The organism is Kitasatospora hibisci (genome assembly GCF_043950205.1).
Taxonomy (GTDB): Bacteria; Actinomycetota; Actinomycetes; order Streptomycetales; family Streptomycetaceae; genus Kitasatospora; species Kitasatospora hibisci.
Genome location: NZ_CP171642.1, coordinates 4,027,007 through 4,141,255 on the forward strand (window position 1 = coordinate 4,027,007; position 114,249 = coordinate 4,141,255).

The 114,249-nt window shown below is 72.6% G+C and carries 96 protein-coding genes and 3 tRNA genes (2 of these 99 only partly in view); 45 read left to right on the forward strand and 54 right to left on the reverse strand.

Going from position 1 to position 114,249, the window contains the following annotated elements; genetic code table 11:
- Positions 1-896, reverse strand: the 5' portion of a protein-coding gene (gene thiC, locus ACF9IK_RS17350) for a phosphomethylpyrimidine synthase ThiC (protein ID WP_395295106.1). Its footprint begins 919 nt before the window's first position; 896 of the gene's 1,815 nt are visible here — the first part of the coding sequence; its start codon is at positions 894-896; its stop codon lies beyond the left edge, outside the window.
- Positions 897-1,247: 351 nt separating this feature from the next.
- Between thiC and ACF9IK_RS17355 the strand changes: the two genes are divergently transcribed.
- Positions 1,248-1,454, forward strand: a complete 207-nt coding sequence (locus ACF9IK_RS17355; protein WP_238860567.1) for a hypothetical protein — start codon at positions 1,248-1,250, stop codon at positions 1,452-1,454.
- 136 nt (positions 1,455-1,590) lie between these two features.
- On the forward strand, positions 1,591-3,075 hold the full coding sequence (locus ACF9IK_RS17360; RefSeq protein ID WP_395295107.1) for a flotillin family protein: 1,485 nt from the start codon (positions 1,591-1,593) through the stop codon (positions 3,073-3,075).
- Positions 3,076-3,163: 88 nt separating this feature from the next.
- Here the strand turns inward: ACF9IK_RS17360 and ACF9IK_RS17365 are convergent, their stop codons facing one another.
- From ACF9IK_RS17365 to ACF9IK_RS17375, 3 genes are all read right to left on the reverse strand, one after another.
- Positions 3,164-3,364 carry a DUF5326 family protein gene (locus tag ACF9IK_RS17365; protein ID WP_395295108.1) on the reverse strand — a complete coding sequence of 67 codons (201 nt, stop codon included), beginning with the start codon at positions 3,362-3,364 and terminating at the stop codon, positions 3,164-3,166.
- A gap of 226 nt (positions 3,365-3,590) precedes the next feature.
- On the reverse strand, positions 3,591-4,259 hold the full coding sequence (gene tenA, locus ACF9IK_RS17370; RefSeq protein WP_395295109.1) for a thiaminase II: 669 nt from the start codon (positions 4,257-4,259) through the stop codon (positions 3,591-3,593).
- A gap of 96 nt (positions 4,260-4,355) precedes the next feature.
- Positions 4,356-4,673, reverse strand: coding sequence for a cupin domain-containing protein (locus ACF9IK_RS17375; RefSeq protein ID WP_395295110.1), 318 nt, complete (start codon positions 4,671-4,673; stop codon positions 4,356-4,358).
- A gap of 172 nt (positions 4,674-4,845) precedes the next feature.
- On the opposite strand from ACF9IK_RS17375, the gene ACF9IK_RS17380 reads away from it, so the two are divergent.
- Positions 4,846-5,223 (forward strand): phage holin family protein, encoded by a 378-nt coding sequence (locus ACF9IK_RS17380; protein ID WP_395295111.1) that lies wholly within the window; start codon positions 4,846-4,848, stop codon positions 5,221-5,223.
- A gap of 206 nt (positions 5,224-5,429) precedes the next feature.
- Positions 5,430-5,957, forward strand: a complete 528-nt coding sequence (locus ACF9IK_RS17385; RefSeq protein ID WP_395295112.1) for an NUDIX domain-containing protein — start codon at positions 5,430-5,432, stop codon at positions 5,955-5,957.
- Positions 5,958-6,033: 76 nt separating this feature from the next.
- On the opposite strand, the gene ACF9IK_RS17390 is transcribed toward ACF9IK_RS17385, so the two are convergent.
- The 4 genes from ACF9IK_RS17390 to pdhA all read right to left on the reverse strand — a co-directional run bounded on the left by ACF9IK_RS17390 (position 6,034) and on the right by pdhA (position 11,428).
- Positions 6,034-7,680: a globin domain-containing protein gene (locus ACF9IK_RS17390; protein ID WP_395295113.1), complete on the reverse strand. Its 1,647-nt coding sequence runs from the start codon at positions 7,678-7,680 to the stop codon at positions 6,034-6,036.
- 288 nt (positions 7,681-7,968) lie between these two features.
- Positions 7,969-9,276 (reverse strand): dihydrolipoamide acetyltransferase family protein, encoded by a 1,308-nt coding sequence (locus ACF9IK_RS17395; RefSeq protein ID WP_395298602.1) that lies wholly within the window; start codon positions 9,274-9,276, stop codon positions 7,969-7,971.
- A gap of 5 nt (positions 9,277-9,281) precedes the next feature.
- Entirely contained in the window at positions 9,282-10,289 is a 1,008-nt protein-coding gene (locus ACF9IK_RS17400) for an alpha-ketoacid dehydrogenase subunit beta (RefSeq protein ID WP_395295114.1), read from the reverse strand.
- A complete protein-coding gene (pdhA, locus tag ACF9IK_RS17405) occupies positions 10,286-11,428 on the reverse strand; it encodes a pyruvate dehydrogenase (acetyl-transferring) E1 component subunit alpha (RefSeq protein WP_395295115.1) in 1,143 nt (380 codons plus the stop codon). Before pdhA ends, ACF9IK_RS17400 begins: the two co-directional genes overlap by 4 nt.
- A gap of 149 nt (positions 11,429-11,577) precedes the next feature.
- On the opposite strand from pdhA, the gene ACF9IK_RS17410 reads away from it, so the two are divergent.
- Positions 11,578-12,045 carry an Lrp/AsnC family transcriptional regulator gene (locus ACF9IK_RS17410; protein WP_238860550.1) on the forward strand — a complete coding sequence of 156 codons (468 nt, stop codon included), beginning with the start codon at positions 11,578-11,580 and terminating at the stop codon, positions 12,043-12,045.
- 24 nt (positions 12,046-12,069) lie between these two features.
- Here the strand turns inward: ACF9IK_RS17410 and ACF9IK_RS17415 are convergent, their stop codons facing one another.
- Positions 12,070-12,654 carry a TetR/AcrR family transcriptional regulator gene (locus ACF9IK_RS17415; protein WP_395295116.1) on the reverse strand — a complete coding sequence of 195 codons (585 nt, stop codon included), beginning with the start codon at positions 12,652-12,654 and terminating at the stop codon, positions 12,070-12,072.
- Positions 12,655-12,779: 125 nt separating this feature from the next.
- Between ACF9IK_RS17415 and ACF9IK_RS17420 the strand changes: the two genes are divergently transcribed.
- From ACF9IK_RS17420 to ACF9IK_RS17430, 3 genes are all read left to right on the forward strand, one after another.
- Positions 12,780-14,048 carry a hypothetical protein gene (locus ACF9IK_RS17420; RefSeq protein WP_395295117.1) on the forward strand — a complete coding sequence of 423 codons (1,269 nt, stop codon included), beginning with the start codon at positions 12,780-12,782 and terminating at the stop codon, positions 14,046-14,048.
- Positions 14,049-14,240: 192 nt separating this feature from the next.
- Positions 14,241-15,941, forward strand: coding sequence for a phenylacetic acid degradation protein PaaN (gene paaN, locus ACF9IK_RS17425; RefSeq protein WP_395295118.1), 1,701 nt, complete (start codon positions 14,241-14,243; stop codon positions 15,939-15,941).
- Between the two features lie 176 nt (positions 15,942-16,117).
- Positions 16,118-17,620, forward strand: a complete 1,503-nt coding sequence (locus ACF9IK_RS17430) for an FAD-dependent monooxygenase (protein ID WP_395295119.1) — start codon at positions 16,118-16,120, stop codon at positions 17,618-17,620.
- Positions 17,621-17,654: 34 nt separating this feature from the next.
- On the opposite strand, the gene ACF9IK_RS17435 is transcribed toward ACF9IK_RS17430, so the two are convergent.
- The gene (locus ACF9IK_RS17435; RefSeq protein WP_395295120.1) at positions 17,655-18,221 is read right to left on the reverse strand and encodes a CGNR zinc finger domain-containing protein; all 567 of its coding nucleotides are present in this window, start codon (positions 18,219-18,221) and stop codon (positions 17,655-17,657) included.
- A gap of 334 nt (positions 18,222-18,555) precedes the next feature.
- Between ACF9IK_RS17435 and ACF9IK_RS17440 the strand changes: the two genes are divergently transcribed.
- The 5 genes from ACF9IK_RS17440 to ACF9IK_RS17460 all read left to right on the forward strand — a co-directional run bounded on the left by ACF9IK_RS17440 (position 18,556) and on the right by ACF9IK_RS17460 (position 25,225).
- Positions 18,556-20,715, forward strand: coding sequence for a protease pro-enzyme activation domain-containing protein (locus ACF9IK_RS17440; RefSeq protein ID WP_395295121.1), 2,160 nt, complete (start codon positions 18,556-18,558; stop codon positions 20,713-20,715).
- A gap of 281 nt (positions 20,716-20,996) precedes the next feature.
- A complete protein-coding gene (locus tag ACF9IK_RS17445) occupies positions 20,997-22,016 on the forward strand; it encodes an XRE family transcriptional regulator (RefSeq protein WP_395295122.1) in 1,020 nt (339 codons plus the stop codon).
- Between the two features lie 191 nt (positions 22,017-22,207).
- Positions 22,208-22,678, forward strand: coding sequence for a VOC family protein (locus ACF9IK_RS17450; protein WP_395295123.1), 471 nt, complete (start codon positions 22,208-22,210; stop codon positions 22,676-22,678).
- A 69-nt stretch (positions 22,679-22,747) separates the two neighbouring features.
- Entirely contained in the window at positions 22,748-23,665 is a 918-nt protein-coding gene (locus ACF9IK_RS17455; RefSeq protein WP_395295124.1) for a pyridoxamine 5'-phosphate oxidase family protein, read from the forward strand.
- A 252-nt stretch (positions 23,666-23,917) separates the two neighbouring features.
- Complete coding sequence (locus ACF9IK_RS17460; protein WP_395295125.1) at positions 23,918-25,225, forward strand: peptidoglycan-binding protein; 1,308 nt, start codon at positions 23,918-23,920, stop codon at positions 25,223-25,225.
- Between the two features lie 58 nt (positions 25,226-25,283).
- Here ACF9IK_RS17460 and ACF9IK_RS17465 read toward each other — a convergent pair whose 3' ends face one another.
- From ACF9IK_RS17465 to ACF9IK_RS17480, 4 genes are all read right to left on the reverse strand, one after another.
- A complete protein-coding gene (locus tag ACF9IK_RS17465) occupies positions 25,284-26,060 on the reverse strand; it encodes a TrmH family RNA methyltransferase (RefSeq protein WP_395295126.1) in 777 nt (258 codons plus the stop codon).
- A gap of 49 nt (positions 26,061-26,109) precedes the next feature.
- A complete protein-coding gene (locus tag ACF9IK_RS17470) occupies positions 26,110-27,456 on the reverse strand; it encodes an HTTM domain-containing protein (protein ID WP_395295127.1) in 1,347 nt (448 codons plus the stop codon).
- Positions 27,453-28,112 (reverse strand): DUF5819 family protein, encoded by a 660-nt coding sequence (locus ACF9IK_RS17475; RefSeq protein WP_395295128.1) that lies wholly within the window; start codon positions 28,110-28,112, stop codon positions 27,453-27,455. Before ACF9IK_RS17475 ends, ACF9IK_RS17470 begins: the two co-directional genes overlap by 4 nt.
- Positions 28,113-28,270: 158 nt before the next feature.
- Positions 28,271-29,437, reverse strand: a complete 1,167-nt coding sequence (locus ACF9IK_RS17480) for a rhodanese-like domain-containing protein (protein WP_395295129.1) — start codon at positions 29,435-29,437, stop codon at positions 28,271-28,273.
- A gap of 344 nt (positions 29,438-29,781) precedes the next feature.
- Here ACF9IK_RS17480 and ACF9IK_RS17485 point away from each other — a divergent pair, with 344 nt between their 5' ends.
- Positions 29,782-32,556 (forward strand): ATP-binding SpoIIE family protein phosphatase, encoded by a 2,775-nt coding sequence (locus ACF9IK_RS17485; RefSeq protein ID WP_395295130.1) that lies wholly within the window; start codon positions 29,782-29,784, stop codon positions 32,554-32,556.
- Between the two features lie 48 nt (positions 32,557-32,604).
- On the opposite strand, the gene ACF9IK_RS17490 is transcribed toward ACF9IK_RS17485, so the two are convergent.
- On the reverse strand, positions 32,605-33,297 hold the full coding sequence (locus ACF9IK_RS17490) for a hypothetical protein (protein ID WP_395295131.1): 693 nt from the start codon (positions 33,295-33,297) through the stop codon (positions 32,605-32,607).
- Between the two features lie 299 nt (positions 33,298-33,596).
- On the reverse strand, positions 33,597-35,426 hold the full coding sequence (locus tag ACF9IK_RS17495; protein WP_395295132.1) for a phosphatidylglycerol lysyltransferase domain-containing protein: 1,830 nt from the start codon (positions 35,424-35,426) through the stop codon (positions 33,597-33,599).
- 367 nt (positions 35,427-35,793) lie between these two features.
- Here ACF9IK_RS17495 and ACF9IK_RS17500 point away from each other — a divergent pair, with 367 nt between their 5' ends.
- Positions 35,794-36,444 carry a response regulator gene (locus ACF9IK_RS17500; RefSeq protein ID WP_395298603.1) on the forward strand — a complete coding sequence of 217 codons (651 nt, stop codon included), beginning with the start codon at positions 35,794-35,796 and terminating at the stop codon, positions 36,442-36,444.
- Positions 36,441-37,586 (forward strand): sensor histidine kinase, encoded by a 1,146-nt coding sequence (locus tag ACF9IK_RS17505; protein ID WP_395295133.1) that lies wholly within the window; start codon positions 36,441-36,443, stop codon positions 37,584-37,586. Before ACF9IK_RS17500 ends, ACF9IK_RS17505 begins: the two co-directional genes overlap by 4 nt.
- Positions 37,587-37,700: 114 nt before the next feature.
- Here the strand turns inward: ACF9IK_RS17505 and ACF9IK_RS17510 are convergent.
- Positions 37,701-37,784 (reverse strand) — tRNA-Leu (locus tag ACF9IK_RS17510).
- A 417-nt stretch (positions 37,785-38,201) separates the two neighbouring features.
- Between ACF9IK_RS17510 and ACF9IK_RS17515 the strand changes: the two genes are divergently transcribed.
- The 6 genes from ACF9IK_RS17515 to pknB all read left to right on the forward strand — a co-directional run bounded on the left by ACF9IK_RS17515 (position 38,202) and on the right by pknB (position 46,776).
- The gene (locus ACF9IK_RS17515) at positions 38,202-39,068 is read left to right on the forward strand and encodes an FhaA domain-containing protein (RefSeq protein ID WP_395295134.1); all 867 of its coding nucleotides are present in this window, start codon (positions 38,202-38,204) and stop codon (positions 39,066-39,068) included.
- 12 nt (positions 39,069-39,080) lie between these two features.
- Positions 39,081-39,614 carry an FHA domain-containing protein FhaB/FipA gene (locus ACF9IK_RS17520; RefSeq protein ID WP_395295135.1) on the forward strand — a complete coding sequence of 178 codons (534 nt, stop codon included), beginning with the start codon at positions 39,081-39,083 and terminating at the stop codon, positions 39,612-39,614.
- Positions 39,615-39,666: 52 nt separating this feature from the next.
- Positions 39,667-41,316: a PP2C family protein-serine/threonine phosphatase gene (locus ACF9IK_RS17525; protein ID WP_395295136.1), complete on the forward strand. Its 1,650-nt coding sequence runs from the start codon at positions 39,667-39,669 to the stop codon at positions 41,314-41,316.
- Positions 41,317-41,463: 147 nt separating this feature from the next.
- Positions 41,464-42,933, forward strand: a complete 1,470-nt coding sequence (locus ACF9IK_RS17530) for an FtsW/RodA/SpoVE family cell cycle protein (protein ID WP_395295137.1) — start codon at positions 41,464-41,466, stop codon at positions 42,931-42,933.
- On the forward strand, positions 42,930-44,384 hold the full coding sequence (locus ACF9IK_RS17535; protein ID WP_395295138.1) for a peptidoglycan D,D-transpeptidase FtsI family protein: 1,455 nt from the start codon (positions 42,930-42,932) through the stop codon (positions 44,382-44,384). Before ACF9IK_RS17530 ends, ACF9IK_RS17535 begins: the two co-directional genes overlap by 4 nt.
- 262 nt (positions 44,385-44,646) lie before the next feature.
- Complete coding sequence (gene pknB, locus ACF9IK_RS17540) at positions 44,647-46,776, forward strand: Stk1 family PASTA domain-containing Ser/Thr kinase (RefSeq protein ID WP_395295139.1); 2,130 nt, start codon at positions 44,647-44,649, stop codon at positions 46,774-46,776.
- A 346-nt stretch (positions 46,777-47,122) separates the two neighbouring features.
- Here pknB and ACF9IK_RS17545 read toward each other — a convergent pair whose 3' ends face one another.
- From ACF9IK_RS17545 to ACF9IK_RS17565, 5 genes are all read right to left on the reverse strand, one after another.
- Positions 47,123-47,923, reverse strand: a complete 801-nt coding sequence (locus tag ACF9IK_RS17545) for a class E sortase (RefSeq protein ID WP_395295140.1) — start codon at positions 47,921-47,923, stop codon at positions 47,123-47,125.
- Positions 47,924-48,018: 95 nt separating this feature from the next.
- On the reverse strand, positions 48,019-49,347 hold the full coding sequence (locus tag ACF9IK_RS17550; protein WP_395295141.1) for a class E sortase: 1,329 nt from the start codon (positions 49,345-49,347) through the stop codon (positions 48,019-48,021).
- A gap of 5 nt (positions 49,348-49,352) precedes the next feature.
- A complete protein-coding gene (locus tag ACF9IK_RS17555; protein WP_395295142.1) occupies positions 49,353-50,015 on the reverse strand; it encodes an aminodeoxychorismate/anthranilate synthase component II in 663 nt (220 codons plus the stop codon).
- Positions 50,016-50,068: 53 nt separating this feature from the next.
- Positions 50,069-50,245, reverse strand: a complete 177-nt coding sequence (locus tag ACF9IK_RS17560; protein ID WP_238860502.1) for a hypothetical protein — start codon at positions 50,243-50,245, stop codon at positions 50,069-50,071.
- A gap of 157 nt (positions 50,246-50,402) precedes the next feature.
- Positions 50,403-51,161 carry a DUF881 domain-containing protein gene (locus ACF9IK_RS17565; protein WP_395298604.1) on the reverse strand — a complete coding sequence of 253 codons (759 nt, stop codon included), beginning with the start codon at positions 51,159-51,161 and terminating at the stop codon, positions 50,403-50,405.
- Positions 51,162-51,334: 173 nt separating this feature from the next.
- On the opposite strand from ACF9IK_RS17565, the gene crgA reads away from it, so the two are divergent.
- The gene (crgA, locus tag ACF9IK_RS17570) at positions 51,335-51,583 is read left to right on the forward strand and encodes a cell division protein CrgA (RefSeq protein ID WP_313764744.1); all 249 of its coding nucleotides are present in this window, start codon (positions 51,335-51,337) and stop codon (positions 51,581-51,583) included.
- 359 nt (positions 51,584-51,942) lie between these two features.
- Here crgA and ACF9IK_RS17575 read toward each other — a convergent pair whose 3' ends face one another.
- Entirely contained in the window at positions 51,943-52,848 is a 906-nt protein-coding gene (locus ACF9IK_RS17575) for a rhomboid family intramembrane serine protease (protein ID WP_395295143.1), read from the reverse strand.
- A gap of 284 nt (positions 52,849-53,132) precedes the next feature.
- On the opposite strand from ACF9IK_RS17575, the gene ACF9IK_RS17580 reads away from it, so the two are divergent.
- Positions 53,133-54,017: a DUF5324 family protein gene (locus ACF9IK_RS17580; RefSeq protein ID WP_395295144.1), complete on the forward strand. Its 885-nt coding sequence runs from the start codon at positions 53,133-53,135 to the stop codon at positions 54,015-54,017.
- Positions 54,018-54,108: 91 nt separating this feature from the next.
- Here ACF9IK_RS17580 and ACF9IK_RS17585 read toward each other — a convergent pair.
- From ACF9IK_RS17585 to dnaA, 13 genes are all read right to left on the reverse strand, one after another.
- A tRNA-Ala gene (locus ACF9IK_RS17585) sits at positions 54,109-54,181 on the reverse strand.
- Positions 54,182-54,371: 190 nt separating this feature from the next.
- Complete coding sequence (locus ACF9IK_RS17590) at positions 54,372-54,500, reverse strand: DLW-39 family protein (protein ID WP_014137031.1); 129 nt, start codon at positions 54,498-54,500, stop codon at positions 54,372-54,374.
- Entirely contained in the window at positions 54,497-54,952 is a 456-nt protein-coding gene (locus tag ACF9IK_RS17595; RefSeq protein WP_395295145.1) for a DUF6191 domain-containing protein, read from the reverse strand. The genes ACF9IK_RS17590 and ACF9IK_RS17595 overlap by 4 nt, the downstream gene beginning before the upstream one ends.
- A 92-nt stretch (positions 54,953-55,044) precedes the next feature.
- A tRNA-Ile gene (locus ACF9IK_RS17600) sits at positions 55,045-55,121 on the reverse strand.
- A 16-nt stretch (positions 55,122-55,137) separates the two neighbouring features.
- Positions 55,138-56,526: a class I SAM-dependent methyltransferase gene (locus tag ACF9IK_RS17605; RefSeq protein WP_395295146.1), complete on the reverse strand. Its 1,389-nt coding sequence runs from the start codon at positions 56,524-56,526 to the stop codon at positions 55,138-55,140.
- Positions 56,527-56,814: 288 nt separating this feature from the next.
- Complete coding sequence (locus ACF9IK_RS17610; protein WP_395295147.1) at positions 56,815-57,477, reverse strand: DUF3566 domain-containing protein; 663 nt, start codon at positions 57,475-57,477, stop codon at positions 56,815-56,817.
- A 227-nt stretch (positions 57,478-57,704) separates the two neighbouring features.
- Positions 57,705-60,245 (reverse strand): DNA gyrase subunit A, encoded by a 2,541-nt coding sequence (gene gyrA, locus ACF9IK_RS17615; RefSeq protein ID WP_395298605.1) that lies wholly within the window; start codon positions 60,243-60,245, stop codon positions 57,705-57,707.
- Positions 60,246-60,369: 124 nt separating this feature from the next.
- Positions 60,370-62,391, reverse strand: coding sequence for a DNA topoisomerase (ATP-hydrolyzing) subunit B (gene gyrB / locus ACF9IK_RS17620; protein ID WP_395295148.1), 2,022 nt, complete (start codon positions 62,389-62,391; stop codon positions 60,370-60,372).
- Between the two features lie 257 nt (positions 62,392-62,648).
- Positions 62,649-63,188, reverse strand: a complete 540-nt coding sequence (locus ACF9IK_RS17625) for a DUF721 domain-containing protein (protein WP_395295149.1) — start codon at positions 63,186-63,188, stop codon at positions 62,649-62,651.
- A 132-nt stretch (positions 63,189-63,320) separates the two neighbouring features.
- Complete coding sequence (gene recF, locus ACF9IK_RS17630) at positions 63,321-64,454, reverse strand: DNA replication/repair protein RecF (RefSeq protein WP_395295150.1); 1,134 nt, start codon at positions 64,452-64,454, stop codon at positions 63,321-63,323.
- Positions 64,455-64,528: 74 nt separating this feature from the next.
- On the reverse strand, positions 64,529-65,455 hold the full coding sequence (gene gnd, locus ACF9IK_RS17635; protein ID WP_395295151.1) for a phosphogluconate dehydrogenase (NAD(+)-dependent, decarboxylating): 927 nt from the start codon (positions 65,453-65,455) through the stop codon (positions 64,529-64,531).
- Positions 65,456-65,559: 104 nt separating this feature from the next.
- Positions 65,560-66,690, reverse strand: coding sequence for a DNA polymerase III subunit beta (gene dnaN, locus ACF9IK_RS17640; protein WP_395295152.1), 1,131 nt, complete (start codon positions 66,688-66,690; stop codon positions 65,560-65,562).
- 953 nt (positions 66,691-67,643) lie between these two features.
- Positions 67,644-69,500 (reverse strand): chromosomal replication initiator protein DnaA, encoded by a 1,857-nt coding sequence (gene dnaA, locus ACF9IK_RS17645; RefSeq protein WP_395295153.1) that lies wholly within the window; start codon positions 69,498-69,500, stop codon positions 67,644-67,646.
- Between the two features lie 440 nt (positions 69,501-69,940).
- On the opposite strand from dnaA, the gene rpmH reads away from it, so the two are divergent.
- From rpmH to ACF9IK_RS17690, 9 genes are all read left to right on the forward strand, one after another.
- Entirely contained in the window at positions 69,941-70,078 is a 138-nt protein-coding gene (rpmH, locus tag ACF9IK_RS17650; protein WP_030059672.1) for a 50S ribosomal protein L34, read from the forward strand.
- A gap of 18 nt (positions 70,079-70,096) precedes the next feature.
- Entirely contained in the window at positions 70,097-70,525 is a 429-nt protein-coding gene (gene rnpA / locus ACF9IK_RS17655) for a ribonuclease P protein component (RefSeq protein WP_238860479.1), read from the forward strand.
- On the forward strand, positions 70,522-70,893 hold the full coding sequence (gene yidD, locus ACF9IK_RS17660; protein ID WP_395295154.1) for a membrane protein insertion efficiency factor YidD: 372 nt from the start codon (positions 70,522-70,524) through the stop codon (positions 70,891-70,893). The genes rnpA and yidD overlap by 4 nt, the downstream gene beginning before the upstream one ends.
- Positions 70,890-72,062: a membrane protein insertase YidC gene (gene yidC / locus ACF9IK_RS17665; protein WP_395295155.1), complete on the forward strand. Its 1,173-nt coding sequence runs from the start codon at positions 70,890-70,892 to the stop codon at positions 72,060-72,062. The genes yidD and yidC overlap by 4 nt, the downstream gene beginning before the upstream one ends.
- A gap of 84 nt (positions 72,063-72,146) precedes the next feature.
- On the forward strand, positions 72,147-72,677 hold the full coding sequence (locus tag ACF9IK_RS17670; RefSeq protein WP_395295156.1) for a protein jag: 531 nt from the start codon (positions 72,147-72,149) through the stop codon (positions 72,675-72,677).
- Positions 72,678-72,855: 178 nt separating this feature from the next.
- Positions 72,856-73,728: a 16S rRNA (guanine(527)-N(7))-methyltransferase RsmG gene (rsmG, locus tag ACF9IK_RS17675; RefSeq protein WP_395295157.1), complete on the forward strand. Its 873-nt coding sequence runs from the start codon at positions 72,856-72,858 to the stop codon at positions 73,726-73,728.
- A 217-nt stretch (positions 73,729-73,945) separates the two neighbouring features.
- Positions 73,946-74,956 (forward strand): ParA family protein, encoded by a 1,011-nt coding sequence (locus tag ACF9IK_RS17680; protein WP_395295158.1) that lies wholly within the window; start codon positions 73,946-73,948, stop codon positions 74,954-74,956.
- A complete protein-coding gene (locus tag ACF9IK_RS17685) occupies positions 74,953-76,053 on the forward strand; it encodes a ParB/RepB/Spo0J family partition protein (RefSeq protein WP_395295159.1) in 1,101 nt (366 codons plus the stop codon). Before ACF9IK_RS17680 ends, ACF9IK_RS17685 begins: the two co-directional genes overlap by 4 nt.
- Before the next feature lie 121 nt (positions 76,054-76,174).
- A complete protein-coding gene (locus tag ACF9IK_RS17690; protein WP_395295160.1) occupies positions 76,175-76,792 on the forward strand; it encodes a GNAT family N-acetyltransferase in 618 nt (205 codons plus the stop codon).
- A 112-nt stretch (positions 76,793-76,904) separates the two neighbouring features.
- On the opposite strand, the gene trxA is transcribed toward ACF9IK_RS17690, so the two are convergent.
- From trxA to ACF9IK_RS17725, 7 genes are all read right to left on the reverse strand, one after another.
- Positions 76,905-77,231 carry a thioredoxin gene (gene trxA, locus ACF9IK_RS17695; protein WP_238860462.1) on the reverse strand — a complete coding sequence of 109 codons (327 nt, stop codon included), beginning with the start codon at positions 77,229-77,231 and terminating at the stop codon, positions 76,905-76,907.
- 137 nt (positions 77,232-77,368) lie between these two features.
- Positions 77,369-78,334 (reverse strand): thioredoxin-disulfide reductase, encoded by a 966-nt coding sequence (gene trxB, locus ACF9IK_RS17700; protein WP_395295161.1) that lies wholly within the window; start codon positions 78,332-78,334, stop codon positions 77,369-77,371.
- Between the two features lie 258 nt (positions 78,335-78,592).
- Positions 78,593-79,666 carry a zf-HC2 domain-containing protein gene (locus tag ACF9IK_RS17705; protein WP_395295162.1) on the reverse strand — a complete coding sequence of 358 codons (1,074 nt, stop codon included), beginning with the start codon at positions 79,664-79,666 and terminating at the stop codon, positions 78,593-78,595.
- The gene (sigM, locus tag ACF9IK_RS17710) at positions 79,663-80,433 is read right to left on the reverse strand and encodes an RNA polymerase sigma factor SigM (RefSeq protein ID WP_395295163.1); all 771 of its coding nucleotides are present in this window, start codon (positions 80,431-80,433) and stop codon (positions 79,663-79,665) included. The genes ACF9IK_RS17705 and sigM overlap by 4 nt, the downstream gene beginning before the upstream one ends.
- Before the next feature lie 44 nt (positions 80,434-80,477).
- Positions 80,478-82,388, reverse strand: coding sequence for a protein kinase family protein (locus tag ACF9IK_RS17715; protein ID WP_395295164.1), 1,911 nt, complete (start codon positions 82,386-82,388; stop codon positions 80,478-80,480).
- A 316-nt stretch (positions 82,389-82,704) separates the two neighbouring features.
- Positions 82,705-85,242 carry a murein biosynthesis integral membrane protein MurJ gene (murJ, locus tag ACF9IK_RS17720; protein ID WP_395295165.1) on the reverse strand — a complete coding sequence of 846 codons (2,538 nt, stop codon included), beginning with the start codon at positions 85,240-85,242 and terminating at the stop codon, positions 82,705-82,707.
- A gap of 58 nt (positions 85,243-85,300) precedes the next feature.
- Entirely contained in the window at positions 85,301-87,712 is a 2,412-nt protein-coding gene (locus ACF9IK_RS17725) for a DUF6049 family protein (protein WP_395295166.1), read from the reverse strand.
- Positions 87,713-88,192: 480 nt separating this feature from the next.
- Between ACF9IK_RS17725 and ACF9IK_RS17730 the strand changes: the two genes are divergently transcribed.
- Positions 88,193-89,617 carry a CCA tRNA nucleotidyltransferase gene (locus tag ACF9IK_RS17730; protein ID WP_395298606.1) on the forward strand — a complete coding sequence of 475 codons (1,425 nt, stop codon included), beginning with the start codon at positions 88,193-88,195 and terminating at the stop codon, positions 89,615-89,617.
- A gap of 115 nt (positions 89,618-89,732) precedes the next feature.
- On the opposite strand, the gene ACF9IK_RS17735 is transcribed toward ACF9IK_RS17730, so the two are convergent.
- The 5 genes from ACF9IK_RS17735 to ACF9IK_RS17755 form a co-directional block, all read right to left on the reverse strand.
- Positions 89,733-90,725 carry an LppU/SCO3897 family protein gene (locus tag ACF9IK_RS17735; RefSeq protein WP_395295167.1) on the reverse strand — a complete coding sequence of 331 codons (993 nt, stop codon included), beginning with the start codon at positions 90,723-90,725 and terminating at the stop codon, positions 89,733-89,735.
- Between the two features lie 57 nt (positions 90,726-90,782).
- Positions 90,783-91,466: an LppU/SCO3897 family protein gene (locus ACF9IK_RS17740; RefSeq protein ID WP_395295168.1), complete on the reverse strand. Its 684-nt coding sequence runs from the start codon at positions 91,464-91,466 to the stop codon at positions 90,783-90,785.
- Positions 91,467-91,561: 95 nt separating this feature from the next.
- Complete coding sequence (locus ACF9IK_RS17745) at positions 91,562-92,899, reverse strand: MFS transporter (RefSeq protein WP_395295169.1); 1,338 nt, start codon at positions 92,897-92,899, stop codon at positions 91,562-91,564.
- A 135-nt stretch (positions 92,900-93,034) separates the two neighbouring features.
- Positions 93,035-94,117 (reverse strand): inositol-3-phosphate synthase, encoded by a 1,083-nt coding sequence (locus ACF9IK_RS17750; RefSeq protein ID WP_263104417.1) that lies wholly within the window; start codon positions 94,115-94,117, stop codon positions 93,035-93,037.
- A 129-nt stretch (positions 94,118-94,246) separates the two neighbouring features.
- Positions 94,247-94,948, reverse strand: a complete 702-nt coding sequence (locus ACF9IK_RS17755; RefSeq protein ID WP_395295170.1) for a PadR family transcriptional regulator — start codon at positions 94,946-94,948, stop codon at positions 94,247-94,249.
- A gap of 353 nt (positions 94,949-95,301) precedes the next feature.
- Between ACF9IK_RS17755 and ACF9IK_RS17760 the strand changes: the two genes are divergently transcribed.
- Positions 95,302-97,959, forward strand: a complete 2,658-nt coding sequence (locus ACF9IK_RS17760) for a transglycosylase domain-containing protein (RefSeq protein WP_395295171.1) — start codon at positions 95,302-95,304, stop codon at positions 97,957-97,959.
- A 146-nt stretch (positions 97,960-98,105) separates the two neighbouring features.
- Positions 98,106-99,725 carry a glycosyltransferase family 87 protein gene (locus tag ACF9IK_RS17765; RefSeq protein WP_395295172.1) on the forward strand — a complete coding sequence of 540 codons (1,620 nt, stop codon included), beginning with the start codon at positions 98,106-98,108 and terminating at the stop codon, positions 99,723-99,725.
- Positions 99,726-99,732: 7 nt separating this feature from the next.
- Here ACF9IK_RS17765 and ACF9IK_RS17770 read toward each other — a convergent pair whose 3' ends face one another.
- From ACF9IK_RS17770 to ACF9IK_RS17780, 3 genes are all read right to left on the reverse strand, one after another.
- Complete coding sequence (locus ACF9IK_RS17770) at positions 99,733-100,767, reverse strand: alanine racemase (RefSeq protein WP_395295173.1); 1,035 nt, start codon at positions 100,765-100,767, stop codon at positions 99,733-99,735.
- A gap of 54 nt (positions 100,768-100,821) precedes the next feature.
- Complete coding sequence (locus tag ACF9IK_RS17775) at positions 100,822-101,940, reverse strand: lipid II:glycine glycyltransferase FemX (protein ID WP_395295174.1); 1,119 nt, start codon at positions 101,938-101,940, stop codon at positions 100,822-100,824.
- 227 nt (positions 101,941-102,167) lie between these two features.
- A complete protein-coding gene (locus ACF9IK_RS17780; protein WP_395295175.1) occupies positions 102,168-102,464 on the reverse strand; it encodes a hypothetical protein in 297 nt (98 codons plus the stop codon).
- A 300-nt stretch (positions 102,465-102,764) separates the two neighbouring features.
- Between ACF9IK_RS17780 and rpsF the strand changes: the two genes are divergently transcribed.
- The 4 genes from rpsF (at position 102,765) to rplI (ending at position 104,531) form a co-directional block, all read left to right on the forward strand.
- Positions 102,765-103,055, forward strand: a complete 291-nt coding sequence (rpsF, locus tag ACF9IK_RS17785) for a 30S ribosomal protein S6 (protein ID WP_148643846.1) — start codon at positions 102,765-102,767, stop codon at positions 103,053-103,055.
- 97 nt (positions 103,056-103,152) lie between these two features.
- Positions 103,153-103,752 carry a single-stranded DNA-binding protein gene (locus tag ACF9IK_RS17790; RefSeq protein ID WP_395295176.1) on the forward strand — a complete coding sequence of 200 codons (600 nt, stop codon included), beginning with the start codon at positions 103,153-103,155 and terminating at the stop codon, positions 103,750-103,752.
- Positions 103,753-103,830: 78 nt separating this feature from the next.
- Positions 103,831-104,067, forward strand: coding sequence for a 30S ribosomal protein S18 (rpsR, locus tag ACF9IK_RS17795; protein WP_030304537.1), 237 nt, complete (start codon positions 103,831-103,833; stop codon positions 104,065-104,067).
- 17 nt (positions 104,068-104,084) lie between these two features.
- Positions 104,085-104,531 (forward strand): 50S ribosomal protein L9, encoded by a 447-nt coding sequence (rplI, locus tag ACF9IK_RS17800; protein ID WP_395295177.1) that lies wholly within the window; start codon positions 104,085-104,087, stop codon positions 104,529-104,531.
- 62 nt (positions 104,532-104,593) lie between these two features.
- Here rplI and ACF9IK_RS17805 read toward each other — a convergent pair whose 3' ends face one another.
- Positions 104,594-105,922 carry an MATE family efflux transporter gene (locus tag ACF9IK_RS17805; protein ID WP_395295178.1) on the reverse strand — a complete coding sequence of 443 codons (1,329 nt, stop codon included), beginning with the start codon at positions 105,920-105,922 and terminating at the stop codon, positions 104,594-104,596.
- A gap of 529 nt (positions 105,923-106,451) precedes the next feature.
- Between ACF9IK_RS17805 and dnaB the strand changes: the two genes are divergently transcribed.
- Together dnaB and ACF9IK_RS17815 are read left to right on the forward strand one after the other, a co-directional pair.
- Positions 106,452-107,981 (forward strand): replicative DNA helicase, encoded by a 1,530-nt coding sequence (gene dnaB / locus ACF9IK_RS17810; RefSeq protein ID WP_395298607.1) that lies wholly within the window; start codon positions 106,452-106,454, stop codon positions 107,979-107,981.
- Positions 107,982-108,324: 343 nt separating this feature from the next.
- A complete protein-coding gene (locus ACF9IK_RS17815) occupies positions 108,325-108,903 on the forward strand; it encodes an ArsR/SmtB family transcription factor (RefSeq protein WP_395298608.1) in 579 nt (192 codons plus the stop codon).
- Between the two features lie 193 nt (positions 108,904-109,096).
- Here the strand turns inward: ACF9IK_RS17815 and ACF9IK_RS17820 are convergent, their stop codons facing one another.
- Positions 109,097-109,663 (reverse strand): dihydrofolate reductase family protein, encoded by a 567-nt coding sequence (locus ACF9IK_RS17820; RefSeq protein ID WP_395295179.1) that lies wholly within the window; start codon positions 109,661-109,663, stop codon positions 109,097-109,099.
- Between the two features lie 267 nt (positions 109,664-109,930).
- Between ACF9IK_RS17820 and ACF9IK_RS17825 the strand changes: the two genes are divergently transcribed.
- Entirely contained in the window at positions 109,931-111,364 is a 1,434-nt protein-coding gene (locus ACF9IK_RS17825) for an acyltransferase family protein (RefSeq protein ID WP_395295180.1), read from the forward strand.
- A gap of 51 nt (positions 111,365-111,415) precedes the next feature.
- Here ACF9IK_RS17825 and manA read toward each other — a convergent pair whose 3' ends face one another.
- Positions 111,416-112,615: a mannose-6-phosphate isomerase, class I gene (gene manA / locus ACF9IK_RS17830; RefSeq protein WP_395295181.1), complete on the reverse strand. Its 1,200-nt coding sequence runs from the start codon at positions 112,613-112,615 to the stop codon at positions 111,416-111,418.
- 247 nt (positions 112,616-112,862) lie between these two features.
- On the opposite strand from manA, the gene ACF9IK_RS17835 reads away from it, so the two are divergent.
- Positions 112,863-113,624: a polyprenol monophosphomannose synthase gene (locus ACF9IK_RS17835; RefSeq protein WP_395295182.1), complete on the forward strand. Its 762-nt coding sequence runs from the start codon at positions 112,863-112,865 to the stop codon at positions 113,622-113,624.
- Positions 113,625-113,814: 190 nt separating this feature from the next.
- Positions 113,815-114,249 carry the beginning of an MBL fold metallo-hydrolase gene (locus ACF9IK_RS17840; RefSeq protein WP_395295183.1) on the forward strand. 513 nt of this gene lie beyond the right edge of the window, so only the first 435 of its 948 coding nucleotides appear in the window; it begins with the start codon at positions 113,815-113,817; its stop codon lies off the right edge, out of view.

A 114,249-nucleotide genomic window follows, 5' to 3' on the forward strand; every position in this document is an offset into this window, starting at 1 on the left:
TGCACGGTCATGTAGTCGACGCCCTGCTCGCACTGCTCGATGATCGTGTCGCGGTAGACGTCCCAGCTCAGCTCCTCGGCCCTGCCGTCGACCTTCTCCAGCGCCTGGTAGAGCGGCACGGTGCCGATCGGCACGGGTGAGTTGCGCAGGATCCACTCGCGGGTGGTGTGGATGTTGCGGCCGGTGGAGAGGTCCATGACGGTGTCGGCGCCCCAGCGGGTCGCCCAGGTCATCTTCTCCACCTCCTCCTCGATCGAGGAGGTGACGGCCGAGTTGCCGATGTTGGCGTTGATCTTCACCAGGAAGTTGGTGCCGATGACGGCCGGCTCCACCTCGGGGTGGTTCACGTTGACCGGGATGACGGCGCGGCCGCGGGCCACCTCGTCCCGCACGAACTCGGGTGCGAGCCCTTCGCGCAGGGCCACGAACTCCATCTCGGGGGTGACGATCCCCCGCTTCGCGTAGGCCAGCTGGGTGACGGGGGCACCGGCACGGCCCCGCAGCGGGCGGCGCGGGCGGCCGGGGAAGACCGCGTCGAGGTTGCGCAGGTTCCCGCCGCGCGGCGAGGTGTGCTTGATCCCGTCGTCCTCGGGGCGGGCCTCGCGGCCGTCGTACTCCTCGACGTCGCCACGCTGGCGGATCCAGGCGTCGCGCAGCGGCGGCAGGCCGCGCCGCACGTCGGGCTCGTACCCGGGGTCGGTGTACGGACCGGAGGTGTCGTACAGCGGCACGGTCCGGTCGTTGGTGAGCAGGACCTCGCGGTACGGGACGCGCAGGTCGGGGCGGGACCCCTCGCGGTAGGCCTTGCGCCAGGCCGGGGTCGGGTAGCCGGCGACCGCGGCGCCGCTCGTCCCGGTGCTGCGGGCAGAGTTCGGCTGTGCATCAAAGGTGGTCATCAGACCCTCTACTCCCTACGCCGGCATTACCCGGTCAGGTTCCTGCGGTCGACGCAGCGGTCGGCACGTCCGTCGACGTACCGGTCAGCGTCCTCTCAGCCCGGTGCTCCGAGCTCCCGTGTCCGCAGGCGGTGTTGCCTGCGCATGACGTCCAACACCGTAGCGAGCCGATCGCCGCTGGTCCAGAGGGGGGTCGAGGAGAGAGACGCCGGGGCCGGCCACCGGGCCCGACCGTCGGCGGGATTCCGCGGCAGGCCGTCTGCTTCCGGCGGGGGCGGGCAGACTGGCAGTCACAGGGCGGGGCGGTCGACGGCGGTCGGGCGCCCCGGGGTCGCGGGACGGGAGGGCCGAGTGGTCGGGAGCGCGGGTCGGGTCAGCGGAGCGGTGGGGGCGGGACTGGTCGGCGAGGTGATGGTGCACGTCCCGGAGCGCCAGGGGACGGAGGCCTTCCTCGCCTACCTCGCCGTGCCGGGCGAGCGGCTGCCGGTCGGGACACCGGTGGTGGTCGTCGAGTACCACCCGCCGCGGACCGTCTACGTGGCCCCGGTGCTGCCGTGACGGGACCGCCATGACAGAGCTGCGACGGCGCGGCAAGTCCGTGACGGTACGTCATGTCGGCTCCCTTCCGAAGCGGTTGCCCCGAGCGGAGAATCCCAATCGGCGCATCTGATGCGCCGGAAGGGGGATTTGAACCATGCTGTACGTCATCATCGGGGCGGCCGCCGCGGTGCTGCTCGTGGGGATCACGCTCTTCAAACTCATGTGGCGGGTGGCCGAGCCGAACGAGGCACTGATCATCTCCGGTTCCAAGCACCGGACCGAGGGAGTCGGCGACGGGCTCGGGTTCCGGATCGTCACCGGCCGCGGCACCTTCGTCACCCCGGGTCTGCAGGGCGTCCGACGGCTCTCGCTGGACCTCAACGAGGCCGAGCTGAACGTCGAGTGCGTCACCACCCAGGGCATCCCGGTCCGGGTCAAGGGCGTGGTGATCTTCAAGGTCGGCGACGACCACGTCTCGATCGCCAACGCCGCCCGGCGCTTCCTCGACCAGCAGAAGCTGATCAGCCAGCGGGTGCACAACGTCTTCGCCGGCCACCTGCGCTCGATCGTCGGCGGCCTCACCGTCGAGGACATGATCCGCGACCGCGAACGGCTGACCGGGGAGACCCGGGCCGCCTCCGGGCTGGAGATGGAGAAGCTCGGGCTGATCATCGACACCCTGCAGATCCAGGAGATCATCGACCCGACCGGCTACATCAAGAACCTCGCCATCCCGCACGCGGCCGCCGTCCAGCGGGACGCCCGGATCGCCCAGGCCGAGGCCGACCGGATGGCCACCGAGGCCGAGCAGGAGGCGGCCGCCCGCAAGGCCGAGGCGACCCGCAACAGCGAGATCCAGCAGGCCGCCTACCAGGCCGAACGGGACACCGCCAGCGCCCGCGCCCAGCAGGCCGGACCGCTCGCCGAGGCCGCCGCCCGGCAGGAGGTCGTGGTCCAGGAGACCAGGGTCGCCCAGTTGGAGGCCCAGCGGAAGGAACAGCAGCTGCAGATCGACGTCCGCAAGCCGGCCGACGCCAAGGCGTACGAGACCCGCACCCGGGCCGAGGCCGACCGCGACGCACGGATCTCCGCAGCACAGGCCCAGGCCCGGGAGACCGAGCTGAAGGCGGCCGCCGAGGCCAGCCAGGTCAAGATCGCGGCGGAGGCCGAGGCCGAGGCCACCAAGGTGCGCGGGCTGGCGGCCGCCGAGGCGACCAGGGCCACCGGGCAGGCGGAGGCGTCGGCCGCCGAGGCCCGAGGTCTGGCGGACGCGTCGGCGGCCCGGGCGATCGGGCTCGCCAAGGCGGAGGGGATCAAGGCCCGGGCGGCGGCCCTGACGGCCAACCCGGACGCCGTGGTGGCCCAGGAGCTGGCCGAGAAGTGGCCGGACGTCGTGCTGGCCGCATCGGAGTCCTTCGCCAACGTCGAGCACATGGTGTTGCTCAACGGCGCCGAGGGCGTCGGGGACCTCTTCGCCAAGGCACTCACCATGGGCGGGACGGGGCTCGGGCTCGCCCGGCAGCTGCTCAGCACGCTGCAGGGGCCGGCGCAGCCCGCCGAGGCCGCCCCGGCCGTGCCCGCGGCCGCCGCGCGGCCGGGCGGGCAGGTGCCGGTCCAGCAGGTGCCGATCGAGGAGTGACGGCGCCGGGGCCTGTGGCGTCCGGGAACGGCCGACGCCCGCACCCTCGGCGGGGTACGGGCGTCGGCCGACGGGCGCGGGGCGGTACCTAGCCCCTGGCGGCCTTCTTCACCAGGATCACCACGGCGGCGGCGATGCCGACCACGACCAGCAGCTTGAAGGCCAGGCTCAGCAGGGCGCCGACCACGCCGAACACGAAGCCGACGATGTTCCAGGCCAGGATCAGCACGATCACCGGGACAACGATGTTGCGCACCCAGGAGGGCAGCGACTTCCAGAACTCAGCCATGTCCGTTCCTTCTCTCCCCTCGGGCCGGCTGCCGTCCGGTGCCGCATCCCGTTTGCTTTCGGTACTTCGATCGTACGGTGGCGCACGGGGCGGAACGAGGGCCAACGGCCCGGAGAGAACCCGGAGATCACCCCTACCCCGGCACCGGGGAAACCCCTGGCCCGGAGGGGCGGGCGACGGCCCGGACAGCGGCCGGGCGGCTCGCCCCCGGCCACGGCCGGACGGCTCAGACCGGCCAGGCCTCCCCGCGCCAGGCGGCGTCCCAGAACATCCACTCGTACCGCGAGGTGGTGACGAAGTGCTCCACCACGCGGCGGCGTTCGGCCGGGGAGATCTCCTCCCCGATCCGGTCGGCGAGCGCCAGGACGCGGCGCACCACGGACTGGAAGGCCTCGTCGCCGTAGGTGGCGATCCACTTGGCGTACAGCGGGTCGGGGGAGCCCTTGGCGAGCAGCTCGTCCCCGACCCGCGCGTAGATCCAGTAGCAGGGCAGCACCGCGCCGACCGCCTCCGCGAAGGAGCCGCCGTAGACGGTGGCCAGCAGGTAGCTGGTGTACGCGCGGGTGGTGGGCAGCACCGCCTCGGCCGCGGCCTCCTCGGCGCTGCCGCCGAAGGCCGTCATGAACTCGGCGTGCATGCCCTGCTCGGCCGCCAGCGCGCCGACCGCGTCGTCGGCGAAGGCCCGCACGTCCTCCTCTCCGGGCGCCTTGGCGGCGCACACGGCGAGCGCGCGGGCGTAGTCGCGCAGGTAGTGCGAGTCCTGGACGACGAAGTGGCGGAAGGCCTCGCGCGGCAGGGTGCCGTCGGTGAGGCCGCCGATGAAGGGGTGGTCGAGGATCTCGGCGTAGACCGGCTCGATCGCCGCCCAGAGTTCTTCCGTCAGGCTCAGGCTCATACCCCGACCCTAGCCAACCGGGCCCCGCCCGCCACGGGCCGTCCACGGGCCGGGCCACCGCGGCGGCCACCGCGGCGGCCACCCCGCCCGGGCCGGTCAGTCCTCCGGCGGGGAGAACACCACCAGCACCCGCAGCTCCTCGGTGATGTGGTGGAAACGGTGGGGCACCCCGGCCGGGACGTAGACCACGGTGCCGCGGGCCACCGTCGTGCTCTCGTCGCCGACGGTCAGCTCGGCGCGGCCGCTGATCACCTGGTAGATCTCGTCCTGGGCGTGCGCGGTCTGCGGGTCGGTGTCGCCGGGGGAGAGCGCGTAGAGGCCGGCGGACATCCGGGGCTCGCGCAGGAAGCGCAGGTAGGCGCCGTCGTTGGCGGCGCGCTCGGCGTCGAGTTCGTCCAGCCGGAACAGCTTCATCGGGGGCCTCCTCCGCGTCCCGGGGCCCGTGTCCCCGGCCCCCGCTCCCGCGCATTCAACACCACCGTCCCCACCGACGGCCCCGCCTGCACCGCGGTCCCCGGCCCGTCCACCGGCACAACATGCGGAACAGGAGCTTCCCCGCCCCGGTCAACCCTGCCACGCTGGCCCCATGAAGGGTTTCGTCATCAAGACACTTATCAACGCGGCGGCCATCTGGGTGGCCGCCTGGATCGTCGCCGGCATCACGCTGACCGGCGACGACTGGCAGCACAAGAGCCTGACGGTGGTCGCCGTGGCGCTGGTGTTCGGGGTGGTGAACTGGCTGATCAAGCCGGTGGTGAAGCTGTTCTCGATCCCGCTGTTCATCCTCACCCTCGGCCTGATCACCTTCGTGATCAACGCCCTGATGCTCTGGCTGACCTCCTGGGCGTCGGAGAAGCTGAACCTGGACTTCCACGTCGAGGGCTTCTGGGCCGCGCTGTTCGGCGCCCTGATCATCAGCCTGGTGTCCTGGGGCCTCAACCTCGCCCTGGGCGACGAGGACTGAGCACCCGCCGCGGGGCGGCCACCGAGGGCATCGTGGGAAAGGGGCCCGCGCCCGGTCTCGTCACCGGGTGCGGGCCCCGCCGTCGGCCGACCGCCGACCGCCGACCGCCGACCGCCGGCCAAAGAGCGAATTCCCCCGAACCGCGCGTTTCGGGCGCGGCGGCCTGCGGGAGACTCCCGCACAACGCTCCAGCCCCGGAGGTGGCCATGCGCACCCCGCCCCGCCCCGTCGTCAAACGCACCGCGCGGGCGATCCTGCTGGAACTGGACCCGGAGGACCCTCAGGGCCCGGCCTCGATCGTGCTGATCAAGCGGACCCGGCCGGGCTCGCCGCACCCGTACTGGATCACGCCGGGCGGCGGGGTCGAGCGCGGTGACCGCACCGTGGTCGAGGCCCTGCACCGCGAGGTGGACGAGGAGCTCGGCGGCAAGGTGGTGGACGTCGTCCCCGCCTTCGTCGACACCGTCAGCCACACCCACCACCACGACGGCACCCTGCTCCACCCGCACGGGATCAAGGTGCAGCACTTCTTCGTCTGCCGGCTGACCTCGATGGACCTCGCCCGTCGGCACGGGCCCGAGGTGGAGGAGCCCAACGGCGAGTACGAGGTGGTCCGGCTGCCCTTCACCCGTGAGGGCGTCACCTCGGTCAACGTCGTCCCGCCCCGCCTGCGGGCCTACCTGGCGGCCAACATCGAGGGCGTCCGCGCCCTGCTCGCGCCCGACCTGGGCTGAACCGGCGCGCGACGGGCCGGCCCACACCGGGCGGCCCCGACCGGACCCCTGCCGGCCCGGCCCCGGGCCGGTGCGCTCACCCCGCCGCGAGGTCGCCCACCAGGTCGTGCCGGATCCGCTCCGGCACCACCCCGGCCCGCAGCAGCGCGCCGACCCCGCGCCGGACCATCGCGGGCGGCCCGCTGAGGTACGCGTCACGACCCGCCCACGGCCCGAACCGACCCACCACCTCGGGCAGTTCGCCTACGAGCGCACCGCTGCCGGAGGCGCCCGGGCCGGACAGCACCGGCCGGACGGTCAGCCAGCCGTGGCGCGCCGCGAGCGCCCCCAGCGCCTCCAGGTCGTACAGCTCGGCGGCCTGCCGGGCGCCGTAGAACACCTCCACCGAGCGGCCCCCGGCGCCGTGCTCGGCCACCTCCTCGACCAGCGCCCGAATCGGGGCGATGCCGGTGCCGCCGCCCAGGCAGAGCAGGTCGGCGCCGGAGGTGTGGTCGAGGGTCATCCCGCCGGTCGGCGGGCCCAGCCGCAGCACGTCGCCGGGTGCGGCCCGGTACACCAGGGCGTTGCTCACCCAGCCCGCGGGGACGGCCTTGACGTGGAAGGTCAGCAGACCGTCCGGCCGGGGTGCGGTGGCGAAGGAGAGGTGCCGCCAGACCCGCGGCCACCAGGGCGTCTCCAGGCTGGTGTACTGGCCCGCCCGGTACGGATACGCCTGGTCCGGGCGGACGGTGAGCACGGCGACGTCCGGGGTGCGGCGCTCGTGCGCGACCACCTCGCCCTGCCACCAGGGCGGCGAGGTGCGGGCGGCCTCCTCGGCCGCCTCGATCATGATCGAGGAGACCAGCCCGTACACCCGCCGCCAGGCCAGCTCGGTCTCGCCGTCCCAGCGGCTGCCCGAGTACCGGGCGAGGGCCGCCACCAGGCACTCCCCCACCGGACCGTAGTGGCCGGTCAGCGTGCCGTACCGGCGGTGGCCGCGGCCGAGCGCGCTCAGGTACGCGCGCAGGCCCTCCGGGTCGCCGGCACTGCGGGCGGCCATCAGCAGGGCGCGGAACAGCCGGTCGCGCTGGACGTCCATGGCCGCCGGGAAGAGCGCCCGGACCTCGGGGTGGTGCAGGAAGATCAGCGCGTAGAAGTGTGCGGTGGCCCGGTCGGCGACCGGCTCGACCACGGCCAGGCTGGCCCGGATCAGCTCGACGTCCCGCGCGGTCGGCGGCTGTTCGGCAGCGGTGCGCAGGTCGGCCGCGGGCGCGGCCGCGGCCGCGACGTCCGGGGCCGGGCGGGAGTCGCCGACCGTCTGCAGTGCCCAGGCACGGCTCCAGCTGTCCCCAGGGCCGGCCCAGTTCAGGCCGGGGGCATCGGGGAAGAGCGGTCCGGTCGCGGGGCCGGAGGTCGGCCGCGCGCCCTCCGGCCGACTCGGCGCCGGCGCGGCGGGCACCAGGGGCGCGGTCGGCGGAGCGGGCATCACCGCGGGGGCGGCCGGCGGAGCGGGGGGCGCCGGGGGCGTCGGAACGGCCGGGGGTTCGCTCGGCGGGGCCGGGACGGCCGGCCGCACCTGCGCCGCGGCGGCCAGGACGGCCAGGGTCGCCGGGACGGGCGGCTCGGGCGCGGACACCGGCGGAAGGTCCGGCGGGTCCAGCGGCATCGGCGGGAGGACCACCGTCGCGTCCGCGGCGCCGGCCGTCGGGGCGGCACCCCCGGCGTCGGGCGTGCGGTCCGGCATCCCCGGCACGGCCGCCACGCCAGCCGAACCGTGCCCCGTGCGGACCAGAACTGTTCTGCGGGACTTCACCGCAACGTTTCGAGTACCCAAGAGAATCGTTTCGCCTCCGGCCGGCCTGCGCCACCACCTGGCTTGTCCCTGTTGACGCCTAGGCAGCGTGGCACGCCCGTAGTGCTCATCCGACAAATCGCGCGAAGCCCGGACACCCGCCCCCGGGACGCGCTACTCTCACTCGATCCGCGGTCGCCTTGCGTGGTCGACCGACCACGCAAGGCGACCGTTCGCACGTCACAGCTGCCGCAGCAGCATCCCGGGCTGCTCGACGCAGTCGGCCACGAACCGCAGGAAGCCGCCCGCCGTGCCGCCGTCGCAGACCCGGTGGTCGAAGGTGAACGACAGCTGGGTCACCTCACGGACCGCCAACTCGCCCTGGTGCACCCAGGGCTTGGCGACGATCCGGCCGACGCCCAGCATCGCCGCCTCGGGGTGGTTGAGGATCGGGGTCGAGCCGTCCACGCCGAACACGCCGTAGTTGTTCAACGTGAACGTCCCGCCGGTGAGCTCGGCCGGAGTCAGCGCACCGGCCCGGGCGCCCTCGGTCAACCTGCAAAGCTCGGCGCCGAGTTGCTCGGTGGAGAGCGCCTGCGCGTCCCGGACCACCGGAACCACGAGACCGCGCTCACCCTGCGCGGCGAACCCGAGGTGCACCGCGCCGTGCCGCCGGATACCGGAACCGTCCTCCGTGACACTGGAGTTGAGCTCGGGGAAGCGCGCCAGTGCGACCGTGCAGATCCGCGCCAGCAGCGCCAGCACGCTCACCTTCGGCCCCGGGGTGACGTTCAACTGCCTCCGCAGAAGCATCAGTTCGGTAGCGTCTACATCCACCCAGCAGGTCGCCGCGGGGATCTCGTGGTGGCTCCGGGAGAGCTTCTCGGCCACCGCCCGGCGCAGCCCGCGCAGCGGCACGACCTCGCCGTCCGCGACGGCCGCCGCCGGTGCGGGCGGTGCCGTCCTCGCCGCGATCGCCCGTTCGACGTCCGACCGCATGATCAGACCGTCCGGGCCGCTCCCGGACAGCGCCGCCAGGTCGATCCCGTGCTCCCGGGCGGAACGGCGGACCAGCGGTGAGATCACCGGCACCACCACCGGCACCGACACCGCCGGCACCGACACCGCCGGCGCCGGGACCACTGCGGCGGACACGGCGGCCACGGGGACCGGCGCAGGAACCGGAGCCGGAGCAGCCGACCCGCCGACCCGCCGGCGGCGACCGCTACGGGACGGCTCGGCCACCCCGTAGCCCACCAGCGGCCGTTCGGCCTCGGCGACGACCGGGGGCTCGCCCTCACCGGGCGCCACCGCGACCGTCACCAGCGGAGCTCCGACCGCCACCTCCTCCCCCGGCTCGCCGAACAGCGCGGTGACCACCCCGCCGTACGGACAGGGCACCTCGACCACGGCCTTGGCGGTCTCCACCTCGACCACCGGCTGGTCGACCGTGATCACCTCGCCGACCTCGACCATCCAGCGCACCACCTCCGCCCCGGTGAGACCCTCACCGAGGTCGGGCAGGGTGAACTCGCGCACGACGGGCATCATTCTCAGTCCTCCCACTGCAGCCGGGCGACCGCGTCCAGGATCCGGTCCACCCCGGGCAGGTGGTGGTGCTCCAGCATCGGCGGCGGGTACGGGATGTCGAAGCCGGTGACCCGCAGCACCGGGGCGGCCAGGTGGTGGAAGCAGCGCTCGGTGACCCGGGCCGCGATCTCCGCGCCGGTGCCCCCGAAGCCGCTCGCCTCGTGCACCACCACGGCCCGGCCGACCGAGCGCACCACCCGGGCGACCGTCTCGTCGTCGAACGGCACCAGGGTGCGCAGGTCCAGCACCGCGAGGTCCCAGCCCTCGGCCTTCGCCGCCTCGGCCGCCTCCAGGCAGACCGGCAGCGAGGGCCCGTAGGTGATCAGGACCGCCGACGTGCCGGTGCGGCGCAGCACCGCCCGCCCGATCGGCTCGACCGGCGCGGCCGGGTCGAACTCCGACTTGCCCCAGTAGAGCCGCTTCGGCTCCAGGAAGACCACCGGGTCGTCCGAGGCGATCGAGGCGCGCAGCAGCCCGTAGGCGTCGGCCACCGTGGCCGGGGTGACCACGTGCAGGCCGGGGGTCGAGGCGTAGTACGCCTCGGAGGCGTCGCTGTGGTGCTCGACGCCTCCGATGCCGCCGCCGTAGGGGATCCGGACGGTGATCGGCAGCGGGAGCCGGCCGGCGGTCCGGTTGCGCATCTTGGCGACGTGCGAGAAGAGCTGCTCCAGCGCCGGGTAGGCGAAGGCGTCGAACTGCATCTCCACGACCGGGCGCAGCCCGTACATCGCCATGCCGATCGCGGTGCCGAGGATGCCCGCCTCGGCCAGCGGGGTGTCCAGGCAGCGGTCCGCACCGAACTCGGCGGTCAGCCCGTCGGTGATCCGGAAGACGCCGCCGAGCGCGCCGACGTCCTCGCCGAGCACGTGCACGGCCGGGTCCTCGCGCATGGCGTCCCGCAGGGCGGAGTTGAGCGCCTGGGCCATGGTGGCGGTGCGCGCGGGGGCGGCGGAGACAGCGGTGTTGCTCATCGGTCCTGCACCTCGGCCTCGGCGGCCAGCTCGGCGGACAACTGGGCGGCCTGCTCGCGCAGTTGGGGGGTGGGTTCGGCGTAGACGTGGGCGAAGAGCGCCATCGGGTCCAGTTCGGCGTCGGCGTGGAACTCGGCCCGCATCCGGGCCGCCAGTGCCTCGGCCTCGTCGGCCGCCTCCTGCACCAGGGTGTCGTCCAGCACGCCGAGTTCGCGCAGGTGGCGCTCCATCAGCAGGATCGGGTCGTGCTCCCGCCAGGCGGCCACCTCGGCCTCGTCCCGGTAGCGGGTGGCGTCGTCGGCGTTGGTGTGCGCCTCGATCCGGTAGGTGAGGGCCTCGACCAGGGTCGGGCCGCCGCCGGTGCGGGCCCGCTCGACCGCCTCGGCCAGCACGCTGTGCACGGCGGGCGCGTCGTTGCCGTCCACCAGCCGGCCCTGGATGCCGTAGCCCACGGCCTTGTGCGCCAGGCTGGGCGCGGCCGACTGCGCGGTGAGCGGGACGGAGATCGCGTACCCGTTGTTCTGGACCAGGAAGACCACCGGGGCGTTGAGCACCGCGGCGAAGTTCAGCGCCTCGTGGAAGTCGCCCTCGCTGGTGCCGCCGTCCCCGAGCAGCGCCAGCGCGACCACCGGCTCGCCGCTGAGCCGCGCGGCGTGCGCCAGCCCGACGGCGTGCGGGGCCTGGGTGGCCAGCGGGGTGCAGAGCGGGGCGGTGCGGGTGGCACGCGGGTCGTAGCCGGTGTGGGCGTTGCCGCGCAGCAGGGTCAGCGCCTCCAGCGGGTCGACCCCGCGGGAGACCACCGCGAGGGTGTCGCGGTAGCTGGGGAACAGCCAGTCGCGCTCGCCGATCGCCAGCGCGGCGGCGACCTGGCAGGCCTCCTGGCCGGTGGAGGCCGGGTAGACGGCGAGGCGGCCCTGCTTGGTGAGGGTGGTGGCCTGCTGGTTGTAGCGGCGGCCGACCACCAGGCGGCGGTACAGCTCGCGCAGCAGCACGGGGTCGCACTTCTCCAGTGCGGGGGTGCCGAGCAGTCGGACCGGCGAGGCGTCCGGGAGCAGCGGCGCCGGGTCGGTGCGCGGGGCGGTGGCCCCGGGCAGCCATCCGGGCACCGCGGTGTGGTGTCTGTGGTCGAGAACGGTCATCTCGGGGCACCTCCAGGGGTGGCGGGGGCTCCCTACCGATTGTTCGGTCGTCTGTTCATCTTGACCAGAAGCGTGACAAGGTGGTGGACAATCGGCCTGTTTGGCGGTCGACTGGTGTCAGTGCGTCCAATCAGTGAGGGTGGGGGGTCATGTCGGCTGAACAGACGTCCAGACTCGACCGGGTCGACCGGGCGATCCTGCGGCTGCTGCAGCAGGACGGTCGCGCCTCGATCCGCTCGGTGGCCGAGCGGGTGCACGTGTCCCGGGCGAACGCGTACGCCCGGATCTCCAGGATGGTCGAGGACGGCGTCATTCGCGGCTTCACAGCCCGCGTCGACCACGAAAAGGCAGGTCAGGGCGCATCCGCATACGTCACCCTGAAGATCGTGCAGAACTCCTGGCGCTCGGTGCGCGAGCAGCTCCTGGAGCTCCCCGGGGTCGCGCACATCGCCCTGGTCGGCGGCGACTTCGACGTCCTGCTGCTGGTGCACACCGCCGACAACCACGCCCTGCGGGAGCTGGTGCTCAACCGCATCCAGTCCATCCCGCAGGTCCTCGGCACCCGGACCATGCTGGTCTTCGAGGAAACCGACCAGGTACCCCCGGACACCTTCTGAAGGCGGGCTGCGGGGGCTACGCCCCTACCGCGCCCGGAGGCCGTCGAAGGCCAGGTGGACGACCGCGTCCGCGACGCCGTCCGCGGCCTTGAGGCCCGGCCGGTACCACTCCACGATCGAGTTGATCATGCCGAAGAGCAGCCGGGTGGCCAGCCTCGGCTCGACGTCCGCCCGCAGCGCACCGTCCGCGACGGCCGCCCGCAGCAGCTCGGCGACCTGGTGGTCGAAGTCCCGCCGCCGCTCCAGCGCCCACAGCTCGGCGGCCGTGTTCCCGCGCACCCGCAGCAGCAGCGTGACGTACGGCAGCTCCGCCAGCAGCACCTCGGCGGTCCGCCGGACGACGTGCTCCAGCCGGTCCACCGCCGCGCCCTCGACCGCGCCCGGCTCGGCGAGGATCGCGAAGAGCCCGTCCAGCGCCCGACCCACGGCCAGCCGGAGCAGTTCCTCCTTGCCGCGCACGTGGTGGTAGATCGACGACTTCGAGATGCCGGCGGCCCGGGACAGGTCCTCCATCGAGGTGCCGTCGTAGCCGCGCTCGTTGAAGACGTCGACGGTCACCGCGAGCAGCGACTCCACGGTGTAGGCGGTGCGCGTGGTGTGATCGGCCATCCTCCGAGTATCCCCGGCGCCGCTCGACGCGATGCGGTCGGGTCCATTGGTCCGCACCAGCACCACGACCGAGCGCCTAGACTCGCCGGACGATCGTCCACGGCCAGCAGGGTGGGGTCCAGAGCATGAACGCAATACCGGCAGTCGCCTCCGACGCACCCGAGCGGCGCAGCGAGGAGCCGGGCACCGCACCGGGGGCCGGCTGGCGCGGTCGCGCCGGCGCGCTGGTGCTGCGGTTCGGGCCGGCCGTCTGGTGCTACGCCGTGCTCAAGCTGATCGGCTTCACCGTCTTCATGAAGCTGCTCTCGTTCTCCGGCGACTACCTGAAGAAGCACCCCCGGTTCGGGGGCGGCGCCAACCCCTGGGACGTGCTCGCCAGCTGGGACGGCTGGTGGTACCGGCAGGTCGCCGAGTTCGGCTACCACCCGGCGCTGGTGCCCGTCGCCAACGGCGTGCCCGGCTTCACCGTCGAGCAGAACTCGGCCGCGTTCTTCCCGCTCTACCCGGGCCTGATGCGGCTGGTCTCGGACACCACCGGACTCGGCCTGTACGGGGCCGGGATGCTGGTCTCGGTGGCGGCCTCGCTGTTCGCCGCCGCCGGGATCTACGCCGTGGTGGACCGGCTGGCCGGCCCCCGGGCGGGCGTGGTCGCGGCCGGTCTCTGGGCCATCGCCCCGGGCTCCGGCGCCGAGTGGGCGCTCTACTCGGACTCGCTGTTCGTCGCGCTGGCCTCCTGGGCCTGCTACTGCGTGATGACCAGGCAGTGGGTCGCCGCCGGCGTGATCACCCTGGTCGCCGGGCTCAACCGGCCCACCTCGGCGGCGCTGATCGGCGCGGTCGGCCTGGCCGCGCTGGTGGAGCTGTACCGGCGAGAGAGCGGCGTCGTCCGCCCGCTGACCGCGATGCTGCTGGCCCCGCTCGGCCTGCTCGGCTACGTCGGCTGGGTCGGCTGGCGGGCCGGCGAGTGGGGCGCCTACTTCACCCTGCAGCGCGACGCCTGGCTGCACTACTTCGACTACGGCCAGGGCACCTTCTACGCCGTCCGCGGCGTGCTGCTCGGCCGCTCCGACTACCCCTTCGCCTTTCCGGTCGCGGACCTGCTGGCCACCCTGATCGTCTTCTCGCTGCCGGCGCTGATCGTGCTGCTGGTCCGGCTGCGCCCGCCGCTGGTGCTGACCGCCTACACGCTGGCCACCATCGTGTCGGTGCTCGGCAGCCTGGGCATCTTCGGCAACACCTCGCGCTACCTGCTCCCGGCGTTCCCGCTGCTGATCGCGCTCGCGGTGGCCATGCGCAAGCTCAGCTGGCCGGTGCTGGCCGCGGTGCTCGGCACCGGCGCGATCGCCTCCGGCTGGTACGGCGGGTACGTGATCTTCGAGCTCGGCATCCCGTAGGCGGCCCGGCCCTCCCGCGGGCAGCCGGCGACAGGCCGGGCCCGGCGCCCCAGGGGGCGCGTCCACCACGGACGCGCCCCCTGGCGCCTTTCCGGCCGCTCCCCGACACCGCTTCCGCACACCCTCTTGAGCCGACCGATCGTTCGGTTACTCTGTGACGTGTCCCGTCCTCCCCTCTGAGGAGCGCACGCTATGTCCGCAGCGGTCACCCACCCCCTCGTCACCGAGCTGGTCGAACGCCACCAGGCCACCCTGGACGCCGCGCTCGCCGCCGCCTCCTCGCGCGACTACTGGTCGCCGTACCCCGAGTTCCCGAAGGCCTACGGCGAGACCGGCGCCGCGGACGGCAAGGCCGCCTTCGACGCCCTGCTGAACAACCCCTTCGCCCTCGACGGCCACCCCGCCGACGGCGACCTGGTCGGCGGCGAGGCCTCGCCGTACGGCGTCGAGCTCGGCATCGGCTACCCGCACGCCGGCCCGGACGCCCTGATCGCCGCCCTGCGCGCCGCCCAGCCCGGCTGGGCCGCGGCCACCCCGCTCGACCGCGCCGCGGTCTGCCTGGAGATCCTGGCCCGGATCAACGCCCGCTCGCACGAGTTCGCGCACGCGGTGATGCACACCACCGGCCAGGCCTACGGCATGGCCTTCCAGGCCGGCGGCCCGCACGCCCAGGACCGCGGCCTGGAGGCCGTCGCCTACGCGTACGCCGAGCAGATCCGGCTGCCCCGGCAGGCCGGCTGGACCAAGCCCCAGGGCAAGCGCGACCCGCTGGTGATGACCAAGGAGTTCACCGTCGTCCCGCGCGGCCTCGCACTGCTGGTCGGCTGCAACACCTTCCCGACCTGGAACGGCTACCCCGGCCTGTTCGCCTCGCTGGCCACCGGCAACCCGGTGCTGGTCAAGCCGCACCCGCGGGCCGTGCTGCCGCTCGCGCTCACCGTCCGGGTCGCCCGCGAGGTGCTCGCCGAGGCCGGCTTCGACCCCAACCTGGTCTGCCTGGCCGCCGAGCACGAGGGCGGCACCGCCGCCAAGACGCTGGCCGTCCGCCCCGAGATCAAGCTGATCGACTACACCGGCTCGACCGCCTTCGGCGACTGGCTGGAGGAGAACGCCCGGCAGGCCGAGGTCTACACCGAGAAGGCCGGCGTCAACACCGTGGTCGTCGACTCCACCGACGACTACCGGGGCATGCTGAACAACCTGGCCTTCTCGGTGTCGCTCTACAGCGGCCAGATGTGCACCACCCCGCAGAACCTGCTGATCCCGCGCACCGGCATCACCACCGACCAGGGCGACAAGTCCTACGACGAGGTGGTCACCGACCTCGCCGCCGCCGTCGAGGGCCTGCTCTCCGACGACGCCCGCGCCGCCGCCATCCTGGGCGCCGTGGTCAACCCCGGCGTGCTGCAGCGCTCGGTCGCCGCGGCCGACGGCGAGTACGGCGAGCTCGCGCTCGCGCCGCGGGTGGTGCGGTCGCCGGAGTTCCCGGCCGCGACCGTCCGCACCCCCGCTCTGGTCAAGCTGGACGCCGACAAGCCGGACGACCGGGCGGTGTTCCGCAGCGAGTGCTTCGGCCCGGTCTCCTTCGCCGTCGCGGTCGAGTCCACCGCCGCCGCCGTCGAGTTGATGCGCGACACGGTCCGCACCCAGGGCGCGATGACCGCCTCCGGCTACACCACCTCGCCCGAGGTCGAGGCCGACCTGGTCGGGGCCGCGCTGGACGCCGGCGTCTCGCTGTCGCTCAACCTCACCGGCGGGGTCTACGCCAACCAGACCGCGGCCTTCTCCGACCTGCACGGCACCGGCGCCAACCCGGCCGCCAACTCCGCCTACTGCGACGGCGCGTTCGTCGCCAACCGGTTCCGCACGGTGGAGATCCGCCGCCACAGCTGAGCCGCCGCACCCGGGCCCCGGCGCACCGGCGCCGGGGCCCGGTGCACGCCGCGGGGGAGCCGGAGCACGCCGCGGGGGCCCGGAGATTCACAGCCCCGCCCGGGGCAGCGATGATGGAGAGCGGGAGGGCGCCCAGCAGGGTGTCCAACCTCCGTCCGAGCACCGGGAGCTGACACATGACCGCGAAGCAGACCGTCACCGACGTCCTGATCGTCGGCGCCGGACCGACCGGACTGCTGCTGGCCGGCGACCTCGCCGCCGCCGGGGTCCGGGTCACCGTCCTGGAGAAGCGCGGCGCCGAGTCCAGCCTCACCCGGGCCTTCGCCGTGCACGCCCGCACCCTGGAACTGCTGGACGCCCGCGGCCTCGCCGACGACCTGATCGCCACCGGCCACCCGCTCTCCTCGCTGCGGCTCTTCGACCGGCTGCACATCGACCTCTCCACCCTGCCGACCCGCTTCCCGTTCGTCCTGATCACCCCGCAGTCGAACACCGAGCGGCTGCTCCAGGAGCGCGCGCTGAAGGCCGGCGCGACGATCCTGCGCGGCGCCGAGGTGACCGGGCTGCGCCAGGACGCCGAGGGCGTCACTTTGGAGACCGTCGAGGACGGCACCACCGGCGTCCACCGGGCCCGCTACGCGGTGGGCACCGACGGCGTCCACTCCACCGTCCGGGACCTGCTCGGCATCCCGTTCCCCGGCGAATCCGTGGTCAACTCGGTGGTGCTGGCCGACGTCCGGTTGGAGCGGACGCCCAGCGAGGTGATCACCGTCGGCGCCACCGAGGACGGCTTCGCCTTCATCGCCCCCTTCGGCGACGGCTGGTACCGGGTGGTCGCCTGGGACCGGACCGAGCACTACGCGGACGGCAAGCCGCCCACGGTCGAGCGGATCGCCGAACTCGTCCGCACCACCGTCGGCGAGGACTACGGCCTGCACGACGCCCGCTGGACCTCCACCTTCCACAGCGACGAGCGCCAGGTGCCCAACTACCGATCCGGCCGGGTCTTCCTGGCCGGCGACGCCGCCCACTGCCACTCCCCGGCCGGCGGCCAGGGCATGAACACCGGCCTCCAGGACGCCGCGAACCTCTCCTGGAAGCTCGTCGCAGCCCTCCGGGGCCACGCCACCGACGCCCTGCTCGACACCTACCAGACCGAGCGGCACCCGGTCGGCAGGGCCGTGCTCCGCAGCTCCGGCGCGCTGGTCCGGCTCGCCCTCGCCCACTCGGCGCCCACCCGGGCGCTGCGCGGCGCGCTCACCACGCTGGCCGACCACGTCGGCGCCGTTCCCGCGCGCGGCGCCCGGATCGTCTCCGGCATCGGCATCCGCTACGCCGCCCCCAAGGACGCCCACCCGCTGGTCGGCCGGCGCGTCCCGGACCTGCGGCTGACCAGCCTGGAGCGGCCCGGCGAGGACGCGGCCGGCGGGCCCGAGCGGCTCCACGAGGCGCTGCGCGCAGGGAAGTTCGTGCTGGTCAGCAATGACGAGCTGACCGCCGCCGAGCCGTGGGCGGACCGCGTGGTCACCGCCGCCCCGGCCGACCCGCACGGCAAGCTGCGCGACACCGTCCTGCTGGTCCGACCGGACGGCTACACCGCCTGGGCCGCCGTCGACCCGGGCCGCGGCGAGCTCCGGGCCGCCCTCGGGCGGTGGCTCGGCGCTCCCGCCGCGGACTGACCCGACCCGCGCCTGCGGGCGGGGCCGCCCGTCGTCAGCCCCGCACCTTCTCGTAGTGCCGCGCGGCCTTCGCCCGATTCCCGCACGCCGCCATCGAGCACCACCGCCGCCGGCCGTTCTGCGACGTGTCGAAGAAGTGCAGAATGCACGCCTCGTGCGCGCACTTCCTGATCCGGTGCGGCCCCTGCTCCAGCAGGCCGAGAAAGTCGTCCACCGCCAGCCAGGCCGCCAGCCACGGCGGCCCGTCCGCCTCGACCCGCGACACCGGCCCCGTCGGCCCGAGCTCCCGCCGCAGCCGCCCGTGCTCCAGCACCCCGTTGAGCCCGGCCACCGCCGCCGCCCCGATCGCGCCGTCCCGGTCCAGGTCCCCGACCGCCGCCGCCAGCGCCTCGCGTGCCTCCCGCAGGGCGGCCAGGCCGGCGTCGTCGGCGCGGCAGCGCCCGGCCAGCCCGGCGGAGGAGAGCCAGACCGCGTGCCCGTCCGGCTGTGCCAGCAGGTCGTTCACCGGGGTGCCCGACCAGCGGGTGTTCAGCAGGTCCAGGGAGAGCGGCTCGCCGATCAGCGGGCGCGGGTCCTGCGGGTCCGCCGTCCGGTCCGTCATCGGTCCTCCCTCGCGCTCGCCCGTCACCCGATTCTACGTCCGCCGTTCCCGCCCCCGAACGCCCCCGAATGCCCCCGAATTGCCGGAACGAATCGGCCGGAACGAATCGGCCCGACCGGCCGCCGTCTGTCGACCGGGCCGGCCGCGGCGAATTCCGGCTTTCACTGTATGGAGCACCCTCCAATCGGTTCTCCACAGTTGACTGTTCTTTAGCAACGAATTGCTTGACCATGAGCCAATTCCCGCACCGCCTCTGACATGTTCTAGCCAGCGCCTCACCCCAGAGGCGCCCTGGCCCCTGCCGGCCCCCACATGCCGGCCAGAGGAGGATTCCGTGCGCCCCCGCTCCCTCGCCCTCGCCGCGGCCTTCGCCGTGCTGCCGCTGTCCGCCGTCTCGCTCGGCGTGACCACCGCGCAGGCCGCCCCCACCCCCAACGCCGCCGCGCCCCGGGTCTCCCTGCCCGAGACGGTGACCCCCGCCGTGGCCCGCTCCGAGAAGAAGGGCGACGTCCCGGCCGACCAGCAGCTCTCGGTCGCGGTCAGCCTGAAGCTGCGCGACACCGCCGGGCTGGACCGCTTCCTGGCCGCGGTCGCCACCCCCGGCACCCCTGAGTACGGCCACTACCTGACGCCGCAGCAGTTCACCGAGCGGTTCGGCCCGACCCGGGCCGCCGTCGACCAGGTCAAGGCGTACCTCGCCGCCCAGGGCCTGACCGTCTCGGGCGTCAGCGACAACCGCCAGGTGGTCGACGCCCGCGGAACCGCCGAGCAGATCGCCGGGGCCTTCGGCACCCACGAGAGCGCCTACCTGGACCCGCAGCAGCAGCGCACCTTCTTCGCCAACGACGCCGCCGCCTCGGTGCCGGCCGACCTGGCCGCCGTGGTGCAGGGCATATCCGGCCTCAACAACCACACCGTCCGGACCACCCGGAACGTCAAGCCCTCGGCCCCCGCAGCGCCCAACGCATCGGCCTCCGCCCCGAGCGGCTTCGGCCCGACGCAGTACGACGGCGCCTACAACCTGAACAAGAACGGTGCCGACGGCACGGGCGTCACCGTCGCCCTCTGGGAGTTCGACGGCTACAGCGCGAACAACCTGAAGACCTACGACAGCCAGTACGGCCTGACCGGCCCGGCCGTCACCACGGTGTCGGTGGACGGCGCGAACTACGACTCCGCGCCCGGAGAGGGCCAGGGCGAGGTCGAGCTGGACAGCGAGATCGTGCGCGGCGTCGCCCCCAAGGCGACCCAGCTCGTCTACGAGGCGCCCAACAGCGACCAGGGCGAGATCGACATGGCCGCCAAGATCGTCGCCGACAACCGCGCCTCGGTCATCTCGATCTCGTGGGGCTCCTGCGAGCCGGACACCACCGCCTCCTCGATGACGGCGGTCGACAACTCCTTCAAGCAGGCCGCCGCCCAGGGCATCTCGATCTTCTCCGCCTCCGGCGACGACGGCTCGCGCGACTGCACCCGCTCCACCAGCGGCTCCACCGTCAAGGCGGTCGACTTCCCGGCGTCCAGCCCGCACCAGACCGGCGTCGGCGGTACCAACCTCAAGGTCTCCGGCACCGCCTACTCCTCGGAGAGCGCCTGGAGCACGGCCGGCGGCGGCGTCTCGACCGTGTTCGGCAAGCCCAGCTGGCAGACCGGAACCGGCGTCTCCGGCACCATGCGCACCGTGCCCGACGTCTCCTCCAACGCCGACCCGGCCAGCGGCTTCGCCATCTACACCGTCGGCGGCTGGCAGGTGTACGGCGGCACCAGCGCGGCCGCGCCGCTCTGGTCCGGCTACGCGGCCCAGTTCAACCAGAAGGCCAAGGCCGCGTCGAAGCCGGTGCTCGGCGAGGCCAGCCCGAAGCTGTACGCGGTGGCCAACAGCGCCGCCTACGGCTCGGCGTTCCACGACGTGACCACCGGCAAGAACCAGGACTTCACCACCAAGGCCGGCTACGACCAGGTCACCGGCTGGGGCAGCCCGATCGCCGACGCCCTGACCACCGCGCTGCTCGGCGGCACCACCCCGCCGCCCTCCGGCGGCTGCACCGCGACCCAGCTGATCGGCAACGGCGGCTTCGAGACCGGCACCGCGGCGCCGTGGACGGCCAGCAGCGGCGTGGTCGACAACAGCACCGGCGAGGCGGCCCGCTCCGGCTCCTGGAAGGCCTGGCTGGACGGCTACGGCAGCACCCACACCGACACCCTGGCGCAGACCGTCACCGTCCCGGCCGGCTGCAAGGCCACGCTCTCGTTCTGGCTGCACATCGACACCGCCGAGTCCGGCGGCACCGCCTACGACAAGCTGACCGTCCAGGCCGGCTCGACCACGCTGGCCACCCTGTCGAACACCAACGCGGCGACCGGCTTCGTCCAGAAGTCGTTCGACCTCTCGGCCTTCGCCGGCCAGACCGTGACGATCAAGTTCACCGGCACCGAGGACTCCTCCCTGAAGACCAGCTTCGTGATCGACGACGCCGCGGTCGACGTCTCCTGACCCCTCCCGATCACGCCCGTGTGATCACCCCGCCGGTCCCGCGACCGGCGCCCGTCACCGGGGCGGTCCGCACCAGGACCGCCCCGGTGGTGTGTTTCCGCACTGTTTCAAGATCGATAACCCTGAGGTTCAACACTCGTGACCACTGTCATACGCACGACTGATGACGTAGCCTCTCGACCGTGCATAGGGTTCCCCACAGCTCGGTGAAGCCGCTGACGGCGCCCCCCGGCGCCGACGGCCCGGCCACGCCGAACCCGCATGGTGGGGAAGGTAACCGCATGGGCTCACAGCAACCCCAGGACGCTCGGCTGCGGCTGGTCGGCCCGCGCCCCGTCACGCCCGCGCCCGCCCCGGCGCCCGCACCCGCGCCGGCCACACCCGCTGCCGTCGGCCGCCCCGCCCCCAACGGGGGCTTCGCCGAGACGCTGCACCTGGCGATCGAGGCCAGCGGCCTCAGCCTGGACCGGATCCGCGCCGCCCTGGCGCAACGCGGGGTCAGGGTCAGCGTCACGACGCTCAGTTACTGGCGCCGCGGGCGCAGCCAGCCCGAGCGGGCCAGCTCGCTGCGCGCCGTCCACCTGCTGGAGGAGTTGCTCGGGCTGCCGCACTCCACGCTCTCCGCGCTGCTCGGCCCGCCCCGTCCGCGCGGCCGCTGGGCCGCCGCCGCCAACACCTGCACCCTGCGGCTTGAGGACGTGTGGCCGGGCGAGCAGGAGATCGCGGACGTCTTCGCCGAGCTGGACGCACCGCCGGCCGGCGAGCTGGAGCGGCTCTCCATCCACGACTCGTACTACGTCGGCGCCGACCGGCGCGGCAACCTGCTGCGGATGCGCCAGGTCGTCCGGGCCACCGTCAGCGGGGTCACCCGCTGCCTGGTCGTGCACAAGGCCGACGAGGAGGCCACCGGCTGCCCGGAGATCACCGGGGTCCGGCACGGTCGGCTGGGCCGGGTCCGCCGCCGCCCGGAGGCCGGCCTGGTCGTCGGCGAGCTGATGCTGGACCGCCCGCTGGGCCTGGGCGACAGCACGGTCTTCGAGTACGAGGTGGAGATCCCGTCCGGCGGAGCCGAGACCATGGAGTACAGCCGCCGGTTCGCCATCCCGGTGCGCGAGTACGTGCTCCAGGTGCACTTCGACCCGGCGGCCGTCCCGGTCCACTGCGAGCGTTACGACCGAGCCCCCGGCGAGGACGTCGACCGCCGCCGCGAGCAGCTCTGGATCGGCGCCTCCGCCAGCGCCCACGTGCTCGCCCCGGACCAGCAGCCGGGCCACATCGGCATCCGCTGGGAGTGGGAGTAGCCCCACCGCCCGCCCCGGGCGCGCCCTCCGGGGCCGCACCCGGGGGCACTCTTGTCATGCTACGGACATAGATTCTCTAACCCTTCAAACTCCGAGTAACGGTTGACTCCTCATCGTCTAACTCCTACATTCTCTAGTGACGGTTAGGTATGAGCATCCCCGGGATGCCCCGGCCACGGGAGTGATCAGGCATGTCCAGCACCACCCTCAGCAGCACCCTGCAGACCGGCCACATCGGCCTGAACGTCACCGACCTGGACCGCTCGGTCGCGTTCTACCGGCGCGCCCTCGGCCTGGAGCCGATGCACGAGGGCACCGAGCCCGACCGCCGCTACGCCTTCCTCGGCCGCGAAGGCCGGCTGGTGATCACCCTCTGGCAGCAGAGCGAGGGCAGCTTCGCCACCGGCACGCCCGGCCTGCACCACCTCTCCTTCCAGGTCGACTCGCTGGAGGAGGTCCGCGCCGCCGAGCAGGTGCTGCGCGAGCTCGGCGCCGAGTTCGCCCACGACGGCGTCGTCCCGCACGGCGAGGGCACCGCCTCCGGCGGGATCTTCTTCACCGATCCGGACGGCATCCGGCTGGAGATCTACACCCCGCAGGGGGTGGACGAGACCGGGGCCGAGGCGCCCACCAAGGCCGCACCGACCTGCGGATTCTTCTAACCACCGGCCACCGGCCACCGCGCCGGGCCGCACCCGCCGACCTCTCGCAGACCCAGGAGGCACCCCGCCATGACCGGCAGCACGCCCTACCACCCGGGCGAGCGGGCGGTGCAGGCCCGGGCCGGCCGCACCGACCGGGCCGACCACTCCGGCCGCGCCATCGGCTCGACCATCCCGGCCGTGGCCGCCCGCTTCCTCACCGAGCGGCAGGTGCTGGTGGTCGGCGCCGCCGACGCCGAGGGCCGGCTCTGGGCCACCCAGCTCACCGGCGAGCCCGGCTTCCTCCGGGCGCCGGACGAGCGGACCCTCACGGTGGCGGCCGGGCCCGCCGCGGACGACCCGCTGGCCGCCGTCCTGGCCGGACCGGCCGAGGTCGGGACGATCGCGCTGGACCCGGCCGGCCGGCGCCGGATGCGGCTCAACGGCCGCTCCGCACCGGACGGCCGGGGCGGCCTGGTGATCGCCGCCGACCAGGTCTACGCCAACTGCCCCAAGTACATCCAGCGCCGCAGCCCGGCGGGCCGGCCGGCCGCCGGCACCCCGCACGCCGTCGCGGCCGGTCCGGTGCTCTCCACCGCCCAGCAGCTGGCGGTGGCGGTCTCCGACACCTTCTTCGTCGCCACCGCCGGTCCGGACGGCCGGGTGGACGCGTCGCACCGCGGCGGCAACCCCGGGTTCCTCCGGGTCCTCGGGCCGGACCGGCTGCGCTGGCCCGAGTACGCCGGCAACAGCATGTTCATGACTCTGGGGAACCTGGAGCTCGACCCGCGCGCCGGGCTGCTGCTGCCCGACTGGGAGACCGGCGGGGCGCTGCTGATCACCGGCGAGGCCCGGACCGACTGGTCCGGGCCCGCGCGGGACGGCCTGCCGGGCGCCGAGCGGGTGGTCGACCTCACCGTCACCGCCGTCCTGGAGCTCGCCGACGCCACCCCGCTGACCTGGACCGAGCCCGAGTACTCCCCGGCCAATCCGCCCGCCGCCGCCTGACCCACCGTCCGACCCGCCGCCTGACCCGGCGCCGGTCCCGGGCTCCCCACCCGCCCGCTGGCCGGCCGTCAGGTCCGCACGTGCGCACCTCGGCGCACCGCCCGGCCGCCGAACGGTCGTCACCCCACCGGCCCAATCCGCCGCGCCGAGCACCCGTCCGCTGCGGGACCTTGGAGGCCGGCACCACGCGGCCACCGGCCCGGAGGGTCGGCCCTGACGGCTCGCCATGGCCGACCGGGAGAGAGGCGGAACATGACCCGAACCGAGCGACCGACCCCGCTGCTGGAGTTCGACGAGGTCGAACCGGACGAGGACTGCATATGCCCGGGTTGCAGCGCCCGCCGCCGGGCCCGGCTGCACGCCGCACCGGTGCACGAGGGCGGGCACGCCGCGGCCCGGAGCCTCCGGCGGCGGGCCGCCGTCCTGGTGGCCGCAGCGAGCACCGCCTTCGCCGGCGGCGCGGCCGGTGCGGCCGCCGCGCCGGCCCCCGGGGACAGCAGCGCCCCGACCACGACCAACCCGCAGGGCGGGGTCACCGGCCCCTACGGCGGCGAGGCCGTCGCCTCCGCCGCGACGGCCGACGCCGCCGCGCCGGTCACCCGGGCGCAGATCATCGAGCGGGCGCAGAACTGGGTGAACCAGAAGGTCCCGTACAGCATGAGCCGCTACTGGACGGACGGCTACCGCCAGGACTGCTCCGGCTTCGTCTCGATGGCCTGGGGCCTGGGCAGCAGTCAGACCACCTGGACACTGATCGACTTCGCCGAGCGGATCGGCAAGGCCGACCTCCAGCCCGGCGACGTCCTCGTCTACAACAACCCGGCCAACCCGCAGGCCGGCTCGCACGTGACCATCTTCGGCGGCTGGACGAACACCGCCCGCACCCGCTACCTGGCCTACGAGCAGACCGCCCCCGGCACCACCAAGCGGGACACCCCGTACGCGTACTGGAGCGACTCCGCCTCCTACGTCCCGTACCGTCTCTCGGCGCTCTCCCCCGGGACCAGCAGCGACGGCGCGTCGTCGACGGCCTTCCCCGGGGCGGACAGGTTCGGCCCGGGCGCCGACAACGCCTACGTCACCGAGCTCGGCAGGCTGCTGGTCCAGCGCGGCGGCGGTCGGTTCTACACCGACGGCCCTGGCCCGCGCTGGGGCGAGAGCGACCGCAGGGCCACCGAGGCGTTCCAGCTCGCCCAGGGCTGGCGCGGCAGCGAGGCCGACGGCCTCCCCGGGAAGGACACCTGGGACTACCTGGTCAACCACAAGGGCCGCGACATCGCCCCGGCCACCCCGCCGCCGCCCCCGCCGGCCGGCCCGGGGGTGCCCGCCTTCCCCGGCCGGGACCGGTTCGGGCCCGGGGCGGACAACGACGACGTCCGGCGGCTCGGCGAGCAGCTGGTCCGCAAGGGCTTCGGCGGGTTCTACACCGAGGGGCCCGGCCCGCGCTGGAGCGAGAGCGACCGCCGGTGCGTCCAGGCCTTCCAGGAGGCCCAGGGGTGGCACGGCGACGAGGCCGACGGCCTCCCCGGGCCGGACACCTGGGCGCGGCTGTTCTCCTGACCGGGTTCGCCCCGACCGTCCGTTCCCCGGCACCCGCGCCCGGCGGCTCCGGCCACGGTCACCGCGGCGGGCCGGGGCGGCCGGGCGGGCGCCCCGACATCCAGTGGAAGAGGCCCATCGCCACACTGGTCGCCAGGTTGAAGCTGGAGACCCCGGGCTGCATCGGCACCGCGACCAGGTGGTCCGCCCGCGCCCTGAGCTCGTCCGAGACCCCGTGCCGCTCGGTGCCGAAGGCGAGCAGGGCGTCGTCCGGGAAGGCGGTGGTCCGGATGTCCGCGCCCTCCGGGTCGAGCACGTAGAGCGGGCCGGCGGGCAGGTCGGGTAGCCCCAGCCGCTCCACGGCGGTGGCGAAGTGCAGGCCCGCGCTGCCCCGGACCACGGTGGGGTGCCAGGGGTCCAGGACTCCGGTGGTCACCACGCCGGCGGCGCCGAAGCCGGCGGCCAGCCGGATCACCGCGCCGACGTTGCCGAGGTTGCGCGGGTTCTCCAGCACGACGACCGGTGCCGTCCGGGGCCGGTGGGCGAGAGCGACCAGGTTGGCCGCCGCGGTCGGCCGGACGGCCAGCGCGATCACACCGGTCGGGTGCAGCCGCGGCACCAGCTCCCGCAGCTCCGCCTCCGGCAGCTCCACCGCCAGGCGGTCCAGCGCCGGCCCCACGTCCTCGGCCAGCTCCGCGGCGAGCGCCAGCAGCGCCGCCCGGTCGGCGGTCAGCACCTGTCGGACGTCCCCGCCGAAGCGCAGCGCGTGCTTCAGTGCGTGGAAGCCGTCCAGCAGCACCGTCCCGGGCTCCTGCGCCCCCACCCGCCAGGCCCGCACCCACTGGTCCTCGTTCATGCCGCCCACTCTGCCACCCCGGGCGCCCGTCACCGGCAGCGGACGCCCGTCACCGGCAGCGGGCGGTCGGAGCGGCTCCCGCGGCGGCCGGAGGCGGGGAGTCCACGGGCGGGTCCTCCGGGGAGGCCGCCGGCAGGCCGCCCGGCGGCGCCGCGGCCGACGGACGCAGCCGCGGGAGCCCGATCCGCCGCCCGGCGCCGGCCACCCGGGCGGCGACCCAGCGCAGCGCCGCGGTCGGCAGGAAGACCGCGTCCGCCGCGACCATCGCCAGCGAGAACACCGGCAGTCCGAGCAGCACCGCGATCCCCAGGTGCTCGGCCATCATCACCACCAGCAGCGCGTTCTTGACCCGCCGGCTGACCAGCGTGAAGGGGAAGGCGACCTGCAGCGCCACCGTCCCGTAGGAGATCAGGAAGACCGGCAGCAGGGCCGAGGAGACCAGCCCGGAGAGCCCCGGCCAGGGTGTGAAGTAGTCCAGGTGCAGCGGGTAGTAGAGCGCGGTGCCGTCCTGCCAGCGCGAACCCTGCACCTTGTACCAGCCGGCCGTGGCGTAGATCAGCACCACTTCGGCGGCGATCACCAGCATCGCGCAGTTGTGCACCATCGCGGCCAGCGCGTCCAGCACCGCGCGCAGCTCGCCGTCCCGCCGCAGCCGCCCGAGCAGCCACCAGACCCCGGCCACCGCCCACAGGCCCCAGAACACCGGGGCCCAGCCGACGTACGGGAAGGCCGCGGCCGTCCAGGTCAGGCTCTCGCCGGAGAAGTCGCCGAGCTGGCAGACCAGCAGCAGCCCGCCGAGCAGCGCCCAGAGCACCACCCCGCCCCGGCCGCCGGCCGGGCGCCGGGCGTCCAGCGACCAGACCTCGGCACAGCGGGTGAAGACCAGGTAGACCGCCATCAGGTGGACGACGTTGTCGCCGCCGTCACCGAGGAAGACGTTGCGGTTCTGCAGCGACAGCACGGTGACCAGGAACAGCACGCCGCTCGCCCTGGTCCGCCAGCCGAGCAGCAGCGCGGCGGCGGAGAGCACCGCCAGGTGGTAGACGAGCTCGAACCAGAGCCGGCCGCCGAACCAGGGCAGGACGGTCAGCGCCCCGTTGTCGGCGAGCAGCCGCCCGGCCAGGTCGAGCGACCAGGGCGAGGTGTCGCCGTAGAGCATCCGCCGGTTGGGCCACTCCCGCACCAGGTACGTCAGCCAGACCAGGCCGAAGCCGATCCGCACCGCCGCCGCCTGGTGCCGTCCGAGCGCCCGGCCGGTGAAGGCCCCGAAGAGCCTGGCGACCACGGCGCCGAGCTCCGCGCCCCGGCGGGCGGCGGGCGCCGCCGGAACGGCCGGCCGGGCGGGGGCACCGTCGAGCAGCGGCCCGGGGCCGCCGGCCCGCGTCGTCCCGTTCACCCGAGCCCCCGGTGGTCCTCGTCGTCGACCGGCCACCACGGCAGCTCGCGCACCTTCGGCGCGGGCGGCGCGGCCTCACCGCTCCAGTCCGGCGGCGGTACGGTCGCGGTCGTCACCCGGAACTCGATCTCCAGTATCCGGTCGCCCTCGACGGTGCGGCCGATCCGCTGCAGCGCGATCCGTTTGAGGTACTGCTCGGCCAGCTTGCCGCGCGGGTTGGTCAGCGAGTCGTCCTGGGCGTTGTGCGAGCCCTCGTAGAAGTCCCAGGCCCGGCGGAGCAGGTTCTGGTCGGCGTGGCTGGGCGCCGGGTTGCCGCGGATCGCGGCGATGTCCCCCGCGGTCAGCCCGATCCAGTCGTGGGTGCGGGTGGCACCGCCGGGCTCGACCGTCCGCACCCGCACGTCCAGGGTGACGTTCTGCTGCAACGGGTTGGGCGCGAACAGCTTCCAGTTCTGCTCGAACTCCGGGTACACCAGGCCGTCGACCTCGTCCCGGTACTCCCGGGACAGCGTGTTGGCCGGGGCGACGTGCAGGAACACCGCCCCGAGGAAGAGTCCGGTACCCGCCACGAGCAGCGCGCCGGCCGTGCCGAGCACCACCAGCGCCGGCCTCGACCAGGCCCGCCCACCGGGTGGCGCGTCGGCGCTCTCCGCCATGGACCCTCCCCCACGCTGCGGCCGGGAGGTGCCGCCACCCGGGCGGGCACCGCCGGTCCCGTCCCGGCTCGGTCGCGCGCCCATCCTGCCCTACCGGCCGCGGCGGCGGGAGCCGCGGCCGCAGCCGGACCGGGACCGGGGAGGAGCCGGGACGGTGCCTAGAGGACGAAGGCGTCGTGGCCGCCGGAGGAGACCATCGGACGGCCGGCGCCGTCCCAGGCGTACATGCCGCCGTCCACGTTCACCGCGTCCCGGCCGTTCTGCACCAGGTACTGGACGACCTGCGCGGAGCGCCCGCCGACCCGGCAGAACACGTACAGCCGCTCCTGCGGCAGCTCGTCGATCCGCGCGATCAGCTGGCCCATCGGGATGTGCAGCGCGCCGTCCACGTGACCGGCGTCCCACTCGTCCTGCTCGCGGACGTCGAGCAGGGCGGCGTCGGCGGGGACGGAGGCGGCGTCGGTGGTGGGGATCTGGGCGAACATCGTCTGGCTCTCCTGGGGCTCGGAACGGTCCGGTCCATTCTCCCGCACCGCCGGGCCCCCGCCGAGCAACCGCTCCAGCTCGGCCTGCTGGGCGGCGGCCTTGGCCAGCAGCTGCTCGGCCAGCTCCTCCAGCAGCTTGTCCGGGTCCTGCGGGGCGAGCGCGAGCAGCTGGCCCATCGCCGTGTTCTCCAGCCGGACCTGCTCGGTGGCGGTCTCGGCGATCTTGGCGTTCAGCCACTCCAGCCGGCGGCGCAGCCAGCCGAGCCGGTCGGGCGACTCCACCGCGGGCGCCGCCTCGGGGGCGGTCGACCACTCCGCGGCGAGCCCCTCCAGCGCTGCGGTGTCGCCGAACGCGTAGGCCTCGTTGACCCGGACGAGGAACGCCGCCCGGCGCTCCTGCTCGGCCGGGTCGGTGGTGAGGTCGGGGTGAGCGCGGCGGACCAGCTCGCGGTAGATCCGCTGGGCCTCCCGGCCGGGTCGCACCCGGGCCGGCGCAGCCGGCGGCGGGGCCGCCGCGTCCTGCTCCTGGACGCTGTCGAACAGTGCGTCCAGGTCGGGCAGTTCGTCCACCCGCCGGCGTGCCTCGGCGGCCCGCCGGACGTCCTCCGGGTGGCCGGTGCGGGCGGCCACCGTCTCGGCGATCAGCGCGTCCAGCTCGTCCAGCCGGGCGTAGAGCGGGCCGAGCAGCTGGTGGTGGATCAGGGCGAAGTTGTCGATCTCGACCCGCAGCGTCTGCATGTCGACGTCCATGGTGAGCCAGGCGAGTTCGGCGGCGGCGACCCGCTCCTCCAGCTCCTGCTGCTCCGGGTCCGTCCAGCGGGCGGGGATCTGCGCGGTCACGTCTCGCCTCTGTCTCGTCCTGCCGACTCGGTGGCGCCGCCCTCGACCTGCCGCCCGGCCCTCCGGGTGCCCGCCGCACGGCACGGCTCGGCCTGCCACCCTACCCCGGGCGGTTTCCCGGCCACGTGCCCTCGGCGGACCCTCCGTCCGGGGCGCTGCCTCCGGTGGACGGGGAGTGCGGACCGGCGCACGCCGAGTGACACGCAACTGATACTGATGAATCTGCTCGTTTCGGTACCGGGTCCGGCCCGGTCCGTGCTTCGCTGGTATCCGCACAGCGTGCCTTCCTCCGTAGAGACGGGCCGCCTCCAGGCGTGGCGGCCAGGCGGGAGCAGACCGAATCCATGGTGGACGAGCCCAACTCCACAGCGCGTCCGGCGGCCACCGCGGCCGCCCCCGGAGCCGCGTCGGGTGACCAGTCGTCAGGCGTGGTCGCCCTGGTCCGGCTCGCCCTCGTGCTGGTCGACCGCACGGGCCGGATCGCGCAGTGGAACCGGGCCGCAGAGGAGCTGTTCGGGCACCGCGCCGAGGTCGCCCGGGACCGCTCGGCCGCCGGCCTGCTGCCCGCCGTCGAGCCGCGCAGCGTCCCCGGGCCCAGCGCCCCCGGCGCCCGCCGCCGCTGCGACGCCCTGGGCACCTTGGCCGAACTGACCGCCGCCGAGGGCGCCTGGGCCGGGCAGATGTCGGTCGTCGACCGTGAGGAGCACCTGCGCGACGTGCTCTGGTGGGCCTACCGCCCGGCCGACCCGTCCGCCGGCCTGCTGGCCCTGGCCGCCGATGCCCGCCCGCTGCGCGCGGCCGGCCCGCGGCTCGCCCTCGGCGAGCGCCGGCTGCCGTTCGCCGCCGCAGCCGCAGCCCGGGGCGGCTTCCACCGGCTCTCCGCCGCCCTCACCGCACCCGGCCGCCCGGTGCCCGAGCCGTTCGCCCGGCTGCTCCCGGCCGGCTCCGCCGAACGCCGGGCGGCCCTGCTCGACGGGCTCGGCCGCGCCGGCCGGCCCGCCCTGCGTCTGGACCCCGGAACCGTGCTGCCCGTCCTGCCCGCCGACCCGCCGACCGGGGCCGCCCAGGCCGCCGCCGGCATCGGCCGCCGCTACCCGACCGCCCAGCAGCGGGCCGGCCGGAGCGGCCCGCAGCCGGAGCAGTCCGCGCCCGGCCGCCGATCCGCCGGACCGCTGCCCGTCCAGCGCGACGCCGCCGAGCGGCCCGCCGCCCCCGCCGCGGCGGGCCAGCCCACCGGGCACCCCGCGGCCGCCCCGGGCGCTCCGGGCGCTCCGGGCGCGGCCACCCCGACCGCAGGAGGACCCGCCATCGAGCAGGCCGCCGTCGAGTCGTCCGCCAACGGCCACCCGACGGGCCGGGACGACCAGGCCACACCCCCGCCGACCCCGCCCTGCCCCATCACCGCGGAGGAGGGCGCCCGGCCGAGCGGCCGGCTCGGCCCGTTCCTGACCAACGGCCAGGCCGGCGAGCAGCTGGCCCTGCTCAACGAGGTCGGCGGCAAGGTCGGCACCACCCTCGACCTCGGCTTCACCGCGCACGAGCTCTGCCAGGTGCTCGTGCCCCGGGTCGCCGACTTCGCCTGCGTGGACCTGGTGGACGGCCTGATCTCCGACTCCGAACTGCCCGAGGCCCGGCCGGACGACGACACCATGCTCCGCCGGGTCGCCCTGGTCTTCAACGAGTCCGCCGGCCAGTGGGACCACGTCCTCGCCGAGGGCGCGCTGGTCGCCATGCCCCGCCGCACACCGCCCGGCATGGCGCTCCAGCTGAACCAGCCGGTCCTGGTCCCGGTGGTCAGCCCGGACGTCGCCGTCGACTACGCCTCCGCGCTCGGCGGCCCCCGGCTCGCCTCGGTGGTCACCGGGCGCTCGATGCTGGTGGTGCCGCTCTCCGCCCGGGGCACCGTGCTCGGCATCCTCAAGCTCCTCCGGCTGCCCGACCGGCTCCCCTTCGACGAGGGCGACGCCGCCACTCTCAAGGAGCTGGCCGCCCGCGCCGCGCTGTCGCTGGACAACGCCCGGCTGCACCGGGCCGAGTCCAAGGTCGCCACCACGCTGCAGCGCTCGATGATCCCGACCCGCCCGCCGCAGATCCCCGGCGTGCAGATCGCCCACCGCTACCTGCCCGGCGACTCCAAGGCCGAGGTCGGCGGCGACTGGTTCGACGCGATCCAACTACCCGGCAGCCGGGTCGCCCTGGTGGTCGGCGACGTGATGGGCCACGGCATCCACTCGGCCGCCGCCATGGGCCGCTTCCGCACCGCGATGCAGACCCTGGCCGCCCTCGACCTGCCGCCCGGCCAGCTGCTGCGCCATCTGGACAACCTGGCCCACAAGCTCGGCGACGACCACCTCGCCACCTGCCTCTACGCGGTCTACGACCCGATCAACCGGACCTGCGAGCTGGCGAGCGCCGGCCACGTGCCCCCGGTACTGGTGCACCCGGACGGCAGCGGCGAGCTGCTGGAGATCCCGGCCGGGGCCCCGATCGGCGTCGGCGGGGTGCCGTTCGTCGCCAAGACCATCGACGTCTCCGACGGCTCGATGCTGGTCCTCTGCACCGACGGCCTGGTCGAGGTCCGGGGCGGCGACATAGGAGCGGGGCTGGCGGCGCTCTGCGGGAACCTGATCGACCCGCGGCAGAGCCCGGAGGAGGCCTGCGACGTGGTGTTGGAACGGCTCCATTCGGACGACCGCAAGGACGACGTCGCCCTGCTGGTGGCCCGCTTCGACGGCGTTGCGCCGACCGAGGTGGCCACCTGGGACCTCACGGTCGACCACCGCGAGGTCCGCCGGGCCCGGGCCCTGGTCCGCAAGCAGCTGGCCGCCTGGCACCTGGAGATGCTGAGCGACACCACCGAGCTGCTGGTCAGCGAGCTGGTGACGAACGCCGTCCGGGTCGCCCGGGACCGGGTCCAGTTGCAGCTGATCCGGGTGGACAAGCTGCTGGTCGAGGTGAGCGACGACAACCACAACCTGCCGTCGCTGGAGCCTGCCGAGCAGCTCGGCGAGACCGGCCGCGGCCTGACCCTGGTCACCAAGCTCGCCGAACACTGGGGCACCGCCCGCAAGGCCGTCGGCAAGGTGGTCTGGTTCGAACTCCCGCTTCCCCCGGCCTGATCCCGCTGCCCGCTCGCCCGAACCGCACCCCCGGCGAGCGGGTGGAGCTCACGCCTGTGCGGCGCCGGCGGACGTCCGACGGCGGGCCTCGGCGGCCACCTCCATCGAGGCCGCCGCGGCCACCGATGCGGCCGCGCCGACCCCGGCCAGCACCCGGGGCCAGAAGTCCCCGAACACCTCCACGGAGACCGCGATCAGCAGCGCCGTGATCACCGCGACCACGTGCTCCAGACCCGCCAGGTTCGGCAGGATGATCGCCTCGCCGACCATCAGCGCCACCACCAGGCCGGCCGTGAACCAGGCCCGGCAGCGGAAGGCGATGCAGATCGCCAGAGCCACCACGGCCGCCGACGGGCCGGTGTCACGGACGTAGGCGACCCACTTCGGGAACCCGAACACGTGCTCCGGGCCGATCGCCACGCCCACCCGGGCGAACAGCGTCCCGGCCAGGGTGCAGGCGTAGGCCACCACCAGGGTCAGCCGCCGGCCGAGCACGATCTCGGCGATGCCGAAGACCACGAATACCTGCGCCAGCGCCCCCCAGACCGGCAGGTCCAGCGCCGGCACGTACAGCGACAGCGGCGTCCGCAGCAGCGAGACCTCCAGCGGCAGCACGGCCTTCACCACCCCGATGTGGGTGACGAGCCGCTCTCCGCCCGGCAGGTGCTGGACGATGCTGAACAGCAGGATCATGGCCGTCGCAGCGGTGGCGAGCGGGACGGCGGCGAACTTCTTCGCCACGAGTCGCCGGCGAACCGTGCCGAACAGCAATCCCCACTCGGCGACAGCGGCCGCTCCGGCAATAGCCAGCGGCCCCTTTCGCACGCCCCCCGCGTGGGTCAGGTCAATCACAGCAGTCTCTCCAAATCCCCGAAGCCATCCCCGAAGCCGGAACGCCTTCCCGACCACCCCAACATTAGAAGCCGATTAATGAATCCACATCGGCATATAAGTGGAGTCGCGTCATCCTCTGGGGGGAGGGAACAGCACGAAACACCCCCATCCGGACGACCGGTCCCCTCCGCCCCCCGGCGGAGGGACTACCCCTTCCCGTCCCGCGCCGCCACCGGCACCCGGGGAGCCGCCACGGCGGTCCCGGAGTGCCGACGACGGAACAGAGCGGGCAGGCTCGGTGCGGTGATGAAGCCCTCGGCCCGGGCACTCGCGATACCGATCCGCGGAATCTCGCTGCTCTTCTCGAAGAGCAGATAACGCGGCTCCCAGATCGGCCGGTACTTGGCGTTGGCCCGGTACAGGGATTCGATCTGCCACCAGCGGGAGAAGAAGCCCAGTACGGAACGCCAGAGCCGGAGCACCGGCCCGGCACCCAGTCGCGAACCGCGCTCGAAAACGGAACGGAACATCGCGAAGTTCAGCGAGACCCGCTTCAGCCCGACCTCGTCCGCCCGCTGCAGGAGTTCGATCACCATGAACTCCATCAAGCCGTTCTCGGTGTCCCGGGCCCGGCGCATCAGGTCCAGCGAGAGCCCGTCCGGTCCCCACGGGACGAAGCTCAGCAGCGCCTTCAGCTCGCCGTCGCCGTCGTGGCACTCCAGCATCACGCAGCGCCCGTCGGCCGCGTCACCGAGCCGGCCGAGCGCCATCGAGAAGCCGCGCTCGGTCGCGCCGTCGCGCCACTGGTCGGCCTTGGCCACCAGCTCGGCCATCTCGGACTCCGGGATCGCCTCGTGCCGCCGGATCCGCACCGTGTAGCCCGCCCGCTTGACCCGGTTGTACGCCTGGCGCACCACCCGCATCGCCCGGCCGTCCAGCGAGAACTCGTCCAGCTCGACGATCGCCTCGTCGCCCAGCTCCAGCGCGTCCAGCCCGTGCCGGGCGTAGATCACCCCGGCCTCCTCGGAGGCCCCCATCACGGCCGGCGCCCAGGCGTGCTCGCGGGCCTCGGCCAGCCAGGCGTCGATCGCGCCGGGCCACGCCTCCGGGTCACCGATCGGGTCGCCCGAGGCCAGCGAGACCCCGCCGACCACCCGGTAGGTCACCGCCGCCTTGCCGCTGGGGGAGAACACCACGGCCTTGTCGCGGCGCAGCGCGAAGTAGCCCAGCGAGTCCCGCTCGCCCTGCCGGTCCAGCAGGGCGCGCAGCTGCTCCTCGTCCTCCGGGGTCAGCAGCTCCTTGCCCCGGGGGCTGCGGAAGGCCACGTAGAGGACGATCAGGAAGAGCACCGCGCCCATCGCGTTGATCACCGCGTTGACCCAGGTCGGCGCGGAGATCACCGAGCGCAGGTGCTCGGACGGCGTGATGGTGATCATGCGGCCGACCGAGTAGCGGAAGAGGTCCCAGAAGTCTGCGCCGGAGCGGTCGTTGGCCAGCCAGACCAGGAAGGCGCCGACGATGCCGCCGAAGGCCAGGCCGCCGACGAAGGTGGCCGCCGCGGTCTTCGGGTTGGAACGGTCGCCCTTCGACGTGAACTCCTTCCGCCCGACCAGCAGCGCCAGCACGAAGGAGCAGGTGAGAACGGTGGAGACGTAGTTCAGCGGGTGCCGGTCGAAGCCCTCGCCCGGCAGCGCCATGGCCACCAGGTAGAGCAGCGCGAAGAGCCCGGCCAGTGCGGTGTTGAAGATCCATGCGGCCCGCTTGCGCCGCCGCATCGCGATGGCGAGGAACACCGACAGCACGGCGCTGCTGAGGCCGGCCGTCATCAGGTAGGGGGTGAAGTACTCGCCCTCGTTGTGCGTCTCGACCTGGTCCCGGAACGGCGCCAGCAGCACGGTCACCAGGTTCAGCAGCGCGATCAGGCGCAGGTACCAGACGGTGGCCGTCGCGGCCCGCGGGCGCCAGCGGTCCAGCGGGGAACCCGGCCGGGCCCCGGTCGAGGCGGCGGACGGCTCCGGCTTCACAGTGGACGACACAGCTCAATTCCAAACGATCAGATGGTGGGGCGCATCCGCACACGGCCCGGCGCCGGGCGCCCGCACGGGCCCGACGGACTGACCAGCGGCCCTCGCCGAGGCCGGAAGAACCGGCAAAGGGGCAGCCAATTCCATGGTTCCCCACCCCGGATGAGAATTGCGTGAACCCGGTAGGCGATTCCGACCCCCGCCGAACGGCGGGGGTGCGCGCCCCGCCGTGCGTTCGGCTCCCCGCGCACGCCGGCCCGGCGCGGATCGCCGGCCACGCACTAGTCTCGAAACCGCGCAAACAGACCACATCGAGCGCGGACCGGCGGGCCCGGGCGCCCGAACCGAGGAGGGGACCATCACCACCACCCGTGTGCTGATCGTCGACGACGAGATCCTGGTCCGCTCCGGCCTCGGCCTGATCGTCGGGTCCGCCCCCGATCTGGAGGTGGTCGGCGACTGCTCCGGCGGCCAGGCCGAGCAGTGCGTCCAGCGCCTGCGCCCGCACGTGGTGCTGCTCGACATCCGGATGCCCGATCTGGACGGCATCTCCGTGCTGCGGCGGCTGCGCGCCCTCCCCGATCCGCCGGCCGTGGCGATGCTGACGACCTTCGACACCGACGAGTACATCGGCACCGCCCTGCGCGCCGGCGCGGTCGGCTTCCTGCTCAAGGACACCGCCCCGGACCAGCTGGTGCACGCCGTCCGGGTGCTGGCGGCCGGCGGCAGCATCCTCTCCCCGACCGTCACCCGCACCGTGATCGGCGGCTACGTGGACGGCGGCGGCCCGGACGCCGAGGCGGCCGGCCTGGCCCGCTCCCTCACCGGCCGCGAGCTCGACGTGCTGGCGCTGCTCGGCGAGGGCCTCTCCAACGCCGAGATCGCCGACCGGCTCTTCCTCGGCACCGGCACCGTGAAGGACCACATCAGCGCGATCCTCGGGAAGCTCGGCGCCGCCAACCGGGTCCAGGCCGCCGTCATCGCCCACCGGGCCGGCCTGGTGCGGCCCAGGCCCGGCGACGGCGCATGAGCACCGACGGACCACCGCCCGCCAGACCGGCGGGGCCCTGGTACACCGCGCCCTGGCTGATGCTGCTGCTGCCCACCCTCTACTCCCTGGTGGACGCCGCGCTGGTGGCCCGGGACGCGCCCTGGTGGCAGGTCCTGCTCTCGACGCTCGCCGCCGTCGTACTGCTCTGGCGCCGGCGCTTCCCGGTCACCGTGCTGCTGCTGACCATGCCCGGCAGCTACATCGACGACATCTGGCTCGCCCCGATAACCGCCGTCTACACGGTGGCCGCCGAGCGCCCCTCCCCGCGCGTGGTGGTGCCGTGCGCAACCCTCTTCGCCCTGGTCGAGTTCTTCCACTGGCCGCTCTCCGAGCAGACCTTCGCGCTCAACCGGGACACCGCCCTGTACGCGATCCAGTCGGTCATGCTGGCCGCCGGCCCGGCCGCCACCGGGCTGCTCTCGCGCACCCGGCGCGAGCTGGCCGCACGGCTGGACGAGCTGACCCGGGGCCAGGAGCGGGAGAGCCGGCTGCTCGCGGAGCGGGTCCTGATCAGCGAGCGCGGCCGACTGGCCCGGGAGATGCACGACGTGGTCTCGCACCAGGTCAGCCTGATCAGCATCCAGGCCGGGGCGCTCCAGGTAAGCACCGCCGACCCGGCCGCCGCGGCCACCGCCCGGACCATCCGGGAGCTCTCCGTGCGCACCCTGGAGGAGCTCCGGCAGATGGTCGGGGTGCTGCGCACCTCCGGCCTGCGCCCGGACGCCCCGCTGGCCCCGCAGCCCCGGCTGGCCGACCTGCCCCAGCTGATCCGGGAGAGCGGTCTGGCCGCCGAGGCCGAGCTGGCGCCCGGCGACCGGACCTGGCCGGAGGCGGTCGAACGCGCCGCCTACCGGACGGTGCAGGAGGCACTCACCAACATCACCAAGTACGCGCCGGAGGCCGCCGTCCACGTGAAGGTCAGCGCCCGCGGCCGTCGGCTGCGGGTCGAGGTCCGCAACGACGCCCCACCGGTACGGCCGGCCGAGACGCTGCCGGGCGGCGGGCACGGGCTGGTCGGCCTGCGGGAGCGCGCCCAGCTGCTCGGTGGCACGCTCACGGCCGGGCCGACCCCCGGGGGCGGCTTCGAGGTCCGCGCCGACCTGCCGGCCAGCCGGGGCTGAGCCCGGCCGAGGCCTCCCCCGGCTGGCCGGGACCGCCCGGAGCGGGCCGGGGCGACAGCACCGCGGAGACGACGAGAAAGCCCCGCAGATCCGAAGATCTGCGGGGCTTCGCTGTGCGCGAGGGGGGAGTTGAACCCCCACGCCCTTTCGGGCACTGGAACCTGAATCCAGCGCGTCTGCCTATTCCGCCACCCGCGCATGGGTGTTTGTCGTGGTTGCCAGCCGACCAGCCGACCCGCCCGGTACCATGTGGACCTTCGCGGTTCTTCGATCCGGCTCCCTTGCGGGCGCCCCTTCCGACGTGGAAAACAGTAGCACGACCTTCGGGCCACCTCCGAATCCGTTTCCCGGAGGGGCCGAGCGCATCCGAACGGATGCCCGGCGAACTGGCGAGCGAGGGATGGGGCTCCCGTCGGAGGGGTAGCCCTGGCATGCTGCCGCGGGGATGCGTCACCCTGTGTGTCCGAGCCCACCCCCGGGCACCACGCGGTCCGGGAACCGTATGGATGGCCCCGGCGTGGATACGATCAGTACGGAAGTACCGCAAGTAGGCGCGACCGGCTCCCCGGGATCCGGTCGGCAGGCAGGCGAACGAACCCTGGAAGGGGGTGCCCCATGGGAGTGCTGAAGAAGTTCGAGCAGCGACTTGAGGGTCTCGTCAACGGCACCTTCGCCAAGGTGTTCAAGTCCGAGGTCCAGCCCGTGGAGATCGCCGGCGCTCTGCAGCGCGAGTGCGACAACAACGCGAGCATCTGGAACCGCGACCGCACCGTCGTGCCCAACGACTTCATCGTGGAGCTGAGCCCGCACGACTACGAGCGCCTGAGCCCCTACTCCGGCCAGCTGGGCAACGAGCTTGCCGGCATGGTCCGCGAGTACGCCGAGGCCCAGCGGTACAGCTTCATGGGCCCGCTCCAGGTGAACCTGGAGAAGGCCGACGACCTGGACACCGGCCTGTACCGGGTGCGCAGCCGCACCCTGGCCGCCGAGGAGCCGCAGCAGCAGGCCCCGGCGCAGCCCACCCAGGGGGGCGGCTACGGCCGTCAGCCGGCCGCCCCGGCCCCCGGCGCGCCGTGGCAGCAGCCCGGCGCCGCCGCGTACAGCGCGCCCCCGCAGCCGGTCGCACCCCCTGCCATGCCCTCCGCCGCCCCGCCCGCGGGCGGCAACGTGCGCCCGTTCCCGGGCGCCGGCCACGGCACCTCCGTCCGCCGCTGGATCGAGGTGAACGGCGCCCGCCACCAGATCTCCGGGAACGCCTGCGTACTGGGCCGCTCGACCGAGGCCGACGTGCGGATCGACGACCCCGGGGTCTCCCGCAAGCACGCCGAGATCCGCCCCGGCACCCCCTCGATGGTGCTGGACCTGGGGTCCACCAACGGCATCGTGGTGGACGGACAGCACACCCAGCGCGCTACGCTCCGCGACGGCTCGCGAATCGTCGTGGGCTCCACCACCATCGTCTACCGACAGGTCGAAGGGTAGAGCGGCGCGGTTATGTCTGAACTGACCCTCACGGTCATGCGGCTGGGTTTCCTCGCCGTGCTGTGGCTCTTCGTCATCGTCGCGGTCCAAGTGATCCGCAGCGACCTCTTCGGCACCAGGGTGAACCCCCGGTCCTCGCGCCGCGGCGGTGCCGCGACCGCGACCGGCGGGGCCGCCACGGTCCCCGGCCGCGCCCCGCAGGGGCAGCCCGCCGCCCAGCAGCAGACCCAGGGCGGCGGCCGCCGCCGCGGTGCCCCGACGCAGCTGGTCGTCGTCGCCGGCTCGCTGGCCGGGACCACCGTCGCGCTGCAGGGCCAGACCATCACGCTGGGCCGCGCGCACGACTCCACGATCGTCCTGGACGACGACTACGCGTCCTCCCGGCATGCCAGGATCTATCCCGATCAGACTGGGCAGTGGACGGTGGAGGATCTAGGCTCCACCAACGGCACCTATCTGGACCGGCAGCGCCTGACCGCGCCGACACCGCTCCAGCCGGGCATGCCGATCCGTATCGGCAGGACCGTCATCGAACTGCGGAAGTAGAGCGCATGAGGGACAGCATCCCGTCCATGACCCAGAGGGGGGCTCAGGTCGCATGACCCTGGTGCTGCGCTTCGCCGCCGGCTCCCACAAGGGGCTGATCCGGGAGGGGAACGAGGACTCCGGCTACGCCGGGCCGCGGCTGCTTGCCGTGGCCGACGGCATGGGCGGCGCCGCGGCCGGTGAGGTCGCGTCCTCCGAGGTGCTCGGCTCCATCGTCCGCCTGGACGAGGACGTGCCGGGCGCCGACCTGCTGACCCTGCTCGGCGACGCCGTCCAGGGCGCCAACGACCGCCTCCGGCAGATGGTCGAGGAGGATCCTCAGCTCGAAGGCATGGGCTGCACCCTCACGGCGATGCTGTGGACCGGCCAGCGGATGGGCCTGGTGCACGTCGGCGACTCCCGCGCCTACCTGCTGCGGGACGGCTCGCTGGTGCAGATCACCCAGGACCACACCTGGGTGCAGCGCCTGGTCGACGAGGGGCGGATCACGCCCGAGGAGGCCGAGACCCACCCGCAGCGCTCGCTGCTGATGCGGGCGCTGGACGGCCGCGGCCAGGTCGAGCCCGACCTGTCGATCCGCGAGGTCCGGGCCGGCGACCGCTACCTGATCTGCTCCGACGGCCTCTCCGGTCCGGTCAGCCACCAGACCCTGCAGGACACCCTCGGGAGCTTCTACTCGCCCGAGCAGACCGTGCAGGAGCTGATCCAGCTCGCGCTGCGCGGCGGCGGTCCGGACAACATCACCTGCATCGTGGCGGACGTCATCGACGTCGGCGTCACGGACACCATGAGCGGGCAGTTCAACGACGTCCCGGTGGTCGTCGGCGCGGTCGCCGACACCCCGCCGTCCTCGGCCGCCGCCGACCGCTCGATCGCCGACACCCCGGCCGGCCGGGCGGCCGGCCTCGGGCGCACCCCGCAGGGCGCCTTCGGCCCCGCCGAGGGCTACGACGGCGGGTACGACGCCGCCCCGGGCGGCTTCGGCCCGGCGGAGGGCTACGACGGCGGCTACGGCGCCGCCGAGCCCTCCGTCTACGGCACCGAGGGCTACGACGACGAGCCGCCGCGCAAGCGCAAGGGCAAGGCGCTCAAGCTCTCGGTGGTGGCGCTCGTCACCCTGGGCCTGCTCGGCGGTGCCGGCTTCTTCGGCTACAAGTGGACGCAGGACCAGTACTACGTCGGTGCGGACGGCGACCACGTCGCGATCTACCAGGGCCTCAACCAGAACCTGGTCGGGCTGAGCCTGTCCTCGGTGCACACCTCGTACAAGGACATCGAGCTCAAGTACCTGCCGCAGGACCAGCGCACCCATGTGACGAACACCATCACGGCGAGCAGCTTCGGCGACGCCGACGACAAGGTGAAGAAGCTGGCCGAGCAGGCCGCCTTCTGCCACCGGGTCGCCGACGCCCGGGCGAACGCCAACGGCCAGACCACCGCGGGCACGCCTGCGGCCGGCCAGCCCACCGCGGTGCCCGCCGCCGCGGTGGCGCACGCCGGGTTCCTGGCCGCCGGCTCGCCCAGCCCGTCCGCGACCGGCCGGGCCCCGGCCGCGCCCACCCCGAGCGCGACCCCGGCCCCGACGCCCAGCACGGCGGCTCCCAGCCAGAGCGCCGCCGCCCCGGCCACCGGGCCGCAGGGCGACCTGCCCGGCTTCTCCGACGAGGAGCGGCAGAAGGCCGACTCCTGCCCGAAGCCGTGACGGCCGTGACCCGACATAGGCCCGCCCGGCGCGGGCCCGCCGGCCGTCAGGGAGCGGCCCCCAAGTGAGCGAGCGAATGATCGAGAGGCGCGCGTGGGCGCCTGCCCCTGCCGAGCGACCGTCGGCGGCCGGGGGAGAGGCGGGAGCATGAGCACCTTCGACGTGAGCAACGGCGCGAACCGCCGGTCCGACGGCGTACCGGCGGACCGCGCGTCCTCCCGGCGCCGGGGCAACACCACCATCTCGGCCCCGGGCACGCCCAACCGGCGCAACACCGAGCTGGCGATGCTGGCCTTCGCGGTGGTGCTGCCGGTCCTCGCCTACGCCAACGTGGGCCTCGCGATGGACGACTCGCTGCCCGCCGGCATGCTCGGCTACGGCCTCGGCATGGGTGCGCTCGCCCTGATCGCGCACCTGCTGATGCGCCGCTTCGCCCCGTACGCCGACCCGCTGATGCTGCCGATCGCCACCCTGCTCAACGGGCTCGGCGTGGTGATGATCTGGCGCCTCGACAAGGCCGGGAAACTGCTGCACAACAACTACCCCGCGGCCGCCAACCAGCTGATGTGGTCGGGCCTCGGGGTGGCGTTCTTCATCTTCGTGATGATCTTCCTGAAGGACCACCGGGTCCTCCAGCGCTACACCTACATCTCGATGGCGGCGGCCCTGGTGCTGCTCGCGGCGCCGGCCTTCTTCCCGGCCCGCAAGGAGGACTTCGGCGCCAAGATCTGGATCCGGATGGGCGCCTTCTCGATCCAGCCCGGTGAGTTCGCCAAGATCATCCTCACCGTGTTCTTCGCCGGCTACCTGATGGTGAAGCGGGACGCGCTGGCCCTGGCCAGCCGCCGTTTCATGGGCCTCTACCTGCCGCGCGGCCGCGACCTCGGGCCGATCATCGTGATCTGGCTGCTCAGCCTGCTGATCCTGATCTTCGAGAACGACCTCGGCTCGTCCTTCCTCTACTTCGGCCTCTTCGTGGTGATGCTGTACGTCGCCACCGAGCGCACCAGCTGGATCGTCTTCGGCCTGCTGATGTCCGTGGGAGGCGCCGTCGCGGTCGCCTCGACCGCCAGCCACGTCAAGGTCCGCATCGACGCCTGGCTCGACCCGATGGCCGCCTTCTCGCCCAAGCCGCCCGTCGGCGCGACCGAACAGATCGGCCAGTCGCTGATGGCGCTGGGCTCCGGCGGGGTCACCGGCTCCGGTCTCGGCCAGGGCCGCTCCTGGCTGATCGACTTCGCCGCCAAGAGCGACTTCATCCTCGGCTCGTTCGGCGAGGAGCTCGGCCTCACCGGTCTGATGGCGATCTTCATGCTCTACGCCCTGCTGGTCCAGCGCGGCCTGCGCACCGCGGTCGCCGCCCGGGACCCGTTCGGCAAGCTCTTCGCCGTCGGCCTCTCCTCGGCGATGGCGCTCCAGGTCTTCGTGGTCGCCGGCGGCGTGACCGGTCTGATCCCGCTGACCGGTATGACCATGCCGTTCCTCGCCCAGGGCGGGTCATCGGTGGTCGCCAACTGGGCCCTGGTCGCGATCCTGCTGAAGATCAGCGACAACGCCCGCCGACCGGGGGTCGAGCCGTCGCCGACCCCGGAGATCCAGGGAGGACCCGTCTCGTGAACAAGCCGATCCGCCGGGTCTCGATCTTCTGCCTCGTGCTGATCCTGGCCCTGATGGTCCGCACCAACTGGGTGCAGGGGGTCCAGGCCGAATCCTGGGCCACCAACAAGAACAACAAGCGCCAGGAGTTCGACCGCTACGCCCACCCGCGCGGCAACATCATCGTCGGCGGGCAGCCGGTCACCTCCTCCGAGTTCGTCAACGGCCTGCGCTACAAGTACAAGCGCACCTGGATCGACGGCCCGATGTACGCGCCGGTCACCGGCTACACCTCGGCCTTCCAGAGCACCGGGCTGGAGAACCTGGAGGACGGCATCCTCTCCGGGACGGACGACCGGCTGTTCTTCCGCAACACCCTGGACATGCTGACCGGCGAGCCGAAGAAGGGCGGCGACGTCGTCACGACGATCAACGCCAAGGCGCAGAAGGCCGCCTTCGACGGCCTGGGCAACAAGAAGGGCGCCGTGGTCGCCCTCGACCCGCGCACCGGCGCCATCCTGGCCCTGGTCTCCACGCCCTCCTACGACCCGAGCACCTTCTCGGGCTTCGAGAAGTCCGACGGCGAGGCCTGGAACAACCTCAACGCGGACACCAACAAGCCGCTGCTCAACCGTGCGCTGCGCGAGACGTACCCGCCCGGCTCGACGTTCAAGCTGGTCACCGCGACCGCGGCGTTCGAGAACGGGATGTTCCAGAACATCGACGACACCACGCAGACCCCCGAGCCCTACACCCTGCCGGGCACCAAGACCGACCTGAAGAACGAGAGCCCCAACGAGCGCTGCGAGAACGCCACGCTCAAGTCGGCCATGGACCAGTCCTGCAACACCGTCTACGGCAAGATCGGCGTGGACCTCGGCCGGGACAAGATGCGGGCCCAGGCCGAGAAGTTCGGCTTCAACAGCACGGTGGACACCCCGGTCCGCTCCGAGAAGAGCCTCTACCCGAACGCCTCCACCCCGGACGGCACGGCGATGGACGCGATCGGCCAGCACGACACCCGGGCCACCCCGCTGCAGATGGCGATGGTCTCCGCCGCGATCGCCAACAACGGCTCGCTGATGCAGCCGTACCTGGTGGACCAGGAGCGGTCGGCCTCGCTGACCACGATCTCCAAGCACACCGAGAAGCAGTTCTCCCAGCCGATGAGCCCGGCCACCGCGCAGAAGCTGCAGGAGATGATGGTCTCCGTGGTCGAGAACGGCACCGGCAAGAACGCCCGGATCTCCGGCCTGCAGGTCGGCGGCAAGACCGGCACCGCCCAGCACGGCGAGGACAACGCCGGCCTGCCGTTCGCCTGGTTCACCTCGTTCGCCAAGACGACCGACGGCCAGTCGGTCGCGGTGGCGGTGGTGGTCGAGGACGGCTCCAACAACCGCGACGGGATCAGCGGCGGCCGGCTGGCCGCCCCGATCGCCAAGGCGGTGATGCAGGCCGCCCTCGGGAAGTAGCAGCGGCCGCCACGAGTGAGGGATATGTCACGATCGGCACCCCCGTACGGATACCGGTCTGGTATCGGCCGAGAGCTGACTCCGGTCCGGCGCGGTGCGACCGGTAGCGTATCCGCAAGCAGCGGGTGTGCCCGTTGCCGCCCGCGGGTCGCCGCAGGGTCCTGACCGCGAGAACCACCCGGGGCCGGGCCGGCGTCACTCAGGGCGTGCGGGGACACCTACGTCACAACCTCACCGGCGGGTGAGGGAGAGGGTCGGAACTATGGAAGAGCCTCGTCGCCTCGGCGGCAGGTACGAGCTCGGCGGCGTCCTCGGGCGCGGCGGCATGGCCGAGGTGTACCTCGCCCATGACACCCGGCTCGGCCGTTCCGTCGCAGTGAAGACGCTCCGGGCCGACATGGCCCGCGACCCGTCCTTCCAGGCCCGCTTCCGTCGTGAGGCGCAGTCCGCGGCATCCCTGAACCACCCCGCGATCGTCGCCGTGTACGACACCGGCGAGGACTACATCGACGGGATCTCGATCCCGTACATCGTGATGGAGTACGTCGAGGGCTCGACCCTGCGCGAGCTGCTGCACTCCGGGCGCCGGCTGCTGCCGGAGCGGGCGCTGGAGATGACCATCGGCATCCTGCAGGCCCTGGAGTACTCGCACCGGGCCGGCATCGTGCACCGCGACATCAAGCCCGCCAACGTCATGCTGACCCGGCAGGGCAACGTCAAGGTCATGGACTTCGGCATCGCCCGGGCGATGGGTGACGCCGGGATGACCATGACGCAGACCTCGGCCGTCATCGGCACCGCCCAGTACCTCTCCCCGGAGCAGGCCAAGGGCGAGCAGGTCGACGCCCGCTCGGACCTCTACTCCACCGGCTGCCTGCTGTACGAGCTGCTGACCGTGCGCCCGCCCTTCGTCGGCGACTCGCCGGTGGCGGTGGCGTACCAGCACGTCCGGGAGGAGCCGCAGCCGCCGTCCGTCTTCGATCCCGAGGTGCGCCCCGAGGTCGACGCGATCGTGCTGAAGGCGCTCGCCAAGGAGCGCGACTACCGCTACCAGACCGCCGACGAGATGCGCGACGACATCGAGCGCTTCCTCGACGGCCTGCCGGTGGCCGCCGCCCAGCAGGCCGCCGCCTACGGCATGGGCGGTGCGGCCGGGTACGGCTACGACCAGAACGGCTACCCGCAGCAGCACGACCCGTACGGCCAGACCAACGTGCTGCCGCAGCAGCCCGGCGGCGGCCAGACCACGGTGCTGCCGCAGGCCGGCGGCCAGCCCGGCTACGGCCAGCAGCCCGGCTACTCCGACGACGGCTACGGCCAGACCTACGCGGGCGGCCCGGGTGGCGGCGGCGAGGACGGCTACGGTCGCGCCTCCCGGCGCGGCGAGGAGCCGCCGAAGAAGAGCAACACCTCCTGGATCGTCCTGGCGGTGGCCGCCGTACTGGTCCTGGTCGGCACCTTCTTCGTCGCCCAGGCGATGTTCAGCGACAAGAAGGACGACAAGAAGGACGCGGCCAAGGTCAGCGCGCCGAACCTGGTGGGCAAGACGCTGGCGGAGGCCAAGACCGCCGGCCAGCAGGCCAAGCTGGTGGTGACCGAGGGCGAGAAGGTCGCCTGCCCCGACACCAACGTCAAGAAGGACCAGATCTGCGTCCAGAGCCCGGCGGCCGGCCAGCAGGTCGCCGAGGCCGGGACCATCACGGTGCAGCTCTCCTCCGGCCCGGCCAAGGCCACCATGCCGACCGTGACCGGCAAGACCAAGGAGCAGGCCACCAAGGCGCTCGCCGACGCCGGTTTCACCAACATCGCGCAGCCGGAGTACAAGGACGACGACAACGCTCCGCAGGAGACCGTCCTCGCCCAGGACCCGGCGGCCGGAGCGCCCGCCGACCCGAGCGCCCCGGTGAAGCTGACCGTCTCGCAGGGCAAGGCCAAGATCGCCGTGCCGAACGTGGTCGGCCAGCAGAAGGAGGCCGCGCAGGCCGCGCTGGAGACCGCCGGGTTCCAGGTCGACGCGTCGAAGACCACGCCGACCAACGACCCGAGCAAGATCAACACTGTCGCCTCGCAGCAGCCGGCGGGCGGCAAGGTCCCGGCCAACACGAAGATCGTGCTGACCGTCTTCAAGGCGCCGGACAAGGTCACCGTCCCACCGCTGCAGAACGTCACGGTCAAGGAGGCCACCAAGCAGCTGCAGGCGCTCGGCCTCGGCTACACACTGCTCGGCCCGCAGGACCCGAACGCACTGGTGACGGGCTCGATGCCGGGCGCAGGCTCCCAGGTGGACCCGAACACCTCGGTGACCCTGATGACGAAGGCGCCCGAGCCGACCAAAGGGGGCAACGACGGTCCCAACCCCTCGCCCTCCAACACCAAAGGGGGCAACCCCTAACCCGTGGTTCCCGTGGTTCTGAGCCGATGAGGCTCCGGACCCGCCCCGAGGGGCCCGCCGAAGCGGTTCACACCGGCTTCGACGGGCCCCTCGGGCGTTTCCCGGGCCTCCGCCCGCTCCAACCGTCCGGCCGGGGTACGGACGGGGCCGGTCGGGCACGGAACGGCCCCGAGACGGGCCTGGACGGCCCGCCACGGGGCCTGGCGGGGCATGTGGGTTCGGTGGGGCGCGGAGGCGCCGAACGGCCCCTCCGGGCCCTCCGGGAGCCCCGGCCCGGCAGTCACCGGAAGGGCGCGCCGGCCGGAGCCCGGCCGGCGGGAGGTCCTGCCGGGTGGCCGGGCACGCCCTAGGAGTGGCGCAGCTCGGCCGGCGGGGTGCGCTTGGCGTCCATGTCGTCCACCCGGACCAGGCTGCCCCAGACCGCCATCCGGTAGCGCGAGGTGTAGACCGGCGTGCAGGTGGTCAGCGTGATGTAGCGGCCGGGGGACTGGTAGCCGGAGCCCTTCGGCACGGGCGCGACGATGCCGGTGTCGTACTTGGACGTCTCGGCCAGGGTGCTGTCGACCCGGTAGACGTACCACTTGTCCTTGGTCTCGACGACGATCGCGTCGCCCTCGTGCACCGCGTCCAGGTCGTGGAACTTCGCCCCGTGGCCGTCCCGGTGCGCGGCCAGCGCGAAGTTGCCCGCGGCGTCCCACGGCATCGCCGCGCGGTACGGCTGCTCGTACACCCCGGCGACGCCCTCGGCCAGGGTGTCCGGATCGGTGCCCATCCGGATCAGCACCTGGTAGCCCCGGCCCATCGCCGGGACGTGCAGGAAGCCGACCCCGTCACCCGCCGCGTACGCCGGCCCGGACGCACCGGGGGACGGCGTGGCCGCCGGGCCGCCGGGGGGAGCGCTCGGGCCGGCCGCCCACGAGTCGCGCAGCCGGTCGGAGGCCCGCGCCGCCGCGGCGTCGGCCTCGACGTTGGTCCACCAGAGCGAGTAGGCGACGAAGAGTCCGAGGACCAGACCCAGGGTGATCAACAGCTCGCCGACCACCCCGACGACGGCCGCCGCCGGGCCGCGCCTGCGGTGCGGCCCGGCGGCGGGCCGCGGAAAGGCCTCGTCTGCCGCCGGCTCGGCCGTCTCGTCCTGCTGCTGCACTGCTGCTCCCCCTCGTGCCCTGTCCACACCGTCCGACGGCGGCGCCGCGGCCGGCCCCGGGTCCGCCGCCGCAGCCCGGACCCGACGGCCGGCCGTCAGCCGGCCGTGAGCGAGGTCGGCTTGCCCTGGCTGCGCGGCCGTTCCTCGATCATCTTCCCAAAGAGGATCAAGCGCGCCTTCGAGCTGAACTCCGGCGTGCAGGTGGTCAGCGTGATGTACCGGCCGGGCTGGGTGAAGCCGGAGCCGTTGGGCACCGGCTTGATCACGCTCACGTTCGACGGCGGGGTCTCCGGGATACCCCCGGTGACCTCGTACGTGTAGTACGCGGTCGCGGTCTCCACCACGATCTTGTCGCCCTTGCCGAGCTGGTTGATGTGCCGGAAGGGCTCGCCGTGGGTGTTGCGGTGCGCGGCCAGCGCGAAGTTCCCCTGCTTGTCGGCCGGCATGCCGGTGCCGGTGTAGTGGCCGACCAGGCCCTTGTCGAGCACCGAGGTCTTGGCGGTGCCCTCGGCGATCGGGAACTTCAGGCCCAGCTTCGGCAGGTGGATGATCGCGAAGCCCTTGCCGGGCTCGAAGGTCTCCGGCTTGGCCGGGTCCGGCGCCGGCTGCCCGGGCGCCCCGGGCGCCGGCTGGGCCGCGTCGAACTGCTGCTCCAGCCGGTTGCGGGCGCCGTCGGCGGCCGCATCGGCCTGCACGTTGGTCCACCAGAGCTGGTACGACACGAACAGCAGCATCACCAGGCCGAGCGTGATGCAGAACTCGCCCACGAACCGGGCGCCGACGACGAGCGCCGACTCCTTGGGCCGCGACCGCTCGCCCGCCGCCCCGCGACCGCTCGCCCGGCGGCGTCCGCTGCCCGAGCGCACCGACATCCGGCCCTGCGCGGCCCGGCGGCGCTCGGCGCGGCCGCCGGTCGGCGGCCGGTCCACGGCCGGCGGCGGGACGCGCAGCTGGATGGTCTGGTCGGCCGGCCAGGAGGGGTCCGGCTGGTCCGCGGCCGCGGTGCCGTCCGGCCCCGCCTGAAGCGGTTGCCCGGCCGGCTCGTAGACGCCCCAGCCGTCGTCGGCGCCGCGCCCGGGCCGCTGCGGGGTCCGGTCCTGCTGGACGGGCCGGGTCGGCTGCTCCTCGCGGGCGGGGTAGCCGGCGTACTGCTCCTGGTGCCGGTACTGGCCGTGCTGCAGGTACGCGTCGTCCGCGGCGTGCCGGCCCTGCCGGTGCTCCTGCTGCTGCGGGTGGCCCCCGTCCTGGGCGCCCTGGCCGGCCTGGCCCCCGTGCCCGGCCTGGCCGTAGTGGCCGTACTGGCCGTACTGGCCGTGTTCCCCGGGCTGCCCGGACTGGCCGTACGACCCGTCCCGGCCGTACCCCCCGCCGCCCAGCGGGTCCGCCCCCGGCTGGAAGCGTCCCTCCGGACGCACCGCGGTCACGTCGCTCAGCCCCGGCCGATCACCGGGGCGAGCCCGGCCGAACGCCCGACGGCCTGCGGATCACCGCACTCGGCCAGCCAGTTGGCGAGCATCCGGTGCCCGCCCTCGGTGAGCACCGACTCGGGGTGGAACTGCACGCCCTCGACCAGCAGCTCGCGGTGGCGCAGCCCCATGATCACGCCGCTCTCGGTCCGGGCAGTGACGACCAGCTCCTCCGGCACGGTCGCCGGCTCGACCGCCAGCGAGTGGTAGCGGGTGGCGGTGAGCGGCGAGGGCAGGCCCTCGAAGACCCCGCCGTCCTCGTGCTCCACCAGCGAGGTCTTGCCGTGCAGCAGCTCCGGCGCCCGGCCGACCACCGCGCCGTACGCGACCGCGATCGACTGCAGGCCCAGGCAGACGCCGAAGACCGGCAGCCCGATCCGCGCGCAGTGGTGCACCATCTCGATACAGACCCCGGCCTCCTCGGGCGCGCCCGGACCGGGGGAGAGCAGCACTCCGTCGAAGCCCGTGCCGCCGTCGCGGCGCACCGCGTGCTCGACCGTCACCTCGTCGTTGCGCACCACCTCGCAGGTGGCGCCCAGCTGGTAGAGGTACTGGACCAGGTTGAAGACGAAGCTGTCGTAGTTGTCGACGACCAGGATGCGGGGAGGGCTCGGCTGGGAGCTCATGAGCGTGCGGTCTCCGTGGGGTGCGGGGCTGGGGGAGGAACGGGGCCGACGGATCAGCCCGCGGCGCCTTCGCCGCCGTCCACTGTGACGTCGCCGAAGGGGAGGAGCGGTTCCGCCCACGGGAAGACGTACGTGAACAGGAGGTAGACCACGCCCAGTACGAGAAGCAGCGAGATGAGGGCCCGGACCAGGGTGTTCCCCGGGAGGTGACGCCAGATCCAGCCGTACATGGTGCTCCCTCTGCGTGACGGACTGGGGTAAGAGTAGACCGGCGGTCGCGGGCCGTGGGGCGGGCTTCCCCCTTCCGGCGTCCTCGTACGACCCGGCCCGCCCCGATCCGGTGCGAATCGTCGGACCCGCCCGGCGTGCGTCATCCGGGAGACACGCCTAGGGCTGCCCGCCCGCCGAGCGCAGGTCGGTCGTGCCGGAGTAGCCGGGCACCGCGAGGTCGCCGCTCTCCTGCACCTTCCAGCCCAGCCCGTACGCCTGGACGTACCGCAGGTAGTTGCGGATCGTCGGATCCGTCTCCACGGCCGCCCGCAGGGCGTCGGTCCGGCCGACCGCCTTGACGACGTAGGGCGGCGAGTAGACCCGGCCCTGGAGCAGCAGGGTGTTCCCGACGCAGCGGACGGCGCTGGTGGAGATCAGCCGCTGGTCCATCACCTGGACGCCCGCGGCACCCCCGCGCCACAGCGCGTTCACCACGGCCTGGATGTCCTGCTGGTGGATGACCAGGTCGTTGACGCCGGGCTCGGGCACCCCGGGGATGCGCGCGGTGGCGTTCGGCGGGGCGTCGTTGAGGGTGACGGTCAGGCCGGGGCCCTGCAGCGGCTCCAGCGCGGCGGCGTCCCGGAGGACGTCCTGCCGGGCGGTGTCGGCGGGGTTGCCGCCCTGCTGCTCGGTGAGCTCCTGCGAGCGGGCCTGGAGGTCGGCGAGCTGCGCCTGGGCCTGCTGGTTCTGGGAGCTGCGCTGACGTATCACGTCGCCGAGGCTGAGCAGCGAGTTGTCGGTGCGCAGGTCGGTGCCGCGGGCGGTCTGCGCGCTGACGTAGAAGAGCAGACCCGCGAGCGCGAAGACGGCGCAGGTCAGGGCACGGCCGACAATTCGGATGCCGGTGGCAGGGGTGCGGGACGGCTGAGGGGGAATCGACAAATTAGGCACCGTACCCTTATCTACTTCAGACCCGCCGAGCCACTACGCTAACGGACGCCGGTGGCACGTGCGGGTGCGGACCCCATAGCGTTCTCCACAGCCGCCGGCCGCCTCACCCCCGCTGAACCCCTGCGCGGTCTCACAGCGCATCGACAGGAGAGCCCCTCGTGCCGAAGTCTCGACTCCGCAAGAAGTCCGACTACACCCCGCCGACCACGGCCACGGTGAAGATCAGTTCGGGCCGCGGCTGGGTTGCCCCGTTGATGCTGGCCCTCTTCCTGGTCGGCCTGGTGTGGATCGTCACCTACTACGTGACCAGTGGCAGCTGGCCGGTCGAGAGCTGGCACAACTGGAACATCCTGGTCGGCTTCGGCTTCATCGCGGCGGGGTTCGGCGTCTCCACCCAGTGGAAGTGACGCCGGGGATCCACCCCTGAGCGCGTTCGGCCGCCCCGGAGGGACCTCCCCCCGAGGCGGCGGTCCGACGTGTCCGGGCACGGCGGTCGACCCGCCGTGGACCGGGCCCGCCCGTCGTGCGTGGACATCGCCGGCCGGTTATCCCGCTATCCCGCTTATCCACACGGTTATCCACACTGGGGAAAAGTCGCCGCAGCCTGTGGATAACTTGCACCCCGGGCGCTTTCCACACCATCGTGCGGTGTCCCCCGAATGCCGAATAAGCACAGTGGGACACGCGTAGAACAGCAGTCCACAGGTGGCTCCCCCAACCGGCTGTGCACAGCACCCCACCCGCTGTGGACAAACGTCCGAGGCCCTCAGGCGCCGTAGCGGGCCATCCCCACCAGGACCATCAGCAGCACCAGGCCGGCCATGCCCGCCACCGTCAGCGACTGCACCAGCGTCCGGTGCTCCCGCGGGGCGTACATCAGCCCGACCGCGGTCAGTGCCCCGGCGACCAGCCCGCCGACGTGCGCGCGCCAGTCGATGCCGGCCACCGAGAACGTGATGACCAGGTTGAACACCAGCAGCGCGACCACCGGGCCGAGCGGCGTCCTGGTCCGCCTGAACATGACCACCGTGGCGCCGAGCAGGCCGAAGAGGGCGCCGGAGGCCCCCAGCGAGTTCATGAAGCCGCCGGCCACCAGGAACGCGAACGCGCTGCCCGCCAGGCCGGAGAGCAGGTAGACGGCCAGGAAGCGGATCCGGCCGAGCGCCGCCTCCAGCGAGGGGCCGATCACCCAGAGCATCACCATGTTGGTGCCGATGTGCCAGAGCTGGACGTGCAGGAAGGTCGCGGTCAGCAGCCGGTACCACTGGTCCGGGCCGGCCGCGACGCCGTACGGGTAACCGGTGATCTGCGGACCGACGCTGAACAGCGAGAGGTCCTCCGCCAGCCAGGGCTTGAGCACGTAGGCGGCGAGCAGGAAGACCACCAGGTTGATGCCGATCAAGGCCTTGGTGACCAGCGCACCGTCCGCGGTCAGCTGTCCGCCGAACCGGGTGGTCGCCTGTCGCACCTCGCGGCCGGCACCCCGGACGCACTCCGGACAGTGGAAGCCCACCGACGCGCTCACCATGCACTGCGGACAGATCGGCCGGCCGCACCGGGAACAGCCGATGCCGGTCTCCTGGTCCGGGTGCCGGTAGCAGCGCGCCGGGCCGGCCCCGCCATCGGGCCGCGGGGTGTGGTCCGTCGGCGGCCTGGGCTCGTCCGGGAGCATCAGTGGTTTCCCCTTCTCGCACGGTCTCGCACGGTCTCGCGCGCCTGCATCGCGACCACGGGGGCGCCCCGCCGAACGGGGGACCACCGGGATCGCCAGCGTACTGCGGCGCGATCGGCGGCGGGGGCGCCCCGACCGGCCGGCTCCCCACCCGCCGCGCCCCCTCCCGCACCGCCCGCCGCACCGCGTACGGCCCACTCCGGAGTGCTGCCGGACAAATCAGGATGCATGATCAGGATTCAGGTGGATATGTGCATATAGGACGCCACCAGGAGGAGAGACTCGTGACCCGTTTGGACACAGCTCGTGAGACGGCCGGCAGGACCCGGGACACCCTCGCGCCCTACGCCGTCACCGCCAAGGAGACCGCGGTGCACTTCGCGGACGGCGCGAGGCAGCGGCTGGGCCCCGCCGTGGACGCCCTGGGCCCGAAGGCCGCCCACGCCGCCCAGAGCGCTCGCGTCCAGTACGACAGGCACATCGCTCCCCAGCTCGGTCACGCCTTCGCCAGCCTGCCGCCCGACGCCCAGCAGAACGTCCTGAAGACCCTGCACCGCGCCCAGGAGGCCGCACTGGCGGCGAAGCTCAACGCGGCCCGCGCCACCGAGCAGGCCCGGTCCACCGTCGGCCCGCGGATCGCCCAGGCGGTCGACGACGCCCGCTCCGCCGTCGTGCCGGTCGCCCAGGAGGCGCAGACCCGCGGCGCCGCGGCGGTGGCCGCCCTGCAGGGCCACGTGACCGCCGCCGAGATCAACGAGCTCGCGGCCAAGAACGTCCGGAGGGAGCACCGCAACGCCTGGGCCACCGGCCTGGCCGTGGCCGGCGCCGTCGCGATCGGCAGCGGCGTCGTGATCTGGCAGTGGTGGCGCCACCACAGCAATCCCGAGTGGCTGGTGGAGCCCCCGACCGACACCTCCGCCCCGCCCCGCCCCACCGGTGCCCACGCCGCCGGTACGGGCGCCACCGGCGGCTCGGGTGACGCCGGCGGCACGGTGAACGGCTCCCCGTCCGGCTCCGACCCCGAGACGTCGGGCGAGGAGACCTCGGGCGGCGGTGCCGGTCCCGGATCGGAGGCCGGCACCCCCGCCCCCAAGCCGGGCCCGCCGCCCGGCAAGCCCGCCCCGGACGACGGCCGCCCCAAGCCGCACGACCCGCGCAAGCCGCACTGACCGGTCCGCCCGCACCGGGCGCACCGGGACGCAGAACGGCGATCGGCCGCTGACCCGGATTCGGGTCAGCGGCCGATCGCCGTTCGAACTGTGGAGCTTAGGAGACTCGAACTCCTGACATCTGCCTTGCAAAGGCAGCGCTCTACCAACTGAGCTAAAGCCCCGGGGCGGCACCACGCGTACCGCCGGGCACTAGCGTACCGGGTTCCGGCGGGATTCCCACGCCCGATCCGGCACCTGGTGCCCGGACGGCGCGCGGGAACCCGGTGGACCGGCCGCTCGACCGGCCCACCGGGCCCGGGAGACGCCGTGCGGCGCCTCCGAAGATCGTCGATCGTCAGATCGTCCGGGGCCTCAGCGACCGGCCGGAACCGGGTCGGTGGCCTCGGTCCACAGGTCCTGCTCGGCGCGGTCCGCCTGGACCTGACGGTAGACAAAGAAGCCGCCGAGGGCGACCAGGGCGACCAGGAGAAGCTTCTTCACCGCGGGACCTCGTCCTTCTTGCGTAGCGGACTCAGCAGCCGTGCTCCGGCCGGATTGGCCGGGCCGACGAGTCCATGAATTGTTTCGAGCACAAACGGGCGGCCGGGTGCCAGACTGCCCTTGCGGCCGATGATACACACCGGTGTCCCAATCGTGACCAGCCCACCGCTGCCTCCAACCAAGCCGTCCGGTCGAAGGATTGACGCCGCACCTTCTGTCGTACGGTCGGCCCGGCCGGGACCGCACGGCCGGAGCTCCCGGGACGGTCGCGGTCCCGGGCGCACCACCACGGCCTTTCCGGCCGCGAGGTCCACCCGCGTCCGCGACGGCGCGCCCTCGCGCTCCTCGTCGCGCGGCATCCGCGTGCTGTGCCGCCCGTCGGGCTCGGGCTGCCCGCCGGCCGCGAACTGCGCGTGCGGCCGCACACCGCCGCTCTCCGCCGGCGCCCCCACCTCCTACAACCCCCGGGCGGCGGGCAGGGTTCCGGCGGCGGGCCCGGGAACGCCGAAGGGCCCGGAGCGAGATCGCTCCGGGCCCTTCGCGGTGGTGGGCCTAACAGGACTTGAACCTGTGGCCTCTTCCTTATCAGGGAAGCGCTCTAACCGTCTGAGCTATAGGCCCTTGCCGCACTGAAAGATTAGCGGACCGACGGCCGATCTCCAAAATCCGAATCGGCCGGGGCTGCGGCGGGGCCCTGCTGGTGAGGCGTGGTGGCGGAGCGGCGCAGCAGCCACTCCTCCCGGCTGGCGGGCAGCTGGGAGGCACCGTCGGGACCGGTCCGGACGGCCAGGATCTGGTTCACCCCGATCCGGTTCTCCTCGAAGGCGAGCGCGGAGGCCGCCATGTAGAGCCGCCAGACCCGGGCCCGGCCGCGGCCTACCAACCGGACCGCCTCCGCCCAGCGCGCCTCCAGGTTGGCCACCCACTCGCGCAGGGTCAGCCCGTAGTGCTCGCGCAGCGACTCGACGTCGCGGACCTCGAAGCCGGCCTCCTCCAGCCGGGCCACGGTGGAACCGACCGGGGAGAGCTCGCCGTCCGGGAAGACGTAGCGGTCGATGAACGGGCTGGGGCGGTACGCCTCGCCGGGGTGCGAGGGGCGGCGGGCGATCTGGTGGTTGAGCAGCCGTCCGCCGGGCGCCAGCAGCCGGTACAGGCCCTCGGCGTAGACCCGGTACTGCTCGGTGCCGACGTGCTCGGCCATCCCGACGCTGGAGATCGCGTCGAACGGGCCGTCCAGGACCTCCCGGTAGTCCTGGAGCCGGATCTCCACCCGGTCGGCCAGCCCGGCCTCCGCGACCCGCGCGCGGGCCAGTGCGACCTGCTCGGCCGAGATCGAGACGCCGACCGCCGTGACGCCGTAGTGCCGCGCCGCGTGCAGCACCAGCGAGCCCCAGCCGCAGCCGACGTCCAGCAGGCGCATCCCGGGGCGCAGGCCCAGCTTTCGGCAGATCAGGTCGAGCTTGGCCTCCTGCGCCGCCTCCAGGCTCTTGGCCGCGGGCTCCCAGTAGGCGCAGGAGTACACCATCGACGGACCCAGGACGAGACCGTAGAAGTCGTTCCCGACGTCGTAGTGGTGGCTGATGGCCGCGCGGTCGCGGCTGCGGCTGTGCCGCCGCCCCGGGGCCGCCCTGGCCTCCTCGGCCGGCGGGGACGGGTCCGGGCCCAGCGCGCCGGCCCGCAGCAGGGCCTTCACCGCCCTGCGGCCCCGGGGGCCGACGACGTCGGCCGGCCTCAGCCGGAGCCGGCGGATCTCCGGGCGCTCGGCGAAGTGCGCGACGGCCGTCAGCACCTCGTAGAGGTCGGTGCCGGGGGCGAGTTCGAGGTCCCCGGAGACGTAGGCGCGGGCCAGGCCCAGCTCGCCCGGTTGCCAGAGCAGGCGGCGCAGCGCGCGGCGGTTGCGCAGCACCAGGGTCGGCGCCCCGGGCGGGCCGGCCACGCTGCCGTCCCACGCCTGCACCCGCAGCGGCACCGGGACCCCCAGGAGCCCTTCCAGGGCCTCGACCAGTTGCCTTGCGAGCTGAGCCATCGCGCGCCTCCGTCCAGCCGTACCAGCACAGCCGTACCTGCCCCGGGCCCGCGGACCGGAGCGGCCCGCGGCAGTCGGAAGCTCGGAACGAGCGCATCCAGCTAATCCCACCGCGGTGGAGGCCGATTCCGGCGGCGCGCCGCGGGGGTTCGGCTGTCACCCGAATGCCGACGGGCCCCGCAGGCTGCAACAGCCTGCGGGGCCCGCCCATTCCGTCCGGGGACGGAGAACTGACCAGGGGTCAGCCGCCCGTCGGGGCGGTCGGAGCCGGTCGTGCGGTGGCCGCGGTCAGTCCTCCTCGGCCAGGGTCAGCTCGATGCCGCCGGTGAAGCCGGCCGCCGCGTTGTAGATGAACGCCGAGAGCGTGGACAGCGCGGTCAGCAGCACGATGTCGACGACCGCGATCAGCGAGGTGAAGGTCATCACCTTGCCGAAGCCGACGTAGTCCATCAGGTTGATGCCGCTGTTCGGGGCCTCGCCGGCGGTGACCTCCAGGAGGGTCTTGCTCAGCGAGTCGAAGACGCCAAGCGAGTCCAGCGTCATCCACAGCACCGCGGCCGCCACGATGATGATGATCCCGACCGCCACCGAGAGCAGGAAGCTGACCTTCATCACCGACCACGGGTCGGCCTTGGTCACCCGCAGCCGGGCCTTGCGGGTCCGGCCGAGGCCGACACCGCCGGAGCTCGGCGCGGGTCGCCGCGCGGCGCCGCCCGGGACGGGCGTCCCGCCGGGCGGCGTGTTGCCGCTCACCCGGGTGCCGCGGGCCGGCGTCGGCTGGCCCTTCGCGTACGTGGTCGGCTGCGAGAAGCCGCCCGCGCCCGGCGCCGGCGTGTTCGGCGGCGGCGTCGGCTGGCCGCCGTAGGTCGCCCCACCGCCCTGGCCCGCCGCACCGACCGGTGGCATCAGCGAGGTGGACGCGGAGGGGTGCTCGGCCGGGGGCTGCGGCACCCCGTACCCCCCGCCGCCCTGTGCTGCGCCCGGACGGCCGCCGGTGGCTCCTCCCGCAGCACCCGTGGCTCCACTCACCTGGTCCTCCCGCACTTCCCGCCAGGGCGGCGGCACCGCCCTGCGTCGTCACTCGTCATCCAGCGCCCGGCGGGATTGCCCGGAACTGGTCGGCGGCCGGTACCGACGCGCCGTTACGGACGCGACGGTACCGGCCTACGGCGTAGCGGTCAGGCCTGGGCCTCTCCGCCGTCCGCCGTCTCCGTACCCTCGGCCACGGAGGACTCGGCGACTGCCACCTCGTCCTCCGCCGACTCCTCGTCCTCGGCCTCCGCCTCGGCGTTGCGGGCCATGCCCACGACCGCGTCGCGCTTCCCGAGGTTGATCAGTTGGACGCCCATGGTGTCACGTCCGGTTTCACGAACCTCGGAAACCCTCGTGCGGATGACCCCACCCGAGAGGGTGATCGCCATGATCTCGTCGCTGTCGTCCACCACCAGGGCGCCGACCAGCGAGCCCCGGCCCTCGACGATCTTCGCCGCCTTGGTTCCGTAGCCGCCACGCCCCTGGACACGGTACTCGTCCACGCCGGTGCGCTTGGCGTACCCGCCGTCGGTGGCCGTGAAGACGTAGGTGCCGGGCCGGACCACGTTCATCGAGAGCAGCTCGTCGTCCTCGCGGAAGGCCATGCCCTTGACGCCGGAGGTGGCGCGGCCGGTGGGCCGCAGCGCCTCGTCGGTGGCGGTGAACCGGATCGACTGGGCCTTCTTGGAGACCAGCAGCAGGTCGTCCTCGGCGGAGACCAGCTCGGCGCCGATCAGCTCGTCGTCCCGGCCCTCCTCGTCCTGCCGCAGGTTGATCGCGATCAGGCCGCCGGAGCGCGGGGAGTCGTAGTCCTTCAGCGGGGACTTCTTCACCAGGCCGGCCCGGGTGGCGAGGACCAGGTAGGGCTTGTCCTCGTAGGTGCGGACCGCCATCACCTGGGCGATGTGCTCCTCCGGCTGGAAGGCCAGCAGGTTGGCCACGTGCTGGCCCCGGGCGTCGCGCCCGGCGTCCGGCAGTTCGTAGCCCTTGGCGCGGTAGACCCGGCCCTTGTTGGTGAAGAACAGGATCCAGTTGTGGGTCGTCGTCACGAAGAAGTGGTCGACGATGTCGTCCTGCTTCAGCTGCGCCCCGCGCACGCCCTTGCCGCCGCGCTTCTGCGAGCGGTAGAGGTCGGAGCGGGTCCGCTTGACGTAGCCGCCACGGGTGATCGTGACGACGATGTCCTCCTCGGCGATGAGGTCCTCGATGGAGAGGTCGCCGTCGGAGGGGATGAGGGTGGAGCGCCGCTCGTCGCCGTACTTGTCGACGATCGCGGTGAGCTCCTCGGCGATGATCGCGCGCTGGCGCTCCGGGGAGACCAGGATCGCGTTGTACTCGTCGATCTTGCGCTGCAGCTCGTCGTGCTCGTCGGTGATCCGCTGGCGCTCCAGGGCGGCCAGGCGGCGCAGCTGCATCTCCAGGATGGCGTTGGCCTGGAGCTCGTCGATCGAGAGCAGGCCCATCAGACCGGTGCGGGCGGCGTCGGCGCTCTCCGAGGCCCGGATCAGCGCGATCACCTCGTCGATCACGTCCAGGGCACGGAGCAGCGCGCGCAGGATGTGCGCCCGCTCCTCGGCCTTGCGCAGCCGGAAGGTGGTGCGGCGGACGATGACCTCGACCTGGTGGTTGACCCAGTGCCGGATGAAGGCGTCCAGCGACAGGGTGCGCGGCACGCCGTCCACCAGGGCCAGCATGTTGGCACCGAAGTTGGTCTGCAGGTCGGTGTGCTTGTAGAGGTTGTTCAGCACGACCTTGGCGACGGCGTCGCGCTTGAGCACGATCACCAGGCGCTGGCCGGTGCGCGAGGAGGACTCGTCGCGGACGTCGGCGATGCCGGCGATCCTGCCGTCCTTGACCAGGTCGGCGATCTTCAGCGCGAGGTTGTCCGGGTTCACCTGGTACGGCAGCTCGGTGATCACCAGGCACTGACGGCCCTGGATCTCCTCGACCTCGACCACCGCGCGCATGGTGATCGAGCCGCGCCCGGTGCGGTACGCCTCATCGATCCCGCGGCGGCCGACGATCAGGGCGCCGGTCGGGAAGTCCGGGCCCTTGATCCGCTCGATCAGGGCCTCCAGCAGCTCCTCGTTGGGGGCGTCCGGGTGCTCCAGCGCCCAGAGCGCGCCGGAGGCGACCTCGCGGAGGTTGTGCGGCGGGATGTTGGTGGCCATGCCGACCGCGATGCCGGTGGCACCGTTGATCAGCAGGTTCGGGATGCGCGACGGCAGGACGGTGGGCTCCTGCGAGCGGCCGTCGTAGTTCGGCGCGAAGTCGACGGTCTCCTCGTCGATGTCGCGCATCATCTCCATGGCCAGCGGCATCATCTTGCACTCGGTGTAGCGCATGGCCGCGGCCGGGTCGTTGCCCGGGGATCCGAAGTTGCCGTTGCCGTCCACCAGCGGCATCCGCAGCGACCACGGCTGGGCCAGGCGGACCACGGTGTCGTAGATCGAGGTGTCACCGTGCGGGTGGTAGTTGCCCATGACGTCGCCGACGACGCGGGCGCACTTGTAGTAGCCCTTCTCGGGGCGGTACCCGCCGTCGTACATCGCGTAGAGCACGCGGCGGTGCACCGGCTTGAGGCCGTCGCGCACCTCGGGCAGCGCGCGACTCACGATCACGCTCATCGCGTAGTCGAGGTACGAGCGCTGCATCTCGGTCTCGAGCTCGATCGGCTCGACCCGCATGGCGACCGCGGAGGCGGCCTCGGGGGTCTCGGGCTGCTCGCCTTCGGGACGGTTGTCGTCGACCACTGGTGGTCAGTTTCCTTTCACGCGGACTGGTACGTGCGGGGCCTGCGGACAGGCGTCGTCACACGTCCAGGAAGCGGACGTCCTTGGCGTTGCGCTGGATGAAGGAACGGCGGGCCTCGACGTCCTCGCCCATCAGGACGGAGAACAGGTCGTCGGCGCGGGCGGCGTCCTCCAGGGTGACCTGGAGCAGCAGGCGGTGGGCCTGGTCCATGGTGGTGACCCGGAGCTCCTCGGCGTTCATCTCGCCGAGACCCTTGAACCGCTGGATCGCGTCGTCCTTCGGCAGCCGGCGCCCGGCGGCCACACCGGCCGCGATCACGGCGTCGCGCTCACGGTCGGAGTAGACGTACTCGAAGTCGTCCTTGCCCCACTTGATCTTGTACAGCGGGGGCATGGCGAGGTAGACGTACCCGGCCTCGACGAGCGGCCGCATGAAGCGGAACAGCAGCGTGAGCAGCAGGGTGCGGATGTGCTGTCCGTCGACGTCGGCGTCCGCCATCAGGACGATCTTGTGATAGCGGAGCTTGGACTCGTCGTAGTCCTCCTGGATGCCGCAGCCGAAGGCCGAGATCAGCGCCTGGACCTCGGTGTTCTGCAGGACCTTGTCGATCCGGGCCTTCTCGACGTTCAGGATCTTGCCGCGGATCGGCAGGATGGCCTGGGTGCGCGGGTCGCGGCCCTGCTTGGCGGAGCCGCCGGCGGAGTCACCCTCGACGATGAAGATCTCGCACTCGGACGGGTCCTTGGACTGGCAGTCGCTCAGCTTGCCCGGCAGCGAGGCGGATTCCAGCAGGCCCTTGCGGCGGGTCAGGTCGCGGGCCTTGCGGGCGGCGACGCGCGCGGTGGCGGCCTGGATGGACTTGCGGATGATGTCCGCGGCCTCGTTGGGGTTGCGGTCCAGCCAGTCGTTCAGGTGCTCGTGGACCACCTTCTGGACGAAGGTCTTCGCCTCCGTGTTGCCCAGCTTGTCCTTGGTCTGGCCCTCGAACTGCGGCTCGCCGAGCTTGACCGAGATGATCGCGGTCAGGCCCTCGCGGATGTCCTCGCCGGAGAGGTTGTCGTCCTTCTCGCGGAGCAGCTTCTTGTCCCGCGCGTAGCGGTTGACCAGACCGGTCAGCGCGGCGCGGAAGCCCTCCTCGTGGGTACCGCCGCCGTGCGTGTGGATGGTGTTGGCGAAGCTGTAGACGCTCTCGGTGTAGGAGGAGTTCCACTGCATCGCGATCTCCACCGAGATCGACTTGTCCTTGTCCTCCGCCTCGAAGTCGATGACCGAGGGGTGGATCACCTCGCCCTTGCGGGAGTTGAGGTGGGTGACGAAGTCGGCGATGCCGCCGTCGTACTTGTAGGTGACGGAGAGCGGGTTGCCCTCCTCGTCGGCGTGCTCCGGGCGCTCGTCGGTCAGCGCGATGGTCAGGCCCTTGTTGAGGAACGCCATCTCCTGGAACCGCCGGGAGAGCGTCTCGAAGGAGTAGACCGTCGTCTCGAAGATGTCCGGGTCGGCCCAGAAGGTCACGCTGGTACCGGTCCGGTCGCTGGCCTCGTTCTTGGCCAGCGACGCGGTCGGCGCGCCCATCTTGTAGTCCTGCGTCCAGCGGTGGCCCTCGGTGTGGATCTCCACCGCCAGCCGGGTGGAGAGCGCGTTCACCACCGAGACGCCGACGCCGTGCAGACCGCCGGAGACCGCGTACCCGCCGCCGCCGAACTTTCCGCCCGCGTGCAGGACGGTGAGCACGACCTCGACGGCCGGCTTCTCCTGCCCGGGGACGATGCCGACCGGGATGCCGCGGCCGTTGTCGACCACCCGCACGCCGCCGTCCGCGAGGATCGTGACGTCGATGGTGTCCGCGTGCCCGGCCATGGCCTCGTCGACGGAGTTGTCCACGACCTCCTGCACCAGGTGGTGCAGGCCACGCTCACCGGTCGAGCCGATGTACATGCCGGGACGCTTGCGGACGGCGTCGAGGCCCTCCAGCACCTGGATGTTGCTGGCGTTGTAGGACTTCTCGCCCTGGTCGGTCTGGTCTGGGGTCTGGCTGGGGTTGCCGGAATCGGCCACGAAGCGCCCTCTCTGGCACAGCACGGGCCGCATCCCCGCCCCGTGTGGGCGGGCGTGCGACCACGGCGTTTCGACTCGGTTGCCACTAGCAACAGTGTTTGGCTCTCAGTCTACCGGTACGACTGACAGAGATGGGCGTTTGGCAGCCCCTGAGGGCAGATATGCCGCCCTGAATCCCCTCTGCACATGTCCCGATACTCGACCCGGGGGCCCAGGGCGCCTGGAAGGGCCGTCAGCGGTTCCGGAGGATCCTGGTCCGCTCGCCGCCCGGCCGACTCCGCTCAGCCCCAGGTGTCGCCCGGACCCTTGCTCCCGGGCGCGCGCAGCCGCCCGTAGCCGCGGGCCGGCGCCGCCGGGCCCAGGACCTTGATGGTCCGCACTGTGCCGTGCCCCAGCTCGTGGTTCAGGCGGGCAATCAACTGCCTTGCCAGCCAGCGGAGTTGGGTAGCCCATGCGGTGGAGTCGCACTGCACCGTGAGCACCGCGGCGGTCTCGTCGTACGAGGTGGGAGAGCAGTGCGCGGCGATGTCCGGGCCGACGATCTGCGGCCAGCGGCCCATCACCCCGCCGACCGCCGCCGAGGACTCCCAGCCGCGCTCGGTCAGCAGCCGGTTCAGCGCGGCGCCCAGCGGCACCGGGTCACGGCCGTCGGAGCGCGCCCCGCTGCGCAGACCGGTCCGCTTCGCCTCGCGCTTCTCCCGGACCTGCTCGCCGCGCTGTCGCGCCTGGGCCCGGGCCGCCCGCAGCGCCGAGCGGGCCAGGTCGGCCCCGGTCGGCTCGGCGACGCCAGGCCGGGGGGACTGCTCGGCCGGCTCGCTCACGGCGATCTCCTATCCCCAGGCTGTGGACAACGGTGAGCCGTCCAGCGTACGGGAGCGGACGGAGGGCGGGCGGCCCGGGCGCGGGCGGGGCGCCGGCGGGCCCGGTGCGGAAGAGGGGTGGGCCGGCAGCGGTCAGGCGTCGACGCGGCGCACGGCGCCGTCGGAGACCGCGTACCGGGCGCCGGCCAGCGCCTTCGGCACGTCCTCCGCCACCGCGGCGGTGACCAGCACCTGCTCGCCGTCGGCCACCAGCTCGGCCAGCCGGTCCCGCCGGGTGGCGTCCAGCTCGGCGAAGACGTCGTCGAGGATCAGCACCGGCTCGCCACCGTCGGCGCGCAGCAGTTCGTACGAGGCCAGCCGCAGCGCCAGCGCGTACGACCAGGACTCGCCGTGGCTGGCGTAGCCCTTGGCGGGCAGCGGGCCGAGCCTGAGCACCAGCTCGTCGCGGTGCGGGCCGACCAGGGTCAGCCCGCGCTCGACCTCCTGCCGGCGGACCGCCTGGAGAGCCTGGAGCAGCTGCTCCTCGGCCTGCTCGCGGCTGGTCGGCAGCTCGCCCTCGAAGGAGCTGCGGTACTCCAGCACGGTCTCCCCGCCACCGGGCGCGAGCTGCCCGTAGGCGGCCGTCACCAGCGGCTGGAGGGCGGACACCAGCTGGATCCGGAACGCGGTGAGCTCGGCCCCGGCGCGGGCCAGGTGGCCGTCCCAGACCTCCAGCGTGGAGAGGTCCGCGCCCTTGCCGCCGCCGGCCCGGCGGGCCATCGCAGCGGTCTTCAGCAGGGCGTTGCGCTGCTTGAGCACGCGCTCGTAGTCCTGCCGGACCCCGGCCAGCCGGGGGGCGCGGGCGGTCAGCAGCTCGTCCAGGAAACGGCGCCGCTCCCCCGGATCGCCCTTGACCAGCGCGAGGTCCTCGGGGGCGAAGAGCACGGTGCGCAGCACGCCCAGCACGTCCCGCGGGCGGACGTTGTCCGAACGGTTGATCCGGGCGCGGTTGGCCTTGCCGGGGGTGATCTCCAGCTCGACCAGGGTGGTCCTGGTGCCGGCCACCACCGAGGTGCGGATCACCGCCCGCTCGGCGCCGAGACGGATCAGCGGCGCGTCGGTGGCCACCCGGTGGCTGCCCAGGGTGGCGACGTAACCGATCGCCTCGACCAGGTTGGTCTTGCCCTGCCCGTTGGGACCGACGAAGGCCGTCACCCCGGGGTCGAGGGGCACCTCGACCCCGGCGTACGACCGGAAGTCCGCGAGCGACAGGTGCGCGACGTGCATGGCTGTGGACTGCGCTCGCCTTCTGTGACGGTGCCCGCCGGGGGACGGAGACCGTCCCCCGGCCGGTTGTGGACTTACTTCGACTCGACCGCGTGACCGCCGAACTGGTTGCGCAGCGCGGCGATCATCTTCATCTGCGGCGAGTCCTCCTGACGGGAGGCGAACCGGGCGAAGAGCGAGGCGGTGATGGCCGGCAGCGGGACGGCGTGGTCGATCGCGGCCTCGACGGTCCAGCGGCCCTCGCCCGAGTCGGCGGCCCAGCCCTTGAGCTTGGCCAGGTGCTCGTCGTCGTCCAGGGCACGGACGGCGAGGTCCAGCAGCCAGGAGCGGATGACGGTGCCCTCCTGCCAGCTGCGGAAGACCTCGCGCACGTCGGTCACCTCGGGAGCGGCCTCCAGCAGCTCCCAGCCCTCGGCGAAGGCCTGCATCATGGCGTACTCGATGCCGTTGTGGACCATCTTGGCGAAGTGGCCCGCACCCACGGCGCCCGCGTGCACCGAGCCGAAGTCCCCCTCGGGCTTGAGCGCGTCGAAGACCGGCTTCACCCGGGCGACGTGCTCGGCGTTGCCGCCGTACATCAGCGCGTAGCCGTTCTCCAGGCCCCAGACGCCGCCGGAGACGCCGCAGTCGACGAACCCGATGCCCTTGGCCGCCAGCGTCTCGGCGTGCTTCACGTCGTCGGTCCAGCGGGAGTTGCCGCCGTCGACCACCACGTCGCCGGGGGAGAGCAGTTCGGCCAGCTCGTCCACGGTCGCCTGGGTGGCGGCGCCGGCCGGGACCATGACCCACACCACGCGCGGGCCCTGCAGCTTGGTGATCAGCTGCTGCAGGCTCTCGACGTCGGAGATGTCCGGGTTGCGGTCGTAGCCGATGACGGTGTGGCCGGCGCGGCGGATCCGCTCGCGCATGTTGCCGCCCATCTTGCCGAGACCGATGAGGCCGAGCTCCATGACCAAGTCCTTACTTTGGTGACGTGCCTGCCGGCGGCGCCGTTGCCGCACAGCCTGAGCCTACGCGCTGAAGTACGAGGGCCTCCCCCGGTCGGAGCCCGACCGGGGGAGGCCGTCCACAGGCTGTGCACAGCCTGTGGGTAACGCGGAGGGGATCAGCCTGAGAGGCGGACCGGCATGATCAGGTACTGGTAGGCCTCGTCCGCCTCGCTGTCCACCGCGGCCTTGCCGCTCAGCAGGGCCGGCTTGGTCGGCGTGGTGAAGCTCAGCTGGGCGTAGGCGGAGTCGATGGCCTTGAGGCCCTCTTCCAGGTAGCCCGGGTTGAAGGCGATCGAGATGTCGTCACCCTCAAGGTCGGCGTCGATCCGCTCGGTGGCCTGGGCGTCGTCGCCCGAGCCGGCCTCCAGGGTCAGCACGCCCTGCTCGAAGTTGAGCCGGACCGGGGTGTTGCGCTCGGCGACCAGCGAGACGCGCTTCAGCGCCTCCAGGAAGGGCTGGGTCTGGATCGCGGCGACCGCGCTGAACTCGGTCGGGAAGAGGCTGCGGAACTTGGGGAACTCGCCCTCCAGCAGCCGGGTGGTGGTGCGGCGGCCGGCGCCCTCGAAACCGATCAGGCCCTCGCCCGCGCCGCCCGACGAGAGCGCGATCGAGACGTTGTCGCCGCTGCCGAGGGACTTGGCGATGTCCTGCAGGGTCTTGGCCGGCACCAGGGCGACCGCGGAGACGTCCTGCTGCTCGGGCTTCCACAGGAGCTCGCGGACGGCGAAGCGGTAGCGGTCGGTGGCGGCCAGGGTGATCCGGTCGCCCTCGATCTCGACCCGCACGCCGGTGAGCACCGGGAGGGTGTCGTCGCGGCCGGCGGCCACGGCGGCCTGGCTGACCGCGGAGGCGAAGACGTCGCCCGGGACGGTTCCGGTCGCGGTGGGCATCTGGGGCAGGGCCGGGTACTCGTCCACCGGGAGGGTGGGGAGGGTGAACCGGGAGCTGCCGCACACCACACTGACCCGCTGGCCGTCGGTGGAGATCTCCACAGGCCTGTTGGGAAGGTTGCGCGAGATGTCGTTGAGCAGCCGGCCGGAGACCAGCACGGTGCCGGCCTCCTCGATGTCGGCCTCCAGCTCGACCCGGGCCGAGACCTCGTAGTCGAAGCCGGACAGCGCCAGGCTGCCGTCCTGCGCCGTCAGCAGCAGGCCGGCCAGCACCGGCACCGGCGGCCGTGCCGGGAGGCTGCGGGCAGCCCAGGCCACCGCCTCCGCGAGGACGTCACGCTCCACCCGGAACTTCACCGGTAACCGCCTCCTGGATCGAGCGCTCCCGCTCGCACGTCTGGTTCTTCTGATCTTGATCGTCGCTGCGGCTGTCCGTCGAGCTCTGCCGCTCCGCTTCCAGTCGCCGAGGACAGTCTGACGTACTCCACCGACAGACGGGGCAGACGGGCGGAAGCAACCCGAACGGATGTCGGGTCGCGGTTGTCCACAGATTTCGCCCCCAGCCGCTTTTGAACGAGGCGATGGGTCTATAGGTGTAGTGGTAGTAGTAGGGCCTGTGGAAACCGTGGATAACCCCGTTTCCGCAGGTCAGACCTCATTTTTTGTCCACAGTGCGTGTGGACGGCGGCTGTGGACGGACAGGGCCCGCTGTGGACAGCGGAGCGTTACCCACAGCCCACCGTGGGTATCCACAGGTTTTCCCCAGCGCTGTCCCCAGATCCTGGCACGGTTATCCACGGGAGCCGGTCAACATTTCGTGACGCCTTTCACACCGGAGCATGAACGCCGCCCCAAGGTTGTCGAACTGTGGACGCTCCTGTGGACAACCTGGGGATAACCCGATCGGCCCTGGGGACAACCGGTGGACAACCCGAACGGCCCACTGACGGGGTGTCGATTGTCCACACCCTGTGGATAACCGTTGTGCACAAGCCCACAGGCATCTGACCTGCGCGGAAGAGCGTAGCGGCGGGCGGCCTGTGGAGGAATTCTGGATAACTCCGGACTCCCCGGCCTGTGGACGACGGGGAAGGGGTTCCGGCTGTGGACAACGGCCCGCTGCGCCGATCGGGTTCGAATGCCCGGTCAGATGTTCGGCGCGACCTGTGGACTGGCGGAGCGTCCGTCGTCGACAACCCTGCCCAGCGAATCGCGGACCCACACCTGTGGATATGCGGAAAGGGCGTCAGGATCACTCCTGACGCCCTTTCCGGGGCCTTCCGCAGGGGCCGTCCGGGCCCCGGCACGGCCTAGCTCTTGATGCGGTTGGTCAGCTCGGTGACCTGGTTGTAGATCGAGCGCCGCTCGGCCATCAGCGAGCGGATCTTGCGGTCCGCGTGCATCACCGTGGTGTGGTCGCGGCCGCCGAACTGCGCACCGATCTTCGGAAGCGAGAGGTCGGTGAGCTCGCGGCAGAGGTACATGGCGATCTGGCGGGCCGTCACCAGGACCCGGCTGCGCGAGGATCCGCAGAGGTCGTCCACGCCCAGACCGAAGTACGCGGCGGTCTGCTGCATGATGACCTGCGCGGTGATCTCCGGGCCGGCGTCCTCGTCCCCGCCCGGGATGAGGTCCTTGAGGACGATGCCGGCCAGCTCCAGGTCCACCGGCGCCCGGTTGAGGTTGGCGAAGGCGGTGACCCGGATCAGGGCGCCCTCCAACTCCCTGATGTTGCGGGTGATCCGGGACGCGATGAACTCCAACACGTCGGCCGGGGCGTTCAGTTGCTCCTGGATCGCCTTCTTGCGCAGGATCGCGATCCGGGTCTCCAGCTCCGGCGGGGTGACGTCGGTGATCAGCCCCCACTCGAAGCGGTTCCGCAGCCGGTCCTCCAGCGTGGTCAGCAGCTTGGGCGGCCGGTCGGACGAGAGGACGATCTGCTTGTTGGCGTTGTGCAGGGTGTTGAAGGTGTGGAAGAACTCCTCCTGCGTGGACTCCTTGCTCGCCAGGAACTGCACGTCGTCCACGAGCAGGATGTCCATGTCCCGGTAGCGCTTGCGGAAGGTGTCCGCCTTGCCGTCCCGGATCGAGTTGATGAACTCGTTGGTGAACTCCTCCGAGGACACGTAGCGCACCCGGGTCCCCGGGAAGAGGCTGCGCGAGTAGTGCCCGATGGCGTGCAGCAGGTGGGTCTTGCCCAGCCCGGACTCGCCGTAGATGAAGAGCGGGTTGTACGCCTTGGCCGGGGCCTCGGCGACCGCCACCGCTGCGGCGTGCGCGAACCGGTTGCTCGCGCCGATCACGAAGGTGTCGAAGAGGTACTTGGGGTTCAGCCGGGCGGCCGGCTCGTCCTTGCGCGAGCCGCCGGCCGGGGGAGCGCCGGGCGGGGCGGGCACACCGGGTACCGCGGGCCGGTCGTTGGCGCGCTCGGCCGGCGCCTTCTCCACGGCGCGGCCCGCCGACGGGCGGGCGCCGGGGGAGCGGCGGCCGGCGCCGGTGCGCGGGTGCTCGCCGGGGCCGGGGCCGTAGGCGCCGCCGAAGAGGTCGCCCTGGGTGGTCGCGGGCGGTCCGGGGACCGGCCGGTGGGGGCGCGGGGCGGGCTCCGGCTCGCCGTAACCGTCGTGGTCCTCCCAGGACGGCTGCGGGGCCGGACCGCCGTAGGGCGCCGGCTGGCCCGAGCCGTACGGGGGCGCCGGGCGCTCCCCGTAACCGCCGGGACTGCCGTACGGCTCCTGCTCGTACTCGGGGTAGTCGGGCTCGGAGTAGTCGGACTGGTAGGACCGCCCGTAGCCCTGGTGGTGCTGGTGGCCGGGGGCACCGTAATCGGGGCCGCCCTCGGAGCGCGGGTAGGGCTCGGCGGCCGGCGGCTCGGCGGGTGCCGGGGCGGGGGTGGTGGGCGCGGCGTTGGCGTCGACCATCACCGCGATCCGGACCGGACGGCTGAGCTCGCGGCTGAGCGCCTCGGTCAGCTGCGGCAGCAGCCGGCCCTCCAGCACCTGCTTGGCCCGTTCGTTGGGGGTGGCCAGCAGGGCGGTGTCGTGCATCATCCACATCGGCTGGGTGCGCTGCACCCACTGCTTGTCCATCTCCCCGACGTCCGGGTCGCTGACCAGCCGCTCGACGACCCTCGCCCAGACCGGGACGAGGTCGCTGTTGACATCAGCCACTGGTGCACGCTTTCTCGGTTCCCCGCGGCTCCAGCAGGGGTGGTGGATCAAGAGACTGTGGATCGGGGGCCGTCTACGCAGAACAAACCAGACAAGTCCTGCAACGGTAGTCAGCGAACTGGGCCGGATCAAGTCGTTGTCCACAGGCTGTGGGCGACGGGCGGATCGGGCGGGCGTGAGCCGCCGCGCACGGACGGCTGGTTTGACCCTCGTGCCCCGTCCCGCGTACCGTATCGAGGTCGAGTTGTCGATGGCCGCTGCCGCATGTCCGCGGGTCCACCCGCTCCATAAGGCGCGCAGCACGGGCGCCGTGGATTGCCTCAGACCCCAGCCGAACTGGGGCGATGGGCCGGATTTCCGTAACAGGGGAGATCACGCGGACGCACGGTGACGGCCAAGCGACTCCCCGTCATCCTACGATTCACCTCAGGAGCCCCCGAGTGAGCAAGCGCACCTTCCAGCCGAACAACCGTCGTCGCGCGAAGACCCACGGCTTCCGGCTGCGTATGCGTACCCGCGCCGGCCGCGCCATCCTGGCCGCCCGCCGTGGCAAGGGCCGCGCCAGCCTGTCCGCCTGATCCGCGTCAGAGTCTGTTGTGCTGCCCTCCGAGAATCGGCTGCGGCGGCGCCAGGACTTCGCGACCGCGGTGAAACGCGGTCGCCGGGCCGGCCGGCCCCTGTTGGTCGTCCATCTCAGCAGAGACGGTGACCCCGGGGCGCAGGCCGACCGGACGAGCGACTCCCGCCCGCACGTCGCCGAGGGGACTCCTTCGGCGCGTGCGGGTTTCGTCGTGAGCAAGGCCGTCGGTCCGGCGGTCGTCCGCAACCTGGTCAAACGCCGACTGCGCCACCTCGTCCGTGATCGCCTGTCCAGGCTGCCCGCCGGTAGCCTGATAGTGGTGCGTGCGCTGCCCCAGGCCGCGTCCGCCTCGTACCAGGACCTGGAACGTGACCTGGACGCGGCGCTGAAGCGATTGCTGAAGGCGGAGCCCGCCGCTGCGGCGCCGACGGGAGCAGGGCGATGAAGTACCTGCTGATGGGTCTGATCAGGGTGTACCAGTGGACCATCAGCCCACTGCTCGGTCCGGTGTGCCGCTACTACCCCTCCTGCTCGCACTACGGCTACGAGGCCGTGCGGGTGCACGGGGCGGTCAAGGGCGGCGGCCTGACCGTCTGGCGCATCCTGCGCTGCAATCCGTGGACGCCGGGCGGGGTCGATCACGTCCCGCCGCGCAAGCACCCGGTGTGGCACCGCCGGCTGCGCGACCTGCTGAACAGCCGGTCCGCCGTCGAACAGCCGGTGACCACGCCCCCCGCCGGTCCGGACCCCGAGGGCCCGGCGACCATTGGTCCCGTGGGGCCGATCCCAATGTCCAAGGAGCCTGACCGGTGACCTTCTCCTTCCTGAATCCCCTGTACACAGCGGTGTCCTGGATCATCGTCCAGTTCCACTCGCTGTACAGCCACGTCTTCGACCCGAACGGTGGCTGGGCCTGGGGTCTCGCCATCGCCTCGATGGTGGTCGTCATCCGGATCTGCCTGATCCCGCTCTTCGTGAAGCAGATCAAGGCGACCCGGGCCATGCAGGCGATCCAGCCGAAGATGAAGGCCATCCAGGAGCGCTACAAGAACGACAAGCAGCGCCAGTCCGAAGAGATGATGAAGCTGTACAAGGAGGCGGGTACCAACCCGTTCTCCAGCTGCCTTCCCATCCTCGTCCAGGCGCCGTTCTTCACCGCCCTCTACGGCGTGCTCGCCAAGGTCGCCGACGGCAAGCCGATCGGTGTCATCGACGGCGCCACGCTGGACAGTGCCCAGCAGGCCCACATCTTCGGCGCCCCGCTCTCCGCGACCTTCGTCGGCAGCTCCGAGGTCAGCGTCAAGATCGTCGTCGCCGTGATGATCGTCCTGATGTCGCTGTCGCAGTTCATCACCCAGCGCCAGCTGATGACCAAGAACGTGGACCTCACGGTCAAGACGCCGTTCATGCAGCAGCAGAAGATGCTGATGTACGTCTTCCCGATCATGTTCGCCGTGATGGGCATCAACTTCCCCGTCGGTGTGCTGGTCTACTGGCTGACCACCAACGTCTGGTCGATGGGCCAGCAGCTGATCGTCATCCGCAACAACCCGACTCCGGGCAGCAAGGCCTGGGACGAGCGCCAGGCGCGGCTGAAGAAGGCCGGCCGGCTCAACCCGGACGGCACCGTGATCAAGGGCGCCCTCTGGGGCCTGCTGCCCCCGAAGAAGACGGCTCCCGCCTCGGCCGAGGCCGTCGTCGAGGACGCGGTGCACGTGCGCCGCCAGCAGCCGCGCAAGCAGACCAAGTCGCAGCGCCAGCACGGCGCCGGTCAGACCGCGAGTCTGACCAAGGACGCCCCGGCCGAGTCCGCCCAGGCCGTTCCTGCCGAGTCCGCCCAGGCCGTCCCCGCCGAGTCCGGCAGCAGCAAGCCCGCCGCGGCCCGACCCGCCGGCGGCAAGTCGGGCCCGGCCCGGCAGGGCGGACGGCAGCAGCCCCGGCGTGGCGGTCAGAGCGGCCAGCGCCCGAAGAAGAAGTCCTGACCCGACCGGACCCGGACCGTCCCGGCGGCCCCCGAACCTCGTTCCCGGCCCATCACCCGGGCCCATCCCCGAAGGAGTCCATCAGTGACGGAAGGCACCACCTCCGCCGTCGAGGTCGAGGCCGCTGCCAGCGCCGACGAGGGCCTCATCGCCCGTCTGGAGCAGGAAGGCGACATCGCGGCGGACTACCTGGAGGGTCTGCTCGACATCGCCGACCTCGACGGTGACATCGACATGGACGTCGAGGGTGACCGCGCCCTGGTCTCCATCGTCGGTGACGGCAACGACCGCGCGCTGCAGCGCCTGGTCGGCCAGGACGGCGAGGTGCTGGAGGCGCTGCAGGAGCTGACCCGGTTGGCTGTCCACCGGGAGACCGGTGAGCGCAGCCGCCTCATGCTGGACATTGCCGGCTTCCGGGCCCGCAAGCGTTCGGAGCTGGCCGCGCTCGGCGCCCAGGCGGCCGAGCAGGCGAAGAGCACGGGGGAGCAGGTCAAGCTGCGGCCGATGACGCCGTTCGAGCGCAAGGTCGTCCACGACGCGGTGGCCGCGGCCGGTCTGCGCAGCGAGTCGGAGGGCGAAGAGCCCCAGCGGTGCGTGGTCGTGCTGCCGGTCTGAGCCCGGAGTCGACGACGGCCGCCTCGGCGGTCGGCGGTCTTCAAGAGGACGCGACCCCGTCCGCTTCGTGCGGGCGGGGTCGCCGTCCCTTCGCCGGGTGTCACGGCCCGGCGGGAGATGTTTCACGTGAAACGGTGTGAAGAGCGGGTCGGTGGATCCGGGGAGCGGAGAGGTCGAGATGGACACGGAGAGCGCGGCTGCCGGTGAGCCGGTGACGGGCGTCGGCGGTTCGGCCGCTGAGGGCCCTGCCGGTTCCGCCCAGGCGGACCAGCCCGGTGAGGGCCAGGTCGGCGACGGCGCGGCGGCCGCGGAGCTGACCGAGGCCCCGCCGGTGGCACGGGAGGTCTTCGGCGACCGCTACGACGCCGCGGTCCGCTACACCGAGCTGCTGGCCACGGCCGGCGTCCAGCGCGGGCTGATCGGCCCCCGCGAGGTACCCCGGCTCTGGGACCGTCACGTGCTGAACTGCGCGGTGCTGGCCGAGCTGCTGCCCCCCGGCTCCACCCTGTGCGACGTCGGCTCGGGGGCCGGCCTGCCCGGCATCCCGGTCGCGCTGGCCCGCCCGGACGTCTCGGTGACGCTGCTGGAGCCGCTGCTGCGCCGGACCACCTTCCTGGAGGAGGTCGTCCGTGAGCTGGGGCTGGAGAACGTCACGGTGCTGCGCGGCCGGGCCGAGGAGATGGTCGGCAAGCTGGCCGTGGACGTGGTGACGGCCCGCGCGGTGGCGCCGATGGAACGGCTGGCCGGCTGGGGCCTGCCGCTGCTGCGTCCGCACGGTCAGATGCTGGCGCTCAAGGGTGACAGCGCCGAGCAGGAGCTGGCGGAGTCGCGGGCCGGGCTGGCCAAGCTCGGCGCAGTGGAGTGGTCGGTCATCTCGGTCGGCGAGGGCACCCTGGAGACCTCGACCCGGGTGGTCCAGGTCAAGGCCGGGGAGAGCCCGGGCGGGGTGAAGGCCGCCACCCGGCGGGCCAAGGCGGCCCGGGCGGGGCGCAGCGCCGGTGCAGCCCGGGGTGCCGAGCGCGGTCGGGGCGGACGGCGTCGCGGCCGCTGACGCGGGTGATGCTCGACACGGGCGGGTGGTCCTCCGGACCGCCCGCCCGTTGGTCGTTTCGGGGGACAACCCGGCAATCGGAGTGTCGCACCGTCAGAAATCCGACATTGCGGGCATGGTGTTTCACGTGAAACGTCGCTCCCTGCTTTCCGGAATCCTCTCTCGCAGCCGGGCGGCGACTGTTGCCGCTCCGGTTTCACGTGAAACACTGAGCCCCATGCAGGACTCGGAGACCATCGACCAGATCGATGACACGCCCATCGCGCGTGCTGCCCAGGCTGCGGTCCAGGCGATCGGCCGGGCGGGCGAGGGACTGCCCCGGCCTGCCGCGGCGAGGGTGATCGTCGTCGCCAACCAGAAGGGCGGGGTGGGCAAGACCACCACCACCGTCAACCTGGCCGCCTCGCTCGCCATGCACGGACTGCGCGTCCTGGTGATCGACCTCGACCCGCAGGGCAACGCCTCCACGGCGCTGGGCATCGACCACCACGCCGAGGTGCCGTCGATCTACGACGTCCTCGTCGAGGGCAAGCCGCTGGCCGATGTGGTGCAGCCGGTGGTGGACGTCGAGGGGCTCTTCTGCTGCCCCGCCACCATCGACCTGGCCGGTGCGGAGATCGAGCTGGTCTCGCTGGTGGCCCGCGAGAGCCGGCTCCAGCGCGCGATCGCCGCCTACGAGCAGCCGCTGGACTACATCCTGATCGACTGCCCGCCCTCCCTCGGCCTGCTGACGGTCAACGCCCTGGTGGCCGGCCAGGAGGTGCTGATCCCGATCCAGTGCGAGTACTACGCACTGGAGGGACTCGGTCAGCTGCTGCGGAACGTCGAGCTGGTCCGGGCGCACCTCAACCCCGCGCTGCACGTCTCCACCATCCTGCTCACCATGTACGACGCGCGCACCCGGCTGGCCGCCCAGGTCGCCGAGGAGGTCCGCACGCACTTCCAGCAGGAGGTGCTGCACACCGCGATCCCGCGCTCGGTCCGCATCTCGGAGGCGCCGAGCTACGGGCAGACGGTGCTGACCTACGATCCGGGTTCGACCGGTGCGCTCTCCTACCTGGAGGCCGCCAGGGAGCTGGCGATGCGCGCGGTGGGCGTCGGCGGGGCCGCCGGCTCGCTGGTGGGCCAGCAGCGCGACGGCCAGCAGAACGGCCGGCCGCAGGGCGGCGGCGAGACGGGGCAGGGCGCCCCGATGGCACAGCACGGCACGACGGAGGGCAATCGGTGAGTGGTCGCAGGGGTCTCGGACGTGGGCTCGGGGCGCTGATCCCGGCCGCCACACCGGCGGCCGGCGGGGCGGCGCAGCCCGCGACCGCCACGCCCGCGCCGGGCTCGACGGCGCCGGTCGTGACGGTGTCGCCGGTCGCGGTGCCGGTGCTGCCGACCGGACGGGGCACGGTGGCCGCCAAGGTCGCCGCGGAGAGTCTGAGGGAGCAGGCCGACCGGGCGGCGGAGTCCGCCGGGTCGGAGCTCGCCCCGGTGGACGGCGCCCGCTTCGCGGAGCTGCCGCTGGACGCGATCACGCCCAACCCGTGCCAGCCGCGCGTGGTCTTCGACGAGGACAAGCTGGCCGAGCTGGTCGCCTCCATCAAGGAGGTGGGCCTGCTCCAGCCGGTCGTGGTGCGGCAGGTCTCGGCCGAGCGCTTCGAACTCATCATGGGCGAGCGGCGCTGGCGGGCCTCCCGGGAGGCCGGTCTGGAGCGGATCCCGGCGATCGTCCGGGCCACCGAGGACGACAAACTGCTGCTGGACGCCCTGCTGGAGAACCTCCACCGGGCGGAGCTGAACCCGCTGGAGGAGGCCGCTGCCTACGACCAGCTGCTGCGGGACTTCTCCTGCACCCATGACGAGCTGGCCGACCGGATCGGCCGCTCCCGCTCACACGTCTCCAACACGCTGCGGCTGCTGAGGCTGTCGCCGGCCGTGCAGCGGCGGGTCGCCGCCGGGGTGCTCACGGCGGGTCACGCCCGTGCGCTGCTCGGCGTGCCGGACGGCGAGCGGCAGGACCAGCTGGCCCGGCGGATCATCGCCGAGGGCCTCTCGGTGCGGACCACCGAGGAGATCGTCGCGCTGATGGACCGCGAGGAGAAGCCGGCACGGGCGGCCGGGCCGAAGGCGGGCAAGTTGCTCTCCCCGGCCTTCAACGACCTGGCGAGCAGGCTCTCCGACCGCTTCGACACGCGGGTCAAGGTGGAGGTCTCCCAGCGCGGCGGCAAGCTGGGCAAGGGCAAGGTCGTGCTGGAGTTCGGCTCGGTGGAGGACCTCAACCGGATCCTGGACAGCCTGGCACCGGGCGAGGACGGGCTCCGGCTGTCGCAGGGCTGATCGGGCCGAGGGCGCTACCCGATGGGTGCATGTTCCACGTGAGCGGTGTTTCACGTGAAACATGCACCCATCGGCGTTGGGGGGAATGCTCGACTGTGGAGTGGACGAGGAGGTGCGGGGCATGGGACGCCGGATCGCTCCGCTGACACTGGACAACCTCGCGGATCTGCCGACCACCTGCCGCTCCTGCGTGTTCTGGGAGCTGGATCCGGTCAGCGGACGGGCGGCCGTGGAGTCCGGCAAGCCCCAGCTGGAGAAGGAGGGGTGGATCTCCGCGGTCCTGCTGGAGTGGGGCTCCTGCGGCCGGATCGTCTACGTGGACGACGTCCCGGCGGGCTTCGTGCTCTACGCCCCGCCCGCGTACGTGCCGCGCTCGCAGTCCTTCCCGACCAGTCCGGTCTCGCCGGACGCGGTTCAGCTGATGATCAGCCGGGTGCTGCCGGGTTACCAGCGGCAGGGGCTCGGCCGGGTGCTGGTGCAGACCGTGGCCAAGGATCTGGTGGGCCGCGGAGTGAAGGCGATCGAGGCGTTCGGCGCGGTCGGCCGGCAGCCGACGAGCTGCGTCCTCCCGGCGGAGCACCTGCTCGCGGTGGGCTTCAAGACGGTCCGGCCGCACCAGCGCTATCCGCGGCTGCGACTGGAGGCCCGGACCACGCTCTCCTGGCGCGGGGACGTGGAGGTCGCGTTGGAGCGGCTCCTCGGCGGAGGCCGCAAGGAGCCCGCGCTCCGGCCGTTCTAGGAGGGCAGACGGGTGGGTACGCGACGAGGGCGGGGCTCCCGGTGGGGAGCCCCGCCCTCGCGGCACTGAGGTCGTCCCGGTCGCAGCCGGGCCGCAACCTGGGTGAACTTGCCTAGATGAACTCGGCGAGCTCGCGCAGCAGCGCGGCCTTCGGCCGGGCACCGGTGATCGACTTCACCGGCTCGCCGCCCTTGTAGACGATCAGGGTCGGGATCGAGATGACGCCGTACTGCGCGGCGGTCGCCTGGTTGGCGTCGACGTCCAGCTTGGCGATGGTCAGCTTGTCGCCGTGCTCGGCCGCGATCTCGTCCAGGATCGGGGCGACCTGGCGGCACGGGCCGCACCAGGTGGCCCAGAAGTCGACCAGTACGGGCTTCTCGCTCTTCAGGACGTCGGTCTCGAACGTCTTGTCGGTGACGGTGGTGGTGGCGCCGGCCACGGGGACTCCTCGGGATCGAACGGAGGGGGCTGCTGCCAGGTGAACAACGGGCGGGCCCGTTCTGTTTCGGCCTGGCCGGGTGCGGGGTCGCGCGGGGTGTTTCACGTGAAACACCCCGCGGGGTGGTCGGGTGGGGTTCAGACCGCGACGGTGGCGGCCTGGGCCTCCAGGTCGGCCAGCGAGGCCAGGTAGCGCTCGGCGTCCAGCGCGGCGGCGCAGCCGGTGCCGGCGGCCGTGATGGCCTGGCGGTAGGTGTGGTCGACGACGTCGCCGGCACCGAAGACGCCCGGGATGCCGGTCCGGGTCGAGGGGGACTCGACCTTGAGGTAGCCCTCGGCGTCGAGCTCCAGCTGGCCCTTGAACAGCTCGGTCCGCGGGTCGTGGCCGATGGCGATGAACAGGCCGGTGACCGCCAGTTCGCGGGTCTCGCCGGTGGTGGTGTCGCGCAGGGTGACGCCGGTCAGCTTCGGGTCGCCGTGGATCGCCTCGACCGCGCTGTCCCACTCGAAGCGGATCTTCTCGTCGGCGAAGGCGCGCTCCTGCATCGCCTTGGAGGCGCGCAGGGTGTCCCGGCGGTGGATGATCGTGACGCTCCTGGCGAAGCGGGAGAGGAAGGTCGCCTCCTCCAGGGCGGTGTCGCCGCCGCCGACCACCGCGATGTCCTGGTCGCGGAAGAAGAAGCCGTCGCAGGTGGCGCACCAGGAGACGCCGCGCCCGGAGAGCTTGTCCTCGTTCGGCAGGTCGAGCTTGCGGTGCTGGGAGCCGGTGGTGACGATCACGGCGCGGGCCTTGTGGACGTTGCCCTCGGAGTCGGTGACGGTCTTGACGTCACCGGTGAGGTCGACGGCGACGATGTCGTCCGGGATCAGCTCGGCGCCGAAGCGCTCGGCCTGGGCCCGCATGTTGTCCATCAGCTCGGGGCCCATGATGCCGTCCCGGAAGCCGGGGAAGTTCTCCACCTCGGTGGTGTTCATCAGCGCACCGCCGGCGGTGACGGCGCCCTCGAAGACCAGCGGCTTGAGGGAGGCACGGGCGGTGTAGAGCGCAGCCGTGTAGCCGGCCGGGCCGGAACCGATGATGATCACGTTACGGACGTCGCTCACTGCATCTCCTGGTTCGCATCGCGACCCGCGCTAGTGCGGGGAGGGCGGTCCTGCTCCGCCGCCCGGGACAACGACTGACCAGTCTCCCGCATTCCCAGGCGAATCCGTACCAGGCGCCCGCAGTGTGGGAGCGGCGGGCGCCCCGGGGCTGGATCGCACGGGGCCGGTCCGCCGATCCGCCGTGGAATGCCCGTCGGGGGATTCAGGCAACGGTCCGCCCGTCCCGGTGGGCCGGCCGTGGAGGGCTCGCCGGTGGGCTCAGCGGGTCTCGACGGTGAGGTGCACCAGGACCGGCCCGCAGTCGGGGGAGCGCAGGTAGACGTCGACCCGATCGGACCGGCCGGGCACCGCGTACACCAGCAGCTCGGCGGGGGCGCCGGCGTAGCTGCCCCGGTCGCCGGCGAGCAGCGGGGCGTCGGCGGGTGCCGGGCAGGCCGTGGAGCTCTGGCCGCCGGCGATGCCGGGTTGCGCGTCGGCGGGCGGTGCACCGCCGGTCACGGCAGGGGAGGACCCCGGCTTGACCGGGCCGTCGGTGGTCGGGCCGGTGCCGGCGAGCAGGTGCCGAACCTGGTCCGCCAGCCGGTCGTCCCGGTAGACGGTGCCGCCGCCGGTCTGCTCGGCCTTGGGGCTCTGGGCGGGCCTGGCGCTCGCGGCGGGGCTCGGCACGGTGCCGGCCGCGGGGGCACCGGCCGAGACCGCGGCGGTGTCCGAGGCGGTCCGGCCGGGCATGGAGAGCAGCAGCGAGCCGCCGAGGCCGGCCCCGATCAGGACGGCGGCCGCGCCGAGCAGCAGGCCGAGCCGGCGCCGCCGTGGCCGGGCGCGGCCCGGTCCGGTGGCCGCCGACGGGCCGGACGGTCGTCCGGGCGGGCGCCCGGGCGCGGCGGGGGGCGCCGAGGAGGGGTCAGGAACGGGCCGGGACGGGACGGCCGGGGCAGCACCCGCCCGAGGGCCCACGACGGCCTTCCAGGCGGTCTGCGGGGCCGCGGCGGGCCCGTCGGTGACATCGGCGGCACCGGCGGCGCGACGCTCGGCCGCATCGTGCCCGGCCGTGCCCTGCGCGACCGCGTCGCGTTCGGCCACCGCCGCCGCGAGGGCGGCGTCCAGCCGGGCGGCCACGTCGGCGGGCAGGTCCGGCGGTTCGACGGCGCCGAGCAGCGCCCGGACCTCGCCGAAGGCCTCGGCCGTCCCGCGGCACTCGGCGCAGCCGTCCAGGTGCCGGCGGAGCGCCGCGGCGTCGGCGGCGGACTCGACCAGCCCCTCGGCCAGATCGGCCAGCTCGTCGACGGAGGGGTGCGCCGCGGTGGGCTCGGGGGAGGAGAGGGGGGCCGTCATCGCGTGCTCGCATCTCCTTCCAGAACCGGCCGGGTGGTGTCCGGGCCCGTCCTTCTGACGGTACGGGCGCCGGTCGGGTTCCCCGGCGGGGCGGTTCCGCCCCGGGGCGCGGGGGCGGAGGTGCCGGCCCCCCGCTCGGTTTCACGTGAAACAGCGCCCGCCGCCGGTGCAGCGCCGCCCGCGCGGACGCCGTCCTCGCGGAGGTGGCGGACCAGCGGCAGCAGCCGGGCACGGCCCCGGGCGCAGCGGCTCTTCACCGTCCCCACGGGTACGCCCAGCACCTCGGCGGCCTCCGCGACCGGGTAGCCCTGCATGTCGACCAGGACCAGGGCGGCCCGCTGCTCGGCCGGCAGCTCGGCCAGGGCCGCCGCCAGCTCCCGGTGCACCTCGGCCCGGACCACCGGGGAGTCGGCCGGCTCGGCGGAGCCCACCAGGGCGTCCAGCCGCTGCGGGTCGTCGTCCAGCGGGTTGGTGCGGCGGGTGGCGGTGCGCCGGGCGCGGTCCAGACAGGCGTTGACCACGATCCGGTGCAGCCAGGTGGTGACGGCCGAGCGGCCCTGGAACGTGTGGGCGTTGCGGAACGCCGAGACCAGGGCGTCCTGGAGGGCGTCGGCGGCCTCCTCGCGGTCGCCGAGGGTGCGCAGCGCGACCGCCCAGAGCCGGTCCCGGTGGCGGTTCACCAGCAGGCCGAAGGCGTCCCGGTCGCCGGCGACGTGCCGGGCGAGCAGCGCCGCGTCGTCGTCCGCCCGGTCCGCGCCGTCCGTCACTGCCACCCCTCGTGGTGCCGTCGTTGTCCTCGCCCGGCCGCCGGTCAGCCGAAGACCCTGACCTCGGCGACCTGGGCGCGGAACTTGCCGTCCGTATCCTTCGGCAGGCTGGTGAGCCAGATCAAGAGGTAGCGCGTGGTGACCGGGCTCTCCAGGGTGAACTCGGCGCTGGTACCGCTCCTCTTCCCGGCCACGGTGAAGGCCTCGGGCTGGGCCGCGGCGGGGTTCGCGGCGGCCTGGGCGCCCGGGATCCGGAGTTCGGCGGTGGTGTTCCCGAGGAACTGGACGTTCACCGTGCTGACCGACTGCTGGGAGCCGAGGTCGACCAGCAGCCCGGTGCCCTCCTTGAGCGGCGGCTTGGTGCCGAACTGGTCGTTGTAGCCCTTGGTCGTCCAGGTCGTGCCGGGGTCGCCGTCGAAGGACTTCGGGAGCAGGTACGTGGACTCCGGGGAGTCGCCCAGCGGGTTGTACGACTGGGCGTCCTTGACCTGGATCGGTACCGGGGTGTGGGTCGCCGCGTGCACGGTCGGCGCGGCGCTGGACGGCGCAGGGGTGGTGGCGGTGACGGTCGGCCCGGGGTGGCGCAGGCTGTCGACCAGCTGCCAGGAGGCGACGCCGATCGCGCCGAGGGCGACCGTCCAGGCCGTCACCTTGACCGCGCGGCGCAGCCGCCGGCGGGTGCGCCGGGTCGGGGCGAGCCGGTTGGGGGCCGGGGCGGTGCCGGGGGCGGCGACCACCCGGGTCGGGTTGGGCGCGGTGGGCAGTGCGTGGGTGTTGTGCCGCGGCGGGGCGCTGAAGACGGGCAGCTCGGGCTCGGGCTGCCGGATGCGCGGCATCAGCGCGATCGCCTTGGCCAGCTCCTCCGGGGTGCGGATCGGCTGGGCGTGGTGCGGGGGGCGGTCGAAGAGGGCGCGCGCGGCCAGCTCGGACAGGCCCTTGTGGACGCCGGCCCGGACCTGGTCCGGCGGCACGGCGTGGAGGTTCCGGGGCAGGCCCTGGAGGTCGTAGCGGTCCTCCGGGTACGGCCAGCGGTGGGTGAGCGCGGCGAACAGCAGGGCGCCGATCGCCCGGGTGTCGGTCCGCTCGGCGTCCTCGGCGCCGCCGTCGGCGGGCAGTCCGCGCAGAGCGGCGTCCACCGCGATGCCGTTGATCCGGTACTGCCCGCTGTCGGTGCGCAGCACGCAGCGCGGGGTGAGCCGCAGATGGGCCTGCCCGCGCCGGTGGGCGGCGGCGACGGCGTCGGTGACCTGGCGGACCATCTGGTACGCCTCGTGCGGCTCCATCGGGCCGTCGGCGAGCAGCTTGGCGAGGTCGGAGGCGTGCGGCAGCCACTCCCGCACGACGTAGACCAGCTCGCCCTCCTGCACGGCGTCCAGCACCTGGACGAAGCGCGGGTCGCCGAGCAGCGCGGCGGACTTGGCGGCGGCCAGCACCCGGCGGGCCCGCTGGTGGCCGGAGGCCATCAGGTGGACGCCGACGGCGCGGCGCAGCTTCTCGTCGACCGCCCGCCAGCTGCTGAAGGTCTCGGTCTGGGAGATGCACTCCTCCAGCCGGTACCGGTTGCCGATCTTGTCCCCGCTGTGGCGCAGCGGGGCCGGCAGGGTCTTCGGCAGGGTGCCGGTGTCGCGCGGGTCGTGCGTGGGCTGCGGGTCCTGCGGCGGGCGGGCCGGGCGCGCGGCCGTGCCCTGGGCCGCTGCCGCGGCCGCCTTCGCCCCGCCGGCGGCGAGCTCGGCGCGGATCTCGGCGGCGGAGAGCGGCGCAGTGATCTCGGAGGTCTCCTCCGAGGAGGGTGCGGGAGAGGGCTCGTCGTCCGGTGCGGTCCCGCTGCGCGCGGCCTCGGGGGACTGCTGGGCCGTCTCGCCGGCGAGCTCGTCGATCGCCGCGGCCAGTGCGGCCTCGTCCGCCGCCCCGTCAGCTGCTGACGTGTCGACGACCGCCTTGGTGCCATCAGCCACCGTGGTCCTGCCTCCCCTTGTGTCGCCCCGGCCTGAGAGAGTCGCTGGAGCGGACGGGCCGAGGCTCGGCGCTCCAGGACAATTGTGCCCACTCTTCCCCACCGGGTACGACCGCTGGAAGGGGCGGTCGGTTGCGTGATGGTGGAGAGATGTGGTGCAGATCCGACACTGGGCCGCCATCTCCGGCCCGGGAGGACCCGGGGTGCGGAGGGCGGCCCAGTCTTGACGTGTGCCCTCGCCCGACGGGGCGGAAGGCTCCGGCCCCCGGTTGACGCCCGGTCATGGCGTCCGCCGGGGGGCCGGCCGGTACGGCGGATCAGCGGCCGAGTCGGCCGCGGACCATGCCCAGCATGGCGTTCAACTCCTCGATCCGCAGCTTCTTCGCGACGAGCACGAAGACCGCCAGCTGGAGGCCGCCCGCCGCCACGAGGGTGAGCAGGCTGCCCAACCAGCCGCCGATGACCTGCTGGACCGCCAGGCTGACGCCCACGCCGACCACCGCGGCCGGGACACTGGCGAGGGCCAGCCGGGTGTAGGTCCTGCCGATCCGCTTGGTGTCCAGACCGCCGATCTTCTTCTTCAGCTTGGGCACCGCGACCGTCACTCCGACGGCGTAGGCGAGGCCGTAACCGAACGCCATGCCCGTCACGACCCACTCGGCGGGCAGGGTGAGCCAGCAGATCAGCGAGAAGGCGGCCTGACAGGCCGCCACCCAGACGGTGTTCGAGAACGGCGTCCGGGTGTCCTCGTAGGCGTAGAAGCCGCGCAGCATCACGTACTGGGCCGAGTACGGGATGAGGCCCAGCGCGAAGGCGGAGAGCATCAGGCCGACGTTGGTGGCGTCGTTCAGGACGCTCTCGCCGCCGCCCACGGCGTAGATCGAGCGGCCGATCGCCGGACCGAGCGAGAGGAACAGGAAGGCGGCCGGGACGACCGCCACGGCGGTGGTGCGCAGCCCGTACGAGAGGTCGTCGCGCACCGCGCCGGCGTCCTCGTCGGCCGCGGCCCGGGAGAGCCGCGGCAGCACGGCGCTCATCAGCGAGACGACGATGACGGCCTGCGGCAGCTGCCAGATCAGCAGCGCGTTGGAGAAGGCGGCCAGGCCGACGCCGTCGTGGCCCGAGTCGTGGGCGGCGATGCCGGCCGAGGTGGCCAGTTGGGTGATGACCAGGTAGCCGGCCTGGTTGGCGAGGACGAAGAAGAACGTCCACTTGGCCAGCCGGGCGGCCTTGCCGAGGCCGTGGCCGCGCCAGTCGAACCGCGGCCGGTAGTGGAAGCCGGCCGCCCGCAGGTACGGGACCATCGCCAGCGCCTGGACGGCGAGGCCCACCAGGGTGCCGATGCCGAGCAGCCGGACACCCTCGGGGGTGATCGTCTCCGGGGTGACGCCGGGGTTGCCGAAGGATCCGAAGACCCAGATGTAGGCGCCGAAGGTGAAGATCACCACGATGTTGTTGAGGACCGGGGTCCACATCATCGCGCCGAAGCGGCCCCGGGCGTTGAGGATCTGGCCCATCACCACGTGGATGCCCATGAAGAAGATGGTCGGCAGGCAGTACCGGGCCAGGGCGACCGTGGTGTCGGCGCTCGCCTGGTCCTTCATCAGCGGATGGGCGATCAGCTGGACCAGCAGCGGGGCGCCCAGCACGGCCACGAAGGTGACGCCGGCCAGGCCGACCATCACCAGGGTGAGCAGCCGGTTGGCGTAGGCGGTTCCGCCGTCGGCGTCGTTCTTCATGCTGCGGACCAGCTGCGGCACGAAGACGGCGTTCAGGGCGCCGCCGCCGATCAGGATGTAGAGCAGGGTCGGCAGGGTGTTGGCGGCGTTGTACGAGTCGCCCATCACGCCGATGCCGATCGCGGTGGCGATCACCATGGTGCGCAGGAAGCCGGTGCCGCGGGAGACCAGGGTGCCGGCCGCCATGATGGCGCTGGAGTTGAGGAGGCTGGCGACCTTGCCGCCGCCGCCCGCCGGGGGCGCCTTCGGCGCGTGCTCCTCGGCGGCCAGCTCGTCCAGCGGCTCCACCGCGGGCGGCAGCTGCACCGCGGCCACCTGCATGGTGGCCTCCTCCTCGGAGAGCGGCGGATCGAACTCGATCGGGGGCACGAACGGGCGCTGCCCGTCCGGGCCCTGCGGGCCGTTCCGGTGGCCGCCGCCGTGGCCGTGGCCGCCCGCACCGCCCTGGTACCCCGCGGCCGGCGGGAACGGCGCGGCCGGGGCGAACGCGGCCGGTGCGGCGGGCGGCTGGGGCGCGCCGGACTGCAGCGGCTGCTGGGCCGGCGGCCGGGCCGGAGCCTCGGCGACCGGACCGGCGGGGGCGGCCTGCGCTCCGCCGAAGAGCGCGTCCACGCCCACGTACTCGGTGGTCTCGGAGTCCCAGGCGGAGTGCGCCGGGCCGGGCTGCCACTGCTGCTGCTCCTCGCGCGGCCCGCCCCACTGGCCGCCGACCGGCGCCGGCCGTTCCCAGCCGGCCCGGTCCCCCTGCCAGGCCTCGGCCGGCGCCTCCGGCTGCTGCTGCACCGGGGTGTCCCAACCGGGCTGGACCGGCGGCACCGGTGGGGAGAACGGGGAGGCCGGCGGCACCGGCGTCGGGTAGTCGCCGCCCTGCGGGGGCAGCTGCGGCGGCACGTCGTACGCGGCGGCCGGCTGCTGCGTCGCGGCGGGCCGGTCGGCCCGCAGGCCGTACGGATCCTGGCCGTAGGGATCCTGGCCATCCTGCGGGGCCTGGTACGCCTCGGCGGCGTACGGGTCCTGGGCGTAGGTGTCGGCCACGTACCAGTCGCCGGACGGCGACTCGGCGCCCGGCCGGCCCTCACCGCGGCCCGGTGGCCGCTCCTCGCTGCGCCCGGTCATGTCACCTCTTCGCTGTCGTGGGGGAGGCCGACCCGGCGTCGGGCGGGTGTCGGCGGTATCAAGGACCAACCTTCTCATCACTGGCGGCCCGATCCCGGCCATCGGCGCCGCTGCCGCGCGGTGTCCGCGCAGCTCCGCCGCGTTCCGGGCGCCCGTCGGCGGACGCTCCGCCGTCCTCCTCGGGCTCGTCGCCGTCCGCCGGGGCGTCCGTACGGCCCCCGGCCGGGGCGTCGGCGAGGGGGGTGTCCAGGGGCGCGTCGCCCTCGTCGTCGTTGGCCACCCGGCGCTTGCGCTGCCGGAAGAAGCGCAGCGCCGCCAGCAGGAGCAGCAGCAGGGCTCCGCCGAAGACGTAGAGCACGCCGTTGGTCACCGAGGTGACCTCGACCTGGAATGTCTGCGGCTCGCCGTACAGTTCCGGGTTCGGGCCGGTGGTCATGAGCTGGGCGGTCACCGTGACCGGCCCGTTGTTGTGCGCCTGCGCCGGGAACCGCAGGGTGGCGCTCTGCGCGGCGGGGAGCACCAGCTCCTCGGACGGGCCGATCTGGAGCCGGTTGGCCTGGGTCGGGGTCACCACCAGCTTGAGGTTGGTGACCGCCTGGGTGAGGTCGTTGCGGACGCTGACCTGCAGGACACCGGTGTCCCCGGCCAGGGTGATGACGTTCTTGTGCGGCACGTACACCGCGTTGGTCAGCTCGTCGAGGTAGTCGGACACGCCGGTGCGGTAGACCGACCCCGCGGGTGCCCGGGTCCGCCACTCGGTCGACATCGAGCGGACCATCGCCGCACTGAACGGACCGCGCACCCGCTGCGGCAGGGTGAGCACCCGCATCAGCGTCTCCAGCCGGTGCTGGATGTCGATGGTCTTGCTCAGGTCGACGGCCGGCAGCTCCGAGGAGCGAACCCGGGCGGGGTAGTCGACGGCGCGCGGCACGGCGGTGTTGGCCTTCGGGTCGGCCGGCCCCTGGGTGAGCACGTCCAGCTTGACCGGCTCCGCCCACTTGCCGGCCTCCGCCGCCTGGACGGCGGTCGCCAGCACCTTGGCCGTGTTGACCGTCAGCTCGCGCGGCGGCATCACCAGCAGGCCGCGCGGGTTCTGCGGCTCCTGCCGGGAGATCACGAAGGTCTCGGCGAGGAAGCGCTGCACCGCCAGGGTCTGCGCCTGCGGCGTGTCGAGGTCCGCCTGGAAGAGCGCGGAGACCTCCTCGTCGGCCACCACCGCGGTCTGCCCGTCGCCGATCGGCCGCACCGCGGTCGGGGTGTACTTGAGGGCGTCCGGCTCCGGCAGGCTCGCGCCGTTCACCAGGACGGTGCCGCTGCCGGTGCGGTGCGCCAGCGCCGCGATCTGCTGGTCCAGGTACCCCTGGTAGGGCCAGGCGACGTCCGATCGGGTGTCGACCGACAGCCGGAACTCGACGGTTAGCCGGCCCGCCACGGCCGCCTTGTCGAGGGCGGTGTCCACGCCCGCCAGCTCGGCCGCGTTGTGCGCGATCGAGGCCAGGTCGGGGTCCGCGTACGGCAGTGCGACCACCTGGCTGCCCTGCTTGGCCACCGCGGCCCGGAGCTTGTTCAGCCAGGCCGTGGCGGCGGCGGAGCCGTTGTGGAGGACGGTGTTCTCCTCCTTGGCCGCCTGCTTGGGCCTGCTGTTCTTCTTGCCGTTCCTGTCGCCCTTCTCGGTGCCCGGCTTCTGCACCCGGTACGGCTTGGTCATCGCGAAGGCGGTGTCCAGCAGGTCCGGATCGATCACCCAGGTCAGGCCGGACAGCGACGAACCCGTCTCGACCAGCTCGTAGAGCCGGCCGCCCGGTGCGAACTCCGCGGCCAGGCTGTCGTCGCGCAGCACCGGGACGGTCTGGTCGTTGTCGGACATGGTCTGCGCGACCAGGACCGGAGCGTGCACCAGCGGCCAGAGCGTGGTGACCTTCGACGGCTGCGCCTCGGTCGGCGTCGGGTCGTAGGGCAGGAAGGTGCGGGCGATGCCCAGCGCGCGGTCGTGCTGGTTGTCCGCGGTCGAACCCCAGGCGTCCACCGCCAGCTCGTACACGCCCTCGGTGGACAGCCCGAGGTCGTTCACGGCGACGCTCAGGGTGTACGGCTGGCTCTGGCCCGGGGCCAGCTCGTTCAGCGCGTACTGCGGGCTGTCCAGCTCGATGCCGTCCTGGTTGACCGGGGTGGTCCGGGAGGCGACGCCGGCCAGCTCGCTGCGCGTGGTGAGCGGCTTGCCCGACCACGGCTTGCGGACCGCCGCGTGGGCGCCCTTGAGCACCGACTTGCCGGCGTTGGTGATGTGCCCGCTGATCGTCACGGTGCCGTTGGGGACGGCCACCGGCTTGTTGACCGACTCGATGGTCATCACCACCGGGGCCTCGGCCGAGGCCCCGGACTCGGAGGCCGGGCGCGGGCCCCCGGCGGGCGTCGCGGCGGCCGGGAGGGCGGGCAGCAGCGCCAGCGCGGCGCCCAGTACGGCCGCCACCCGTCGCACGGTGCGCTTCCCGGAGCGGCTCCGCCCACGATCTCGTCCGGTGGACGCTTCGCGAAACGCGCACTTCTCGTCGGCTCGCTCGCTACGCTCGCTCACGCGCTCCGCCCTCGCCGTTCTCGATCGCTCGCTGCTGATGCTGCTGTGCTGCTGTGATGCCGCGGAAGCCCTGCGGGCCTAACCTGCCGGCCGTGGGGATCAGCGGTGAAGAAAGTGCGGCCGCCCGCGATCCGGGAGGCCGTTCCGGCGCGCGGCACCGCAGGCCCCCGTCGGTGCCCGTGACCCGCTCCACCGGCATGGTAACGATGCAGCCAAGGGTGCAGTGTTGCGGGCTTGGGGTGAGCGCCGCAAAACGCGCGGGCAGCGGAGCCTTCGGGACACGTACCCTTGTGAGCCGTGTCCACTGCCAATGAGCCCACCGCCCACGAGTCCGGCGTCCATCATTCCAGCACTGCCACCCAGGTCGTACCAGGCCTGAGCGAGGCGCAGACGCTGGGCCTGCAGGAGCTGCTGCGGGTCTCCCCGGTCGCCGACGAGATCGCCCGCCGATTCCAGGCGGCCGGGCACCGGCTCGCGCTGGTCGGCGGCTCGGTCCGGGACGCCCTGCTGGGCCGGCTCGGCAACGACCTCGACTTCACCACCGACGCCCGCCCGCACCAGGTCCTGAAACTGGTCAAGGGCTGGGCGGACGCCGTCTGGGACGTCGGCATCGCCTTCGGCACGGTGGGTGCCCGCAAGGACACCCCTCAGGGCTCCTTCCTGATCGAGATCACCACGTACCGCTCGGAGGCGTACGACCGCACCTCGCGCAAGCCCGAGGTGACCTACGGCGACACCATCGAGCAGGACCTCGTCCGCCGGGACTTCACCGTCAACGCGATGGCCGTCGACCTGCCCGGTCGCGGCTTCGTCGACCCGCACCGCGGCCTGGAGGACCTGGAGGCCCGGGTGCTGCGGACCCCCGCCACCCCCGAGGAGTCGTTCTCCGACGACCCGCTGCGGATGATGCGGGCCGCCCGCTTCGCCGCCCAGCTGGACTTCGACCCGGCCCCCGAGGTCGTCGCCGCGATGACCGCGATGGCCGACCGGATCGCGATCGTCTCCGCCGAGCGGGTCCAGGCCGAGCTGAACAAGCTGCTCCTGGCCACGCACCCGGTCAAGGGCCTGCGCCTGCTCGTCGACACCGGCCTGGCCGGCCACGTGCTGCCCGAGCTGCCGGCCCTGCGGCTGGAGCGCGACGAGCACCACCGGCACAAGGACGTCTACGAGCACTCGCTCACCGTCCTGGAGCAGGCGATCGACCTGGAGCAGGACGGCCCCGACCTCACGCTGCGGCTGGCCGCGCTGCTGCACGACATCGGCAAGCCGCGCACCCGTCGATTCGAGTCGGACGGCCGGGTCTCGTTCCACCACCACGAGGTGGTCGGCGCCAAGATGACCCGCAAGCGGATGCGCGAGCTGAAGTACTCGAAGGAGCTGACCGAGGACGTCTCGCGCCTGGTGGAGCTGCACCTGCGCTTCCACGGCTACGGCGGCGGGGAGTGGACCGACTCGGCGGTGCGCCGCTACGTCACCGACGCCGGGCCGCTGCTGGAGCGCCTGCACAAGCTGACCCGCTCCGACTGCACCACCCGGAACAAGAAGAAGGCCGCGACGCTCTCCCGGACGTACGACGGCCTGGAGAAGCGGATCGAGGAGCTGAGGGCCCAGGAGGAGCTGGACGCCGTGCGCCCGGCGCTGGACGGGAACCAGATCATGGAACTGCTGGAGCTGAAGCCGGGCCCGCAGGTCGGCAAGGCGTACAAGCACATGCTGGAGCTGCGCCTGGAACACGGTCCGATGGAGCACGACGAGGCCGTCGCCGCGCTCCGCGCCTGGTGGGCCGGACAGCAGGGCTGACCCGGCAGGTCCCACCGGCAGTGCCCCGGACACCGGAGGCCCGGAACACGGAGGGGTGGCCCCGGAGACCCCCCGGGGCCACCCCTCCGTCGTACCGCCCGCCGGGCGTCCGCGGTCAGCCGTTGAGCGCCTTCAGGCAGAGTACGTAGCTCAGCGCCTCGGACGAGGACGTCCGGGTGTAGCTGCTGTCCGACTCGGGCACGTTGTCGCAGCCCTTGTCGTCGCTGGTGGCCAGCAGCTTGCGGAGCACCTTGTACTGGGCCCGGGAGTCGCTGCAGGAGAGCATGGTGATCCGCGGGTTGGGGTCGTGCGTGGCGCTGGTGCCGTTCTCGTTGCGCAGGCAGTCGCCGGTCCTGGCACGGTCGATGTCACCGGGCACCGTGGAGGCCGCGGCCGGGGCGGACGGCTTGGCCGCGCCCGGGGTGGTGATCTCGGGTATCGGCGGCATCGAGAACGACGGCATGGGCGGGATGGTCACAGCGGTCGGCGAGGGCAGCGAGATCGGGCGGTACGGCCGGTTGTCGTGGTCGGTCGAGCCGAGCAGGGCGCCGGTGGTCACCAGGATGATCAACGAGGTGATCGAGAGGACCGGCAGCAGCAGCATCAGCATGTGCGGCCGCTTGGTCAGCGGGACGCCCGGGTCGAGCTGCGGGCCGTGGGTGCCCGGTACCGGCGGCGGCAGGTCCTTGATCTTGTTGTGGGCCGCGAGGTTCCGCAGCAGGGTGATCGGCGTGATGATCGAGGACGCGTAGCCCCACCAGCCCTGGACCAGGGTGCGGGCCGACATGTCGCGGACCACCGCGGTGCCGCAGGTGCGGCAGAACGGTCCGGGCTGCTTCAGGAACCGCATCACGATGATGATGCCCTGGTGCCCGCGGACGCTGGTGTCCACGGCGGGGAAGCCGCCGCAGAAGCGGCAGACCGGGCCGCCGTGCGGGGCCTGCTGCGCGTACCCGGCCTGCGGCGGCACGCCGTAACCGGGCGCGGCCTGCTGCGGCGCGGCCGGGTAGCCGTAGCCGGGAGCCGGGGCGGGCGCCGCCCCGCCGTACGGGTTGCCGGAGGCGTAGGGGTTGCTGCTGTCGGCGGGCGGCGGCGCGCCGTACGGCATCTGGGGAGGTGGGACGGACAAAGGGTTCCCCCGTGAAAGGCTTGGACTGGCGTAGGGTCAGGACTTCTTGACCGGTGGTACGCCGCTGGTCAGCGGGCCGAGGCAGAGCACGTAGCGCTTCTTGTTCCAGCGGCGGCCGCTCTTGCCGGAGACCGTGCTGGTGGTGCCGGCGGTCTGCTTGCAGCGGTTGGTGTCGGTGGTGCCGGTGTGCTTGGCCAGCACCTTGTAGTTCGCCTTGCTGTCGGTGCACTTGACGATCTCGACGTCGCGCGAGCCGCTCGCCTTGACGCAGTCGCCGACCGAGGCGCTGCTGACGCTCGGCCCGGTGACGAAGTAGCCGACGATCAGCACGATGCCGCCGACCACGGCCACGCCGCCCTTGAGCTTGGCCTTGGTACTGCCCTTCTTCGCCGGCACCGGAGCCGGCACCGGAGCCTGCGGCAGCGGAGCGATCGGCGGCTGGCCGTACGGGGGCTGCTGGCCGTACGCGGGCTGGCCGCCGGGCGGCGGTCCGTACGGGGGCTGCTGGCCGTACGGGGGCGCGGGCGGGCTCGGCTGGGCCGGCGCACCCGGGTAGCCGTAGGCCGGCGGCTGGCCGTAGCCGGCCGCGACCGGCTGCGGCGCGCCGTAGGGCGGAGGCTGGGCACCGTAGGGCTGGGGGGCCTGGGGTGCGCCCGGCGGGCCCTGCGGGTACCCGTACTGGGGCGGCGGCGGGCCGTAAGGGCTGGGCGGTGTGCTCATCAGATTCCCCCGAAACAGAGTGCTGTCGCTCCGACAGATCTGACGTACCTTAGCGACTCCGCCCGACGCCGCCGGTTTCGAGGGTGTGAGGGTGCTCAGAGCGCCTGGTCACCGGGGAGCGGGCCACTGCGGCGCGCGGCCCGCAGGTAGAGCACGGCGGCGAGTGCGTACACCAGGGCGACGCCGGTCACCACCGCGACCGAGCGGCCGGAGAGCGGCAGCACCAGCGCGGTCACCAGGGCGGCGGCCACGAAGGCGACGTTGAACAGCACGTCGTAGATGGCGAAGACACGGCCGCGGAAGTCGTCCTCGACCGACTCCTGGACCACGGTGTCGGCGCAGATCTTGGTGCCCTGGGTGACCACGCCGAGCAGCAGGGCGGCGATCAGGCAGGGAACCAGTGAGAAGCCCAGCCCGAGCGCGGGCACGAAGACCACGGGGGCGGCGAGGCAGAGCGTCATCCAGCCGGCCAGGCCGATCCGCCGGGTGCACCAGGGGCTGATCAGCGCCGCGAGGAAGAAGCCGGCCGCGGAGAGGCCGACCGCCTGGCCGAGGGTGGCCAGCCCGGCCGCGCTGTCGTTCGGGTCGTTGAAGGTGTAGCGGGCGAGCATGACCACCATGACGATCAGCACGCCGTAGCAGAACCGGGCGGCGGTGACGGCGGCCAGTGCGTGGACGGCCGGCCGGCAGTCCCGGACCAGGTGGGTGACGGCCGCGCCCAGGTCGCGGGCGGCCTGGACCAGCGCCCGGCCGAGCGCGGGGCGGTCCGGGCGGTGCTCGGGCCCCAGCAGGTCCCGGTGCATCCGCCGGGCGGCCAGCGCCGCCGAGAGGTAGAGCAGCGCGGCGACGGTGACCAGCGCCGCGTCGGCCCGCGGCCCGGGGGGCATCACCTGGTGCAGCACGAAGCCCAGCCCGCCGCCGGAGGCCGCGGCGACGGTGCCCAGGGTGGGGGAGAGCGCATTGGCGGTGACCAGCTGCTGCTGCTCCACCACCCGCGGCAGCGCGGCGGACAGCCCCGCCAGGATGAACCGGTTGAGCGCCGTGACCAGCAGCGCGGAGGCGAAGAACAGCGAGGTCGGGGCCTCGGCCAGGAGCAGCGCCCCGGTGACCAGGCCGAGCCCGAACCGGGCCAGGTTGCCGTAGAAGAGCACCTGGCGGCGGCGCCAGCGGTCCAGCAGCACCCCGGCGAACGGTCCGATCACCGAGAACGGCAGCAGCATCACGGCCAGCACCGAGGCGATGTCGGCGGGGGAGGACTGCTTCTCCGGGGAGAAGACCACGTAGGCGGCGAGCGAGACCTGGAAGACGCCGTCGGAGAGCTGGGACAGCACCCGGGCGGTCAGCAGCCGGCGGAAGTCGCGGCCGCGCAGGAGGTCCGGGAGCGTGGCGCGGCGCGCGGACCGGTGGGTGCTGCCGTTCTCCGTGATCGCCACCCGCCCAGACTGCCATGGAACCGGCCTGTGTTTCACGTGAAACATTCGCCGGGAAAAGGTGAACGGGCCCACGGCTGACCGTGGACCCGTTCGGTTGGCGGTGAGCGCCGCAGATCAGCGCTCAGCGCCCGAACTTCAGCGCTCGACCTCGCCGCGGATGAACTTCTCGACGTTCTCCTTGGCCTCGTCGTCGAAGTACTGGACCGGCGGGGACTTCATGAAGTACGAGGACGCCGACAGGATCGGGCCGCCGATGCCGCGGTCCTTGGCGATCTTCGCGGCGCGCACGGCGTCGATGATGACACCGGCCGAGTTCGGGGAGTCCCAGACCTCAAGCTTGTACTCCAGGTTCAGCGGGACGTCGCCGAACGCACGGCCTTCGAGGCGGACGTAGGCCCACTTGCGGTCGTCCAGCCAGGCCACGTAGTCCGACGGGCCGATGTGGACGTTCTTGGCGCCCAGCTCGCGGTCGCGGATCTGCGAGGTGACGGCCTGGGTCTTGGAGATCTTCTTCGACTCCAGGCGCTCGCGCTCAAGCATGTTCTTGAAGTCCATGTTGCCGCCGACGTTCAGCTGCATGGTGCGCTCAAGGATGACACCGCGGTCCTCGAACAGCTTCGCCATCACACGGTGCGTGATGGTGGCGCCGACCTGGGACTTGATGTCGTCACCGACGATCGGCACGCCGGCCTCGGTGAACTTGTCCGCCCACTCCTTGGTGCCCGCGATGAACACCGGCAGGGCGTTCACGAAGGCGACCTTGGCGTCGATGGCGCACTGGGCGTAGAACTTGGCCGCGGCCTCGGAGCCGACGGGCAGGTAGCACACCAGGACGTCGACCTGCTTGTCCTTGAGGACCTGGACGACGTCGACCGGGGCCTCGTCGGACTCCTCGATGGTCTCCAGGTAGTACTTGCCCAGGCCGTCGAGGGTGTGGCCGCGCTGGACGGTGACGCCGGTCGGCGGCACGTCGCAGATCTTGATGGTGTTGTTCTCGCTGTTGCCGATGGCGTCGGCCAGGTCGAAGCCGACCTTCTTGGCGTCGACGTCGAAGGCGGCGACGAACTCCACGTCACGGACGTGGTAGTCGCCGAACTGGACGTGCATCAGGCCGGGGACCTTGCCGGCCGGGTCGGCGTCCTTGTAGTACTCGACACCCTGCACCAGCGACGCGGCGCAGTTGCCCACGCCCACGATGGCTACGCGAACCGAACCCATTCCGGTTGCTCCCTGTGATCTCATGAGGGCCGCCGGGAATCGGCGGCACTCGTCCTGCTTCTTCGATGACTGCTTGACGGGCGCGCGAGGCGCCCACTCCTGCCGCGTGGCACAGGGCTGACGCGGCGGTCAGCGCTCCTGGGCGGAGCGCCCCGGGCGGTCGTACGGTGGCCCGGGCGGATCCGGGGATCCGGCCTCCTCGCCACGGCCGTCCGAAGTCTTGTCGGGTACTGCGGCGCCCGGCCCGCCGGCGGCCGGTCCGGTCCGGCCGGTGCGGTTGGCCCGCTCGGTCTCGATCAGCTCGTTGAGCCACCGGACCTCGCGCTCGACCGACTCCAGGCCGTGCCGCTGCAGCTCGACGGTGTAGTCGTCGAACCGCTCGCGCGCCCGGGCGAGCGAGTTGCGCATCCGCTCCAGGCGTTCCTCCAGCCGGCTGCGGCGGCCCTCCAGGACGCGCATCCGCACGGCCCGGTCGGTCTGGCCGAAGAACGCGAAGTGGACGCCGAAGTGCTCGTCCTCCCAGGCGTCGGGGCCGGAGTCGGCGAGCAGTTCCTCGAACCGCTGCTTGCCCTCGGCGGAGAGCCGGTAGACGATCTTGGACCGCTTGCCGTTGAGCGCGGTGGCCGGGACGTACTCGACGTCCGGGTTGTCCTCGACCAGGAAACCCTGGGCGACCAGGCTCTTCAGGCAGGGGTAGAGCGTTCCGTAGGAGAACGCGCGGAACGATCCGAGCAGGACGTTGAGTCGCTTGCGCAGCTCGTACCCGTGCATCGGGGCGTCGTGGAGCAGACCGAGAACGGCGAACTCCAGCACTCCTGAGCGCCTGCCCAATGCCGTCGTCCTCCTTCCCCTCAGCCCGTCCGCGGGCCGCCGTCTCCGGCGGTATGCCGCTCCGATGTATCGGCTCGATATATCGAGAACAGTAAACCTGGGCCCCCGGTGGAGCAAGAGGGGCGCGCGTGAATGTGATCACAAGGCGACGCGCGGGTGTGCTTGGCAACGGGCGTGTAATGATCTGCTGCCGTTTTGCGGTCATTGGCGGCTTAGGCCTGATTTGTTGTGCTTCTGTCCTGCGTACGCTGTCGCGTGTGCACGAGGACCACCTCCGGGGTTAGGGCGGTTGCGGGCATCGGACGTGGACCCTGCCTTCAGGCTTCGACCGCCTGGCGAGGAGTAGCTGGAACATGAGCGAACGACGGCGCAGGTCGCCCAACGGAGACGGGCAGCCGCCGGGCGACGGCGGCGGGACGGGCGGAGCCGAACGCGACGAGCTCAGCTCGGAGGGCTTCCGACGGCGCTCCCCGGGCGTCCGGGAGACGGCCCAGCAGCCCCGGATGACCCGCGCCGAGATGCGCAAGGCGGCCGCCAAGGGCAGCAAGCGCGGCCCAGGCGCTCCCGCCGGTGCGGCCGGCCGGGACGGCAAGCCGGGCAAGAAGCGGTTCATCGACTACCCGCGCTTCGGCAAGCAGGGCTTCCGCCGCTGGCTGCCGTCCTGGCGGCTCTGCCTCAGCACGTTCCTGATCGTCTTCGCGGCCTGTGTCGGCACGGTCTTCGTCATCTACCAGAGCACCACGATCCCGCCGCTCAAGGAGCTGGTGAAGGAACAGAACAACATCTACTACTGGGCCGACGGCACGGAGATGACCCGCAAGGGCGAGACGAACCGTCAGATCGTCGAGCTCGCCGACATCAGCCCCAACCTGCAGAACGCGGTCATCGCGGCGGAGAACGAGAGCTTCCGCACCGACAGCGGCATCGACCCCAAGGGCATGATGCGCGCGGTCTACAACATGGCCAAGGGCGGCCAGACCCAGGGCGCCTCGACCATCACCCAGCAGTACGTCAAGAACGCGTACCTCAGCCAGGAGCAGACCCTCACCCGCAAGGTGAAGGAGTTCTTCATCACCCTGAAGGTCAATCAGGACATGAAGAAGGAAGAGATCCTGAAGGGGTACCTGAACACCAGCTGGTTCGGCCGCGGCACCGGTGCCCAGGCCGCCGCCCAGGCGTACTACGGCGTCAACGCCAAGGACCTCGACCTCTGCCAGAGCGCGATGCTGGCCGGTCTGCTCAAGGGCGCCGCGCTCTACGACCCGAGCATCAAGGGCAACCACGAGCGTGCCGAGGTGCGCTGGAAGTGGATCCTGGACCGGATGGTGGAGACCAAGAACGCCACCGCCGAGGAACGGGCCAAGTGCACCACGTTCCCCGACCCGATCAAGCCGGTGCCGCCGACCAACATGAACGGCCAGATCAGCTACCTGGTCGACGTCGCCAACCGGTACGTCGCGGCCAAGGACCCGAAGATCGACCAGCAGACGCTCGCCAAGGGCGGCTTCAAGATCTACACGACCTTCGAGAAGGACAAGGTCGACGCCCTCAAGAAGGCCGTGGACGACGTCCGGAACGAGACGCTCAACCCGCAGAAGCGCCCGGACAACGACAACTGGGTCCAGTTCGGCGCGGCCAGCGTCCGCCCCGGTGACGGCGCGATCGTCGCCATCTACGGCGGCGACGGCGTGGAGAACCAGCACTTCGACAACAACGCGGACGCCCAGGGCGTCCAGGTCGGCTCGACCTTCAAGCCGTTCGTGCTCGCCGCCGCGATGCAGGTCGGCGTGCAGACCGCGACCGACGACAAGGGCAAGCCGAAGCGGATCAACGCCGACAGCCGCTACCTCTCCGACGACATGTCCGAGATCCGCCGGCCGGACGGTTCGCTGATCATGGACGACACGACGGGCAAGCCGTACCGGCAGAAGAACGAGGACAAGGGCAAGCGCGGCTACGTCTCGCTGCGACAGGCCATGCAGTGGTCGTACAACGTCCCGTTCGTCCAGCTCAACCAGGACGTCGGTGGCCAGAACGTGGCCGACATCGCCGAGAAGATGGGTGTCCGCAAGGAGAGCTTCGTCGACACCAAGACGACGACCTTCCCGCTCGGCACCTCCGGCATCAGCCCGATCCGCATGGCCGACGCCTACGCGACGCTCGCCGCCAGCGGCAAGCAGGCCGACCCGTACTCGGTGACCAAGGTGGAGCTGAACGGCGTCGAGCGCCCGGGGTTCAGGAAGCCCGAGCTGAAGCAGGCGCTGGAGCCGGCCGTCGCGGACAACGTCACCGACGTGCTGGTGAACGTGGCCAAGAACGGTACCGGTTCGAAGTCCAACGCGCTGGGCCGCCCGGTCGCCGGCAAGACCGGTACCACCGACCAGAACAAGTCGGCCTGGTGGGTCGGCTACACCCCGCAGCTGGCCACCAGCGTCGCGATGTGGCGCGAGGACCCGGCCAAGCACGAGCGGCTGTCGCTCAACGGCACCGGCGGCAAGGACTCGGTGCACGGTGGTGACACCCCGACCGACGTCTTCACCCGCTACATGAAGGCCGCACTGGCCAACGAGAAGAAGCTGGACTTCCCCAACCCGCAGCCGGTCGGCAGCCAGGTGGACTCCTCGGGCGCGCCGAGCACGGCCACGCCGAGCAGCTCGCCCTCGGCCACCGAGACCGCCCCGACCCAGACCCCGGACCCGGGTGCCCCGCAGCAGCCGGAGCCGACCGCCACCCAGGGGCCGGCCTGCGTTCCGGGTGTTGACTGCCCGGGCACCGTGCCCACGCCGTCGGCGACCAAGACCCACCCGACGCCCGGCGGTGGCAACGGCGGCGGCGGCGGTGGCGGCGGCGGTGGCTCGACCACGGCGCCCTCGCCCACCTGTCTCCTCGGGCTGTGCCCCTCGCCGCAGCCGACGGCGACCTCCACCGGCTCGCCGACCGGCCCGAGCGGCAAGCCGACGAAGCCGACCATGTCGCCCAGCCCGACCGGTGCCGTCCAGGCGGCGCCCTGACGGGCGCTGATCCCCGATGCACCACGGCGGTGGCGGTCCTCCTCGGAGGGCCGCCACCGCCGTTTCGTCATGATTCGCCGGATCGCGCCGAGACCGGCGAGGGGTCCTCCTCGTCCAGTCGCGGGAGGTGCGGCAGGATGTCCGGCATGACGTCGAGCGCTCGTGACGATTCCGCCGGCCAGACCGGGCCCATCAAGGGCGCCGGGCCCGATCCGGCGGCACCGGGAACGGCCTCCGCCGGTGCCGCGGACCGGTCCGGGACGGCCGCCCCGCCGGCCAACACGGTGGTCGTCCCGGCCGACGAGGACCCGGTCGCGGCGGCCGGCAGCGAGGTGATCGGCGGCCCGCCCGGGCGGCGCGCCCTGCTGGGCGTCTCCTGGTGGATCCCGGCGCGCTTCCTGGCGCTGGTGGTGATCGTGGTCTCGGTGCTGGGCATGGTGCGGCAGCTGCCCTGCTACGACGGCGCCTGGTTCCAGCCGGGATCGCCGCAGTACATCCACGCCTGCTACAGCGACATCCCGCACCTGTTCTCCGGGCGCGGCTTCGCGGCGGGCCTGCACCCGTACGTGGACCGGATCCCGGGCACCTCCGGCGATCTGCAGTTCCTGGAGTACCCCGTGCTGACCGGTCTCTTCATGCAGGTCGCGGCCTGGGTGACGCCGGGCGGCGGGACGACCACGAGCCAGGAGCAGTGGTTCTGGGCGATCAACGCGGGCCTGCTGATGGCCTGTGCGGTGGTCGCCGTGGTGGCGGTCTCCCGGACCCACCGCCGCCGCCCCTGGGACGCCATGCTGTTCGCCCTCGCGCCCTGCCTGCTGCTCAACGCCACCGTCAACTGGGACCTCCTGGCGGTCGCGCTGGCCGCCGTGGCACTGGCCTGGTGGGCGGGCTCGCGGCCGCTCTGGGCCGGCGTGTTCATCGGTCTGGCCACCGCGGCCAAGCTCTATCCGGTGCTGCTCCTCGGACCGCTCCTGGTGCTCTGCTGGCGCACCGGCAGGTGGCGCGAGTTCCGTGCGGCGCTCGGCGGCGCGGTCGGCGCCTGGCTGGTGGTCAACCTGCCGATCATGCTGGCCAACTGGGAGGGCTGGTCGACCTTCTACGTCTTCAGCAAGCACCGCAAGGAGGACTACGGCTCCTTCTGGCTGATCCTGATGCAGAACCGGGGCGCGAGCCTGGAGAACCTCGACGTCTACGTCGGGGTGCTGATGGTGCTCTGCTGCCTGGCCATCGCCTGGCTCGGCGTCTCGGCGCCCCGCCGCCCGCGCCTGATGCAGCTGGCCTTCCTGGTGGTGGCCGCGTTCGTCCTGGTCAACAAGGTCTACTCGCCGCAGTACGTGCTCTGGCTGATCCCGCTCGCCGTGCTGGCCCGGCCGCGCTGGCGGGACTTCCTGATCTGGCAGGCCTGCGAGGTGCTCTACACCCTGGGCATCTGGTCCCACCTGGGCTTCGTCACCGGCCCCAAGCAGCACGGGATCGGCGAGGCCTGGTACCACTTCGCGATCGTGCTGCACCTGGCCGGGACGCTCTACCTGGTCACCATGGTGGTCCGCGACATCCTCTTCCCGGACCGCGACCCGGTGCGCTGGGACGGCAGTGACGACCCGTCCGGCGGGGTTCTCGACCACGCCCCGGACGTCTTCGTGCTCGGCACCGCCCGGCGGCTGCAGGAGGAGGCGAGCTACGCCGGATACGCGCCGGCCGGCCCCGAGCAGTGGCTGGACGAGCCACCCGCCGCGGAGCCGGCCGGAAGTACCGCGCGTCGGTAGAGCAGCGTCAGCGGTCCACCACCCGGTCGAAGTGGGTGGTGGTGTGCCGCACCTGGAGGGTCAGCTCGTCGCCGATCGCCGGCGGCTTGGTGTCGTTGTCCAGGAGGAGCAGCGAGACCTGCATGTGCGGCGGCTCGGCGAACCAGAGCTGCTTGCCCGACCAGTGGAACGGCGACTTGGTCTTGTTGACCGTCGCCAGGCCGGCCCGGGCGATCCCCTTCGCCCGGGAGGACATGCCCTGCACGTACTTGGGCGCCTCCAGGCCGATGCCGTGCGCCGTCCCGCCGGCGACCACCAGCAGGTGGCCGTCGGACGGCGCCGGGTGCTGGCGGTAGCCGTAGCGGTCGCCCTTGGAGACCCGGGTGACGTCCAGGACGGTCGCCCGGACCTCCAGCGCGCCGTGGTCGCCGAGCCAGAGCCGGGTGCCGATCCGGGCCCGGAAGACGGTGTCCGGGTAGCGCTGCGTGAGCTGCTCCATCCCGGCCGCGCCGAGGTGGCTGACGAACACGGTGTGCACCGGGATCCCGGCGGCCCGGGCGGCGTCCACCCAGTACGCCACCTCCTCCACCGGGCTGGAGCCGTCAGGCCGGTCCATCGGCAGGTGCAGCGCCAGGCCCTCGAACGAGACGCCGTCCAGCTCGGCGGCGACCGCCGGCAGGTCGGCGGCGCCCACGCCGTGCCGGCGCATGGTGGTCATGCACTCCACCACCACCCGGGTGCCGTGCAGCGCGCGCAGCCCGTCGACGCTCGCCACCGTCCGGATCACCCGGGCGTGCGGCAGCGGCAGCACCTCCTCGCCGATCCGGTACGGGGTGAGCACCAGCAGCTCGCCGCCGTACCAGTCGGCCGCGTCGGCCGCCTCGTAGGCGGTGCCGACCGCCAGCACCCCGGTGCCGAGCAGGGTCGCCTCCTCGGCGAGCCGGTGGTTGCCCAGGCCGTAGCCGTTGCCCTTCGCCACCGGCACCAGGCCGGGGAACTCGGCCAGGACGGAGCGCTGGTGGGCGCGCCAGCGCTCGGTGTCGAGGTAGAGCGACAGCGTCATCGGGTCATCTCCCAGGGGTGTCGGTCACGGCGGGCGGGCTGCTCGGGCGGCGGCTCAGCGGCGCGACATGTAGAGGTCGAGGGCCTTGTGGAGCAGCTTGTTGAGCGGGAAGTCCCACTCGCCGAGGTACTCGGCGGCCTGGCCGCCGGTGCCGACCTTGAACTGGATCAGGCCGAAGAGGTGGTCGTTCTCGTCCAGGGTGTCGCTGATGCCGCGCAGGTCGTAGACCCCGCCGCCGAGGGCGTAGGCGTCGCGCATCATCCGCCACTGGACCGCGTTGGACGGCTTGACCTCGCGCTTGTGGTTGGCCGAGGCGCCGTAGGAGTACCAGACGTGCTCTCCGACCACCAGCATCGTGGTCGCGGCCAGCGGCTCGCCCTCGTGGTAGGCGATGTAGAGCCGCATGCGGTTCGGGTCCTCGGCGGTGAGCGCCTTCCACATGCGCTGGAAGTACGACAGCGGCCGCGGGGTGAAGCGGTCGCGCTCGGCCGTCACCAGGTACAGCTGGTGGAAGATCGGCAGCTCGTCGTAGCCGCCCTGGACCACCTCGACGCCGCTCTTCTCGGCCTTCTTGATGTTGCGGCGCCAGAGCTGGTTGAAGCCCTTCTGGATGTCGTCCAGCGAGCGGTTGGCCAGCGGCACCTGGAAGACGTACCGGGGCTGGACGTCGCCGAAGCCGGCGCCGCCGTCATCGCCCTGCAGCCAGCCGGCCTTGCGCAGCCGGTCGGCCACCTCGAAGGCGCGCGGCTCGTACCAGTCGGCCTCGATGTCGCGCAGGCGCTTGGCCTGCTTGGCGGCGATGGCCTCCTTGATGGTCGGCGCGTTCCAGCGGCGGATGACCACCGGCGGGCCCATCTTCACCGAGAAGGCGCCCTGCGACTTCAGGTGCGCCAGCATCGGCTGCAGCCAGCGGTCCAGGTCGCGGTCGAACCAGTCGATCACCGGGCCCTCGGGCAGGTACGCCAGGTAGCGCTTGACCTTCGGCAGCTGCCGGTAGAGCACCAGGCCGGCGCCGACCAGCTGGTTGGCCTCGTCGATCCAGCCGATCGACTCCGAGCGCCACTCGGCCTTCACGTCGCCCCAGGACGGCACCTGCATGTGGCTGGCCGAGGCGCGGCTCCTGATAAAGGCGAGGTGCTCCTCGCGGGTGATCGTCCTCAGGCGCAGGCTCATGCTCGGTGCTCCTCGTCGGTCGGGCTCGGTGGGCCCCGGGTTCTCGGGGTGACTTTATCGCCCGGTGCCCCTGCGGCCGCGGGCGCGGCGGCGCCCCCGTCGTGTACCTGTCTCCTGCATGTAGGTACGCGACGGGGGCGCCGGGGGTTCCTGACGGGACGGCCGGGGCGGCCGACCGGGGGAGCGAGGGGGTTGCCGGGCCCGTACGGTCCCGGGGCGTGTCTGCCCTAGCCCCAGAGGCCGCCCCTGGCGATTCCCAGGTAGAAGCCCCACGCGGAGGCGGCCAGGCCGATCACCAGGACGAACCGCTCGGCCGTGGTGACGGAGACGAACTGGCCCCAGAACCCGGAGACGATGCCGAGGAGCCCGGTCCACGAGCTCATGATGTGGAGGTTGTGGAAGAACGAGGTCGTGAAGGCCAGCACGCCCAGGACGGCGGTGATGCCGACCAGGGTGTTCTCCCGCGGGTGGCGGTGGCCGTCGGTGTTCAGGGTGAGCGGGAGCCCGTGGATGGTGAGAGCCATGAGTCCTACCTCCTGGCGAGGAGACGAACGAGCAGGAAACCCGTTCCGTCCAGATTGCGGCGGTTGCGCGGGTCTCACAACCCCTATGCGTTTTGTTCGGCCGTCCGGGTGCGGGTAGGCTGTGCGGTCTGCACTGGTGTAGTTGTGCCCCCCTTGTGTCCTCTTGAGGGCCGGCGGGGCCGAGTGTCGGACCCGGCCGCTACGGTGAGCCGGTGTCGTCACTACTCCGGTGCCGACGCTGCACAACCCTCCTGCCACGGAGAGACCGTGGCCGCTGAGTCCAAAGGAGGTGGGTTACTCATGCGTCACTACGAGCTGATGGTCATCCTCGACCCCTCGGTCGAGGAGCGCGCTGTCGCCCCCCTGATCGAGAACTTCCTCACCGTCGTCCGCAACGGCGGCGGCAAGGTGGAGAAGGTCGACACCTGGGGTCGTCGCCGTCTGGCTTACGAGATCAACAAGCAGTCCGAGGGCATCTACTCGGTCATCGACCTCAAGGCCACGCCTGAGGTCGTCAAGGAGCTCGACCGCCAGCTGGGCCTGAGCGAGTCGGTTCTGCGGACCAAGGTCCTGCGCCCGGACACCCACTGAGCCACCCGCTGAGGCCCCAGGGCCTCGGGTAGCTCGCGTCCGCTGTTTCACGTGAAACAGCGGTGAACGGAACTCTTCCGGAGAGGTCACCACCACCATGGCAGGCGAGACCGTCATCACCCTCGTCGGCAATCTCGTCGACGACCCCGAGCTGCGTTTCACCCCGTCGGGTGCGGCGGTCGCGAAGTTCCGCATCGCGTCCACTCCCCGCACCTTCGACCGCCAGACCAACGAGTGGAAGGACGGCGAGAGCCTCTTCCTCACGTGCAACGTCTGGCGGCAGCCGGCGGAGAACGTCGCCGAGTCGCTGCAGCGCGGCATGCGCGTCATCGTGCAGGGCCGGCTGCGCCAGCGGTCTTACGAGACCAAGGAAGGCGAGAAGCGGACGGTCTTCGAGGTCGAGGTCGACGAGGTGGGCCCGAGCCTGCGTTCGGCGACCGCGAAGGTCACCCGGGCCAACCGGTCCGGCGCTCCCGGTGGCGGCGGCTTCGGCGGCGGCCAGCAGGGCGGCGGCCAGCAGGGCGGTGGCTGGGGCGGCGGTGGCGGCCAGCAGGGCGGCTGGGGTGGCAACTCCGGCGGCCAGTCCGGCCCGTCCGACGACCCCTGGGCGTCCGGCGCTCCCTCTGGTGGCAACCAGGGCGGCGGCGGCTGGGGTGCCCCGTCCGGCGGCGGTTTCTCCGAAGAGCCCCCGTTCTAGAGCTGACAGATTTCGTGCGGCCCGGCCGCCGGCGTCCCAGGACGCCCGCCGGGACGTGAACCCCAAATGGAGCACACAATGGCGAAGCCGCCTGCTCGCAAGCCGAAGAAGAAGGTTTGCGTCTTCTGCAAGGACAAGGTCAACTACGTTGACTACAAGGACACGAACCTGCTGCGGAAGTTCATCTCCGACCGCGGCAAGATCCGTGCCCGCCGGGTGACCGGCAACTGCACCCAGCACCAGCGTGACGTCGCCACGGCCGTGAAGAACAGCCGTGAGATGGCGCTGCTGCCCTACACCAGCACCGCGCGCTAAGAGAGGGTGACCGAATAATGAAGATCATCCTCACGCACGAGGTGCCGGGTCTCGGCTCCGCCGGCGAGGTCGTCGAGGTCAAGGACGGCTACGCCCGCAACTACCTGGTTCCGCGTGGCTACGCCATCCGCTGGACCAAGGGTGGCCAGAAGGACGTCGACGCCATCCGTCGCGCCCGCAAGATCCACGAGATCCAGACCCTTGAGGCCGCCAACGAGGTCAAGGGCAAGCTCGAAGGCGTCCAGGTCAAGCTGGCCGTCCGCTCGGGCGAGGCCGGCCGCCTGTTCGGCTCGGTCACCCAGGCCGACGTCGTCGAGGCCATCAAGGCCGCCGGCGGCCCGGTTGTGGACAAGCGCGCCGTCGCGATCGCCTCGCCGATCAAGACCGTGGGCACCCACAAGGTCTCGGTCAAGCTGCACGCCGATGTCCTGGCCAGCCTGGACGTCGCCGTCGTCGCCGCCTGAGCTTCTCGGTAGCGGCCCTCGGTCGTCGTCGGGGTCGGGGCCCGCACCGCCGGTGCGGGCGGTCAGGCCCGCACCGCTCCGGTGACCAGCCACCTGCCGCCGCGGGCCCGCCAGGCCAGGAAGCCGCCGCGGACCAGCATGAAGAGGTTCATCGCCCACCAGAGCCCGGCCAGTCCGGTGCCACTGGCCGGCACGGCCAGGGCCACCGGGGCGAACACGGCCAGCGTGCCGAGCATCGCCCAGGCCAGGTAAGGGCCGTCGCCCGCGCCCATCAGCACCCCGTCCAGCACGAAGACCAGGCCGGCGACCGGCTGGCAGAGGGCGAGCAGCAGCAGGACGGTGTTCAGCTGGGCCTGCACCGCCGGGTCGGGGGTGAACAGCGGCACGTACAGCGGCCGGGCCGCCACCACCAGGAGGCCGAGGACCAGGCCGGAGCCGATGCCCCACTCGATCATCCGCCGGGTGGCCGCCCTGGCACCGGGCACGTCCGAGGCGCCCAGGCAGCGGCCGATGATGGCCTGGCCTGCGATCGCGATGGCGTCCAGCGCGAAGGCGATGAACAGGAAGACGGTCATGGCGATCTGGTGCGCGGCGATCTCGTCGTCGCCGAGCCCGGCGGCCACCGCGGTGGCGATCATCAGGACCGCGCGCAGGCTCAGTGTGCGGACCATCAGCGGGCCGCCGGCCTTCGCGCAGGCCCGGATCCCGGCCGCGTCCGGCCGCAGCGAGGCCTGTTCCCGGCGGGCCCCGCGGACCACCACGAACAGGTAGGCGGCGGCCATCCCGGTCTGCGCCAGCACCGTGCCCCAGGCCGAGCCGGCCACGCCGAGCCCCGCGCCGTACACCAGGCCGAGGTTCAGGACGAGGTTGGCGGCGAAGCCGGCGACCGCCACAGCCAGCGGCGTGCGGGTGTCCTGCAGGCCGCGGAGCACGCCGGTGGCGGCCATCACCATCAGCATCGCCGGGATGCCGAGCGCGCTGATCCGCAGGTACGTGACGGCGTACGGCGCGGCGGTCGCCGAGGCGCCCAGCACGTCGGCCATCCGGGGGGCCAGCAGCAGGGTCAGCGCGACCACGCCGGCCGAGAGCGCCAGCGCGAGCCAGATGCCGTCGATGCCCTGCTGGATGGCGGCCCGGCGGTCCCCGGCGCCGATCCGGCGGGCCACCGCGGCGGTGGTCGCGTAGGCGAGGAAGACGAAGACCCCGGTGGCGGTGGTGAGGGCGGCCGAGGCGACGCCGACGCCGGCCAGCTGCGCGGTGCCGAGGTGACCCACGATGGCCGAGTCGGCCATCAGGAACAGCGGCTCGGCGACCAGGGCGCCGAACGCGGGAACGGCGAGCGCGAGGATCTCCCGGTCGTGCCGCCGGCGGGCGGTGGTGGGGGCGGTCATGCGGACAAGGCTACTCATCCACAGGTAATGACCACCAGCAATGGTAGAGCATTACTCGAAATCCTGAGCGACGGCTCCGGCGCGGTGTGTGTCCACGGCCACCCGGGTGTGTGTGAAGTATTTCTCATGCACAGCCCCGGGAGGGGGTCATCGCAGGTCAGCGAGTTGACGGTGGAGCGATCGTCGGGTTATCCACAGGGCTTTCCACAGGGGTGTCCACAGGATTGCGGTAGTTCTCCACAGCCTGGGGGCGGCCGTCCACACCCCCTGTGGATAACCACCTTGGCGCAAGGGCGCCCGGCGCCTTAGCGTGGGCCCTCCGCCCGACACTCCCGCCCGCCACCTGGCGTCCGTTCCGTCGGTGCGGTGCCGTAGAAAGAGGAGTGCGGCGAGGGAGGGGCGCGGCTCCGTTCCACCCAGCCACCGGCAAGGCCAGCTCCAACTCGCACCACTCGCTGATCGGGGAACACGCGTGACCGGCCCCCAGTACGACGACCACGACGCCCCGCCGCCCGAGGAGGACTGGCCGATCTCGGACGACCCCTTCCCCGTCGGCGCCTTCGCCGACGCGCCGTTCCCGGACGGCCCCGGCGACCGGCTGCCGGTCTCGCGCGGGCGCGGCAACGGCCAGGGCCCGGGCGGCTTCCAGAAGGGCGGCAAGGGCGGTTCCGGGGGCTTCCAGCGGGACGGCAAGCGCCGCCAGGGCGAGGACGAGCGCCCCGACGCCGGCGACGGCTTCGAGCGTGTCCCGCCGCAGGACCTCGCCGCGGAACAGTCCGTCCTCGGCGGCATGCTGCTCTCCAAGGACGCCATCGCCGACGTGGTCGAGGTGCTCAAGCCGGCCGACTACTACCGGCCCGCCCACGAGCTGATCCACGGCGCGATCCTCGACCTCTACGCCCGTGGCGAGCCGGCCGACCCGATCACCGTGGCCGGCGAACTGACCAAGCGCGGCGAGCTCCAGCGGGTCGGCGGCCCGGGCTACCTGCACACCCTGGTCAACTCGGTCCCGACCGCCGCCAACGCGGAGTACTACGCCGAGATCGTCCACGAGCGCGCGGTGCTGCGCCGGCTGGTCGAGGCCGGGACCAGGATCGCCGGCATGGGCTACGCCGCCGAGGGCGACGTCGACGAGATCGTCAACGCCGCCCAGGCGGAGATCTACGCCGTCACCGAGCAGCGCACCAACGAGGACTACGCGCCGCTTGCCGACATCATGGAGGGCGCCCTCGACGAGATCGAGGCGATCGGCTCCCGCAACGGCCAGATGTCCGGCGTCCCGACCGGCTTCGCCGACTTCGACGCGCTGACCAACGGGCTGCACCCCGGTCAGATGATCGTCATCGCGGCCCGTCCGGCCATGGGTAAGTCCACCCTCGCGCTGGACTTCGCCCGGGCCTGCTCGATCCACAACAAGCTGCCGAGCGTGATCTTCTCGCTCGAAATGGGGCGCAACGAGATCGCGATGCGCCTGCTCTCCGCCGAGGCCCGCGTCGCGCTGCACCACATGCGCTCCGGGAACATGACGGACGACGACTGGACGCGGGTCGCCCGCAGGATGCCGGACGTCAGCGAGGCGCCGCTGTTCATCGACGACTCCCCGAACCTGTCGATGATGGAGATCCGGGCCAAGTGCCGCCGGCTCAAGCAGCGCAACGGCATCAAGCTGATCGTCATCGACTACCTCCAGCTGATGCAGTCGGGCGGCTCGCGCCGGGCCGAGAACCGTCAGCAGGAGGTCTCGGACATGTCGCGAAACCTCAAGCTGCTGGCCAAGGAACTGGAGGTGCCGGTGATCGCGCTCTCGCAGCTGAACCGTGGCCCCGAACAGCGCACCGACAAGCGGCCGATGGTCTCCGACCTCCGCGAGTCCGGCTCGATCGAGCAGGACGCCGACATGGTCATCCTGCTCCACCGGGAGGACGCCTACGAGAAGGAGTCGCCGCGCGCCGGCGAGGCCGACCTGATCGTCGCCAAGCACCGTAACGGCCCCACGGCCACCATCACGGTCGCCTTCCAGGGGCACTACTCGCGCTTCGTCGACATGACCCGGGACTGACCGGGCCCTCGTAGGGTCTCGGATTTCGTGGCCGAATCTCACGAACGATGGCCAACCCGGGTCCGCCGGGCGAGACTTCGCAGGTCAGTGACTCGCCCGGAACCCGGCCTTGCCGGGGATTCGGCCACGACGGCGAGACTGCCCGGCCCGGCCACACCGTGAGACACCGGGCGAACTGTCAGGTCACGGCGCTGCCGTGTGACACGAGCGGCGGGACTCTACAACGTGTGCAGGTCTCGGACCGGGACAAGATCTCCCGCGCCCTCAAGCCGATCTGCACCGCGTCGCCCGCCGACGCCGCCGAGGAGCGCTTCCTGGAGTCCATGTGGAACGGGCACCAAGTATCCAGCGATCGTTCGGCTCTGGTCGGACGCCTGCGCCGAGTGCGGGCCGTTCCTGCAGTTCGAGAGACCCTCATCGTACGGCCTTGCTGGACCTCCTCGCCGAAGTCGGCACCGTCACGGCGAGCGAAGCCGCCGCCCGACTGGGCTACAGCTCCGGACTCTGCTCATTTCACCTACGGCAGCTCGCACGCCACGGACACATCGAGGAAGCCCCTCACCGCGGGGGCCGTGCACGACCCTGGCGTCTGAGAGAGCACAGCCCCACTGCCGTGGCCTCCGCGGAGGCGCAGTTCGGAGACTTGGCCCGTGGGCTGGAGGACGAGAGCTGGCAACAATGGCTCGGCCATCGAGATCACGCGCCAGGCGAATGGCGCCGCGACGAAGCCTTCAGTGCCGTCGCCTATCTGACGCCCGAAGAAATGGGCCGCGTCGCCGATGCCATCCGAAGGGCACTCGCCCCCTACCAAGACCGCGAACAACGCCCCTTGGCCCGGCCCGACGGCGCCCGGCCGGTGGCCCTCATCACCCGCCTGTTCCCTCTGCTTCCCCACGCCACGGACGACCCGGATCAGGAATAGGAAGTCGCCGGCTGTTCCGCGGGGGCTTCAGGAAACGACCCGAAGCTGAGACGTGAGACGGGTGCACGGTGTGAGGCGGGCCGAAAGCGTCCAGTTCATCGCGTCGCCGCAGCGGCGCGGACGGTCCCGGCCGAGGAGGTGCCACGGCGGTGAGAGGCGGCACCCGTCCGGCGTGAGGCAGCGGGGAAGCTGCTCAGCGCCTCGTCTCGTACCTGGTCAGGACCACGCCGCCGGGAAACGTCCGCGTCTCCACCAGGTTCAGGTCCACCCGGCTGTCCAGCGCCGTGAAGAACGGCGTGCCGCCGCCCACCAGGACCGGATGGGTGGCGATCACGTACTCGTCGATGAGCCCGGCGCGCATGGCCGCCCCGGCGAGCGTTGCCCCGCCGATGTGCATCGGGCCGCCGTCCCCGGCCTTGAGCCGGGCGATCTCGGCGATCGCGTCGCCGGTCACCAGGCGGGCGTTCCAGTCGACCCCGTCGATCGTCGAGGAGAACACCACCTTCGGAGTGGCCCGCCAGTGCCGCGCGAACTCGATCTCCGCAGGGGTGGCGTCGGGCTGCTGGTCGCCGGTAGGCCAGTACGCGCTCATCGTCTCCCAGAGCCTGCGCCCGTACAGCGACAGGCCACTCGCCTGCTCGTGGTCGAGCCACCACCGGAACAGCTCGCGGCTCGGTGGTCCGCTCCAGCCGATGTCGCCGCCGGCCGCGGCGATGTAGCCGTCCAGGGTCAGGTTCATGCCGTAGATCAGCTTCCGCATGGCCCAGCCTCCCGTCCCGGGTGTCCGGCGTACGGCCCGGTGCCGCGCGCCGACCCGTCGGCGCGCGATCCGGGCTCACCGGTGGTCCTCACGCTCCCAGGCTCAGCGTGGTGCACCCGGCCGACACGGGCAAGCGCCTGACCTCGGGGGACGCGGGGGCGGTCCGCCCCCGCGGTCGGCCGGCCGCCCCGGAAGGGCGTTTCGGAGGGTCCAACCGCCGCACTCTGGAGGGGAGCCACGCGTCTCCATGGACTACTGTCACCTGCCGTGAAGACGATACGACAGCTGTCCGCCCGCCGGGCCGGGGGAAGCACGAAAGCCCAGGCGGGCAGGCCGGCCAGTCGGCTGGGCTGGCTCGACGCGCTCCGCGGCGTGGCCGCCCTGGTGGTCGCCCTCCACCACTTCGACATCCTGAAGATGCTGCCGGACCGCATGGCCGCCTTCATCTGGTGGCACGCGGACCTCGGCCTCTACGGCGTGATGCTGTTCTTCCTGGTCAGCGGCTACATCATCCCGGCCTCGCTGGAGCGGCGCGGGGACATGCGGCAGTTCTGGATCGGCCGGTTCTTCCGGCTGTGGCCGCCGATCGTCTTCGGCATCGCGGTGGCGCTCGCCATCGTCCCGAAGGGCGACGGATCGGTCGCCCTCTTCGCCACCGACCACGACCTGGTCTACCTGGCCGCCAACTCGACCATGCTGCAGGACTTCATGGGCGTCTGGAACGGCCTCGGCGTCATGTGGACCCTCAGCTACGAGATGGTCTTCTACTACATGGTCACCGCGCTCTTCGCGGTCGGCCAGCACCGCCGCAGCGGCCCGCTCGCGGTCGGTTTCGCCGCGGTGGCGCTGCTCTTCGGCACATCCATCGCCTCCCACACGCTGACCCACGACGTCGCCTCGACCCGGAACCTGGTCTGGGGCTCCGTCCTGATCGTGCTCTTCGCCTTCGCCTGCATCCTCAGCGGGCGCCAGAACCTGGTCCGGACCGGCGCGATCACGCTCGGCCTGCTGGGCCTCGTGCTGATGTACAACAACAGCCGGGCCCCGATGTACCAGACCCTGATGATCTTCGCGACGATGTTCGCGGGCACCGTCCTCTACCGCGCCGAGCACCGCCAGATCGACCGCCTCCAGGCGATCCTCTGCTGCGGCTTCGTGATCGCGGCGGGCGTGGCCGTCGCCTGGATGTACAACCGCGACGGCATGGAGCAGAACACCTGGACGGCCGGCTGGCGGGCCTGGGCCGGCTCCTACCTCGCGGCCTGGATCACCTTCGGGATCGGCATGGCGCTGCGCAAGCGCCGCTTCCCGAAGCCGCTGACCTGGCTCGGCGCGATCAGCTTCTCGCTCTACCTGCTGCACGTCCCGCTGGTGCACACCCTCCAGCACCTGCTGGAGGTGCCCAAGGTGCCCCTGACGACCGGCGGCAAGGTGATCTGGACGGTCGAGTACCTCGCCGTGATCATGGTGGCGAGCTGGCTGATGTACCGCCTGGTGGAGCTTCCGGTGCAGAAGCTGGGCAAGAAGGTCAGCAAGGCGGTCGACCGCCGCTGGCCGGCCGTCGACCCGCTGGTGGTCGCCGCGGCGCCAGGCCGGGGCGGCCGGCGCCGCTCCCGGCCGGACCGAGCCGCCGGTGCCGGTCGAGGTCGGTGCGGGCGGTCCCGGGCACCGGGGCCACTGACCGCCGGTCCGCATGCGTAAGGGCTCGCCTCCCCGACGGGGAGGCGAGCCCTTCGCCGTACGGCGGCCGGGTCAGAGCGTGACGGTGGCGCGGAAGACGGTGGCGGCGGCGCCGTCGAGCCGGGTGGCGGTGCCGGTCGCCGGCAGGAAGGCGGACTCGCCGCGGGCGAGCTCCAGCACGGTGCCGTCGGCGGCGGTGAGGCGGGCGGTGCCGGCGGTGCAGAGCAGGATCTGCGGGGCCCGGCCGTCGAGCTCGCGCTCGCGGCCGTCCAGGGTGAAGCGGGAGAGCCGGAACTCGTCGATCGGCACGGGGTAGAGCTCCTCGCCCGGGGTGCCGTCGACGGGGGCGGGCAGCAGCAGGTCCGGGGCGCCGGGGGTGAACCCGACCACCTTGAGCAGCTCCGGCACGTCGATGTGCTTGGGCGTGAGTCCGGCGCGCAGGACGTTGTCGGAGTTGGCCTGGAGCTCGACGCAGACGCCGTGCAGGTAGGCGTGCGGGACGCCGGCGCCGAGGTAGAGCGCCTCGCCGGCCCGGAGCCGGACGGCGTTGAGCAGCAGGCCGGCGATCAGGCCGCGGTCGTCGGGGAACCCGCGGGTGATCCGGGTGTACAGCGCGTAGGGGCCGTCCGGATCCTCGGCGGCGGCCTTCTCCACCGCCTCGGCGGTGTCCCGGACGGCGGCCTCGGCGGTGGTGTCGTCCATGGTGAGGACGGCCACCAGCGCGGTGCGCAGGGCCTCGGACTCGTCCTCGGCGCCGAGCAGGGCGACCAGCGGGGCGAGGGCGGGGACGCCCAGCCCGGACAGCAGGGCGGCCGCCTCGGCCGGCCGGCGGAAGCCGCAGAGCCCGTCGAAGTCACCGAGTGCGCAGATGAGTTCGGGCTTGTGGTTGGCGTCGCGGTAGCTGCGGTGCGGGGCGTCCTGCGGGATGCCGAGGGCGTTCTCCGCGGCGAAGCCGGCCCGCGCCTGGTCGAGGGTGGGGTGGGCCTGGATCGACAGCGGGATGCCGGCGGCCAGGATCTTGAGCAGGAACGGCAGGGCGGGCCCGAACCGCGCCACGGTGGCGGCGCCCAGCTCGCCCTCGGGGTCGTCGGCGATCAGCTCGTCCAGGGCACGGGGCCCCTCACCGCGGTCGGCGCAGGAGGGGGCGCCCGGGTGGGCGCCCATCCAGAGCTCGGCCTGGGGTTCTCCGGTCGGTTCCTGTCCGAGCAGCTCCGGGAGTGCCGTGACCGAACCCCAGGCGTACGGGCGGACTGTGTTGACGAGCCTGTCCATGCGCGTGGTTCTGCTCCTTCTCGAAGGCCGGGGACCGACCCTAGCCGACCGATGTCACCGCCGGGGAAACGATGGGCGGTGGCGGGGAGTGCCGCAGCGGTTCCGGGGGTGCGAGGCAGCGGTAGTAGGATGCCAGGACGCAGTGGTTTCCACCGTGGTGACCAGGTCGGCGGGTTGCCGACGGGGATGCGTTCAGAGCGCGGGCACGGTGACTGGCACTTCCCGCCACCGGCCGAGAGGTTTGTACGTGACCGTGAACCAGCAGAGTTTTGCTGATCTCGGCAGGGTGCTGGTGATCATCCCGACGTTCAACGAGGCGGAGAACGTCGAGCGGATCGTCGGACGGGTCCGCGCCGCGGTGCCCGAGGCACACGTCCTGGTGGCCGACGACAACAGCCCCGACGGCACCGGTGAGCTGGCCGACAAGCTGGCCGCCGAGGACCCGAACGTGCACGTCATGCACCGACGGGGCAAGGAGGGCCTGGGGGCCGCCTACCTGGCGGGATTCCGCTGGGGCATCGACAACGGCTACGACGTCCTGGTCGAGATGGACGCGGACGGCTCGCACCAGCCCGAGGAACTGGACCGGCTGCTGGGCGCGCTGCGCGGCGCCGACCTGGTGCTGGGCTCGCGCTGGGTGCCGGGCGGCCGGGTGGTGAACTGGCCGAAGTCGCGGCTGCTGCTCTCGCGCGGCGGGTCGACGTACTCGCGGCTGATGCTGGGCGTGCCGATCCGGGACGTCACCGGCGGCTACCGGGCGTTCCGCAAGGAGACGCTGCTGGGCCTGGGCATGGACGAGGTCGCCTCGGCCGGCTACTGCTTCCAGGTCGACCTGGCCTGGCGCACCGTGAAGGCCGGCTTCAAGGTGGCCGAGGTGCCGATCACCTTCGTCGAGCGCGAGCTCGGTGCCTCCAAGATGAGCCGCCACATCGTGGTCGAGGCGCTCTGGCGGGTCACCTCCTGGGGCCTCGCGGCACGCTTCGCCAGGCTGACCGGCCGCAAGGGCTGACGGCCGGCACACCGTCCGGAACGCAGGAAGCGCCCGGGCCCGCCCGTTCTCCACGGGTGGGCCCGGGCGCTTCTGCATGCCGCCGGGCGCGCCTTCCGGGCTTTCGGCGGCCGGTGCTCCCATGCTGTGGGGCGTACCCCCGTGCCGCAGGGTGCCGGGAGTCCCGACCGCCGACCAGGAGGAGCAGCCAGTGACGCCGTCCCCGCCCGAGGAGAGCGCCGGCGCGGAGCGCGCGGACGGGGCGAACCGCGCGAACGGGGCGCCGCCGGCCCGACTGCTGGAGACCGCCGTCTTCACCGGCCCGGAGTCGGCCTTCTTCGCCACCTCCACGCTGATCCTCGGGGAGCGGACGGCGATCCTGGTCGACGCCCAGCTCACCCGCAGCGCGGGGCGCGAGCTGGCCGAGTGGGTGGCCGGCAAGGGCCGCCGACTGCTGGCCATCGTGATCACCCACCACCACCCGGACCACTACTTCGGCGCCGAGGAGGTGCTCCGGCTCTTCCCGGACGCTCAACTGCTCGCCGCGCCACCGGTGGTGGAGGGCATCCTGCGCACCGCCGCGGCCAAGGTCGCCCAGTGGAAGCCGGTCTACGGCGACGACATCCCGGACCACCCGCTGGTGCCC

What these genes read in the sequence shown, in the direction of transcription:
- ACF9IK_RS17360 (WP_395295107.1), top strand. Translation starts at nt 1,591, where the DNA reads ATGCTGTACGTCATCATCGGGGCGGCCGCCGCGGTGCTGCTCGTGGGG.
- ACF9IK_RS17365 (WP_395295108.1), bottom strand. Translation starts at nt 3,364, where the DNA reads ATGGCTGAGTTCTGGAAGTCGCTGCCCTCCTGGGTGCGCAACATCGTT.
- tenA (WP_395295109.1), bottom strand. Translation starts at nt 4,259, where the DNA reads ATGAGCCTGAGCCTGACGGAAGAACTCTGGGCGGCGATCGAGCCGGTC.
- ACF9IK_RS17375 (WP_395295110.1), bottom strand. Translation starts at nt 4,673, where the DNA reads ATGAAGCTGTTCCGGCTGGACGAACTCGACGCCGAGCGCGCCGCCAAC.
- ACF9IK_RS17380 (WP_395295111.1), top strand. Translation starts at nt 4,846, where the DNA reads ATGAAGGGTTTCGTCATCAAGACACTTATCAACGCGGCGGCCATCTGG.
- ACF9IK_RS17385 (WP_395295112.1), top strand. Translation starts at nt 5,430, where the DNA reads ATGCGCACCCCGCCCCGCCCCGTCGTCAAACGCACCGCGCGGGCGATC.
- ACF9IK_RS17390 (WP_395295113.1), bottom strand. Translation starts at nt 7,680, where the DNA reads ATGCCGGACCGCACGCCCGACGCCGGGGGTGCCGCCCCGACGGCCGGC.
- ACF9IK_RS17395 (WP_395298602.1), bottom strand. Translation starts at nt 9,276, where the DNA reads ATGCCCGTCGTGCGCGAGTTCACCCTGCCCGACCTCGGTGAGGGTCTC.
- ACF9IK_RS17400 (WP_395295114.1), bottom strand. Translation starts at nt 10,289, where the DNA reads ATGAGCAACACCGCTGTCTCCGCCGCCCCCGCGCGCACCGCCACCATG.
- pdhA (WP_395295115.1), bottom strand. Translation starts at nt 11,428, where the DNA reads ATGACCGTTCTCGACCACAGACACCACACCGCGGTGCCCGGATGGCTG.
- ACF9IK_RS17410 (WP_238860550.1), top strand. Translation starts at nt 11,578, where the DNA reads ATGTCGGCTGAACAGACGTCCAGACTCGACCGGGTCGACCGGGCGATC.
- ACF9IK_RS17415 (WP_395295116.1), bottom strand. Translation starts at nt 12,654, where the DNA reads ATGGCCGATCACACCACGCGCACCGCCTACACCGTGGAGTCGCTGCTC.
- ACF9IK_RS17420 (WP_395295117.1), top strand. Translation starts at nt 12,780, where the DNA reads ATGAACGCAATACCGGCAGTCGCCTCCGACGCACCCGAGCGGCGCAGC.
- paaN (WP_395295118.1), top strand. Translation starts at nt 14,241, where the DNA reads ATGTCCGCAGCGGTCACCCACCCCCTCGTCACCGAGCTGGTCGAACGC.
- ACF9IK_RS17430 (WP_395295119.1), top strand. Translation starts at nt 16,118, where the DNA reads ATGACCGCGAAGCAGACCGTCACCGACGTCCTGATCGTCGGCGCCGGA.
- ACF9IK_RS17435 (WP_395295120.1), bottom strand. Translation starts at nt 18,221, where the DNA reads ATGACGGACCGGACGGCGGACCCGCAGGACCCGCGCCCGCTGATCGGC.
- ACF9IK_RS17445 (WP_395295122.1), top strand. Translation starts at nt 20,997, where the DNA reads ATGGGCTCACAGCAACCCCAGGACGCTCGGCTGCGGCTGGTCGGCCCG.
- ACF9IK_RS17450 (WP_395295123.1), top strand. Translation starts at nt 22,208, where the DNA reads ATGTCCAGCACCACCCTCAGCAGCACCCTGCAGACCGGCCACATCGGC.
- ACF9IK_RS17455 (WP_395295124.1), top strand. Translation starts at nt 22,748, where the DNA reads ATGACCGGCAGCACGCCCTACCACCCGGGCGAGCGGGCGGTGCAGGCC.
- ACF9IK_RS17460 (WP_395295125.1), top strand. Translation starts at nt 23,918, where the DNA reads ATGACCCGAACCGAGCGACCGACCCCGCTGCTGGAGTTCGACGAGGTC.
- ACF9IK_RS17465 (WP_395295126.1), bottom strand. Translation starts at nt 26,060, where the DNA reads ATGAACGAGGACCAGTGGGTGCGGGCCTGGCGGGTGGGGGCGCAGGAG.
- ACF9IK_RS17475 (WP_395295128.1), bottom strand. Translation starts at nt 28,112, where the DNA reads ATGGCGGAGAGCGCCGACGCGCCACCCGGTGGGCGGGCCTGGTCGAGG.
- ACF9IK_RS17485 (WP_395295130.1), top strand. Translation starts at nt 29,782, where the DNA reads ATGGTGGACGAGCCCAACTCCACAGCGCGTCCGGCGGCCACCGCGGCC.
- ACF9IK_RS17505 (WP_395295133.1), top strand. Translation starts at nt 36,441, where the DNA reads ATGAGCACCGACGGACCACCGCCCGCCAGACCGGCGGGGCCCTGGTAC.
- ACF9IK_RS17515 (WP_395295134.1), top strand. Translation starts at nt 38,202, where the DNA reads ATGGGAGTGCTGAAGAAGTTCGAGCAGCGACTTGAGGGTCTCGTCAAC.
- ACF9IK_RS17520 (WP_395295135.1), top strand. Translation starts at nt 39,081, where the DNA reads ATGTCTGAACTGACCCTCACGGTCATGCGGCTGGGTTTCCTCGCCGTG.
- ACF9IK_RS17525 (WP_395295136.1), top strand. Translation starts at nt 39,667, where the DNA reads ATGACCCTGGTGCTGCGCTTCGCCGCCGGCTCCCACAAGGGGCTGATC.
- ACF9IK_RS17530 (WP_395295137.1), top strand. Translation starts at nt 41,464, where the DNA reads ATGAGCACCTTCGACGTGAGCAACGGCGCGAACCGCCGGTCCGACGGC.
- pknB (WP_395295139.1), top strand. Translation starts at nt 44,647, where the DNA reads ATGGAAGAGCCTCGTCGCCTCGGCGGCAGGTACGAGCTCGGCGGCGTC.
- ACF9IK_RS17555 (WP_395295142.1), bottom strand. Translation starts at nt 50,015, where the DNA reads ATGAGCTCCCAGCCGAGCCCTCCCCGCATCCTGGTCGTCGACAACTAC.
- ACF9IK_RS17560 (WP_238860502.1), bottom strand. Translation starts at nt 50,245, where the DNA reads ATGTACGGCTGGATCTGGCGTCACCTCCCGGGGAACACCCTGGTCCGG.
- ACF9IK_RS17575 (WP_395295143.1), bottom strand. Translation starts at nt 52,848, where the DNA reads ATGCTCCCGGACGAGCCCAGGCCGCCGACGGACCACACCCCGCGGCCC.
- ACF9IK_RS17605 (WP_395295146.1), bottom strand. Translation starts at nt 56,526, where the DNA reads ATGGCTCAGCTCGCAAGGCAACTGGTCGAGGCCCTGGAAGGGCTCCTG.
- gyrA (WP_395298605.1), bottom strand. Translation starts at nt 60,245, where the DNA reads ATGCGGGTCGAGCCGATCGAGCTCGAGACCGAGATGCAGCGCTCGTAC.
- recF (WP_395295150.1), bottom strand. Translation starts at nt 64,454, where the DNA reads ATGCACGTCGCGCACCTGTCGCTCGCGGACTTCCGGTCGTACGCCGGG.
- yidD (WP_395295154.1), top strand. Translation starts at nt 70,522, where the DNA reads ATGAAGTACCTGCTGATGGGTCTGATCAGGGTGTACCAGTGGACCATC.
- rsmG (WP_395295157.1), top strand. Translation starts at nt 72,856, where the DNA reads ATGGACACGGAGAGCGCGGCTGCCGGTGAGCCGGTGACGGGCGTCGGC.
- ACF9IK_RS17680 (WP_395295158.1), top strand. Translation starts at nt 73,946, where the DNA reads ATGCAGGACTCGGAGACCATCGACCAGATCGATGACACGCCCATCGCG.
- ACF9IK_RS17690 (WP_395295160.1), top strand. Translation starts at nt 76,175, where the DNA reads ATGGGACGCCGGATCGCTCCGCTGACACTGGACAACCTCGCGGATCTG.
- ACF9IK_RS17705 (WP_395295162.1), bottom strand. Translation starts at nt 79,666, where the DNA reads ATGACGGCCCCCCTCTCCTCCCCCGAGCCCACCGCGGCGCACCCCTCC.
- murJ (WP_395295165.1), bottom strand. Translation starts at nt 85,242, where the DNA reads ATGACCGGGCGCAGCGAGGAGCGGCCACCGGGCCGCGGTGAGGGCCGG.
- ACF9IK_RS17735 (WP_395295167.1), bottom strand. Translation starts at nt 90,725, where the DNA reads ATGCCGTACGGCGCGCCGCCGCCCGCCGACAGCAGCAACCCCTACGCC.
- ACF9IK_RS17740 (WP_395295168.1), bottom strand. Translation starts at nt 91,466, where the DNA reads ATGAGCACACCGCCCAGCCCTTACGGCCCGCCGCCGCCCCAGTACGGG.
- ACF9IK_RS17750 (WP_263104417.1), bottom strand. Translation starts at nt 94,117, where the DNA reads ATGGGTTCGGTTCGCGTAGCCATCGTGGGCGTGGGCAACTGCGCCGCG.
- ACF9IK_RS17760 (WP_395295171.1), top strand. Translation starts at nt 95,302, where the DNA reads ATGAGCGAACGACGGCGCAGGTCGCCCAACGGAGACGGGCAGCCGCCG.
- ACF9IK_RS17765 (WP_395295172.1), top strand. Translation starts at nt 98,106, where the DNA reads ATGACGTCGAGCGCTCGTGACGATTCCGCCGGCCAGACCGGGCCCATC.
- ACF9IK_RS17770 (WP_395295173.1), bottom strand. Translation starts at nt 100,767, where the DNA reads ATGACGCTGTCGCTCTACCTCGACACCGAGCGCTGGCGCGCCCACCAG.
- ACF9IK_RS17775 (WP_395295174.1), bottom strand. Translation starts at nt 101,940, where the DNA reads ATGAGCCTGCGCCTGAGGACGATCACCCGCGAGGAGCACCTCGCCTTT.
- ACF9IK_RS17780 (WP_395295175.1), bottom strand. Translation starts at nt 102,464, where the DNA reads ATGGCTCTCACCATCCACGGGCTCCCGCTCACCCTGAACACCGACGGC.
- rpsF (WP_148643846.1), top strand. Translation starts at nt 102,765, where the DNA reads ATGCGTCACTACGAGCTGATGGTCATCCTCGACCCCTCGGTCGAGGAG.
- ACF9IK_RS17790 (WP_395295176.1), top strand. Translation starts at nt 103,153, where the DNA reads ATGGCAGGCGAGACCGTCATCACCCTCGTCGGCAATCTCGTCGACGAC.
- rpsR (WP_030304537.1), top strand. Translation starts at nt 103,831, where the DNA reads ATGGCGAAGCCGCCTGCTCGCAAGCCGAAGAAGAAGGTTTGCGTCTTC.
- rplI (WP_395295177.1), top strand. Translation starts at nt 104,085, where the DNA reads ATGAAGATCATCCTCACGCACGAGGTGCCGGGTCTCGGCTCCGCCGGC.
- ACF9IK_RS17805 (WP_395295178.1), bottom strand. Translation starts at nt 105,922, where the DNA reads ATGACCGCCCCCACCACCGCCCGCCGGCGGCACGACCGGGAGATCCTC.
- ACF9IK_RS17820 (WP_395295179.1), bottom strand. Translation starts at nt 109,663, where the DNA reads ATGCGGAAGCTGATCTACGGCATGAACCTGACCCTGGACGGCTACATC.
- manA (WP_395295181.1), bottom strand. Translation starts at nt 112,615, where the DNA reads ATGGACAGGCTCGTCAACACAGTCCGCCCGTACGCCTGGGGTTCGGTC.